Here is a 115,343-nt window from a genome sequence, read left to right on the forward strand (position 1 = left end):
CCGCTCTCGAACGAGGATGCGCGAGTGGATGCGCTGATCGAGCACATTAACCAGTCGGCGCCTGACTTGCCGGCGTGATCACATGACACTGTCTTCGCGCAGAACGGTTGCCACAGTGACTGTGCTGGTGGTCGTCGTCCTCATCATGGTCGGGTGGTGGACCCTGGGGCGCCGCAGCTCACCTGACGTGGTGCAAAGCGCTGATGACACACAGTCAGTGGGCAATCAGGTTGAAGTATTCGGTAACCACGGCGCCATACCGACTGTGTCCATTCACGGTACCTTGACGGTGACGGCACCTTTCGTGAGAACGATTATCGAGGGGCAAGGACGGGAAATTACCGAGGGGTCGCCCGTGATCGCCGCGATCACACCGTTTGACGGAGACACGGGGGAAGTCATCACGGCCGACGGGCAGCCCGCGATCTTTACGGAGCGTGCAACGAGTGACGAACTGGATGCCACGCTGGTTCAGGCCCTGATCGGGTCTCGCGAAGGGACGCGCCTCCTGTTCGTCAGACCACTGACACCGGCGTCGGATAAGGACGGGGAGACACTTGCCGGAACGACCCCTGCGCAGCCACGCATTGAAATTGACGTCGTCGATGTGATCTCCTCGACTGCTACTGGCACACCGATTGATCCCGAACCAACCCAGCCATTCAGCGTCGAATTCGCAGAAGATGGTTTCAAGGTCACTCACACGGGGGAGGCCCCCAGCCAGATCGTCATCGCCCCACATATCAAAGGTGACGGTCCTCAGGTCGGGCCCGATGACCGGGTCCTGGTGCAATACGTGATTGCGGGGTGGAACAATCCGGACAAGCGTCGATCAACGTGGAACGACGGAATGCCGGAACGGTTGGACATGGCGACCATCATGCCGGGCCTGCAGCAGGGGCTGGTCGATCAAAGAGTCGGCTCACGCCTGGCGATCACCATTCCTCCTGATCTGGCCGAAGGTGACGACACGCTGTGCGTCCTGGTCGATATCCTTGCCACCTACCCGCCGTCGTCATCCACTTCCTGAGCCGGTGCCAACCAAGTGCGTGCACATGGCTACGATGGAAGCATGTCAGTGACCTGCCGAATCATTCCATGCCTGGACGTCAACGCCGGACGCGTCGTTAAAGGTGTCAACTTCACAGATTTGAAAGATGCGGGCGATCCTGTTGAACGTGCCCGTCACTACAGCGACGAGGGCGCTGATGAAATCACTTTGCTCGACGTATCCGCCTCGACCGAGCAGCGCTCGACAATGCTCGATGTCGTCTCTGCCGCTGCGAGCCAGATTTTTGTGCCGCTCACTGTCGGTGGCGGTGTACGCAGTGTGGACGACGTGTCACGCCTTCTGGACTGCGGAGCCGACAAAGTATCAGTCAATACGGCGGCGATCGCTGACCCGAGCCTGATCGAACGGGTCGCCTCACGCTATGGCGACCAGATCATCGTGCTGTCCCTGGACGCACGGCGCACGCCCGAGGGTGTCTCAACGACCTCCGGATTCGAAGTCACGACACACGGTGGAACGCGCTCATCCGGCATCGACGCGGTCGAGTGGGCAAACCGGGTCGCTGAACTGGGAGCAGGCGAAATCCTGTTGAACTCGATGGACGCAGACGGGGTTCAGGGCGGATTCGACCTGGAAATGCTCGGCGCGATTCGATCCACAGTGTCCATTCCTCTGATCGCTTCGGGCGGGGCCGGCACAACTGACGATTTCGTTCAGGCAGCTCAGGCAGGTGCGGACGCAGTTCTGGCTGCCTCAGTGTTCCACTTCGGTACCTTGACGATCACGCAGGTCAAGGATGCGATGGCGCGTGCCGGAATCGCGGTGCGACTGTGAAACGGTCGGCTGAGAACCTCGACCCGCGCATCGCGCAGCGACTGAAGCGAAATGAGCAAGGTCTCGTGGCAGTCATCGTCCAGCAATACGACACTGACGAAGTTCTGATGCTGGCATGGATGGACGACGAAGCACTGCGACGCACACTGGAAAGCAGGCGTGCGACCTACTGGTCACGTTCCCGTCAGGAGTACTGGCGCAAAGGCGACACGTCAGGACACGTGCAGCACGTCAAGAGCATTCAGATTGACTGCGACGGGGATGCCCTGTTGATGAAAGTCGATCAGATCGGTGCTGCGTGCCATACGGGGACACATTCATGTTTTGAAGCGGGGGGAACAATTCAATGACACGTCACGCCACTGACCTGCCTCTGGGACAGATATGGCCATCGCGCGAAGAGTTCCATGAGCTGGCGGCCAACCGACGGCTCATTCCCGTGGCACGGAAAGTCCTGGCGCCCGATATTACACCGGTGGGCCTGTACCGCCACCTGTGCGGCTCGAAGCCGGGGACGTACCTGTTTGAATCAGCCGAACACGACGGCAGGTGGGGACGCTGGTCATTCATTGGAGTGGATTCCGCCTCGTCAGTGATCACCCGTGATGGCGTCACGTCCTGGCAGGAGGTGTGCCCGGGGGGCGCAATGGAGACCGGATCATTTCGCGAGGTGATGCACTCGGCTCTCGAGGTGCTGCGAGCTGATCCCATCGAAGGTCTGCCACCCTTGACGGGCGCTTTTGTCGGCTCGATTGGCTGGGCAATGGCCCGCGAATGGGAGCCGAGCATCACGATGTCGGCTCCGCGCGAGATGGACGTACCGGATGCATCGCTCATTTTGGCGCGCGACGTGGCTGCTATCGATCACAGTGACGGCTCACTGTGGCTGGTGTCGAATGCGTGGAACATGGACGGTACCGATGAACGAGTCGACTGGGCGTATGACGAAGCGTGCCGTCGAGTGGGCGACATGTGTCATCGCCTGGAATCCAGCATGAATCCAGCTGTATGGGTCAGTGTGTCGCCCTCGTCGGATGATCTGGCGATCCAGCACCGCACACCGCAGGACGATTTTGAACAATCCGTCAGGGATGCGAAAGAGGCGATCGGGCGAGGCGACGCTTTCCAGATTGTGCTGTCGCAACGCATGGATGTGTCCACCCAGGCGGATGCGCTGGACGTGTACTCGGTGCTGCGCACCCTCAATCCTTCGCCGTATCTGTACCTGCTGCGCCTGCCCGATGGCGTGGGCGGTGACTTCGACGTGGTGGGTTCCTCGCCTGAAACACTGGTGCGTACGCAGGGACAGCGCGTGTGGACCTATCCGATTGCCGGGTCACGCCCACGCGGAGCGAACGGGAGCGAGGACCACGACCTGGCCGTAGACCTGCTGAAGGATCCGAAGGAGCTGGCCGAACACGCCATGCTGGTGGACCTGGCGCGCAACGACCTGTCGAGAGTCTGCAGGCCTGAATCGGTGGAAGTGTCTACGCTGATGGAAATCAAGCGCTACTCCCATATTCAACACATTTCCTCCACCGTTACGGGCATCGTGAACGAGGGGGTGGACGCGCTGGATTGTCTGGTGGCAACGTTCCCTGCCGGAACACTGTCAGGTGCGCCCAAGACGCGCGCCATTCAACTGATCGACGAGCTCGAACCGTGTGCGCGCGGCGTGTACGGGGGAGTGGTCGGCTATTTTGACCTGGGCGGCGACACAGATTTTGCGATCGCGATCCGCACAGCATGCCTGAAAGACGGCCGCGCCAGCGTGCAGGCGGGAGCTGGAATTGTGGCTGATTCGGTTGAACACACGGAGTATGTGGAGACCCATAATAAAGCGGCCGCGGCACTGGCATCCGTACTGACCGCAGCGAAGCTGACGGGGGACCTGGACTGAGCCCATCATGTGAGCCAATTGGGGAAAACACCCTGACTTTGGTTAGCATCACAGTAGGCAACGGTGAGGAGGAGCGATGGCAACAGTCCTCGATGGGATCATCGCGGGAGTGCTGGAAGATCTGCGTGAGCGGGAAGCACGCGTGCCGATGGATGACATCAAGAAGCGTGCGCAACGCTGCGCCGACGCGAAAAACGCGGTGTCAGCACTGCGCAGCAGTGGTGCCGTCTCGCTGATTGCGGAGGTCAAGCGGTCCTCGCCCTCGAAGGGCGCGCTGGCGCATATCGACGATCCGGCAGCACTGGCCCACATCTACGAGGCGAACGGTGCGGCTGCAATCTCGGTGCTTACTGAACAGCGTCGCTTCTCGGGGTCACTGTCCGATCTTGACTCAGTGCGCGCAGCAGTCGATATCCCTGTGCTGCGCAAGGATTTTATTGTCACCCCGTATCAGGTCCATGAAGCGCGCGCTCACGGCGCTGACATTGTGCTGCTGATTGTTGCCGCACTTGAACAGCCGGCGTTGGTGTCGCTGCTGGAACGAACGGAATCACTGGGAATGACGGCGCTGGTCGAGGCGCATTCGCGCCTGGAAGTGCTGCGGGCGCTCGATGCCGGAGCGCGCGTCATTGGCGTGAACGCACGCGACCTGACCACCCTGGATGTCGATCCAACTGTTGTCGAGCAGGTGATCGATGTCATCCCGCCCGACGTGATCGCTGTAGCCGAATCCGGTGTGCGCGATCGCCACGACGTCATCCAGTACGCCAACTGGGGCGCTGATGCTGTGCTGGTCGGAGAAGCACTGGTAACGTCCGGTGATCCAGCGACCGCCGTCAGCGATATCGTCAGCGCCGGCCAACATCCGGCACTGCTCACCGATAGAAAAGCTCGCGTGCGCATGGCACGCAATGAATCATCTGACGAGTAAGGAGGAGTCGGCATGTCGAGTACCGCATCGCCGCGCTCGGACGACCTGAGAGGCCCGTATTTTGGAGCCTTCGGTGGTCGTTTCGTGGCCGAATCGCTGATGTCTGCACTGGAAGAACTTGATGAAACGTGGCAGCGTCTGTGGCATGATGACGGTTTCCAGAAACGACTCCATGACCTGTTCGTCAACTATGCCGGACGCCCCTCATTGTTGACAGAAGCATCGCGCTTTGCTGCCGATCTGGGGGGAATCCGAGTCTTCCTCAAGCGCGAGGACCTCAACCATACCGGATCCCACAAGATCAACAACGTGCTGGGACAGGCGTTGCTCACACAGGAACTGGGCAAGACCCGTATCATCGCTGAGACCGGAGCCGGACAGCACGGCGTTGCCACCGCAACGGCCGCGGCGCTGCTGGGCCTGGACTGCACGATCTATATGGGCGCGGAAGACACCGAACGTCAGGCACTCAACGTAGCCCGCATGCAGATGCTCGGCGCGGAAGTCATTGGTGTGACTCAGGGGTCTCAAACGCTCAAGGACGCCATTAACGAAGCGTTCCGTGACTGGGTGACGAATGTGGAGACCACGAACTACATTTTCGGCACTGCTGCAGGTCCGCACCCGTTCCCCAGCCTCGTCCGTGACCTCCAACGCGTCATCGGTGACGAAGCCCGCGAGCAGATCCTGGAGCGCGAGGGACGCCTGCCGGATGCCGTGACCGCGTGCGTGGGCGGTGGTTCAAATGCGATTGGATCCTTCACTGCTTTTATCGATGATGAGGACGTCGAGCTGATCGGATGTGAAGCCGGAGGCGACGGCATCGAGACCGGTCGCCACGCTGCATCGATTTCAGCGAACGAAGTCGGTGTTCTGCACGGTGCGCGCACATTCGTGCTGCAGGAACGCGACGGGCAGACCAAGGCCTCCCATTCGATTTCTGCGGGCCTGGACTACCCGGGTGTGGGACCCGAACATGCATGGCTGGCCCGTTCCGGACGAGCACGCTACATTGCGATTGACGACACGCACGCCATGGACGCATTCGTGCGCCTGTGTCGCACCGAAGGTATCATTCCCGCCATCGAATCGGCACACGCACTTGCAGGGGCAATTCAGTGGGCCCACGAGCGACTCGAAGCAGGACCGATCGAAAAAGGCAAGGAACCCATTATCGTGGTGTGCCTGTCTGGGCGCGGCGATAAGGACGTGACAACCGCTTCGAAGTGGTTCGGCCTGGGTGAACCCACATACCAGAACATTGATCCGAGCAGGGAGGCCGACAAATGATGCACAGCGCAGATGCGATTGATCGCGCCAATAATGCCGGGCACGCCGCCCTGATCGGATATTTGCCCGTCGGTTTCCCCACTGTGGAAGACTCGGTGCGTGCAGCGAAAGTGCTGGCAGATAACGGCGTTGATGTCCTTGAATTTGGTTTCCCGTATTCCGACCCTGGGATGGATGGCCCCACGATCCAGCGCGCAACCGTGGCCGCCCTCGAACATGGAACACACCTGGAGGACCTGCTGGAAGCGACCAGGGAAGTCGTGGACTATGGTCTGACCACCGTGTGCATGACGTACTGGAACCCGGTCGAATGGTACGGCGTGAACCATTTTGCCCGTGACTTTGCCCAAGCCGGCGGATCAGGCCTGATCACGCCGGACCTGCCACCCGACGAAGGCGAGCAATGGGAAAATGCAGCTCGCGAAAATGACCTGGAATGCATCTACCTGGTGGCACCGTCGTCAACTCGCACGCGTTTGGAACTAATCAGTTCCCACGCACGCGGATGGGTGTACGCCGCGTCAACGATGGGCGTGACAGGGGCGCGATCCTCGGTCGACACTCACGCGCGCGAACTGGTCGCACGCACGCGTGAAGCCGGTGCCGAACGCGTGTGTGTGGGTCTGGGCGTTTCCAGCGGCACGCAGGCACATGAAATAGGCTCCTACGCCGATGGCGTTATTGTGGGTTCTGCACTTGTGCGCACACTTTTTGACGAGGACAGGGAACAGGCTTTCGAAGCGCTCGGAACTCTGGCCCGTGAACTCAGTGATGGCGTTAAGAACTCACGAACTGTCTAACCGGAAGGCGCGGTGACGATGAACGATCTGACTGTGGCAAGCTCACTGATTGGCTCAGCGATACCGTCTCCGCCGCAGGGAGCGTGGAACATTGGTCCACTGACCATCCATATGTACGGCATCCTCATTATGGTGGGGATGGTCGCTGCAGTGTGGATCACCGGCCGGCGGTACGAGCGGCGCGGTGGCGTGGCCGACTTCATGTACGAAATTGCGTTGTGGGCGATCCCGCTGGGAATCATCGGAGCGCGAATCTACCACGTGGTGTCCTCACCTGATGCCTACTTCGGCCCCAACGGCAATCCCATTGACGCGTTCAAAATCTGGAATGGCGGTCTTGGAATCTGGGGCGGCGTAGCTCTGGGCGCTGTTGGTGCCTACATTGCGCTGCGACGCGCCGGCCAACGAATGGGACCTCTGGCTGACTCCATTGCACCGGCCCTCCTGGTGGCACAGGCAATAGGCCGGTGGGGGAATTGGTTTAACCAGGAACTGTTCGGCGCGCCGACGACACTACCGTGGGGGCTGCAGGTCGACGCGGCTCACATGCCTGCCCAGTATGCCGCCGGCACGCTCTTTCACCCGACATTTCTCTATGAATGCCTGTGGAATTTGGTTATTGCCGCACTGATCGTGTGGGTGGATCGGCGCGCACGGTTCGCTTCAGGTCAGGTCTTCGGGCTGTATCTGATGGGATACACGCTCGGGCGTGTGTGGATCGAGATGCTCCGCGTTGACGAAGCGCAGCACATTCTGGGGCTGCGTCTGAACGTGTGGACATCGATCGCGGTCTTCCTCGCGGGCCTGGCCGTTTTCTGCGTGGCAGGACGCCTCGGCAGGTCAACGACTGTCAGCGAAGACGAGCATGAGCACCTGCGGGCACACCTGGGCCTCGACAAGTCGGATGGCGCAGATAATGAAGCCGACGAATCTTTAGATGAAGAGGATGTATCGAAACTCGCGGACGAATCGGGCAGCGCGCAGGGCGCGAAAAACGTCTTTGAAAGCGTCGAAGCCGGTGAGGGTTCCCCTGAATCGAGATCGGCACTGTAGAGTAAGAGTATGCGTCGAGCAAAAATCGTGTGTACGTTAGGCCCAGCCACTGAATCTGCCGAACAAGTACAGGCACTCGTGGACGCGGGCATGGATGTGGCCCGTATCAACTGCTCACACGGAACTCACGAAGGACACGAACGTGTCATTGAGCGTGTGCGTCGTGCAGCGATGACGTCGGGCCGGGCCGTAGCTGTTCTTGCGGACCTCCAGGGCCCGAAGATTCGTCTGCAGACATTCAAGGACGGCCCGCAGTTCCTTGAGATGGGAGACACCTTCACGATCACGACTGAAGATGTCGAGGGCACCAAGGAACGCGTCGGCACGACGTTCAAAGGCCTGCCGGGGGATTGTCGTCCTGGTGACCGTCTCCTGATCGACGATGGAAACGTCGCCGTGCGTGTCATGGAAGTAACGGACACCGACGTAACCACCAAGGTAGAGGTCCCCGGATTTGTGTCCGATCACAAGGGCCTGAACCTTCCGGGTGTTGCGGTGTCAGTGCCGGCGCTGTCGGAAAAGGACCGCGATGACCTGCGGTGGGCACTGAGGATCGGTGCGGACTTTATTGCGTTGTCCTTTGTGCGCAACGCCCGCGACATTGACGAAGTGCACGCGATCATGGACGAGGAAGGCCGCAGGCGCCCTGTCATCGCGAAGATTGAAAAGCCGCAGGCCGTTGAGGTGCTCGAGGAGGTCGTCGACGCCTTCGATGGCATCATGGTGGCGCGCGGTGACCTGGGCGTGGAGATGCCGCTTGAAGCTGTGCCGCTGGTTCAAAAGCGCGCCATTGAGTTGGCACGCCGGGCAGCCAAGCCGGTTATCGTTGCGACCCAGGTACTGGAGTCGATGATCAAGAACCCGCGTCCGACCAGGGCTGAGGCATCGGACTGTGCGAACGCGATCCTTGACGGTGCTGATGCCGTCATGCTGTCGGGTGAAACGTCGATTGGTCAGTATCCGATCGAGGCTGTACGCACGATGGCACGCATTGTGGAGAACATCGAAGAAAACGGTGGTGAGCGCATCGCGCCGTTGGGTGGTTTCATCGCAGACCGCTCGGCCGTGATCTCCCAGGCCGCCGTGTCAGTGGGAGAGAAGCTCGATACGAAGTTCCTGGTGACCTTCACGCAGGCAGGAATGACGGCGCGCTATATGGCGCGTCTGCGTAGCCCTATCCCAATGCTGGCTTTCACGCCGCTCGAAGAGACACGCAGGCAGTTGGCACTGACGTGGGGAGTGCAGACCTACCGTGTGCCCTCGGTGATGCACACCGATGACATGGTCTGGCAGGTCGATCAAATCTCACAGACAGCCGGGCTGTGTAAGCAGGGTGACCAGCTGGTCATCGTGGCCGGTATGCCGCCGGGCGTGTCGGGCTCGTCGAACCTGATTCGTGTTCACTCAGTGGGTGACGATATTGATTACTCCATTGGTGGCCGAGTCGGGATGCTGGGCAGACAGTAGATGATCGCGTCGAGCCGTCAGCATCAATGGCGATGCTGCGGGGAGGACGTTTTCTCTAACCGCCGCCGAGGCTTATTCTCACGCGACCCGATGATGTGTTATCGTAAAAGTGGATGCAAACTGTCAACCTGGTGTTGAGAGTTGCGCTGATATGACTTCACACTTTCCACCTGATGAGGGGTGGGCGAGTGTGATTGAGAACTGAATGCCTGACGGGGCGGCCTGTGCGCAAAGAGTACATACCCCGTTATGGCGTGAGGAAGAAGAAGAGGATAGAAATATGACAATTGAAGATCGCAATGCAAAGACCGTGTCAGTTCATGACCGGAATTCAGATCGGCAGGCAAACAACGTTCTGCTTGATCAACTTTCCAATGCGGTACGCCCGTGGTTTGCTGATTTCACGAACGGCGACGTGCGTCGCGCCATCGAGGCCTTGCGCGTACCTGCCAGCCGCATCGCTGCAGCAGACTTTCTGGGTCTTGAACTCATTGAAGCTGCATAAAGGAAAGCTGCCACAGACGCAGTGTTGGGGGTCGGCCACATGTGGCCGACCCCCAACACTATCCCATCAACACAGTGCGAGTCCTTCGAAAACAGAGCCCCTTCCTTCAGATCCCCGAGCGTAACGGCCAGTCGCACCAGCACGTGTCGTGCTTCATGTTCTGTCCGGCTCGGATAGCTTGAGCATAAGAAACGATTCTTGGGAGATACTTCATTCCACCTGTCAGTTTGCTGGGAATGAGACCAGGCGCAGCGGTTGTGTTCCATTGGTCCACGGCGCTGCCCTGCTTCTCGGCCGTATCGAGTGAGATCTTTCTTGCTTCGGGGGTGAAAAGACATTCACATTGTCGTAGCCTGCTGCAGGACATTTTCCATCGCATGACGAGCGGATACTGCAGTGAAACACAGCTCAGAAGGGTGATTCCAACTGGTGTGATAAACGCACCCCAAACGCCCTCGTCGAGGGAGTTTTCAGCCGAATAATGCCGAATACTTCTGTACCCCGGGTGGGATTCGAACCCACAACAAGCCGGGTTTGAGCCGACCGCCTCTGCCAATTGGGCTACCAGGGCACACGCGAACGTGCTCATCAAGGATAAGATATTTATTGATCAGACACCAATTGAAGGAATTTCAGATGAGCACAGACGAAAACAAGCCGCGAAAAGTGTTAGTAGCTGAAGACGAATCCCTGATCCGCCTTGATATTGTCGAGACGCTGACCGCAGCAGGTTTCGACGTCGTCGCAGAGGCAAGTGACGGAGAAGAGGCTGTTCGGCTGGCACTGGAGCCCGACAACGAGGATGACACTCCTGATCTGTGTGTGATGGATGTCAAGATGCCCAAAATGGATGGCATCACAGCTGCAGAGAAGATTCTGCGAGAGCTCTCCTGCGCTGTTGTCATGCTGACTGCCTTTTCACAAAAAGAACTGGTCGAACGTGCGCGCGACGCAGGAGCTATGGCGTACGTCGTGAAGCCTTTCAGCCCTGCCGACCTGATTCCCGCAGTTGAAATCGCCCTGTCCCGTCACCGTGAAATCGAGTCACTGGAAGAAGAAATCTCCGACATGTCGGAGCGTTTCGAGACGCGCAAGCGCGTTGACCGCGCCAAGGGACTCCTGATGGAAAAGATGGACATGACTGAGCCTGAGGCGTTCCGATGGATCCAGAAGACGTCCATGGATCGTCGCCTGTCCATGCGTGAGGTCGCAGACGCAGTGATCGATCAGGTGGATGACTGAGACTGCTTGAGATATGTGTATGCGGGTCTTGCACGAAGTTGCAAGACCCGCATTGTTGAGTGAGAGTCGCGCTCAATCAGTCGGGACGCTCTTCGCCGTCGACGTTGCTTTCAATGCGCTCCTTCTTGAGGTCTTCAGACACGGTCTGCGTGTCCTGAACGGTTTGCGTCTCGAGTGACACGCGCTCAACAGGCACGCTCTCCTTGGAGACAACGACACGGTCCTCATGCAGGGTCACGGAAGCAGCACCCTCGGAGATGTCCTGGCCATCCAGGTTCTTTGCCTCTTCCTCACTGATGGGGGTGCGAACCACACGTACTTCCTCGCGCTCGACGGGAACCTCGACAGTCTCGGTTTCGGTGACGACCGTCTTGCGGAGCTGAGCTTCACCAGTCGCGACGCGTTCCTTGGCAACGTTGAGCTGTTCTTCGGAACGAATGATTTCGCCTTGGTCTGCTTCGTCGTGGATCGGCTCCTGGTCAGCCAGGTGACGCGCCTCAGCGGCGCGATCCTCCTCGTGAACTTCCTCGTCTGCCACAGGCGCAACGGGGGCGTCGGCAGGAACGTCTGATTCCGGTGCAGTGCGCGGAGCTTGGTCCTCGATCGGTGCTGCACCATCGGCCAGAGAACCGACACCGTAGTGGCGGTACAGTGTGTCCTGATCCTCAGGAGTCAGGTGACCTTCATCAGCGAGGTCAGGCGCATCCTTGATGCGATCCTTTTCAAACGCGAGGTGCAGGCCTTCCTCGTCGAGGCGGTATCCACGCAGTGGGACAAGGCTGGAGCCCATGCCAAAGAGGCCGTGAGCAACTTCGATGAAATCGGGCTCACCCGTCGCATCGTTGGTAAATACCTGCTTCACGTCGCCCAGCTTGTCGCCGTTGGAGTCGAAAGCTATTGCGTTGGCAAGTTCTTCGATTGAGTGTGTGGTCATGACAATGTCCTCTCAATTGGAGTTTAGGTAGGTGTGACGTAAGTCCCTATCCCAAAAATGAGATTAACAGTATCTGTGGCATTCGTCTCAGTGAACTCAAGAGGTGTAGACCGCGTATTTTCGTCGCCCTTGTCAGTCTCGCTAAAGACCGAGATCAGCGTCGCTTCAGCACACGATTGGAAATACGTGCGGTTCCAATGAGGCGTTCATCTCCATCGGTGATCGAGACCAGATGAACCGTTGATGAGCCACCCAGATAGGCCGCACGGGTCGTCGCCGTAATCGGCCCCTTGGTGCCTGCTCGAAGATGCGAGATGGACAGCTCCACGCCCACCACGTAGGCATCCGGGCCGCCCACACTGTAGGCGTGTGCTCCCGCCGCAAGCGATCCCGCTGTCTCAGCCAGAGCCGCCGATGCGCCGCCATGCAGGATTCCAATTCGCTGCGTATTGCCCTCAAGCGGCATTGTGATCGACGTGCAGTCAGGGCCATACTGTGTCACTTCCATGCCCATCGCGTCCATCAGCGTCCCTGGCCAATGCTGACCCACCATCGTCGGCCCATGGTCACTGTGAGATTCCTGGTGGTCATCAGATTGATGTGAATGTGTGTCATTGGCGTGATTCGTCTCGCTCATACCTCTAGGGTGTCATGTGTGGACGGAAAACTGCTGATTATTGATGGACATTCGATGGCCTACCGCGCGTTTTACGCGATGCGCTCGGGTAATTTCCAGACCTCGACCGGTCAGGACACCAGTGCTGTGTTCGGATTTATCCGCATGCTCACGAAGATCCTCAAGGATGAGAATCCGACACGTGTCGCTGTTGCCTTCGACGTCTCGCGTCATTCGTTCCGCACGGATAAGTACCCGGAGTACAAAGGCACGCGCGATGAGACCCCTCCTGAATTCCACGGACAGGTTGATCTGATCGACGCGTTCCTGGAAGCCATGGGTATCTGCCGTCTGCGCAAGGACAATATAGAGGCTGACGACATTCTGGCCACCCTTGCACATACTGCGTCTCAACAGGGGCTGGATGTTGTCGTGGCATCAGGTGACCGCGACGCCTTCCAGATGGCGAACGAACACGTCACGATTCTGTACCCCGGTCAGTCGATGTCGGACCTGCGTCGCATGACACCGGAAGCCATTGAGGATAAGTACGGCGTGCCGCCTCAGCATTACCCGGAGCTTGCCGCGCTGGTGGGGGAGACCGCCGACAATCTGCCAGGAGTGCCTGGCGTCGGCCCCAAGACCGCTGCCACGTGGATTAACAAATTCGACGGACTGGAAAATGTCCTGGCTCGCGCAGATGAGATCGGTGGCAAACGCGGAGCAGATCTGCGCGCCCATATCGATGACGTGCGCCGCAACCGCTCGCTGAACCGCCTGCTCACTGACGTTGATCTGGGAATCACCCTCGATGACCTTTACCGTCGTCCCACCGAGCATTCAGAGGCGATGAGTCTGTGCGACAGCCTTGAATTCGGACCCGGCACGCGCCGCGAGATCGTCTCGGTCGCATCAATCGCACTCAACCCCTCTGCTCCGGACGCCCTCGTCAATTCCGGGGGCAGCACGGCCGACGAGGGTGGCGCGGAAGAATCACTCATCCTTGATGACGTGGAAATTATCCGAGCCGATGCGAACACGAATGTCCAGCAGGTCCTTGCAACCTTTGAGGCAGAGACGTCAGTGGGAATCTGGTGCGAAGGCGTCGCGAACCCGCCCCTGCCTGACCTAGAACATCTTGCGATTGCGAGCGGAATGAAGGTACTCCTCATTGATGCTCGAGAGGTCACCACCGAGCAGACGGCTCAGTGCACGCAATGGCTGGCGCACCTGACACGACCCCTGATTGCCCATGACCTCAAAACACTGGTGCATATGATGCGCGCCTGGGACGTGGAGACCCTGCCGGTGACCTTTGACGTTGCATTGGGCGCCTACCTGCTGCGGCCCGAGCAGCGCTCCTACGCGATCGACGATCTGGCTGAGCAGTATCTGGGCGTGCACATCACGGCCCTAGAAGAGGAAGAATCCGGTCAGCAGATGCTGGATCTGGACGGTGAATCGGAGGAGAAACAGGCTGCGGCGCGTAGACAGATGGCGCAGCGCGCAGCCGTCCTGCCGCATGTGGCTGATGCTCTCAGGCGGGCGATGAATGATGATGAACGAACATTGCTTGACGATGTGGAACAGCCTGTCGCGCGCATGCTGGAGCGCATGGAACACGTGGGGATCGCGATTGACAGCGAGGAACTCGACCTGCAACGTCAGGAGCTGTCGAAAGCTGTTGAAGGTGCTGCGCAACGCGCCTATGACGCAATCGGCCACACGGTGAACCTGTCGAGCCCCAAGCAGCTCCAGCAGGTCCTGTTTGATGAACTCGATATGCCCAGGACCAAGAAGACGAAGACGGGGTACACGACGAATGCGGAAGCGCTGGAGACACTGTTCGCGAAGACGCGCCACCCGTTCCTGGAACATTTGCTCACGCACCGCGACCGCATCAAGCTGTCCCAGATGACGCAGTCCCTGCACAGCGCGATTGCTGATGACGGCAGGATTCACACGACGTTTTCTCAGATTGCGACTGCCACGGGGCGGCTCGCCTCGTCGGAACCGAACCTGCAGAATATCCCCGCGCGCACACCCGACGGCATGCGCATCCGGCACGCGTTCGTTGCAGGGGAGGGGTGGCAGTCCCTGATGAGCGTGGACTATTCGCAGATCGAGATGCGCATCATGGCGCACCTGTCCAACGATGAAGGACTGATTGACGCATTCAACTCGGGTGAGGATTTGCACCGCACGATGGCGTCGATGGTGTTCGACACGCCTGTCGATCAGGTGACATCCGAGCAGCGTTCGCGCATCAAGGCCACCTCCTACGGTCTGGCCTACGGGCTGTCATCGTACGGTCTGTCTGCGCAGCTCGGAATCGGTGTGCCGGAGGCGGCGGAGCTGCGCGAACGCTACTTTGAGCGTTTCGGCGGCGTGCGTGACTACCTGGACGGCATCGTGGAGCAGGCCCAGAAGGATGGCTTTACCCAGACAATGTTCGGTCGTCGCCGCTACCTGCCCGATCTCATCTCCGACAACCGTCAGCGCCGTGAAATAGCCAAGCGTGCCGCACTGAACGCGCCGATCCAGGGATCGGCAGCCGACATCATCAAGATCGCGATGGTTGGAGTCGACAGTGCCTTGCGCGACGAGAAACTACGCTCGCGCATACTGCTGCAGATTCACGATGAATTGATTCTTGAAATAGCCGAGGGAGAAGCTGTGCACGTGGAAGAGCTGGTACGTGAGAACATGGCCTATCCTCCATTGCCGCATGGCCTGCAGACTGCTCGCGCCCCGCAATCCGATGACGATGGCGATGTGGAACCCACCGGCCAGGAGGAAGCCACCGACCATACGCGCGCCGAACACCCGGTGCTGGCGCTGCGCGTGCCGCTGGATGTAGCGGTGGGGATCGGCCATTCATGGAAAGAAGCTGCTCACTAAGCGCACCAGTGCACCAGTTGTGAGATTGGTCAAATATGTCACTGCTCACACATCTTTTCAGGAACTGAGGGTAGATCTTTGATCCTGAACTGGTAAACTTTCTCGGGTGTGTGTCGATCGCTTCCTGAGCGACTGACGGACACACTCAATTTTGTCCATCTACTAGATCGTCCGTTTCGGAGTACATAACTACATGACCACAAGCACCGAGCAGCCGAGCATCTCTACGCCTCAGGTTGCAGTGAACGACATTGGGTCTGAAGAAGACCTGCTCGCCGCCATCGACAAGACCATCAAATACTTCAACGATGGGGACATTGTCGAGGGAACAGTCGTCAAGATTGACCACGATGAGGTCCTCCTCGACATCGGCTACAAGACCGAAGGAGTCATCCTTTCACGCGAATTATCCATCAAGCATGACGTCGATCCTGATGACGTCGTCGCGGTGGGTGATCAGATCGAAGCTTTGGTACTCCAGAAGGAAGACAAGGATGGCCGCCTGCTTCTGTCGAAGAAGCGTGCACAGTACGAACGCGCATGGGGCCAGATCGAAAAGGTCAAGGAAGAAGAAGGTGTTGTCACCGGCACTGTCATCGAGGTCGTCAAGGGCGGCCTGATCCTCGACATCGGCCTGCGCGGCTTCCTGCCCGCGTCCTTGGTTGAGATGCGTCGCGTGCGTGACCTGCAACCCTACATCGGCCGCGAGCTTGAAGCCAAGATCATCGAGCTCGACAAGAACCGCAACAACGTGGTCCTGTCGCGCCGCGCATGGCTCGAGCAGACGCAGTCCGAGGTTCGCACCAACTTCCTCAACACCCTGCAGAAGGGACAGGTCCGCAACGGCACCGTCTCCTCGATCGTCAACTTCGGCGCATTCGTCGACCTGGGTGGCGTGGACGGCCTGGTGCACGTCTCCGAACTGTCCTGGAAGCACATCGATCACCCGTCAGAGGTTGTCGAGGTCGGCCAGGAAGTCACCGTCGAGGTCCTCGACGTCGACATGGACCGCGAACGCGTCTCCCTGTCCCTGAAGGCCACCCAGGAAGATCCGTGGCAGGCATTCGCCCGTACCCACGCAATCGGCCAGGTTGTGCCCGGCAAGGTCACCAAGCTCGTTCCGTTCGGTGCGTTTGTGCGCGTCGAGGACGGAATCGAAGGCCTTGTCCATATCTCCGAGCTCGCCCAGCGCCACGTTGAGATGCCGGAGCAGGTCGTCAAGGTCGGTGAAGAGGTCTTCGTCAAGGTCATTGATATTGACCTGGAACGTCGCCGCATCTCGCTGTCGCTTAAGCAGGCCAACGAGGGCGTCGACCCGAAATCGGAAGACTTCGATCCGTCACTGTACGGAATGGCTGCCGAATACGACGAAAACGGCAACTACAAGTACCCTGAAGGCTTCGATCCGGAAACCCAGGAATGGATGGAAGGATACGACGAGCAGCGCGAGGCCTGGGAAGCCCAGTACGCGGAAGCGCACGCCCGTTGGGAAGCCCACCGTGCCCAGGTTGCCAAGGCACTGGAAGAAGACGCAGAGGCTGCTCCGTCAGTCGAGGAACAGGCGTCCTACTCCTCGCCGGTTGACAACTCCGGCACGTTGGCATCGGATGAGGCACTCGCCGCTCTGCGCGAGAAGCTGACGAACAACTGATGCTGATGCGGTAAGAAGCTGCACGAAAGATCCCGACTCGCTTAGCGAGCCGGGATCTTTCTATAGGACAGCGACGGTGATGCTACTTCATACGCACTGCGCACACCGCGAGGGAACCTGAACGTAGGCTGTCCGGAATCTGTACCGCGAGGCCGTTGCGCTCAGCCGGTGACGAATTACCGAGCCAGCGAACAGACGCATCGCTCGGGCACCCTGACGGAATCTCAACGTCGCTGCGCTGAGAAGGATCCACGAAGATGAAGAGTTCACCATCATTGCGCGTGTAGCGTTGCGAGGACTTCCTACTGTCAGCATCGGTAAAGACGCGCGTGCCGTAGATCGCCTCGCCGTTCGTCTTCAACCACTGTCCCAGGCCGCGCAGCGAGTTTTGCTGGAGCTCCGGGATCGTGCCATCGGCGCGTGGTCCGACATTGATGAGCAGATTGCCGTTCTTGGAGACAGTGTCGACGAGTAGATCAATCAGGGCTGGTGCTGACAGGGTGTTGTTCTCGTCTTCATTGGTGTTGTAGCCGAATGAATGCCCCAGACCACGTGTTGCTTCCCACGGCTCGGGGATCACTGAGTCGATGATGCTGTACTCGCGCGTCAGGTAGCCATGGTAGGGAATACCCCAACGATCGTTCACGACACCATCGGGAACAGTCGAGAAGTATTTGCGGAAAAGCGAGGCCAGAGCGTAATCCTCATTCGATTTTCCGCTGTCGGGCCATTCGATGTCGTTCCAGAGAATGTCGGGATGGAAGCGGTCAATCAGCTCGCGCAGCTGATCGGCCGCGTAGCGCGCAAATTCAGGGTCATTGCGACGGTAGACGAACAGATCTCTGTCCGATTCGATCGGCGGGAAATGCGCAACGTGCCAGTCATGGGCGCCCGAGAAGTAAACGCCGAACTTGAGTTTTGCCTCGCGCGCACTGTCATGAAACTCCTGAATGATGTCGCGCTGGGGGCCTCGCTGCGCGGCTGAGAAGTTCGTGGTGTCCGTGTTCCACAGGCAGAAACCGTCGTGGTGCTTGGTTGTGGGAACGAGGTAGCGCGCACCTGCCTCAACGAAAAGGTCCACCATCGCGCGCGGATCGAACTTCTCCGCGTGCCACATGTGCGCAAAATCCTCGTAGGAGGTCCCGATTCCGTACTTCTTGTTGTGGCGAATATGCGCCGGGCTGTGCGGAATCCGCACTGTATTGGCATACCACTCGGCGTAGGAATGCATCGCGTATTCGTCATCGGGCTGTACGCCTTCTTCAGGCAGCGATGCCCAGGCGGGAACAGAGTAGAGACCCCAGTGAACAAAAATGCCGAGTTTGGCATCCTGGAACCAGTCGGGCACATCGCGTTGCGGGTAGGTTGGCTCAGGAGAGAAAACCGGGCCGGTGCGATGTTCGAAATTAATCATGAGCACTATCCTTTGTCATTTGTTGATTTCTTCGGTGGTCTTAATGAATGAGAGCAGGAAGATGAAAGACGGTATCTCGAATCAGCTCAAAGCCGCCGTAGATACCGGCGTCAGCGCCCAGAGTTGCCTGCGATATCAGCAAGTTGCGAGTGACGAGGGGGTGGCATCCGCCGTACAGCTCACTGCGTATGGAGGCGATGAAGATCTCCAGCGTGGAAAGCCTGCCGCCGATAAACAGTGCATTAGGATTGGCAAAACCGACCACGCTGCACAGAACTTCACCGAGCGCGCGACCGGCATCGCGTATCAAAGTGGTCGCCGCTGAATCACCCTCGTGCGCACGCGCGACAAGTTCGGGTAGCGAGGTGATCGACATCCCGTTGGCGCGTGCACGCTCCACGAGGGCGACTCCAGAGGCGATCGTTTCGAGGCACCCGATATTTCCGCATCCACACGGCCGGTCAGTACTGCGATGGGAGCGCACGTGTGAAATGTCACCTGCCATGCCGGAGGCGCCGTGATAGATCTTTCCGTCCACCACGATGCCGCTGCCGATGGCGGCACCAGCTTTAACGGTAATGGAGCGCTCGATTTCCGGATGGTGACGGGCTTCGCCCAATGCCATGAGGTTCGCGTCGTTCTCGACCGCGACGGGCACATCGATGTGAGATTCCATCCATTCGCGAATAGGGAAGTGAGTCCACCCTGCCATGCGTGCCCCCACGTCGATGCGTTGGAGTTCCTGGTTCACAGGTGCCGGAACGCCAAGGCTGATGCCACGAAGCGTCGCGTCAAGGTCGACGTCCAGATCGGCTCCTGTAAGTGAGTCAAGGGCGCTGGACAGAACATCCCGGGGCGGTAAAGACAGGTCAAGAGACGCTTCCCACGAGGCCAGCAGGTTCCCTTGCGTGTCGAACACTCCGAAGCGAACATGGGCGCCGCCCATGTCAATGGCGGCGAACGTGCTGGGGGTGCCAGCCGTCTCAAGAACCTGAGGACGCCTGCCACCTTTGGACTTACCCGCTCCGGCCTCACGTAACACGTTGTTCTCGAGAAGTGCCTGCACTCGCACCGAAACGGTAGAAGGCGATAACTTAAGGAGAGTCGAGAGGTCTGAACGTGTCGTCGCAGAACCACTTGCAACCGCTTCGATAATCATCGCATCAGTTGTGCTTGTCTCCTGTGGAGTAAATGTCTGGTTCGTCAAGAGGACGCTTCTTTCGGTTTGAAGGATCGGACAGCGGGACTACGTCATCGATTTGTTACCTGTCTGGTTCGAATTTTACTAGAAAGTCATATATAGTTCTATTGGAAACGATGATAGTTTCTTCGATGCCGTTAAAAGAAGGCTGAAGTATCGTTGACGACGCGAAGACTTCTTGGAATCAGCATCTCGATACACAGGTCAAGTCCTATGTGGGACTCACCGAAGAAAGGTCTCTTAATGCAATCTCTACAGAAAAAAGCAGCAGCGGCGCTACTTGCTACAGGTATGACATGTTCCCTCGTTGCATGTTCTGGGGGCGGTGACAACGCATCGGCATCTGGGAATGGATCAGGCGGATCGATCACATGGGATATGTGGGGCGGCTCCGACGATGATCTGGACTGGATTAGCCAAACTGCCGACATCGTCCGCAAACAGAATCCGGATATTGAGCTGAAAACACAGACCGCCTCATGGGGCGACTACTTCACCAAGCTCACCTCGAACATGTCGTCAGGAAACCTGGCGTGCATCACCTCAATGAACGGGCAGAAGCTGTCGGGCTTCTATCAGGCACTGTCACCTCTGACCGATGAGGACCTCGAAAAAGCGGGGATCAAGAAAGAGGACTTCACCGACGGAGCCCTCGACATCATGACCTTCAACGACAACCTGTACGGCATTCCCTACGACGTGTCAGCGATGATGGTCTTCTACAACAAGGACATGTTCGCTGAAACCGGTGCGAAGGAACCGACCCTGGACTGGACCTTCGACGACTTCAATGAAGCTGCGAAGAAGACCACGACCGACCAGCACAAGGGCTTCGGTATCGGCATGGGTGAATTCCAATGGATGGCACTGCCGATCGCACTGTCCGGCACCCAGCCTGTGACCGCTGATGGCAACATCGACCTGACGAACCCTGACTTCGTCAAGGCCGCTGAATGGTATGCCGACCTTGTTCTGACGGAAAAGGTTGCCGATCCGGTCCCGTCAGCATCTGAAGCTGGCTGGGGCGAAGAACAGTACCAGAACGGCAACGTTGCAATGGCTGTGGACGGCACCTGGAACGCCTACGGCTACTTCAACAACGAAGCAGGCTTCAAGGCCGGCGCAACACGTCTTCCTCAGGGAGACAACGGATCTCTGGGCCTTATCCTTGGCTCCGGTTTCGGTATCTCGGCCAACTGTGACAACCGTGACGCCGCACTGAAGGTACTGGGCTCACTGGTGTCGAAGGAAGCACAGGACCTCCTGAGCTCCTCGGGCCGTTCTTACCCCTCACGTATCGAATCTCAGGCGCAGTACTTCGATTCCTTCGATGAAGCTGTCCGGGAAGAAGTGAAGGCCGCATTCGACGCTGCATTCAAGGATCAGCAGGGTCAGAACTCCACCCCTGTGTGGTCGCAGGTTAACAACTACATTCAGCCCAACCTCGTGTCGGTCTACACTGGCCAGACGCCAATGTCTCAGATGCTTGAGCAAGCTCAGGCACAATTTGGCAATAAGTGAGGTTGACCGCAATGACCGCACAACCTGCCGTCACGAATCGGCGGAGTTCACTGCGGAAGATTGAGTCCCGTCAAGCGCTGGGCTTTGTCAGCCCAGCGCTTGCGGGCCTCTGCCTCTTCACAGTCGTTCCCGTCGTCCTGTCGGTCGTGATGAGTCTGTTCAACTGGCCAGCCTTTGGCGAACGAACCTTCATTGGCCTTGAGAATTATCGCAACCTGCTGTCAGGTCAAAATCCTGACTTCTATCCTGCTCTGCGAAATTCCATCATCTTCACGGTCACCTACGTACCTGTCAACATCGTTGTCGCACTGACGCTGTCACTGCTGCTCGGCCCGAGAATCAAGGGACGCAACGCTTTCCGCGTTCTCTTCTTCATTCCAGTAGTGACGCCGATGGTTGCCAACGTCCTGGTCTGGAAGATGCTGCTCCAGCCTCAGGGTCTCTTCAACGGCATAGCGGTATCAGTATTCGGTTTCCAACTGCCGAACTTCCTTGCTGATCCCGTATGGGCAATGGTCATGATCGTTGTCATGTCGGTATGGCAGGGCGTGGGCTACAACATGCTGATCTTCTCAGCAGCACTCGAGCAGCTTCCCGAACCCGTTATCGAGGCAGCACGCCTCGACGGAGCCAAGGGAGCGCAGATGCTCTTCCGCGTCATCCTTCCCATGATGTCGCCGTCAATTTTCTTCGCTGCAGTCATGACGATCATCACCTCACTTCAGGTCTTCGTCCAGCCGCAAATGCTCACCGGTGGTGGGCCTGGAAATGCAACATTGCCGCTGGTCATGTTCATCTACAACCAGGGCTTCAAGTTCCAGCAGCTCGGTGTTGCAGCTGCCGGCGCATGGATCCTGTTCATCCTGGTCATCCTGGTCACAGCTTTCCAGTTCAAGGCTCAAAAGAGGTGGGTCCACTATGAGTACTGATGTCGCAACAACCACGGCACCCCAGAAGGGGACACAGAAAAAGCAGGTTGCCAACAGGCACAGTCAGCCCGGACTTCTGGGCGGTGAACCCTCGCGCGTCAAGGACATCGTGGCGAATGCGACCGTATGGCTCGCAGCCATCCTCTTTGCGTCCCCACTGATCTACGCATTCTTCTCATCACTGAAGTCGAAGGACGAGATTTTCTCGATGCCCCCGACTTTGGTTGGTGAGAAGCTGCGGTGGAGCAATTACCTCGAAGTTTTCACCTACGGCCCGTTCCTGACCTACATTAAGAACTCCTTCATCGTCTCAATCGCAGGAACGCTGCTGGTGCTGTTCGTATCCGCGACAGCCGGTTACGCATTCAGTCGACTGCGCTGGCGCGGGCGAGAACTCGTCTTCGTCCTGTTCCTTGGAACCATGATGGTTCCGCAGGAAGTTCTGGTCGTTCCGATGTTCACCGTGATGAAATGGTTTGGCTGGGTTGACACCTATCAGGCATTGATCTTCCCATTCGCATTCGGCGCATTTGGCACATTCCTGATGCGTCAGTTCATGCGCGGTATCCCATTCGAACTGGAAGAAGCGGCACGTGTTGATGGTGCCGGTCCGATCCGCACGTTCGTTCAGATCATTCTTCCTTTGACCAAGTCGGCAATCGCCGTGCTGGCGGTCTTCACATTTATGTCTTTCTGGAACTCATACCTGTGGCCGCTGATTGTGACCGTCGACTACTCGCGCTTGGGAACTTTGCCAATTGGTCTTGCCTCGTTCTCAAGCCAGACCGGGACGCGATGGGATCTGCAGATTGCTGCAGCGATTATTTCAATGATCCCGACAACAGTCCTGGTCATGATTCTTCAGAAACACCTGATTAAAGGTATCGCCATGTCCGGCATGGGTGGTCGCTAAACAGAACTGGTGAAATAGGAAAAAACATGACTCTTCCGCGAATAGCAATTTGTGGGCTCCACATCGAGTCCTCGACTTTTACCCCATACGTTTCAACTGAAAAGGATTTCCAGGTCAGCCGCGGTGACGAGCTGCTCGCACGTTACACGTGGATGGACGAGGACTGGGCGCGCCAGGTCGAATGGATCCCGATCCTTCACGCCCGCGCACTGCCGGGCGGCCAGGTGCTGCGTTCAGACTACGAAGCCTGGCGGCAGGAAATAGTCGACGGCTTAACCGCCGTTGCACCTGTCGACGCAGTCTTCTTCGACATCCACGGCGCCATGACCGCTCAGGGATACGACGATACCGAGGGTGACCTGATCACAGCCGTCCGTGCAGTTGTCGGAGATAAACCCCTGATCTCGACCTCCATGGATCTGCACGGAAACGTGTCCCGAGCCCTGTTCGCAGGATGCGATCTGCTCACCTGCTACAGGATGGCACCCCATGAGGATGCGTTCGAATCGCGCAAGCGAGCAGCGGTGAACCTAGTGGAACGACTGGTCAGTGGCAAAGGCAGGCCGGCTAAGGCACTGGTTCACGTGCCGGTGCTGCTGCCTGGTGAGAAGACATCGACACGTATTGAACCAGCCAAGTCGCTGTATGCCATGGTTCCGGAGGTTGAAAAGCGTCCCGGTATTCTTGACGCGGCAATCTGGGTCGGATTCGCATGGGCGGATCAGCCACGCTGCCAGGGGGCCGTTGTGGTCACAGGCGATGACGCTGAGGACGTGAAAGCTCAGGCTCTGCGTCTGGCTCAGCATTTCTGGGATGTACGCGATCAGTTCGAATTCGTTGCACCCGTGGGGACCATGAGCGAGTGCCTTGAGCACGCCCTCGACGCTCCGCGTCCGTTCTTCATTTCGGATTCCGGAGACAACCCCGGTGCTGGCGGTGCTGATGACTGCACTGCGGCGCTGTCGGAGCTCCTGGAGTGGGCACCGGTAAAGGATGAGGCGCTCAACGTTCTGTATGCATCGCTGGTTGATCCGAATGCCGTGAAGGTGGCGGATCAGGCCGGTGAAGGGGCACAGGTCGATGTTGAGCTGGGCGCGCACATCGATACGCGTGAACCCGGACCGCAAAAGGTCCACGCGACAGTGCTCCGAGTAATCGATGATCCTGAGGGTGGTCGCACCTGTGCGTTGAAGATCAATAGCCTGACTGTCATTGTGACCTCTCAGCGCATGCAATACCATTCCCGCGTGCAATATGAGCGACTGGGGCTGTCGATCGATGATCCCGATGTCGTGGTAGTCAAGATCGGCTACCTGGAACCGGATCTGTACAAGGCACAGGCCGACTGGATGATGGCACTGACTCCAGGCGGAGTTGATCAGGATCTGATTCGTCTGGGACATCGCCGCATTGACCGACCGATGTTCCCATTCGATGAGGATGTGACCGACGCCAGACTGGACGTAGAGGTGTTTATCTCTTGAACACCGTGGTTGCGGGGGTTGATGTTGGCGGTACGTCCATCAAGTCATTCCTGGTGGACTCAGCTGGACACGTCACCGATGCTGTACACCTGGACACGCGTCCGGGCAACGTGGTCGAACAAGCGTGCCACGTCGCCCGGACCATCGTGGACAAGTGGCCAGAGGTCGCCGGAATCGGTGTCATCACACCTGGTGTGGTGGACGAAGAGGCCGGCGTTATCAAGTATGCGTCTAACCTCGAACTGAAGAACGTGAACCTTGCCCAGCGCATGCAGGAAGCATGCTTACGGCCGGTGCGCCTCGGACATGACGGGCGGGCAGCAGGATTGGCTGAAGGTCTCCTGGGCGCTGGCCAGGGCGCACCCACCTTCATCATGGTTCCCATCGGCACCGGCATTTCGGCAGCCATTTGCCACGGTAACCGACCGTGGGCAGGTGATGCCTTCAGCGCCGGAGAAGTTGGCCACACGCCGGTCATTCCGAATGGTGAAACATGCACGTGCGGACAGCGAGGCTGCACGGAGGTGTACGCATCAGCAAAAGCCATCGCGCGACGCTTCACGCAGAAGACCGGCAAAGAGGCAACAGCTCGCACGGTAGAGGATCTGCTGGGAATCGACCCCATTGCAGATGAGGTATGGGATACCGCCACTTACGCGCTGGCCCTGTGTTTCGCGCACCTCACCTTCGCCCTCGACCCCACCCGCTTCGTTGTCGGCGGGGGCCTGTCCAACGCCGGTGAGACGTTGCTGGAACCGGTGCGCCGTCACCTGCGTGACCTGATGGCGTGGCGAACACCTCCCGAAATTGTGACCGCCCGCCTGGGCGCAGAGGCAGGGAAGTGGGGAGCCGCGATCCTGGGTGCCCAGGCTGCGAACCGGCAGATGTGGAACGACTGGAAGATCAATGACGGTTATCGAGCTATGTGTTGAAGACACTGAGGGAGTGCAGATTGCCTCACAGATGGGCATCGACAGAGTCGAGCTGTGCGATGACCTGAGCTGCGGAGGCCTGACTCCTTCTGATCGAGTGGTGGACAGCGCGCTCAGCGTCGCACCGTCAGGCGGGATGCAGGTGCTGATCCGCCCCCGTCCCGGCACATTCGTGATGCCCTCCGGTGAGGAACGCGACATTGCCGAGGCGATGCGACGCCTGCGTGAACGCACCGACCACACCGACATACCGGTGGGTTTCGTCGTCGGTGGACTGACCAGTGACCACGAGATCGATCAGGACGTGCTGTCACTGTGGCGCGACGCGGCCGGGGAGAGACCACTGACTTTCCACCGTGCCTTCGACACCGTGCAGAATATGGACCGAAGCCTCGACCAGCTTATTCGTGCGGGATTCGATCGAGTGCTCACCACCGGCGGTGATGCGTCTGTGGTCAACATGGAGAATATTCGCCACCTGACAGACCGCGCAGCTGGAGAGATGATCATCCTCGTGTCGGGCGGTTTGCGCTCGCACAATGTCGCCTCCGTGATCCACCGCACCGGAGCGACCGAAGTGCATATGCGTGCTCCGGCACAGCAGCCAGGACGCACCGATCCTGACGAGGCGCAGCGAATCGTCGCTGTGGTTCGCGGGCAGAATTTGTAAAATCACCTCATGTTGTGGTTTTTCGTCGTCCTTTTTGGCGCCCTTGGCCTCCTGATGGTCATCCGCCCGCAGATCATCTGGAAGCTTCTGGTACGCGGCACGCAAGCATCGGAACAGCCCGCCCCCTCGCGAGCACTGATCTCTCAGCGCATCGCCGGGGTCGGGCTGATTCTCGTGGCCGTTTACCTGGGCAGCACCCTGGTCGGGTGAGCACTTAAGCTGGGTGGATCACCCACCGGACTTCCCACGGGGCCAGAGCCGCGTACTCCCAGTCATCCCCGTTGTCGTGACGACGGTTCGACAAGATCACGTCGCCGTCGGGGACAGCGCAGGCAATGGAATGCGAGGACATATTCGCCACCGCATCGAGCACCTGGCCGCCCAACGTGCGCCGCACCCACCACATTGATGGATCATCTGGCTCGACCAGCTCGAAGTCACCCTCGACCAGAATCGGATACTCCTTGCGCAGCGCGATCATCGCGCGGTAGAACTCGAACGTGGAGCCTGCCTGGTCAACCTGTGCCTGCGCGTTGACCGTCTCATAATTCGGGTTCACCGGCAGCCACGGTTCACCGGTCGTGAATCCGGCGTTCTCGGTCGCATCCCACTGCATCGGGGTGCGGGCATTGTCGCGGCTCATCTTCACGATCGCCGGCCACACTGCCTGAGGATCCTGGCCGTCGAGGGTGACTGACTGGCGCCACTGACCAATCGTTTCCACATCCTTGAACTGGTCGATACCGGACCACGGGTAGTTCGACATGCCGATCTCTTCGCCTTCGAACACGAACGGTGTGCCCGGGTGAGCGTGCAGCATCGCGCCCCATGCGGTGGCTGAATGGTAGCGGTGATTCTCCTCATCGCCATAGCGCGACAGGGGACGCGGCTGATCGTGGTTCGACAGGTACAGGGAGTTCCAGCCCTTTCCAGCCAGTTCCTGCGACCAGCGCGCAAGGTTGCGCTTCATGTCAGGCAAATGCAGATCGCGAATGTGGTACTTGTCCCCGTCAGCACTGTCCAGCCCCATGTGCTCGAACTGGAAGATCATATCCAACTCGCGGCGCGCCGGATCAGAGGTCAAAATCGCATCATGGGGTGTGGCACCCGGTGTCTCACCGACGGTGAAGAACACGCGGTCGGGATAGCGGTCGAACACCTCGCGGTGCATTTGCTGGATGTACTCGTGGAAGTGCGGGCCGAATGCGGCCGATGTGATAGAGCCTTCGCCAGGCTGGTCGAATCCTTCAGGCTTGGAAATCAGGTTGATGACGTCCATGCGGAAGCCGTCAATGCTTCGGTCAAGCCACCAGCGCATCATCTCGAAGATCGCCTGGCGCAGCTGAGGGTTGTCCCAGTTCAAATCCGGCTGCTCAGGCGCAAACAGGTGCAGGTAGTATTGCTGGGAGGCTTCGTGCCACGTCCATGACGAGCCGTTAAACGCCGCAGTCCAGTCGTTAGGCTCATCACCGCGGCGCTGCCCTGCCGGCACCTCGTGGGGGGTTGCTCCCGGGCGCGGGTCGCGCCAGATGTACCAGTCGCGCTTGTCTGATGCGGGGTCGAGCGCCTCCTGGAACCAGGGGTGCCGGTTAGAGGTGTGATTAACTACAAGATCCATGATCAGGCGCATGTCGTGTGCGTGCAGCTGCGTGATCAGCTCATCAAGATCATCGAGGGTACCGAACATCGGATCAACATCCTGATAATCCGCAATATCGTATCCCATGTCGGCCATAGGGGAGCGGTACAGGGGAGACAGCCACACGATGTCAACACCGAGTTTCTTCAGATACGGCACTCGCGAGGTAATGCCGGGAATGTCACCGATGCCGTCACCGTTGGAGTCTTGAAAAGACCGAGGATAGATCTGGTAAACAGTCGAGGACTTCCACCATTGGGGCTGATCAGCAGTATGTGTCACGGTAATCCACCTTCATCGAAGACAACTCTGGTCTTATGGCGCATGCAGGCACTCATATAGATACGAGTCTAGGACACTTGCTCCATGGGCGGGAAGCGGTAGCAGTCTGCAGCGACTACGGTGGGACGTATGAGCGGGCAACGAATCTTATGCCAGGAACATCCTTTCGAAGTGATCGCGGAGTATTCCCCTTCAGGCGACCAGCCACACGCGATTCGTGAGCTTGCCGAACGCATCAACGGTGGGGAACAACATGTCGTGCTGCTGGGCGCGACCGGCACCGGCAAGACGGCAACAGCCGCCTGGCTCATCGAACAGATTCAGCGTCCCGCCCTGATCATGGAGCCGAACAAGACGCTGGCCGCTCAGCTCACCGCCGAGTTCCGCGAATTCCTGCCCAGGAACGCGGTCGAATACTTCGTGTCGTACTACGACTACTACCAGCCTGAAGCATACGTGCCCCAGACAGACACCTATATAGAAAAAGACTCCTCCATTAATGACGAGGTTGAACGCCTGCGACATTCGGCAACCAACTCATTGCTGACGCGTCGGGACACGGTTGTGGTCTCATCGGTGTCCTGCATTTACGGCCTGGGCACGCCTGAAGAATACGTGGCACGTATGGTGGATTTGCAGCGAGGAATGGTCATTGACCGCGACGATTTGCTGCGCGCCTTCGTGGATATGCAGTACGTGCGCAACGACATGTCATTCACCCGCGGCACGTTCCGTGTGCGCGGGGACACCATCGAGATCATCCCGGTGTACGAGGAACTCGCCATCCGCATCGAAATGTTCGGTGATGAAATCGACCAGCTCGCCGTATTGCACCCGCTGACAGGTGACGTAATACGTGACGTTGACCAGATCTACCTGTTTCCGGCCTCTCACTATGTCGCTGGCGAAGAGCGTATGAAGCGTGCGATCAAGTCGATTGAGGATGAACTGGCCGAACGCCTCGAATGGTTCGAATCTCAGGGCAAACTTCTCGAAGCGCAGCGACTACGCATGCGCACAACCTATGATCTGGAAATGCTCAAGGAAGTCGGCACCTGCTCGGGTGTGGAGAACTATTCACGCCATATTGACGGTCGCGGCCCCGGCACGCCGCCGCACACTCTCCTGGATTATTTCCCGGACGATTTCCTGCTCATTATCGATGAATCTCACGTCACGGTTCCGCAGATCGGTGCCATGTTCGAGGGTGACATGTCGCGTAAACGCACCCTCGTCGATCATGGTTTCCGTCTTCCCTCGGCAATGGACAACCGGCCACTGAAGTGGGATGAATTTGGTGAGCGCATCGGGCAGACCATGTATCTGTCGGCCACACCCGGCCCCTACGAGCTCGAGCGTTGCGACGGAGTTGTTGAACAGATCATTCGCCCAACTGGCCTGGTCGATCCGAAGGTGATTGTGAAGCCTACCTCGGGACAGATTGATGACCTGCTCGAAGAAGTCCGGGTGCGTGTGGAACGCAATGAACGCGTCCTCGTCACCACATTGACCAAAAAAATGGCAGAAGACCTCACCACGTATCTGGCCGAACGCTCCGTTCGCGTCGAATATCTGCACTCGGATGTCGACACGTTGCGCCGCGTGGAACTGTTGCGGGAACTGCGTCAGGGCAAGTTCGACGTCCTTGTCGGGATCAACCTGCTTCGAGAAGGCCTCGACCTGCCCGAAGTATCGCTCGTGTCCATTCTGGATGCGGACAAGGAAGGGTTCCTGCGCTCAACGCGTTCCCTCATTCAGACGATTGGCCGCGCAGCCCGTAACGTGTCGGGCGAGGTTCACATGTACGCCGACAACATCACCGATTCGATGCGTGCGGCGATTGAGGAAACCGAAAGGCGCAGAGCCAAGCAGATTGCCTATAACGAAAAACATCACATTGATCCGACACCTCTGCGCAAGAAGATCGCTGACGTGACAGACATGCTCGCACGCGAGGACATTGACACGGAATCACTGCTGGAAGGTGGGTACCGTCAGGAACGCTCCGGCAAGCCCATCGGACATGCCCGAGCCAGCGACGACGTGTTGCGCCACGCCAGGGATACCCGTGAACGACTGGGACTTCAGGCTGAAGCTGAACTGGCGCAGCTCATTGACGACCTGTCAGCGCAGATGCATGCGGCGGCAGGCGATCTTCAGTTCGAGCTGGCCGCCCGGCTGCGTGACGAGGTGGCGGATCTCAAACGTGAGCTTCGACAGATGAAGGAAGCAAACTGATTCCGGGGCGTCTGAACGCGGTAGTATGAGATCCACGAGGGGAGTAATCCTTTAACCCGGTATCGTCATCTCGGGACGCTACGTGCGCGCAGCGAACCCGGTACCGAGGCCTGTCGCAGACAGGCGGACCAGACCTCGGCTGTATCACCCCGAACACGGAAGGTTTTACGTGGACGTTCACGCGCTCGGCTGGGTCGGCCTAGGCCTCGTCGTCATTGTGCTTATTTCTATCGACATCATCGGTCATGTCCGTACACCGCACGCCCCCACCATGAAAGAGGCGGCATTGTGGACTGTGGGCTACGTTTCTCTCGCGATGCTATTCGGAATCGGGATCTGGGCGATTTATGGCGGCCAGTATGCCGGAGAGTTCTACGGCGGCTGGATCACCGAATGGTCCCTGTCGCTCGACAACTTGTTCGTCTTTGTCATCATTATGAATTCGTTTAGAGTGCCGCGAGAATATCAGCAAAAAGCGCTGCTCAGCGGCATCATCATTGCGCTCGTCATGCGCCTGATCTTCATCCTGATCGGTGCCGCACTGATTGAGCGCTTCTCCTGGGTCTTCTTTATCTTCGGTGCATGGCTGCTATGGACGGCATACTCTCAGGCACGCCAGGGGACCGGCGGAGACGAGGAAGAATCCGAACAGGGTGAAAACGGGTTCATCCGCCTCGTGCGCCGCATCGTTCCCGTCACCGACGGGTATTACTCGGACCGGTTCCTCTATCGCCATGGCGGAAGGACTGCTGTGACACCGCTGCTGCTGGTGGTCCTCGCTCTGGGGTCAGCCGACCTCATGTTTGCGTTTGACTCCATTCCGGCAATCTTCGGCCTCACGAAAGAGCCGTACCTGGTCTTCGCGTGCAACGCCTTCGCCCTGCTGGGCCTGCGTCAGCTCTACTTCCTGATCGACGGACTGCTTGATCGTCTCGTGTACCTTCACTACGGCCTGGCCGTCATTCTTGGCTTCATCGGCGTGAAGCTCATTTTGCACGCCCTGCATGAGAACACGTTGCCGTTCATTAACGGTGGACAGGGCTTCGAAAGCGTCCCCGAGGTGGGCACACCGCTCTCACTGGCCGTCATCGCCGGAACGCTGATCATCACGGTGATCGCCTCGATCCTCAAGTCACGCCACTCAAACGTCCTGCGGGCACCTCAGCCGATTAATCGCAGTGCCAAGGCCGAGCAGGATGCGGCACGCTCCTCGGTGCGTGAGGTCGCTGACTCCGACGAGCAGCATACTGAGCCGCGTCCGTCAGTGGACTGATGCCAGCACCCGGGCCATCCGGCCTCACGGCCGCGCAAGTGGAAGAACGCACCCGTCAGGGTGAGGTCAACCATCACCATACGAAGACGTCCCGCTCGCTCGGATCAATAGCGCGAGCGAATGTTTTCACCCTGTTCAACACGATCCTTACCACCGCAATTGTTGTGGTACTGATTGTGGGGGACTGGCGGGACGCAGTGTTCGGCGGCGTGATGGTACTCAACGCCATCATCGGTATCGCGGCGGAATACCGCGCGAAGAAAACGCTCGATTCCCTGGCGATTGTCGACGCGCCGCATTCGCTGGTGTGGCGGGATGGTGAAGAGCGCGAGGTCCTGTCGGAAGACGTGGTACGCGGCGACATCATCGAGCTGCGCCTGGGGGACCAGGTTCCCGTCGATGGAATCGTGCAGACTTCCCACAGCCTCGACATTGACGAATCTTTGTTGACGGGCGAATCCGTACCGATCAGAAAAAAGCAGGGTGACCGCGTCCTGGCCGGCACCGCTGTCGTCTCAGGTGACGGCCTTATCGAAGCCACTGTTGTCGGCAACGCCGTTTACGCCCACACACTCACTGAACAGGTCCGCCGCTTCACGCGCACCACTTCCGAGATTCAGCAGGGCATTAACCGTGTCCTGCGGGTCATTTCGTGGCTGATTGTGCCCGTCACCGCGCTGATCGTATGGTCGCAGATCCGCCTCGATCCACTCAGCGGTGGATGGCGGCACGCACTCGTCCTGGCGGTCGCGGCAGTTGTCGGCATGATCCCGCAGGGCCTGGTTCTGCTGACCTCCATGAACTTCGCCCTCGGCGCGGCAACACTGGCACGGCGCAAAGTCCTCGTCAATGAGCTTCCCGCGGTGGAAGTCCTCGCGCGTGTGGATGCCCTCTGCGTTGACAAAACGGGAACGCTGACTACCGGCGGAGTGAGCGTCGATTCCATGATTCCCCTAGGCGCGGGTGACAGCGGTGACCGAATTGACGAGGGTGCCGCCCGCGCACTGTTGACACTCAATGCTTCCACACACAACGCAACTGCGGAAGCGATCGTTGCTCATCTGAAGGCGCAGGCACTCGAGGTAGAGCCAGCTGGCCTGTCTGCTAACTGGAGCGTCCCATTCAATTCGACACGCAAATGGTCGGGATTCAGTGATGGAGAGCAGGCCTGGGTGCTGGGCGCTCCGGAAATGACGGTGACTGACGCGAACGTGCTGGATCACGTCACGCGCGTTGCCGACCAGGGACTTCGCGTTGTGGTGCTCAGCTGTGCGCCGGCAGCTCCCTCATCAATGGGGGAGGAACTGCCGCAGGGACTTCAGCCGAACACGCTGATCGTCCTGCGCGAACAGATCCGCCCTGACGCTGCTGACACAATGGAGTATTTCCGCCGGCAGGGCGTGCGGGTACGTGTGATATCAGGTGACAATCCCGCGACTGTGCAGGCTATTGCGAACGTGGCCTCATTGCGTGAGGACCAAGCGACGATTCGCGGGATGGATGCGCGCACCCTGCCTGAGGACATGGACAGCGACGCGTTCGTGCAGGCCGTGATGGATCATGATGTGTTCGGACGTGTCACTCCGGAGCAAAAACGCGCAATGGTGCGGGCATTACAGTCTCGCGGGCATACTGTCGCGATGACGGGTGACGGCGTCAATGACGCACTTGCCCTGAAAGATGCTGACCTGGGGATCGCGATGGGCAGCGGTGCCCGCGCTACGAAAGCGGTGGCGCAGATCGTGCTGGTCGATGGAGCGTTTGCAGCTCTGCCAGGGGTCGTCGCTGAAGGGCGGCGCATCATGGCGAATATGGAACGTGTCTCCGCGCTCTTCCTGGCCAAGACGGTCTACGCCAGCCTCATTGCCGTCATCTGTGCCCTTGCCGCCTGGCACTACCCGTTCCTGCCCCGTCACTTCACTTACATTGATGCGCTGACCATCGGAATCCCGGCATTCTTCATCGCGCTGGGACCGAACAGGCGACGATACGTCAGCGGATATTTGAAGCGCGTGCTCGGCCTGGCCGTTCCATCAGGGTGCGTGTTGGCTGCAGCTGCGTTGACTGCGTACTGGATGGTGGGCGTGGGAAAAGTGGAGGGCCAAACCGCTGCCGCGTTGTCGTTGATGTGTGGTGCACTGTGGCTCCTGTCCATTACCGCACGCCCGGTCAATTCGTGGCGCGCCGGACTGATTGCACTCATGCTGACCTGCGCTGTCGCGGGAGTATTCATCCCATTCGTCCGCAATTTCTTTGCGCTGGAGTGGCCGGCAGCGCACGACGGATGGGTGATCCTCGCGTGCGGCCTCACCGCCTGTATCCTCATCGAAGCGGCGCATCGCGCATACTCATTGCGCCACCAGCGAAAGGCTGAAACGGACGGTGCGCCACTAGACTGACAGTGCGGAGATACCACGTGAAGGAGTTGAAGATGACTGCATGGAAGCTGCCGCTGACGATCCTGGGAAACGAGGATGCTCCGGCGTTGGTGCTGGGACATTCACTGGGATCAAGCCACGACATGTGGGAGAGCGTCATCCCTTTGATTCGCGACGATTTTGATATTGTCCTCTACGACCTGCCCGGACACGGGGGAACACCGATTGCTCCGGTCGGCCGCGAACTGAAGATGACCGACGTTGTGGAAGCACTGCTTGGCGCCTTGGATGATCACGGCGTCGATACGTTTCATTGCGCCGGACTGTCACTGGGTGGCATGGTCGCCATGGCTACTGCAATCACACATCCTCAGCGGGTGCGCAGCCTCACCGTCATGAGTGCCGGGCCGATCAATGGTCAGCCTGATCAGTGGTACGACAAAGCTGGGGCTGTGCGTCGCGACGGCACAGCAAGCCTGGTGGACGCAACGTTCGAGCGCTGGTTCATGCCTGAATTTGCTTCGGGGGAGGGTGCTGACCGCGTTGAGGCGATTCGCAGGATCTTCGAAAACTGTGACGACGAGGGATACGCGCAGTGCTGCGAGGTCCTCGCGAGTACGGACATGCGCGGCGACGTTGCGAGCATCCACACTCCAACCCTCCTGATCAGCGCTGAAGAGGACGGTTCACTGAACTGGGCGGGCGCTGACGAACTGGCCCGCACCATCCGCAGTGGAGGGGCGACTGTGCAGGTGGCACGCATCCCTCAGGCGCGGCATATGAGCGCCGTTGAGAAGCCGGAGCTGGTGGCTCGGGCTCTCAAAGGGCTGGTCGACTAGAGGCAGCCGAAATCTACGAGTACGGGAACTTCGTGTCGAATTCTTCGGCTAGGCTGCCGATGGTCGGTTCCCACTGCATGATGCGCCGATCAATGATGAACCCCTGAACGTAGAACGGATCATCCTCGAGGATCTTCAGCGCCACATTGGCGGACTCTGCCTTCAAGATGATGAGGGCACCCTCATGCATCGCATCGCGGAGCCAACCTGAGGACAGCAGAACATCTTTCGCATACAGATCCCGCAGGAAACGGCGGTGCGCCGGGCGGAAATCCTGCGTCAGAGAATTCAACTTGGTGTCATACGTGTACTCAACGACATAGATACGCATAGGTCAATTATCCCAGCATTGCGATCGCGGCGCGCCTGAATGCATGAACAGATCCTGCGCACCCACCCACATGGAACAGATGTGCGAGAATCGCGCCGGAGCCGTAGGATCGAGGGGTGTCAGACCAGTTGATCGTGCGCGGAGCGCGCCAGCACAACCTCAAAAGCGTCAACCTCGAGTTACCTCGCGACGCGATGATCGTCTTTTCCGGCCTGTCCGGCTCCGGAAAGTCATCCCTCGCATTCGATACCATTTTTGCCGAGGGGCAGCGCCGCTACGTTGAATCCCTGTCGTCATATGCGCGCCAGTTCCTTGGTCAGATGGACAAACCTGACGTTGACTTCATCGAAGGCCTCTCTCCGGCAGTGTCCATCGATCAGAAATCCACCTCACGTAACCCGCGATCAACGGTGGGCACGATCACTGAAATCCACGACTACCTGCGTCTTTTGTTCGCACGGGCGGGCACTGCGCACTGTCCGACGTGTGGCGCTGAAATCACCGCCCAGACCCCGCAGCAGATCGTGGACAGTGTGCGCTCGATGGAGGAGGGCACCCGCTTCCAGGTCCTCGCACCCGTCGTGCGTGGCCGCAAGGGTGAGTACCGCGAATTACTTGACGATCTGCGCGCTGCCGGCTATTCACGCGCATTGATTGACGGTGAAGTGGTGCGTTTGGAGAACGCGCCGACCCTTGAGAAGAAGCTGAAACACACCATCGAAGTCGTCATCGACCGACTGGTGGTGCGCGACGGTATGAAGCAGCGTCTGACTGACTCGGTAGAAACAGCGCTGGGGCTGTCGGAAGGCCTGGTCGTCATTGACGTCGTGGATCTGGACGCGGACGATCCGAACAGGCGGCGCCGCTACTCTGAAAAGCGCGCCTGCCCGAACGACCATCCACTTGCACTTGAAGAGATCGAGCCTCGCACATTCTCATTCAACGCTCCTTACGGTGCATGTCCTGAATGTATGGGAATCGGCTCGCGGCTGGAAGTCGACCCTGACCTCGTCGTTCCCGACGAAGAACTGTCCCTTGAGGATGGGGCTGTCGCACCGTGGAGCCGGAACGTTAAGTACCATGTACGCTTGCTGAAATCCCTCGGTAAGGAGCTCGGCTTTTCGACCAGGACTGCGTGGAAGGAGCTGCCGAGTGAGGCGCGCCAGGCGATCCTGTACGGCAAAGACTACGAAGTGAAAGTCAAGTTCCGTAACAGGTGGGGGCGTGAGCGTTCCTACACGACTGGCTTCGAAGGCGCTGTCAACTACATCGAACGCAAGCGTGAGGAAACTGAGTCGGATCGAACGTTGGAACGCCTGGAAGCGTACATGCGTGAGGTGCCATGTCCCGTGTGTCAGGGTGCCCGCCTGAAGCCGGAAGTGCTGGCTGTGCGCATCGGTGGCCTGAACATTGCCGAGGTGTCGAACCTGTCGATTGCTGATCTCGAGCGTTTCATGAGTGAGCTCGAGCTCGACCAGCGACAGCAGTTCATTGCGCGCCCCATTTTGCAGGAAATCATCGCCCGCTTGAAGTTTCTCAACGATGTGGGGTTGACGTACCTGACATTGTCAAGGGCGGCCGGAACCCTTTCCGGTGGTGAAGCTCAGCGTATCCGGCTGGCCACCCAGATCGGGTCGGGACTGGTCGGGGTTCTCTACGTCTTGGATGAGCCATCTATCGGCCTGCATCAACGTGATAACCAGCGCCTGATCGCCACCCTGAAGCGCCTTCGCGACCTCGGCAACACGCTGATCGTTGTCGAACATGACGAAGAAACGATTGAATCGGCCGACTGGGTCGTGGACATTGGACCGGGTGCCGGAGAAAACGGCGGATGGGTCGTGTACTCCGGAAGCGTGGAGGAGTTGAAGAAGAATCGGAACTCGTTGACAGGGGAGTACCTGTCGGGGCGCCGGTCCATTGCCATTCCAACCGAACGCAGGCCGGTGGACCGCTCCCGCGTCATCACGGTGAAAGGCGCGCGTGAAAACAACCTCGATAACCTCACCGTGTCATTCCCTCTCGGAGTGTTCATCGCCGTGACGGGCGTGTCAGGATCGGGCAAATCCACTCTGGTTAACCAGATTCTGTATCGGTCCCTCGCATCCCGCCTCAATGGGGCGCGCATGGTTCCGGGACGCCACCGCGCGATCACCGGTCTGGATCACCTCGACAAAGTGATTCATGTGGACCAGTCACCCATTGGACGCACCCCGCGTTCGAACCCAGCTACCTACACCGGGGTGTGGGACCTGATTCGCCAGCTTTTCGCACAAACGCATGAAGCCAAGGTTCGCGGCTACATGCCGGGACGTTTCTCCTTCAATGTCAAGGGCGGCAGGTGCGAAGCCTGCAAGGGCGACGGCACGATTCGCATTGAAATGAACTTCCTGCCCGACGTGTATGTGCCGTGCGAGGTGTGTCACGGCAAGCGGTACAACAGGGAGACACTGGAAGTCCACTACAAGGGCAAGACAGTGGCAGATGTTCTGGATATGTCCATCTCGGAAGCGGCGGAGTTCTTCCAGTCGCTGCCGCGTATCGCTCGTCATCTCAACACGCTCGTCGAGGTTGGCCTGGGGTACGTGCGGCTGGGACAGGCCGCCACGACACTGTCCGGTGGCGAAGCTCAGCGTGTAAAACTGGCGTCCGAACTGCAGCGACGCTCCTCAGGACGATCAGTGTATGTTCTGGACGAGCCGACGACGGGTCTGCATAGCGAAGACATTCGCAAGCTCTTGATGGTGTTGCAGACACTGGTTGATAAAGGCAATACGGTCATCGTGATTGAGCACAACCTGGATGTCATCAAGTGCGCGGATTGGATCATTGACATGGGCCCTGAAGGGGGATCCGGCGGTGGCCAGGTCGTGGCTGAGGGCACACCTGAAGATGTTGCCGCCGTCGACGAATCATTCACTGGTCAGTATTTAAGAAAAATTCTCGACTTCAGCGTAGAGTAGATCTATGAGTGGTGACCGGCGCATAACAGTAGGTTTGGTCGGAGCTGGCGGCATTGCGCGATCCCACATGTCAGCGTGGCGGTCACTGGGCGTTGACATCCTCGTCTATTCGAAGGAAGACGCCAACGAGCTGTGCGCGGAGTTCTCCACCGGACGCGTCGTTGACACGCTCGAGAACCTGGTCGCACAATCCCAGGTGATCGATGTCCTGACACCAACATACGCACACGAGGAAGCTGTGCGCGCCGGACTGGACGCCGGGCGCCAGGTCATCTGTGAAAAACCGCTGGCACTGGACGCGCCGACAGCACAGCAGCTGCTTGAATTGTCACGCGCACGCGACAACGCACTGTACGTCGCGCATGTCGTGCGGTATTTCCCGGAATATGCCACCCTCCACGATGCCGTCTCCAGCGGATATATCGGCCGCCCGGCGGTAGCACGTCTGAACCGGACCGGCACGTTCCCGCAATGGGCCTCATGGTTCGCTGACGAGGAAGAATCCGGTGGAATTGTCGATGATCTCATGATCCATGACCTTGATATTGCCCGATGGGTGCTGGGAGAGGTACGCAGCGTGTATGCAACACTGCGCCATGCCACTGCTCCCGATGGGCGGCGCGTGAGCGTTGCTCAGGCGACATTGCGTCATGAGGACGAAGCGATCTCGAATGTGCGCGCGACGTGGGGGCCGGTGGGCACACCATTTCGCACTTCATTCTATGTTGCGGGAACCGACGGGTGTCTGGAGCACGATTCAACAGCTCACCCACCTCTGCAGGTCCGCAGCGACGCACCAACTGACGCATCAATGCTGCCGACCACATCAGGATCCCCGGCCGACCCCTACTACGCAGAACTGAGCGACTTCATGGAGTCCATGTCCACCGGCTCAACGCCGAGGGCGAGTGCAGAAGACGCGGTCGAAGCGCTGAAGCTGGCAGACGCGGTTCGCCTGTCAGCCCATCGCGATGCGGTAGTGGAGTTGTGAGATGAAAACCATACGTATCGGATTGTTGTCGTTCGCACACATGCATGCCGAGGGATACGCCACAGCCCTCATGGGCATGGACGGCGTCGAATTGATGTGCACCGACCCGGATTCACACAGGTCAGGACGCCCCAGCCCTGCATGGCGCGGCAGAAAAGGAGCCCGCGCGCTCGGTGTGCCCTACGTCGACACTTGTGAGGAGTTAGAGCAATGGGGGCCGGACGCAGTGATCGTCTGCTCCGAAAATACCGAACACAGGCGCATGGTCGAATGGGCGGCTGAGCGTGGATATCACGTCCTGTGTGAGAAACCGATCGCCACCAGTCATGACGATGCTGTCGCCATGTGGGATGCATGCCGTCAGGCAGGAGTCTTCCTGATGACCGCTTATCCGGTGCGTTTTTCAACAGCGTGCCGAGAACTCAAGACGCGAGTTGATCACGGCCAGTTGGGCGATCTGGTGGGCTTCGCTGGCTCGAATAACGGGAAAATCCCCAGTGGTGGCCGCACCTGGTTCACTGATCCGGATCAGGCCGGTGGCGGTGCCCTCGTCGACCATGTCGTCCACATCGCTGACATTCTGGACATGATGCTCGACGGTGAACAGGCATCATCCGTGTGGGCTGCCGATAACCGGATTCTGGGCGCAGATAATCCCGACGTTCATGTGGAGACCAGCGGACTCGTCACGGTGCGCTATCCGTCAGGTCTGGTCGGCACAATTGACTGTTCATGGAGCATGCCGGAAGCGGCGCCAACATGGGGTGGCCTTACCCTCGACATTATCGGCACAAGAGGTACCGCGCGTTTCGCCCCCTTTGATGCGCGGGTGTCTGGTGCCGTCTGTGGGCAAGCCGCATGGCTGGGATACGGTGAAGATATGGATGGCGTCATGCTGCGCACGTTCACTGACGCTGTGCGCACCGGTCACACACCTCAGCCGGACGCAGCATCGGCTATCCGGTCACTGGACATCATGCTGGCAGCACAGCAATCGGCACGCAGCGGCGCGGTAGTCCACCTCAACTAGCGCCGCAGCCAGGACCGCAGTTTCCTGCTCACCGTGGACGCAGGTCTCGCGTGCGGCTGACGTGCACGTACAGTCGCATTACGCTCGGCCAGGCCTTCCTCGTACAGAGCATCCACTTCCCGCGCGTAATCCTTCAGCACTTTCGAGCGACGAAGTTTCAACGAGGGGGTCAGGTACCCGTTCTCAACAGTAAAGACGGTGTCGACGAGGCGGAAACGACGAATCGACTCAGCTCGCGAAACAGCGCGGTTGGCGCGGTCGATGGCCCGCTGCAAAGAACGCTGGACTTCCGGCATGCGCATTGCAACCGAGGGATCAACAACTGGCAGATTATGCGCGACCAGCCAGTTGGCGAGCATATCTGAATCGAGGGTGATGAGTGCACCAATGTAGGGCCGATTATCGCCCACCACGATCACATGTCCGATCAGCGGATGTGTCTGAAGCTGTTCTTCGAGTACCTCGGGCGACACGTTCTTGCCACCGGCCGTTACCAGGAGTTCCTTGCGGCGCCCTGTAATCGACAGGTGACCATTGCGCGGGTCGATCGTTCCTAGATCGCCCGTATGGAACCAGCCGTCCTCGAACGAGTCAGCGGTCTCGTCAGGCAAGCTGTGATAGCCAGTTGAAACAGATACGCCGCGCACCAGAATTTCACCGTGCTCGGAGATTTTCATTTCATTTCCGGGAACAACACTGCCGACCGTGTTGAACGGCGTGTAATCGGCATGCTGCACGGCGATCGGGCCGGTTGTCTCGGTCAGCCCGTAGCCTTGAATCAACGTGAGATCGAGGCCGGAGAAGAACTCAGCAAGTTCCGGCGCCAGCGGCGCGCCACCGGAAATAATCAGCTCGATATTGGGACCGAGTGCCGCCTGGATCTTGCGTAACGCCAGAGCCGTCGCGATCCCATGATTGACTTTCAGCGTCAGGGGAGTGCTGGTTTCGGAGCGCTCTGCGCGTGCATACAGGCGGGACTGTCTGGCTGACCACTGGAAGATACGCAGCTTTGTGCCCTTCCCCGCCTTTGCTGACGCCGCGCTGTAAACTTTTTCAAGGACGCGAGGCACCGCCAGCAGAATCGATGGTTTAAAGGCCTGAATATCGGGAAGCAGGTTCTTAATGTCCGGTGAGAAAGCAAGTCGCCCTCGGCCGCTCACGAAGGCATGCATGACCAGGCGCGCCAGGACGTGCGCGACCGGGAGGAACAGCAAGAGGCGTGAGTTCTCGTTGTACAGGTACTGCGGCAGGACTTGCCCCAGACCCAGCGTCGTGCCCACAAAGTTGTGATGCGTCAGCTCGACACCTTTCGGGGTGCCGGTCGTGCCCGACGTGTAGACCAGAGTGGCCAGAGAATCGCCACGTACATCGCGGAAACGCTCCTCGACCTTCTCAGGCACAATACGGCCCGCCGCGCGCGCCAGGTTACGCATTGCTCCGCGATCGAGGGAATGGATCGACTCGACGCATTCGGGGCGAACAGTTTCCACCAGATCTGCCTGCTGCACGGTTGCCGTGATGACGTGTCGGATGTGCGCGTCGGTCAAAATATGATCGATCTGTGCGGTTGAATCCGATTCGTAGATGGGCACAACTACGCCGCCAACGGTCATTACTGCCAGGTCAAGGACCAGCCAGTCAAAACTGGTGGGCGACAAGATTGCCACCCGCTCACCGGCCTCCAGACCCCACGCAAGAAAACCTCGTGCGATCACCTCGACGCGATCCAGCAGGTCAGACGCGGTGATGGGAAGCGTTGCGCCCACCGAGGAGCGATCTTCAACCACGACATCAAAGGGGAACTCGTCGGCACGCTTGCGCAGCATTGACGGAATCGTCATCAATGGATCCACCGGCTGGGTGAGGTCAGCACGATATACGGTCTGATCTCGGTCAGACATTGTGATTCCCTTTCATGTGGACAGTCATGATGGACGACGGGGCGGCCATCATCTATGTTTCAGACAAGCTTACCGCAGGCGGGCGAGCACCTTACACGTTGAAGTACATGTCGAACTCTGCTGGGTGCGGGTAGGCACGCATCGGCGCGATCTCGTTGGCGATCTTGTACTCAATCCACGTGTCAATCAAATCCTGCGTAAAGACGTCGTTTTCTGTCAGGAAGTCTGAATCGGCACGCAGGTGATCCAACGCCGCTTCAAGAGAGTGAGGCAGCTTGGCGATATCGGTGTATTCCTGCGGAGGCAGGTCGTACAGATCCTTATCGATGGGGGCGGCAGGCTCCACGCGGTTGCGAATACCGTCCAGGCCGGCCATCAGGCACGCCGAGAAGGACAGGTACGGGTTCGCTGACGGGTCAGGTACGCGGTACTCGACACGCTTGGCCTTTGGTGAGGTTCCTGACACCGGAATGCGGATACACGCTGACCTGTTGCGCGCCGAATAAACGAGGTTGACCGGCGCTTCGAAGCCCGGCATGAGTCGACGGTAGGAGTTAATCGACGGGTTCGTAAAGGCGAGCAGGGCGGGCGCGTGCTCCAACAGGCCTCCGATGAACCAGCGCGCCAGGTCGGACAGGGAACCATATCCTCGTTCGTCATAGAACAGCGGGTCGCCGTCTTTCCACAGGGACAGGTGGGTGTGCATACCAGAGCCGTTGTCACCGAAGAGTGGCTTAGGCATGAACGTGGCGGTCTTGCCGCATTCCCACGCGGAGTTGCGCACAATGTACTTGAACTTCATCATGTCGTCGGCGGCCTGGCACAGAGGTGCAAAACGGTAGTTGATCTCATGCTGGCCGCCTGCACCGACCTCGTGGTGCGCGCGCTCAATGACGAGGCCCGCTTCAGCAAGATTGTGTGTCATGTGATCACGAACGTCAGCAAACATATCTATCGGGGAAACCGGCGCGTACCCGCCTTTCAGTGGCGTCTTGTAGCCCAGGTTCATGCCGTCCTCGTTGCGCGCGGTGTTCCAGTAGGCATCATCGCTGTCCAGTCGGAACATGCTGTGGTGAGGCTCGACTTTGTACTGCACGCTGTCAAACATGTAGAACTCGGCTTCAGCGCCGATGAAGCACGTATCGGCAATGCCGGTCGACTTCAGATAGGCCTCAGCTTTTTGCGCCACCTGCCGCGGATCACGGGAGAACGGTTCAGAGGTGAACGGATCAACGACCGAAAAGACGACGACCAGTGTCTTGGCAGCGCGGAAAGGGTCGACGTAGGCGGTGGTGATGTCGGGGACGAGCTTCATATCGGACTCGTGAATCGCGGAAAAGCCGCGCACAGATGAACCGTCGAACATCAGGCCGTCTGACAACGCGCCGTCGATGAACTCATTGGGAGGAACAATCATGTGCTGCTGAATGCCGAAAAGATCGCAGTAGCGTACATCGATGAATTCAATCTCTTCACGTGTGATGAAGTCGACTATTTCTTTCTCGCTGGTGAACATTCGTGTGTCCCTTCCGGGTCGATTCATGAGATCACGGCAGTCGCCATGTCTGAGTGTACTCATTTGAACGCCCGCACTCACATCGCGTCCGTCCTGCGTGGTGCCGTTCAATTGGCGCCGTCGCTGCCGGAAGCTAGGCTAAAGGAATGGCGAAGTTGGATCAGTGGCGCCCTCGGACGAGCGACATTCCCACGCAGCCGGGAGTGTACCGATTTCGTGACGACCAGGGCCGCGTCATCTATGTCGGTAAAGCGAAAAACCTTCGCAACCGGCTGACCAACTATTTTCAGGATCCTCAGGTTCTGCATCCGCGCACCCGCCACATGGTTGCAACAGCTGCCAGCGTGCAGTGGACAGTTGTGTCTAACGAGATCGAAGCGCTCTCCCTGGAATTCACGTGGATCAAGGAATTCGACCCGCGATTCAACGTGATGTATCGCGATGACAAGTCCTATCCGTACCTTGCGGTGACGATGTCAGAAAAGTTTCCGCGTGTCCACATCACGCGGCAGTCGCGCAGAAAAGGCACACGCTATTTTGGCCCCTACACGCAAGTGTGGGCGATCCGCGAAACCATCGACATGCTGCTGCGAGTTTTCCCTGTCAGAACATGTTCACCTGGTGTCTTCAAACGCTACCAGGCGCAGTGCAGGCCGTGTCTGCTGGGCGATATTGGCAAATGCTCTGCGCCGTGTGCCGGGCGCATCAGTGCCGACGCTCATCGTGAACTTGCGCAGAACCTGTGTGAGTTCATGCAGGGCAAGGCTGCGCCGGTTATTCGCTCCCTTGAGGAACAGATGAAGCAGGCTGCCGCCGAACTCGACTTTGAGAAAGCCGCCAGGCTGCGTGACGATCTGAAAGCCATGACGACGGTGCTGGAGCGTAACACGATGGTCCTGGAGGACGGAACTGACGCTGACGTATTCGCCCTGGCGTGTGATGAACTGGACGCTGCCGTGTATGTCTTCCACGTGCGGGGAGGTCGCGTACGAGGCACACGCGGCTGGGTAGTAGACCGCGTTGACGATGCGAGTGAGGCAGATCTGATGAGCGCTCTGCTCGAGCAAGTTTACGGAGACGTTCCTGCCGCCGAACAACCTTTACGAGGGCGGCCGCGCGGCCAGGCTGAAGCCCGGTCGGTCGACGATGTGGCACATACGCCCACATCAGCGCTTCCCCGGGAAGTTCTGGTGTCAGTGGAGCCTGCGGATCGCGACGCCCTGGAGAAGTGGCTCACCACGTTGCGCGGTGCGCGTGTGCGTGTGCGTGTGCCTCAGCGCGGAACCGCGGCTTCCTTGATGAAAACGGTGCAGGAAAACGCGCAGCAGTCGCTGGTTCTTCACCGCACGAAACGTGCCAGTGACCTCACCCAGCGGTCCCGGGCGCTCGAAGAACTGGCTGAGAACCTCGGCCTGGAAGCAGCACCGCTGCGTATCGAGTGCTACGACATTTCCCACACAGCCGGCCAGCAGCAGGTTGCTTCGATGGTGGTATTTGAAGATGGTGCCCCGCGTAAGTCGGACTACCGCACGTTCAATATCCGACCGCGCTCCGACGGCACACCGCCTGACGATACGGCGGCAATGACGCAGGTATTGCAGCGGCGCTTCACCCGCCTGCTGGCGGAAGAGGCCGGCATTGAAGGTGAAGACGATGATGGTGTGGAGTTCGCTACTGGACCGATCGATCCGCACACGGGACGCCCTCGTCGATTTTCCTACCGGCCGGATCTTGTGGTGGTTGACGGCGCACTGGCGCAGGTGAATGCGGCCGAAAAGGCTTTAACAGGGGTGGGGGTTGACCTGCCGGTTGTAGGACTGGCCAAACGTCTGGAGGAAGTGTGGGTGCCTGGTGATGAGTTTCCACTGATTTTGCCTCGCACCTCGGCTGCTCTGTATTTGCTGCAGTATTTGCGCGATGAATCTCACCGTTTTGCGATTACGCACCATCGGCGTCGACGCACGAAAGCACAGACGCGGTCTGTCCTGGACGGAATTGAGGGACTGGGGCCCGTACGTCAAAAAGCGTTGCTGGCTCATTTCGGCTCGGTGAAGCGCCTGCGGGCTGCCAGCGCTGAGCAGATTGAACACGTCCAGGGTATCGGACCAGCATTGGCCGCTACTATTGTGGAATCGCTTGGCACTGACCGTGAGGAGACTCGCAATGACTGAATCGACGTCGCCCCTTCCTACACCGCTTCCGGCGCGGGTATTGCTGCTGGGATCGGGGGAACTGGGGCGTGAACTGACGATTTCGCTCAAGCGCCTGGGCGCCCATGTGACTGCGGTCGATGCCTATGCGCATGCTCCCGCGATGCAGGTTGCGGATGACTATCGTGTGATCGACATGAGCGATCCGGACTCTTTGCGTGACGTGCTCAGCAGCGTGCACGTTGACCTGATTGTGCCCGAACTGGAAGCAATTGCCACGCACGTGCTGGCCGAATTTGAACAGGCTGGGAGCGCACGCGTCGTTCCGAACGCGTTCGCGGTGCAGGCAACGATGGATCGCGAACGCATACGTAGCGTGGCGAGTGCTGTTCCAGGGGTGCGCACATCGAAGTTTCGCTTCGCATCCAGTGTCGACGAGGTGCGCAGCGCGCTGGAATATACGGGCGTACCGGCCTTCATTAAACCCACGATGTCCTCGTCGGGACATGGACAGTCGCGAGTTGAATCCGTTGACGAGGCTGAATCGGCGTGGACATGTGCCCAGGACGATGCGCGGGCCACCACAGGGCGCGTCATCGTTGAGGAGGGCGTGACATTCGACTGTGAAATCACTCTGCTCACCGTGCGGTGGTGGGACGACGAGGCAGGCGAGGTTCGAACCAGCGTGTGTGAACCGATCGGTCACCGGCAGGTCAGCGGTGACTACGTTGAATCGTGGCAAAGCGCCGACATTTCACCGCCTGCACGTGAGCGAGCCGAGGAGATGGCTATTGCCGTCACCGACGCTCTGGCAGAGCACGGGGCGGAGCCATGTCTGGGACTGTTTGGAGTGGAGTTCTTCATTCAGGGCGACGACGTGTGGTTCTCCGAGTTGTCACCGCGCCCACATGACACCGGCATGGTGACCATGATGACGCAGGACCAATCTGAATTCGACATTCATGCTCGCGCGATCCTTGGCCTGCCCGTCGACACGACGATGCGCCGCACTGGAGCATCTGCAGTTGTGAAGGCGCCACGAGCGTTCTCCCTTGCCGGTTACGAGGGTGTCGCCCGCGCGCTACGTGACGGAGGAGATTTGAGAATCTTCTCGAAATCCGCCACGCGTGCCGGCCGCAGGCTGGCGGTGGCGCTGGCATGGGGCGACTCGGTGCCGGAAGCACGTGAACGTGCTCAGGCGATTGCGAGCGAAGTGACGGTAGTCGAACGTGATGACTCAGCACAAAATACCGATGAAGATGGCATCCTAGTTTCATGACGACAACGCACAACAGTGACGACGTGGATCCGCTGACAGTTCCTCAGGGCATTCCACTGCTAGATCGTGACACGCCTCCGCCGGAAGAAGCGGAGGAGGACACGAACGAAGTCCTCATTATCACCGGCCGTTCAGGTGCTGGCCGCTCTCAGGCTGCGCGTGCGTTAGAGGACCTCGACTGGTACGTGGTCGATAATCTGCCTCCCTCGATGCTGCCGGCACTGGTCGGCATGATGTCTCCACGCGGAGGTGCGGGCGTACACCGCCTGGCCGCCGTGGTAGATGTGCGCTCAGGCGCCTTTTTCGCTGACTTGACATCCACACTGGAAAAGATGCGCGACAGCGGAATCATGTACCGCCTCATTTTCCTGGAAGCCAACGAACCGACACTGGTGCGCCGATATGAGTCGAACAGGCGGCCGCACCCTCTTCAGGGGGACGGGACACTACTGGACGGCATCACACGTGAAATGGAGTTGTTGGCACCGCTGCGCGAACACGCGGATGAAGTGATCGATACGTCCGCTATGTCAGTGCATGACCTGTCGCGACACATCCGCGACGTCATTGCAGGGGAAGGAGAGCGTCCCCTGCAGCTCACAGTTGAATCTTTCGGATTCAAGTACGGACTGCCGCTGGATGCCGACCATGTCGTGGACGTCCGCTTCCTGAAGAACCCGTACTGGGTGGGGGAGCTGCGCCACTTGACGGGGCGCGACGAACCGGTCGCACAGTATGTGCTCGATCAGCCCGGAGCTCGCGAATTTGCCGAGAATTATGTTGACCTGCTGCTGCCCATCATGGAGGGCTATGTCAGTGAGCTGAAGCCTTTCGTGACGATTGCCGTCGGGTGCACAGGTGGTCGGCACCGGTCGGTCGCGATCGCAGAACTGATCGCTCAGCGTTTCCGTAGCCACCAATTGACGGTGCGAGTCCTTCACCGCGACATAGGCAGGGACTGATTATGGCGGGATATCTGGATGCAGAAGGATGGGCACAGCGCGGTGAATCCGGCTCACGTGTCGTTGCTTTGGGGGGTGGACACGGGCTGTCCGCAACCCTGCGGGCTCTGCGACACATCACGCATCAGCTCACAGCGATCGTCACAGTAGCCGACGATGGGGGATCCTCAGGACGTCTGCGTTCTGAAACAGATCTTCTACCTCCAGGAGATCTGCGAATGGCTCTGGCCAGTTTGTGCGAGGAAACCGAATGGGGACTGACCTGGCGCGATGTGATGCAGCTGCGTCTGCGTACCAACGGGCCATTGAATGGCCATGCCCTTGGGAACCTGCTGATCTCCGGCCTGTGGCAGCTTCTGGGCGACCCCGTTGAGGGTTTGGAATGGGTCGGCCGGCTCCTGGGCGCTCAGGGCCGGGTCCTGCCGATGGCATCAGTTCCACTGGACATTGAAGCCGATATGGAAAACGAAGGCGAGCTGTACACGGTACGGGGCCAGTCACGCGTCGCCGTCGCGCCCGGACGTGTGCGCCACGTGCGCCTTATCCCTGAGGATCCGCCCGTCCCAGAGGCTGCAATGCACGCCATCCAGGAAGCTGAATGGGTCGTGCTCGGTCCAGGGTCGTGGTACACCTCGTTAATTCCGCACCTGCTGGTTTCACAGTTGCACCGGGCACTGGTCACAACAGATGCCCACAGGGCACTGGTCCTGAATCTGGCCCGCCAGCGTGGTGAAACAGACACGATGAGCGCTGCCGATCACGTGCGCGTCCTACGCGACCATGCACCTGATCTCAAGCTGGACGTTGTCATTGCCGACCCGACTGCCACGGATGATATTGATACGCTCATTCAGGCAGCGCAGGACGTGGGCGCTCGAGTCATGTTGCGCCAGGTGCGAACGGGCGACGGGAAGCCCCATCATGATCCGTTGCGTCTGGCTGCGGCTCTGCGAGATGCATTCGATGGATTCATGGGAGAGGTGGGACGATCGGAACCGTGGTTAGCATGAGCAGTTGTCATCAAGGCGCTCTACACGACACGAGGAGGCGATCATGTCTTTAACGATGGACATGAAAGAGGAGCTTGCTCACCTGGTTCCTGCACGTCAATCGACAATGGCGGCCGAGGCTGCTGTGATGCTCCGATTTGCCGGAGGTCTGCACCTCGTGTCTGGTCGAATTATCATCGAGGCTGAACTGGATTCCCCACTTGTCGCTCGACGCCTGCGAGCCTTCCTCACCTCGCTGTACGGTACGGAATCATCTGTTGTTGTCGTGTCAGGTGGTGCGCTGCGTCGCGGTGACCGATACGTGGTGCGCGTCGTCAAGGAAGCAGACGCCCTGGCACGCGTGACAGGACTGGTCGATCAACTGGGACGCCCGGTCAGAGGCTTGGCGCCGCACCTGGTCAGCGCCGGAAAAGACGAAGCAGCAGCAGGATGGCGAGGAGCCTTTCTGGCACGAGGATCCCTGCTGGAACCGGGTCGATCAACGTCGATGGAAGTGACCTGTCCCGGCCCTGAAGCGGCAATGGCCCTTGTCGGGTGTGCACGACGACTGGGAGCGACGGGGAAGTCGCGCGAAATCCGCGGAGCTGATCGGGTTGTCATCCGGGAGGCGGACTCGATTTCCACGCTCATCAATGCGATGGGTGCCGTCAAGACGTTTGAGGTGTGGAAAGAACGCCGCGAACGTCGCGAAGCGCGAGGCAGCGCCAACCGCCTGGCCAACTTTGATGATGCGAACCTTCGGCGCTCGGCTCGTGCGGCAGTAGCCGCAGGTGCCAGGGTTCGACGTGCCTTTGAGATTCTGGGCGACTCCGTGCCGCCGCATCTGCGTGAGGCGGGCGAACTGCGCATCCAATACCGCCAGGCTTCATTGGAAGAACTGGGTAAGCACATTGATCCACCCTTGACTAAGGACGCCGTGGCGGGGCGCATCCGTAGACTGCTGGCAATGGCCGATAAGGCTGCACACGAGCAGGGGATACCCGACACTGAGTCTGCACTCACGCTCGAAATGTTCGATGATTAGAAGTGTCACGAACAGCCTGTTCGCTTGACGCAAACTTCTTGTAGGCCATTCGACCCTGACTAAATGGCCTATGGGGTGTACATTGAAGAGTGCTTGAACCGCAGAAGTCTGCGGGCTGGATTGTGGTACCGAGCCCTATCCGGTTGCACGAAATACGTGCCCCTTTATGGGGTACAAGCAGGAGGACTATAGTGACCATCCGCGTTGGAATCAACGGCTTCGGCCGCATCGGCCGCAACTTCTTCCGTGCCGCTCGTCAGCAGGGTGCGGATTTTGAAATCGTGGCAGTAAACGATCTGACCGATAACAAGACCCTCGCTCACTTGCTCAAGTTTGACTCCATCACGGGTCGTCTTGACGCAGAGGTGACCTACGACGAGGAGTCAATCTCCGTCGATGGAAAGAAGATTGTTGCTCTCGAAGAGCGCGATCCGGCCAACCTGCCGTGGAAGGACCTCGGCGTAGATGTCGTCGTCGAGTCCACCGGATTCTTTACAGACGGTGAGAAGGCAAAGGCCCACATCGAAGCCGGTGCCAAGAAGGTAATCATCTCCGCGCCTGGCAAGAACGTTGACGCCACATTCGTCATGGGCGTGAACAGCGACGACTACGACAACGAGAAGCACAACATCGTGTCGAACGCCTCGTGCACCACCAACTGCCTTGCTCCTCTGGCCAAGGTTCTCGATGAGGCTTTCGGAATCGATAGCGGCCTCATGGTGACCGTGCACGCCTACACCGGCGATCAGCGCATCCACGACGCACCGCACAAGGATCTGCGTCGCGCCCGCGCAGCAGCTCTGAACATCGTCCCGACCTCGACCGGTGCAGCCCGCGCCGTGTCCCTGGTTCTTCCTCAGCTGAAGGGCCGTCTGGACGGCTACGCAATGCGCGTCCCGGTTCCGACCGGCTCCGTCGTCGACCTCACCTTCATCCCGAAGAAGGAAGGCGTCACCGCCGAAGACGTGAACGCAGCATGCAAGGCAGCCTCGACCGGCGAATTTGCCGAAGCGTTCAAGTACTCCGAGGATGAACTGGTTTCGACCGACATCACCGGCGATCCCCACACCTCCATCTTCGACTCGAAGCTGACCAAGGTCATTGACAACCAGATCAAGGTTGTCTCCTGGTACGACAACGAATGGGGCTACTCCAACAGCCTCGTTCGCCTGACCTCGAAGGTCGCGGCCGCGCTCTGAGCACGACGTTAGAATGAGGAGAGGCGCCCGCATGCATATCTCTGCGTGCGGGCGCCTTTTCCATGGTGGCTCAACGAGCCGCCCCCATCGACGAATTTGACATACCCTGCACTGCACAATCAAGGGAGGTTCAATGAGGACCATAGAAACATTGGGTGACCTGCGCGGCAAGCGCGTCCTCGTCCGCTCGGACTTCAATGTCCCGATCAAGGACGGCGAAATCACCGACGACGGACGTATCCGGGCAGCTCTACCGACACTGAACAAGCTTGTTGACGAAGGAGCACGCATCCTCGTCATGGCACACATGGGTCGACCGAAAGGCGAAGTGAAGCCTGAATTCTCACTCAAGCCCGTTGCCGCACGTCTGGCAGAGCTGATCGATGCCCCCGTCAGCCTCGCAGAGGACACAACGGGCCCCTCGGCACACGAGGCGGCAGAAAAGATCAAGGACGGCGAGATCGTCCTGCTGGAGAATGTTCGATTCGACCCCCGCGAAACCTCGAAGGATGACGCGGAGCGTGAAGCCTTCGCCAAGGAAATGGCTGAACTGGCCGACGCATTCGTCTCCGACGGATTCGGCGTAGTCCACCGCAAGCAGGCATCCGTATACGACATCGCCAAGCTCCTGCCCTCCGCAGCCGGCCTCCTGGTCGTCAAGGAAATTGAATCCCTGTCACGCGTGACAGGCGATCCTGAGCGTCCCTACGCCGTTGTGCTGGGAGGCTCGAAAGTCTCCGACAAGCTCGGCGTCATCGAGAATCTGCTGACCAAGGCCGATATGCTGCTCATCGGCGGTGGCATGTCGTTCACCTTCCTGGCCGCGAAAGGCTACGAGGTGGGCAAGTCCCTGCTCGAGGAAGATCAGATCGATACAGTCAAGGAATACATCGACGAGGCCGACAAGCGCGGCGTCAAGCTGGTTCTCCCAGTCGACGTCGTTGCGGCGCCCGAATTCAAGGCTGACGCGCCGGCAACGGTTGTTGACGCCGACAAGATGCCCGCTGACCAGATGGGTCTGGACATCGGACCGAAGTCCGGCGAATTGTTCGCACAGACACTGGCCGAGGCCAAGACTGTGGCGTGGAACGGCCCGATGGGCGTATTCGAGTTCGAGGCATTCGCAGAGGGCACCCGCGCCGTGGCGCAGGCACTGTCATCAGGCTCAATGTTCTCGGTGGTCGGTGGCGGCGACTCGGCAGCAGCCATTCGTCAACTCGGATTCGACGAATCCACTTTCTCTCACATTTCCACAGGCGGTGGAGCGTCCCTCGAACTCCTCGAAGGCAAGACTCTGCCCGGTATCGCAGTTCTGGAGGACTGAAACATGGCACGTACACCTTTGATGGCCGGAAACTGGAAGATGAACCTCAACCACCTTGAGGCTGTTCATTTGGTCCAGGGCCTCGCAATGGCGTTGGATGACGCGAATTTCACCTATGACGACGTTGAAGTTGTGGTCATCCCACCGTTTACCGATATCCGCTCCGTTCAGACTGTCGTTGAGGGTGACAACCTCAAGATCAAGTACGGCGCGCAGGACATCTCAACGCACGAATCCGGCGCATACACCGGTGAAGTGTCAGCTGAAATGCTCGCCAAGCTGGGTGTCAGCTATGTTGTCGTCGGCCACTCCGAACGTCGCGAATACCACGGCGAAAGCGATGCATTGGTGGGCGAGAAGGCCCGCGTTGCACTGGCAGCCGGGATGACCCCGATCATCTGCTGCGGTGAGGGCCTCGAGGTCCGCAAGGAAGGCCGTCACGTCGAGCACGTCCTGGCTCAGATCGACGGTGCACTCGATGGGATGGACGCCGAGCAGGCTGCCAAGATCGTCATTGCCTACGAGCCCATCTGGGCGATCGGCACCGGCGAGGTTGCGACACCTGAAGATGCCCAGGAGGTGTGCGGTGCGATCCGCGCACGTCTGGCAGAGCTGTACACACCGGAACTGGCTGACAGCGTCCGCGTTCTGTACGGCGGCTCCGTGAAGTCGACGAACGTTGCTGACATTATGGCTCAGCCTGATGTTGACGGCGGACTGGTCGGCGGCGCCTCTCTGAAGGCGGAGGAGTTCTCGAAGATCGCTCTGTACAAGAACGCCTGATCGGCTCGCGCCGGTCTTCTGACAGTTCGCCTGGCGCGCCCTACTCAGGACGGCCAGGCGAACTGCGGCAGAGATGTGAGGTAACGCGCCGCGTGCCCAACTGGTGTTGGACGGCCTTATACCACTACACTGCCTACTGTTATCCCCAGCATGTGAATGGAAAACCAGTGACTGCTCTGAAAATAATCCTTGTCGTACTGACCGTTTTGGCCAGCATCCTGCTTGTATTGACAGTGCTGATGCACAAAGGGCGCGGCGGCGGCCTGTCAGATATGTTCGGCGGCGGCATTTCCACTACTGCGGGATCATCAGGCGTGGCAGAACGTAACCTGAATCGCATTACCTTGGCAATTCTGATCGTGTGGGTGGTGTGCATCGTAGCCTACGCGCTCCTGACCAAGATCACGGTCGCCAGCTAAGATACGGCCTTACGCTCAAGCTTTCGGTAATCGCACGTGAGACGTGAACGTCCCACGTGCGATTTCTCTATTGACTGTGCGCGCAGTGGGCTGAGACCACGACCCGGTGATTCAGCGAACTTCCAGGCCGCGCGCCGAATCCGTATCAAGCCAGAACGTGGTTCGATCGCGTGGAAGACCGGCAATCGGTCGATCCTGCTCATGCGCGCCCAACACCAGTGCCTCCGCCAGTGCGTCAGCCTTCGAATCACCGGGCGCGACAACCCAGATATCACGGGCACTGGCAATAGTCGACATCGGCAGCGACAGCCTCAACGGCGGCATTTTCGGTGAATCGCGCACTACCAGAACAGGCGCGCCATCAGCTTCGTGCGCGCGGCCCGGGAAGAGGGAGGCAATGTGCCCATCCGGTCCCATCCCGATCAGCGCAAAGTCAAGCACCCCGTCACCGATATCTGAGCGCCACAGATCTGCATAGTCCTCAGCCGCCTGATCGAGTCCCTGACCGCGGTCGGAGGGCATGGGGCGCAGCTGAATGCCGGGCAGTTGCGCGAACAGCGCGGATACGGCCTGCTGGTCATTACGCTCGGAGTGGGTGGCCTGAACGAAGCGTTCATCGACCCACCACACTCGAATATGCGACCAGTCGGCATCGAGGTCGTCCTCGTCAGCGATGATCGAAGCGAGATCGGCGAGAACGTCGTGCACGACGCCGCCTGCGATAGCCCACTGGAAGGGACGGTCAGCGCTGTGTTCACGCGCGTCCTGCACGAGGATTGGCAACAATTCGCGCGCAACAGCGCTGGCCAGATTCTTACGGTCAGAAGCGGTGACGATACGGGGCAGGGGAGAAGAAGTCATGACTGGTCCTTGCAATCGCGACGAACGTCGTGCAGGAAATTGCCGATCACGTGCTGATACATGAGGTCAGGATCTAAGCGTCTGAGTTCTTCCATCACGCAGTCCTGAATACTGCGCCGCGGAAGATTAACCGCGACAGGATCAAGACCCGAACGCTTGACATGCGCGACAGACGAGCCGGCAGGGCGCGTTAACGAGGCTTCCTCGGCATCATCAAACGTGAAGTGCACACCCGTAATGGTTTGAGCTGTCGGATCAGTGTCGACGCGTGCAGGAATACCCGTCACATCGGCAAGCCACGCTGCCACTAGATACGACGACGGATGAGTGTGGTGGCCGCGAACGGTCACAGCGGTGGGTACCGACTTGAACCCCTCGACCATTGTGGCGATCAGTGCGCGCCACAACGTGACGCCGGACCACGCCAAGTCAGTGTCCCCAGGGGTGTACACCTCGGACAGGCGCAACAGTGTATCGATGGGCGTATCGGTCTCCCGTGAATCCGAAATGCGACGCACGGCCAGTCGCCCCAGCGGATGCTCGGCAGGATTTTCAGGCGGTATGCTGGGCCAGAATGTCACCACCGGCGTATCGGCCAGTAACAGCGGCATAACCAGGGTATCCAGATCCTGACCAGCGTCGCCGCGAGGCTCCAGGACGATGACTTCAGACGGCCCCTCGTCCTTGCCCATGCGAATCTGTGCATTGACCCGCGGGGAGCTGGAGCGTTCTGCCTGCACCGGCTCCACCACCACGATGACGCGGCAGGGATGCTCGTGAGAAGCAGCCTGCGAAATTTCAATCGCATGGTCAACGTCGATCCGGTCGTCAACCACGACGATCAGCGTCAACACGCGGCCCAGCGCCGAAGCCCCCTGTTCCTGACGAATCTGCAGAAGCTGCGAGGCGATATCGAGGGCTGATGTGTCGTTGAGGGTGATAATCACGGCAACCTCCAAGCGCGGCTGGAGCGGGCCAGCATCTGGTGAGCTGATTCAGGTCCCCATGTTCCGGGACGATACTGGTCGGGAGGGCCCTGCTGTGCCCAGAAATCCAGCACCGGATCGAGGATTTTCCACGAGGCCTCAACCTCATCCTGATCGGGGAACAGTGGCGCGGAGCCGACCAGCGCATCAAGGATGAGGCGCTCGTAGGCTTCCGGGGAATCCTCAGTGAACGCATGGCCGTAGCCAAAATCCATCGTCACGTCGCGCACTTGCATCTCTGTTGCGGGAACCTTCGCACCGAAACGAATCGTCATTCCCTCATCGGGCTGGATACGGATGACGAGGACGTTGTGCCCGGTTTCTCCCATCTCAAAGTGCTGGAACGGGACGTGCGAGGCACGTTTGAAGACAACTGCAATCTCCGTGACACGTTTGCCCAGGCGTTTGCCGGTTCGCAGATAGAACGGAACACCGGCCCACCGGCGCGTATCCACGTGCAATGTCAATGCGGCATATGTTTCGGTGTGCGAATCGGCGGGAATATTGTCCTCGTCGAGATACCCCTTGACAAATTGACCGGCTTGCCAACCTGACTGGTATTGACCGCGTGCTGTTGAGGTCGCCAGATCCTCGGGAAGACGAATAGCGGACAGGACCTTCAGCTTTTCAGCCCTGAGCGCCTCAGGTGACAAATTGATGGGCTCCTCCATCGCGGTGAGCGCCACGAGCTGGAGCAGATGGTTCTGGATGACGTCCCGCGCCGCGCCGATACCGTCGTAATAGCCGGCGCGAGTACCGATGCCGATATCCTCCGCCATCGTGATCTGCACGTGATCCACATAATGCGCATTCCACAGTGGTTCGAACATCGTGTTGGCGAAACGCATCGCCAAAATGTTCTGAACGGTTTCCTTGCCCAAATAGTGGTCGATACGGAACACGTCCTGCTCATCGAAGACGCGCGAGACGGAGTCCGACAGTTCGCGGGCAGATTCAAGGTCGTGACCGAACGGCTTCTCGATGATCACCCGGCGCCACTCACTATCCTGACGCTCGTTCAGACCGGTATTCGCCAGGTGCTGACAGACAACCGGGAACCACTTTGGGGGAATGGACAAGTAGAAAGCGTGATTGCCGCCGGTGCCGCGCGATTCATCGAGTTCACGCACCGTCTGCGCCAACTCCTCGTATGCGTCAGTGTCGTCGAATGAGCCGGACACGAAGCGCAAGCCGGATGCAAAATGCTTCCACGTTCCCTCGTCGAACCCTGTCCGAGAGTGCTGCTCAATAGAGGTGCGCACGAAATCTTCAAAATCCTCACGATCCCACTCACGTCTGCCGAATCCGGTCAGCGCGAACGCAGGGTTGAGGAGGCCGCGGTGTGCCAGGTCGTAGATAGCGGGCAGCAACTTCGTGCGCGCCAGATCGCCGGTAATGCCGAAAACGACCAGGCCGCAAGGAGGCGCAATTCGGGGCAGCCTCCGATCCATGGAGCTTCGTATCTGCATCGTCGCGTCATCCGATGAAGGGTCCATGCACACTCCTCAATCGATCATGTGTCAGGTCACCATCGTATCGAGATCGCCGTGATTCAGCTTGTCATGCCCACGACGTGATCGACGCGGGGCGTCGGCCATGTGCCGTCACCCCGCGCCGATACCTCATGTCAGCACAAATCAGTATTACTTGGCTGCAGCATCCAGTGATTCGTGAGCAGCGCTCACCACTGCCTCAGCAGTGAAGCCGAACTCCTCGAACAGACGGGCGCCATCAGCTGACTCACCGAAGTGCTCGATGCACACGGCTCGGCCTGCGTCGCCGATCCAGCGGTGCCACGGCATCGCAATGCCAGCCTCGACGGAGACGCGGGCACGCACACTGTTGGGCAGGACCGATTCCTTGTAATCCTCGTCCTGCTCGTCGAACCATTCCATGCAGGGAACCGACACGACGCGCACGCTACGACCTTCTTCGCGCAACGTGGCAGCAGCGTCAAGGGCGATCGACACCTCAGAACCCGATGCCAGGAGGATGACATCCGGATCGCCGTCACAGCTCAGCACATAGGCGCCGCGATCCAGGCCCTCCGCAGCGGCCAGGCCGGCCTCGTCGCCGCGGGCAGGGTTTGGCAGACCCTGACGCGACAAGATCAGCGCGGCGGGGTGCTGACGTTCCAGGATCGATTTCCATGCCTGAGCCGTTTCTGCAGCATCCGCCGGGCGCACAACCGCGAGGTTCGGGATCGCGCGGCAGGCTGCCAGATGCTCGATGGGCTGGTGCGTCGGGCCGTCTTCGCCCACACCGATCGAATCGTGGGTCCACACGTAGGTCACGGGCAGATCCATGATGGACGCCAGGCGCACCGCACCGCGCATGAAATCCGAAAAGACGAAGAATGTCGCACCGTACACCCGGGTGAGGTGATCGGCGGCAATACCGTTCATCACGGCACCCATGCCGAACTCGCGTACACCGAAGTGCAGGTTACGGCCAAACGGGTTGCCCGGGAACTTCTCAGAGGAGCGATCCTCGGGAAGGAATGACGGGTAGCCGTCCATGTAGGTGTTGTTCGATCCAGCCAGATCAGCGGAACCGCCCCACAGTTCAGGCAAAACGTCCTTGATGGCATTGAGTACCTGACCGGAGGCTGCGCGGGTGGCCAGTGCTTTGCCTTCTTCGAACACGGGCAGGGCTGATTCCCACCCATCCGGAAGACCGCCCGCCAGGACACGGTCCAGCATCGCTGCGCGTTCAGGCTGGGCCTCACGCCACGCGTTGAAACGCTCATCCCACTGCTCACGTGCCTCACGTGCGCGCTTCGCGGTGGCTTCCCGCACTGCGTTGACAGCTTCTTCATCGGCGGCAAACATCGCCTCTGGATCAAAGCCGAGCGCCTCCTTCAGGCCGCGCAGCGCTTCATCCCCCAGCTTGGATCCGTGGATCCCGCCGGTGTTCTGCTTCTTCGGAGTCGGCCAGCCGATGATGGTCCGCAGCGCAATGATGGAGGGACGGTCGGTGACCTTCTCAGCTTCATTCAGTGCATGATCCAGGGCCTGGATGTCCTCGACGTAGGAGCCGTCATCCTTGAGCCAGTCAACGCGCTGGACATGCCAGCCGTAGGATTCGTAGCGCGCCAGAACGTCCTCGTTAAACGCGATATTCGTGTCGTCTTCAATCGAGATGTGGTTGTCATCGTAAATAACCGTCAGGTTGCCCAGACGCTGCGTTCCGGCCAATGAGGCGGCCTCAGACTGGACGCCTTCCTGCATGCAACCGTCACCGGCAATGACGTACACGTTGTGATCGAAGACGGATTCACCCATCGGTGTTTCCGGATCATACAGGCCGTGGCTGCGGCGAGCCGACATGGCGAAACCGACGGCCGCACCGATGCCGGTACCCAGCGGTCCAGTGGTCACTTCCACGCCCCTGGTGTGCTTGAATTCGGGGTGACCGGGCGTCTTTGACTTAAACGTGCGCAGTGACTTCAGATCCTCCAGTTCCAAGTCCATACCAGCCAGATACAGCTGCACATACTGTGTCAGCGATGAATGGCCTGCTGACAGGACGAAACGGTCGCGGCCCAGCCAATGCTCATCAGTTGGGTCAAACTTCATATGGCGCTGGTAGAGCAGATATGCGGCAGGTGTCAGCGAAATAGCGGTGCCTGGGTGGCCATTGCCCACTTTCTCCACGGCATCGGCTGCTAGCACGCGGGCAGTCGCAACTGCTCGATCATCGATTGAGTCCCACTTCAATGTCACAACATCCTCCAGAATTTCTGCGCCCCAACGTTGAGCGACGCAGGTCAGAACAACACTGATATTGGCTGCAGGATTAGTCTACGTGAATACTGCGACCCCTGACGAGGACTTTCAGCCGCGCACCTGGGCCTGATCGTCTAGCATTCACACGTGGACGCTTTGGACAGTATTGCCGAGGAGTGGCTGAGCTACCTGCAGGTGGAAAAAGGCGCATCGGTGCACACGGTGACGAATTATCGCCGGGACATCGAGGGCTATATTCAGGCCTTGCATCAACGTGGGGTCACGGATCTGAAGGCGGTCACCCCCGACAACGTCGCAGATTATCTGTCCACCCTGTCCCATCCTCACGGTAAAACGGCACCGAAGGCTCCCTCGTCAATTGCGCGCGCACTGGCAGCGATTCGAGGGTTTCATCGTTTCGCGATCCGTGAAAAATACGGTGCGGTCGACCCGACGCAGGATGTGCACTCACCGAGAATGGGGGAGCGCCTGCCCAAAGCCCTCAGTATTGACGAGGTGACACGCCTGCTGGATATGGCGGCGCGCGACGACTCGGCGCGCGGCATTCGAGACCATGCGCTGCTCGAAGTCCTCTACGCCACCGGGGCACGCGTGTCAGAGGCTTTGGCAATGGCTGTCGATGACATCGACCTGGATGAGGAACTACCGGTCGTGCGTCTGTTCGGCAAGGGACGTAAGGAACGTCTGGTGCCGGTGGGACACGCTGCACGTCAGGCAGTGGGCAATTATCTGGTGCGTGCTCGCCCGGAGCTTGCCTCCCGAGGACGAGGCGATTCGCATTTGTTCCTGAATTTACGAGGGCGACCCATGTCGCGCCAATCGGCGTGGGAATCGATTCAACGGGTAGCCTGTGAGGCCGGCCTGGAATCGAAAGTATCGCCCCACACTCTGCGTCATTCCTTTGCCACGCATCTGCTGGAGGGTGGAGCGAGCGTGCGTGACGTGCAGGAACTGCTCGGACATGCCAGCGTTCAGACCACGCAGATCTATACCCGGTTGACGGCGACGACGCTGCGTGAAGTGTACCGATCCGCTCATCCACGTGCCCAGCTGCGCAACTGACGCGGCACAATGAACTAGGCTAAGAGCGTGACTCATGATGATCAACCTGCATTGGTAACGGATTTGGGTGGCACCACCAACGAGGAAGAAGATTTCCCTGTTCCTGAGCCGCTCAAAGGGCACGGCCCTGCACGCATTATTGCCATGTGCAACCAGAAGGGCGGCGTCGGCAAGACCACGACGACCATCAACCTGGGTGCCGCGCTTGCTGAATACGGCAGGCGTGTGCTGATCGTCGACTTTGATCCGCAAGGTGCCGCATCGGTGGGTCTGGGCATCAATGCCCTGGAACTGGACCAGACGATTTACACGCTGCTGATGGCGTCCAAACCGGATGCACATACGGCGATCGTGCCCACGGCGGTGGACAATCTTGACGTCCTGCCGGCGAATATCGACCTGTCTGCTGCGGAAGTCCAACTGGTCAACGAAGTGGCGCGCGAATCCGCTCTTGCACGTGTGCTGCGTTCGGTGGCTGATGAATACGACGTCATCCTCATTGACTGCCAGCCGTCACTGGGCCTGCTGACCGTGAACGCGTTGAGCGCTTCCCACGGCGTGATCGTGCCGGTAGAGGCTGAGTTTTTTGCCCTGCGAGGTGTGGCGCTACTGGTCGAGACCATTGAGACGGTGCGTGACCGGATCAACCCGCGGCTGAACATTGACGGAATCGTGGCCACGATGGTCGATACTCGCACGCTGCACACGCGTGAGGTTCTGGAGCGGCTCAGTGAAGCATTCGGTGACCTGGTGTTTTCGACCAGGATCCGTCGCACGGTGAAATTCCCTGACGCGTCGGTGGCGACTGAACCGATCACCACGTATGCACCAACGCATCCTGGAGCGCAAGCGTACCGCCGCCTGGCTCGAGAAGTGGTTGCTCGTGGTGGCGTCGCCTGAGATCATTGACGAAGGGACCATCGATCAATTTCGAGTCACACTGGACGTATTCGAAGGTCCCTTTGATCTGCTGCTGCAGCTGATTTCACGCAAGCGCCTCGACATTACCGAGGTCGCCTTGGCAGAAGTGACCGACGAGTTCATCGCTCACATGAGCGCATTCCCGGACCTGTCACGCACCACGGAATTCCTCGTCGTGGCGGCCACGCTGCTTAACATGAAGGCGGCACACCTTCTCCCGCGTGACGTCGATGAAACAGATGTCGACCTGGAAGATCTGGAAGCACGCGACCTGCTGTTTTCGCGCCTGCTGCAATACCGGGCATTCAAAATGGCCGCCGGTAGCATCGCTTCACGACTGGGAGATTTCGACGGGTCATACGCCCGGGACGTCGCACTGGAACCGCATTTCGCTGCACTGCTGCCTGAACTGGTGTGGACCATTAGTGCCGAAGATCTTGCGCGCCTAGCGGCCGATGCGCTCAGCAACCGCCCACCTGCTGTGCAGATCGCCCACCTGCACGACCCGGTGATCCCGGTCGCCACGCAGGTTCCGATCCTCATGAATAAACTGCGCGCCCAGCCGGTGATGACGTTCCACGCGCTCATCGCAGATGCTGAGAGCACAGCTGTCGTGGTGTCGCGGTTTCTGGCGGTCCTGGAACTTTTCCGCCGCACTATTATTGAGTTTGATCAGGCCGAAGCACTGGGCGAACTGACGGTGAAATGGAACGGAACCACATTGGACGAGGTGCCGATCGATGACTACGAGGGGGAGACGCCCTCGTCAATGGAGGAACAATGAGTGAGCCGTCCGACGCGCTGTACTGCGCACTGGAAGCGATCTTGATGGTCGCCGACGCACCCGTCAGTGCCGCTCAACTCGCTGATGCGTTAGACACTGATGAAGATGATGTGACCACCGCGCTGGAACACCTCGCCCACGAGTATGCGGGCCGAATCCCCGGCACGAGGGCGCGTGGATTCGAACTGCGCCACGCCGCTGGAGGGTGGCGCATCTATTCCTCATCTCAGTGGGCATCCATGGTGGGCCGCTTCATCGTCGGCTCCGAATCATCCAAACTCAGTCAGGCCGCATTGGAAACACTGGCGGTGGTGGCATACCGCCAGCCGGTGACGCGGGCGCGAATCTCACACATTCGAGGCGTGAATGTTGACTCGGTTGTGCGTACGCTGGTGGCACGCGGGTTGATTGAAGAAGTGGGGCTGGCGCCGTCAGGTGCCCGAATGTACGGGACAACTGACATGTTCCTGGAGCGCATGGGGATGAACTCTCTGGACGAGCTGGTGCCCTTGGCACCCTACCTGCCCGAAAGCGACGAGCTTGACGAATTGGCTCATGACATGGAGGAGACACTGTGAGAAACGATCCACACGTACAAGGTGGAATTCGGCTGCAAAAGGTCTTGTCTCAAGCAGGAATCGCCTCGCGGCGCGCTGCCGAAGAGCTGATCCGCGAGGGACGCGTGAGCGTGGACGGCCATGTAGTAACTGCGATGGGCACGCGTGTCGACCCCGGCCATCAGGTTATCCACGTAGACGGCGATCTGGTGATCACAGACGAGTCGAAACACATCGTCATGGCGCTGAACAAGCCGGTCGGCATGGTCTCAACGATGGATGACCCTGAGGGGCGTCCCTGTCTGACCGACATCATTGGAGACTACCCGGAGCGCCTCTATCACGTCGGACGCCTGGACATTGATACGTCAGGACTGTTGCTGTTGACCAATGACGGTGAGTTGGCCAACCGTTTGACACATCCGAGCTATGAGGTGCCCAAGACATACGTGGCGCGCGTCCACGGTGAGGTCAAGCCTCAGGTGTGCAAGCAGCTGCTCAAGGGAATTGAACTCGAAGACGGTCCGATTGCCGTTGACGGTTTCAGGGTTGTTGAAACCTTCGGCGACATCACGGCTGTTGAGATCCGCGTGCACGAGGGGCGCAACCGTCTGGTGCGTCGACTCATGGATGCGGTCGGCTTCCCAGTGCGCGAACTGGTACGCACCGAGTTCGGCCCTATTCGCCTCGAGCGCCTGCAACCAGGCACGACGCGCCGCGTGAAGGGGAACATGCTCGTCGGCCTGTACTCCTGCGTAGGCCTGTAATGGCAGGCGCAGTCGGGACGCATGGCCCAGTTCTGATTATTGGATCTGGTCTGTTGGGCGCCTCCCTCGGCCTCGCGTTGAGCAGGGGAGGGATCGACGTATTTCTCAGCGATGCATCTCCCACCTCTGAGCAGCTTGCCGTTGACATGGGAGCGGGCCGAGCCCTGCAGACGGTGAGGACCGTCGAGCCGCTCCTTGTCGTCGTGGCGACCCCACCTGACGTGGCAGGGGAGTGCGTGGTGCGCGCTTTGCAGGACTACCCTGAAGCCGTTGTCACGGACGTGGCGTCCGTTAAGAGCGCTGTGCAGCAGGAGGTCCTGGAGCTGGCCACATCCACAGGTGATGCCACGTTGGCAGCGCGATACGTTGGTTCGCACCCGATGGCAGGTCGTGAACGCTCCGGCGCGGGGGCGGCAGATCCCGACCTGTTTATCGGCAGGCCCTGGGTGGTGGTCGCGCACGAGGCCTCATCGAACAAGGCGATCGTCGCGGTCCGCACGTTGGCGACGGATGTTGGGGCGGTTGTTGTGCAGCTGGATGCTTCCACCCATGATCATGCAGTTGCTCTGGTGTCTCATGTGCCGCAATTGGTGTCCTCGCTGCTTGCCGCGCGCTTGGCGGACGCGCCCAGTGAAGCATTGTCCCTAGCTGGCCAGGGATTGCGTGATACGACCAGGATTGCAGCGTCGGACCCTCGGTTGTGGACCGTCATCCTGGCTGGCAACGCTGGTCCAATCACGCAGGTTTTGGATGCACTCAGTGACGATTTAAACGCCCTTCGCGAGCATCTGCATCGCGCCGCCCAAGGCGGTCCGCTGACGGGTGGATCGGTCGGTGCGGTAAACCGCGTCATGGAAGCAGGCAACCGTGGAGTCGAACGTATTCCGGGCAAGCACGGTGGCGTTCCTGTCCATTTCGCCGAGGTTGAGGTTCTGGTGCCAGATGAGCCTGGCGAGCTTGGGCACCTGTTTACGGAACTGGGGTCGATCGGCGTGAACATTGAAGACTTCACGGTTGACCATGCTGCCCGCCAGCGGGTTGGTGTGGCTCGCATCATGGTGGATCCGACGCGTGCGCGTGAGGCGGAGGTCGAGTTGGTTAAACGCGGATGGCGCATTATTGCGCATGCGAGTACAGAGTAGGAGCAGTGTGATGGGCGACCAGGACGCACCAGTTGTTACAGATTTCGATGCAGCGTTGCGTGAGGGAATTGAACGTGTCGGCGTCACGGTTGCCATCGACGGCAGCGCAGGGTCTGGAAAATCAACTGTCTCCAGACGCGTGGCGTCGCGCGTGGGCATCGGATACCTCGACACGGGTGCGATGTATCGTGCGCTCACGTGGTTCGCCCTGGAATCTGGGGTGGACCTGGCTGACCATCACGCAGTCACGGCTGCAGCAGACCAAATGCCGCTTCGTATGGACTCTGATCCACAGGATCCCCACTTCTTCATGGGGGAACGGGAGATTACCCTCGATATCCGCACGCCCCGGATCTCTGGCGTGGTGTCCCAGGTGGCAACCAATATGGAAGTGCGTCACTGGATGGCGCGTGAGCAGCGCCGCCGCATGATGGAAGCACGCGCAAACGGTCACGGTATGGTCGCTGAAGGCCGTGACATCACAACGGTGGTGTGCCCGGATGCCGATGTCAGGGTGCTGCTGAGTGCCGACCCCGAAGCACGGCTGCGCAGGCGGACACTGGAACTGTATGGTCGTGTGGATGCCGAGGCTTTGGAAGCAACGCGTGCACAGGTCCAGGGGCGCGACGCCGCGGATTCAACAGTGTCGGAGTTCATGACACCGGCGGCCGGTGTGACGCCGATCGACACCTCTGATCTGACAATTGATCAAGTGGTCGATCAGTTGGTGGAGTTGATCGACCGGGATGTGCGATCGCGCCTGAAGTGACGGGAACGCGGCGACTTTCTGCGGCGACGTTTGATCCATGGACGAGCTGGGAAGGCACGCCAGCGTTCACGGTGCACAATTGCCAACAGGCCGTCCACACCCAACAGGCCAACAGCGGTGTAGATTCCGATATACAAGATGATTTCGCCAGGACTGATGCGCTCTCCAGCTGCCATAGCGAGCAGGGAGACCAGGACGGGTTCGACGTAGGTCATCAACCCGAACACACTGTACGGCAGCATCCGCGCAGACAATGCGTACACGATCATGGCGACCACTGAGACAGCGCCGATCAGCAGAATGATCCAGATCAGTCGGGGATTTTCTCGTGGGACATTGACGCCACCGCGTGCCAGTGCGAACCATAGTGCCAGTGGAGAGGCGAGGATCATTTCCCACGTGAGCGCGGAGACACCCTCGGTATGGAAATACTTATGAACCATGAAGTACAGGGGGTATCCCAGAGCGACGATGAGAGCGACCCACCCGAGCTGCCCTGTCGAGGCGACCTGATAGATGACGGCGCATCCGGCCAGTACAGCCGCAAGAGCCGAGAGGGGACTCATGCGTTCCTTGTACACGAAACGCCCCGCCAACACCATAACGACCGGCATGAGGAAGTATCCCAGTGCCAGTTCAAGCGTCCTGCCCATTTGTGGTGCCCACCCAAAAAGCAGCATTTGCACTGCCAGCATGGGCGCGCAAAAGGCGTAGCTGAGCAGTCGGGATGGATTTTCCCGTACGGTCTGTATTTCACGAACGAGGGAGCGTCCGCGACCGGTCACGATGAAAGTGAGGATGATTCCGGGTACTGTCAGCATGATGCGCCAGCCCCACAACTGTGTGCCGCTCAATGGCGGCGTAAATTTGGCAATATACGTGAAAGCGGCGAACGTGACGGATGCCAATAAGGACACACCGATGCCAACCTTGTTCATGCCAGTGGACTCCTCAAGCCAAGACGCGCGACCATTCCCGCTATGGAGTCTAGGGACAACAGCGGCGAATTGGCAGGGCGCGCGTCGACATGTGATGTACAGATCGTTTGCGCTGGAAATATGGGGTCTATTCCAGGCGGGTATCCTCCGGATCGAGGTCTTTCACTACGCGTGCAGGTGTCCCCACTGCGACGACATTCGCCGGCAGATCTCGCGTCACAACCGAACCGGCACCAACAACTGTGTTATCGCCAATTGTCACTCCTGGACACACGATGACACCGCCTCCGAGCCAGACATTGTCGCCCAGTCGGATGGAGCGCGCGGCCTCTAGTTTGTCGCGCCGAGGAATGGGTGCCAGTGGGTGAATGGGCGTCAGGAGTTGAACGTTCGGGCCAATTTGACAGTCATCACCGATGTAGATGGCGGCAACGTCAAGGGCAACCAGATTCATATTGATGAATGTGCGGTCACCGACATGCAGGTTCTCACCATAGTCGACGCTCAGAGGCGGCCTAATGTAGGAACCTGCGCCAAACGAGCCGAGTAATTCGCACAAAATCTCACGTGCCTGCGCGTTGCCCGCAATGATCGCGAGGCGATACTGCTCAGATAGCTCAATGGCTTTCTGGGCGATTCGAGCGTTCTCCGGATCGTCGCCGATATAGAAGTCTTCATCAAGCATACGCTGGCGGTTCGTACGCGAATCGTTGGCAAAGTAATCTGGCGATGACATGAGTGGAGCCTATCGAACGGTGCGGGGCTGAACAAGACACCGCGCGATGTGATCGGCATCAAGTCGGTCAACTTGGAAAGGACTGCTTTCGTGAGCTAAAGTAGTCAGGTCGCCGTGACGGCGAACTTCGGGCTGTGGCGCAGCTTGGTAGCGCACTTGACTGGGGGTCAAGGGGTCGTGGGTTCAAATCCCGCCAGCCCGACGGTTTTTCCCGGAAATTGCAGGTTTCCGGGTTTTTTCTTGTCGTGGATTGTGCTCATACATGCGTCAATGGGCTCCGAGCCACTAACGTGGAATAAGAGCCGCGAGCTTGACGTACGAGGAAGTGGCAGCGTGAAGGACTGTCGCAGAGCATTACTGGAACGCCTATGGGAAGAAGGACGTCAGTTTGACGCCCAACAAGAAAACCGGCTCGACCGACGCCGTAACCTTGAGCCTGCCAGTGCCGAACTGCTCAACATCATCGTTCAAACTGTGGCACCGGCATCCGTAGTCGAGATCGGAACCTCCAACGGATTCTCAGCGATGTGGATAGCGGAAGCACTCGAATCCAGTGGCGGCACCCTGCTCACTGTGGACAATGACGCCGGCCGTGCGGTAGAGGTAGCCGCAAACCTTGACGAAGCCGGCCCTGTCGCACCTAGTCGACCAACGCGTTGCAAATGCAGCAGATGTTCTTGCACAACTGCGCGATGAATCGTGCGGGCTGATCTTTCTGGATGCTGAACGCTCTGCAGACGTCGATTACTGGCCCTATCTGGACAGGGTCCTGATGCCGTGAGGACTGCTCGTAGTGGACAACTGTCTGTCTCACACCGATGAGGTCGCGGAGTTTCGAGACCTGGTCGGCACATGCCTGCACTACCGACAGGTACTGGTACCTATTGGTGCGCGAATGCTTTTGATCAGTAAGGATCGGTGAACTGACCGACTGGCCTAGATCGACGAATGAGTCAGTAGCGGTTGTGGACGTCCTCGGCAAAACACACGATATCGCGCAGTTCGAGGTCTGTGCCGTCGTCGAGTACGACGTGTCCGCTCATGCGTCCGAAAACCTGGTGCTGCTCGGTGGCGACAGGGCCAACCGACATGCTCGCGCTGCGATCGATGATCGGCTCAAAGACTGTTTCGAAGCGGTGGTCGCTAGACGTGAATTGCCACGGATCGGTGTAGGAATGAGGTATCTGGAATAACACGTCATCAAGTTTGTGCGCGACGCCATCATAAAATATGACGTTTTCGCTGGCGGCCGAGGTATCGCCGAAACCATAACCGATGTTGAATCCGAAGGGAACGCCGTCGATGCGTGCATTCCCTGAACCCCAGTACCAGCGATTGTCGTAGGTCCACACCCCGCGCCCCCAGTCAAGGGTGCAAAAATCCGTCGCCGCATCGAAGTCGACGCGGCGCGAACCCCATGTTGCGCTTCCACGAACCGGCATACAGTTGACCTTCTGGTTGTAGTAGAAGGCACGGGGATCTTCAGCCCAGGGCGTGGCAATCACCAGTGAATCCATGCCCAGTTGCTCCATGGTCAGCACGCACTTGAAGTCCTCACTCTCGCTGAAGTTCTTCATGTGGCAGCGAATCTTTCGACCTGTAGAAGTCGTCTCGAAGCGTATCCGGACGCGAGAATTGACAAACTGGCTTACCCCTGCAGTGGAGGAGCGGGGAAGTTTGAGCCGTCCCATGGGCAGAGGTATCAGAACGGTTTCAGTGTGTTCACTTGGAGCAGTCAGATCCACCCACGACACCGACACCATACCGAAGTAGCCGCCGTCGCACACAGTGAAGGCAAGGGCGGTGGTATCTGTGAGCGCAATGTAGTAGTCCCATTCCTTGATGCGCCACCGGGGAGCAGTGATTGCCTGCCGGTCGTAGTCCAGCAGAGGGGAGCGTGCCCAGCCAGGTTCCCTCAACGTTCCGCCAGGCACAAGCAGCGGTCCTGGAGCGGTGATTTCATGATTGCGTGTATCGACAGGGGGAGTCATTCGTTCAGTCTATGCAGTGCGCGTCGCGCGTGCGGATAAACGAGCCTGCAAGGAGAGGCTGCCCACATCCGGAACGCTCACAATGCGTGAAGCGCGCGGCACTCATAACATGAACCTAGATTCACGTTCACCGAAATGATCACGACATGGGAGAGAAATGACACCATGCACACGGCAGCGTTAACTATTGACGAGGGCGGCCCGACCCGTTCGGATGCGCGCCTGAATCTGCAGCGCATCTTGTCAACGGCCGGTGAACAGATCAAGAAACACGGTCCAGGTGTTTCCATGAAACAGATCGCGAGGGAAGCCGGAGTGGCAGTTGGAACGCTTTACCGGCATTTCCCGACAAAAGAGGCGCTTGTCCGCGCCGTTGCAGTGCAGGCTCTGACCCATCTATGTGATCTCTTCACTGAGACTGCCAAGCGTGTCGCAGATGGTCAGGTCCGTGGGGGAGACGCCCTGTCCCATCTGCTCTCTGTGATTGTGACTGAGGCGGCCGGCAACGGCGCCAACCGGCAGGCAGTTGCCGAATATCTCCAATCTTTTTCAGATCTACGCGATCGGGAAATCGCCCACACACGTGAAAGAATTGTTCACAACCTCACTGAAATCATTGACGCCGGGCGCCGCGACCACTCGCTGCGTACCGACTTCATGGTCAAGGATTTCGGCATCCTGCTGTGCAGCGCCCCCATCGCTTTCGACCACTCCATCCGCTCGCGCTGGCTCGAATTGGTCAGCACCGGCCTGATGCCCCAGGAGGCAGACAATGCTTCAGCTCAATAACGTCACCAAGTCCTACACGACAGGCGACTTGACGCAACAGGCGCTCGACGATGTCTCAATTGAGTTCCGCGACAACGAATTTGTCGCGATCCTGGGTCCGTCGGGTTCAGGCAAGACGACGCTACTCAACATTGTCGGCGGCCTGGATCATTACGACAGTGGCTCCATCATCGTCGACGACGTTGACACTTCCACCTATTCCGACCACGACTGGGACACGTACCGCAATAACCGGATCGGCTTCGTTTTTCAAAGCTACAACCTCATCACACACCAGAGCGTGCTCGCTAACGTGGAGTTGGCGTTGACCCTGTCCGGTGTCTCCCGTTCCGATCGGCGTCAACGCGCTTTGGCAGCGCTTCGCGATGTCGGCCTCGAGGAGCACGCCCACAAACGCCCCAACCAGCTGTCAGGCGGCCAGATGCAGCGCGTGGCCATCGCCCGTGCATTGGTCAACGACCCGGAGATTGTTCTGGCTGACGAGCCGACAGGCGCCCTGGACTCGGTGACGAGCGAACAGATCATGCATCTGCTCACCGGCATTGCACAAGACCGCCTGGTGATTATGGTGACGCACAATCCCGACCTTGCTGACCGATACGCAACCCGCATCGTGACACTCAAGGACGGCACAGTATCGGACGACTCCAACCCGATTGAGGAGCATACTCGCAGTCAGATCACTCAAAGTAGCGAGAATGCGAAGACCTCGATGGGGTTCCTCACCGCTCTGGGACTGTCCTTCAACAACTTGATGACCAAGAAGGGCCGTACCCTGATGACATCCTTCGCCGGCAGTATCGGCATCATTGGGATTGCATTGATTTTGGCTCTTGCCAACGGCGTGAACAGTTATATCAAGAACGTCGAGGAAGACACGCTCTCCGTCTATCCTCTCCAGATCTTCAACCAGGGACTGAACATGTCGTCCATGCTCGAGGCGTCCGCGGAAATGTCAGAAAAATCAGACAGCGCGGACAGTGTGCAGAGTGGACACGTGGGCGAAATGCCGATGGTGACCAACATGTTCAAAACGGTTGACTCAAATGATCTGACCACGCTCAAGAGATACCTGGATTCCGATCCAGACAACCTCGATCAGTACGCCCGCTCCATCGAGTATCGCTACAACGTCAGGCCTCAGATTTTTGCGGACGATATGGAATCGGGGCCACGCCAGGTCAACCCGGACACAACTTTCGCTTCCCTCGGCATCGGCGCAGGCACCACCTCGAATGCCTTCATGAACCAGGCGATGAACACTGACGTATTCAACGAACTGGGCGACGACCTCTCCCTCATCGAGCAACAGTACGACATGGTTGCCGGTCACTGGCCAACGGAATCGAACGAGGCGCTGGCCGTCCTCACTCCCTCAGGAAAGATGAGCGACTTCGCGCTGTACGCGCTCGGACTGCGCGATCCGGAAGAACTCAAGACAATGGTGGCACAATTCGTCAACCAGGAAGACATTGATGCCCCTGATGACTCAATCGACGTCAGCTACGACGACATCATGGGTGTCGCGTTCAAGGTTGTGAATGCTGCCGACTACTACGTCTATGACGAGACGCACAAGGTGTGGACCGATAAGCGCAAGGATCAGGATTTTGTGTCCGGTCTGGTCGACAAGGGGAAGGATCTGCGAGTTGTCGGCATCGTGCAGCCCGCTGAATCAGTCACGGCCACAGCCCTGCAACCCGGCATCTACTACACGTCGAGCCTGGTCAGGGACCTGATGGACGAGGCGGCCGGCTCCGACGTGGTCGCCGCACAACTGGACCAGCAGTCAGTCAATATTCTCACGGGGCGTACCTTTGCCGATGAACAGAACAATCCGCGCAACAGCGGGGTGGATTTCAAGTCATTGATCAGCGTGGACCAGGACGCCCTGGCCGAGGCGTTCACATTTGACGAATCGCAGCTGGCAATCGATCCGTCGGCACTGAACCTGAACCTGAATATGCCGGGACTGACTATTGACCCGTCGATGCTGCCGACTCTCAGTATCGAGGACATGCTCGGATCAGTGGACATGAGCTCACTGATGGACGGTATTGACATTGAGCGCGCGATGGCCAGCGTGGACTGGCAGAACCTGGGCATGGATGCGGCTAGTGCGATCGAGCCTGAACGCTTGAACTCACTGGTCGAGCAGGTGATGACAGGCTACTTCCAGTACTGCATGGTGCATGGGCTCGACGCCAGCGACGTGGCAACGAACTTCGCCGTCTTCCTCGACTCGGAGGAGGGAAAGGCATTGCTCGCCCAGAACGAGGACAACCTGAACGGAACACAGGCCGATCTGAGCGGCGTGGCGGACTTGGCCATTGGGCAGATCAGCGAGTCGATCGGGCAACAGATGGACGAACAGATGGCAGCTCAAGGCCCGGCTCTCGCTGAGCAGATGAATGCCGCCATGAGTGCCTACATGAACGACGCCATGACGGCTGTGTCGGACCAGATTTCAGCGCAGGTGGGCTCCATCCTCGAAAATTCAATTGGCACTGCCATCTCCAACCAGATGAGCCAGCTCAGTCAGAACATGTCGGCAGCGATGGGAATTGACGAGGACGCTCTAGCTCGCGCCTTTAACTTCACCATGGATGAGAAGGAACTGAGCGAGCTGATCGCTCAAATGATGATGACCGAGCCAACCTCATACGACGCGAATCTGTCGAAGATGGGGTATGCCGATCCGGCCAGTCCCTCACGTATCGACATTTTCCCGGCGGATTTTGAATCCAAGGGTGAAATCATCACCATTCTGGATAGCTACAACGAGCAGCAACGAGCCGACGGGCATGAGGAAAAGGTCATCCACTACAGTGACCTGGTTGGCACGCTTATGTCATCGGTGACCACCATCATCAACGTGGTGAGTTACGTGCTGATCGCATTTGTGGCGATTTCACTGATTGTCTCGTCCATCATGATCGGCGTGATCACCTATATTTCGGTGCTCGAACGCAAGAAAGAGATCGGCATTCTGCGCGCCATCGGCGCATCCAAGCGGGATATTCGTCGCGTATTCAATGCGGAAACCCTGATCGTGGGTCTGGTTGCGGGCCTGCTGGGTATCGGCATCTCCGCGCTGCTGACCATACCGGCCAACCTCATTGTGGGAGCGAACTTCGGGATCTATAATGTGGCGATCCTGCCGGTGGGTGCGGCAGCGATACTGGTGGCGATCTCCATGTTCCTGACCTTCATTGCAGGCTTGATCCCGTCCTCAGCAGCCTCACGTAAGGACCCGGTCGAAGCACTCAGGAGTGAATAGCGGTCAGGACTTCGATGCACTGATCGCACTGGTCAGGCGTCATCACCAGCGGTAGGCACAGCAGGTCGCTCGGCCACTCCAGCCGGCTGCTGGCGGGGCGATCCCAATGAATTGGTCCGACAATGCCGCGCGAATACAGTGCGTCGGCCGCCTTGTCGGCGTGATTGGTGCGCACAACGAGGGGAGCGCACACGCCCTCGTTGACTACTGTGCACCCCGGTGGCAGACCCACTTCCACTCGTGTGCGCGTGCGGCGCACATCTGCACGGAGCCCGGCCATATCGACCGCTTCCAGCGCCGTCATAGCGTCCTGAGACGGCGACACCGGCGTCCACAGCTCATCTGCCAGATCCTCAACGGCTTCAAACGTTGCAACCGACGGAGTGGAAAGAAACTGTTGGCGAGCTCGCGTCAGCGCATTGTCAGCCTCGCTTCGTCGAGAGGGCTGGTCGACCTTGCCATCGACCCACGCGATCTCCGGAATCGACAGGAGCTTGCGGGCAGAAACAACCTCCATGTCAGCGGCGCACACCGAATCGCACAGCACACTGTGGGTTCTGTCTGCAACAACTCGGACACCGCGCCCGCGTGTTTCACCGAGTACATCGCTGAGCGCGCGCGAGGGCTGACAGCCGAAAGTCTCGCAGTAGAACACCACTGTTTCGTCAGCTGAGCACCTGGCAAGGGCTCGTTCAAGGTCTGCGGGATCCATCATCACCGGATCGCACGCCACCTGTTCGATGCGCATGCCTTCCAATTGCCACGGCACGATCATCGTCAGGCAGGCATAGGTCGGAACAATGACAGTACGGCGCCCCTCGCGCACCATCTGGCGTGCTATCAAAGCGATGGCCTGACGGCCCAGAGCCGTGAAAGTCCGGGGCCTACGTGGTGGAGCGGCGTGCATGGGTCGAGGTGCTAGTAAAACTCGATGGTGTTGACAACGTTGCGGAGCGGACGACCATCCAGGAAGCGCACCGCATTGTCCATGAAGAGTTCAACGATACGCTCTCCTTCATGCGCTGAGAGCGCAGCCGTGTGAGGACTGATCAGGACACGGGGATGATCCCACAGGGCAGAGTCATCCTGAAGAGGTTCGGTCTCCGTTACGTCAAGTGCAGCAAAAGCTACGCGCTGCCCATCCAGGGCATCGACGAGGGCGCCCTCGTCAATCACCGTTCCTCGACCCACATTGACCAGGATCATCCCCGGTTTCATTGACGCGAACGCGGCGGCATCAATCATATGGCGGGTGGCTGATGTGCCAGGCAGAGTGATCACCAGGCCATCGCACTGACCCAGAGCATCGTGCAGGTCATCCATCGCGATGAGCCGATCCACACCCTCGACCGGTGTGCCCGAACGCGAGGTTGCCCATACGGTTGCACCGAAAGCGTGAAGGCGGTTCGCGACGACGCGCCCGATGCCACCAGTGCCCATGATCAGAACGGTCATTTCAGATAAGTGGCGCATCGGGTAGCGGTCAGGCCAGTGGTGCGCGCGTTGATCAGAGTGCAGTCGGGGCAGATCTTTCGCGCCGGCGAGCAGGCCAAACAGTGCGAACTCAGCGAGCGTCGTGCCGTGCACACCTGCGCTGGTGGTGAAGGTGACGCGCTGGAGGTCATCTTCAGACAGGCCGGCAGCCTTGACTTGTGCGCCGCCTCCGGCTGCCATTGTGTGCACCCATCGAAGTTTCGGGTTGTGCTCGACAACCTCGCGCAGCAGGCGAGCGGAGGAATCAGGAATACCCAGAAGAATGTCAGCGTGGGTGAGCATCTGGACGTACTCGGCGTGCTCCTGGTCGGTGCGGGTGACGCTCGAGTCACCACCCCAGTCACCGACCCAGCGCTGAGGCAGCAGCAAATGGGGGCGGTAATCCACCAGCAAGCGCGGATCGCACTGCATGAGTGGTTCAACCAGGTCAGAGGGCAGCGGCGTGGCGACCGCAATGGTCAGGGCAGAGATGCTCATATTGGACTCCATTTCTTAAGCAGGTGCGACCGTGGCCGTGTCGCCATCCATGAACTCCCATCGGCCCGAGCCATGCACACCGCCACTTGGCACACGCATCATGCCCTGCTGATTGGCATCGGCAACGAGCCTGCCATCGGAGGAGAAAATCTGCATATGGGTCAGGACTCTGCCGCTGTTGACATTGGTGCACGTGCCGTCAAAAAGCAGCCAGTCGTTGATGTCAACATCGTGATGGAACCACATGGCGTGGTCCAGGGAAGCTGCCGACAGACCTGGAGTCATCCAGCACAATGAGGTGGCGCGCATGGCTGGTTCTAACATGACTTGGTCGACGACGTATGCCAGAAGCGCGCGGTGAATGAGCTGACTGACCTGGGAGGGGATCGGAGAGCGCGGACGCATCCAAAGCTGCTGGCGATTCGTGGGGTGAGGGTCGGGTTTGACATACAAACTGTCCTGGACATGACGAACATCGAATGCAGCAGTCTTGCCGAGGAATCGGCCCACCGGGTGATTCATCATGCGGAAGAGCTCCAATGCTGAGTCGCAGGAGTCGGGGCCGGGCACATCAGGCGCTTCAATGTCGTATGTCAGACCGGATTCAGGGCCCTGGAAGGATGCGGCGAGTGTGAGAATTTCGCGTTCAGACTGCCTGCATGTCACGGAACGCGACGAAAAGGAACGGCCATTGCGCAGACGGTTGACGTGCAGTGTAAACGGAGCTTCCGGGTCACCGCCGCGCAGAAAGTAGGCATGGAAGGAATGGGGAAGCCGATCGTCCTGGTCAATGGTGGCCATTGACGCCAGCAACGACTGTGCGATGACTTGTCCTCCGTATACGCGCCTCACCTGCGGCAGGGAGTGAGCAGTGAAGGTGTCCTCGTGCTCGGCATCTTCAGTCAATCGCAGAATACGCAGGACAGATGCCACGGGCTCATCGGTGGTCAACGGTACGTCGATCGGTGTCGTCATAATTCTATTGTCCGTTCATGCGGCGTTTTGTGCACAGCAGGTGCGCATCGTGGGCAATCTTCTACGATGGACACATGGTGCACAAAAATCGTCAGGCAGGCGTGGATCGCGAATGGACAGCTGAGACATCCTTGCCGCAACGATGCCGGGAAATACTTCAGGGGCTGGGCGGATGCGACAACGTTGTCGATCTTGAACCGTGCGCATTGAGAATCCGCGTGCAGGTCCGCGACCAAGATAGCATCGATGAACACCTACTGAGACAACCGCCGGTTATCGCGGTGGTGCGCTCAGGCGATGTCGTGCAGCTGGTCACTGGAATAGATGCGGAACGTGTGATGGGCGAACTGCGTCAACTGTGTTCATGACGTGTACGATCGGTAGCAGTACCGCTGTGGATGAGATGAGTCGGAGACCTTCATGGATCTAGCTGCACCAGCACACACCGAGATTGACCTGTTGCGCTCGGTGGCCGAAGCCAATGGAGTGGCGACGCACTTTTGGGATTGGTATGGCAACCTTGTTGACGTCGAAGCCGCATCTTTGCTGAAGGTTCTCCACGCACTGGGATTGCCTCTCGATGAGGATTCCACTGTCCATGACCTTCAACGCGCCATTGAATTCACCGAGGATCAACAATGGTCCACGACCCTGCCTGACTGCACCGTTGTGCGCGAGCATTGCGCCCGCGACGTACCCGTCCACGTGCCGCACGGCCGCAGGGTGACAGTCAGCTACGAACTCGAAAGTGGCGAGGGGGGACAGTGCCCCCAGCTCGACCGATGGGTGCCGCCACGTCAGATTGGCGATCAGCTAGTGGGACGTGCAACGTTCGAAATCCCAGCCTCACTGCCATTGGGATGGCACCGCCTTGTCGCAACCGTTGAGGGCGGAACAGTGTTTTCCGCGCCGCTGATCGTCGTTCCCGACCGAATCGATCCACCTGCGCTGACGCAGTCCGATCAGCAGTGGGGCACCTCCGCGCAGTTTTATTCGGTACGTTCTGCCTCCTCGTGGGGTATCGGCGACACCGCGGATCTGCAGGACATCGTGTCGGTCAGTGCTGCGCGCGGTGCGCAGTTTGTGCTGATTAACCCCGTTCACGCGTGTGCGCCCATCTCGCCATTGGAGAACTCGCCCTACCTGCCGGTGACACGCAGGTGGGTGAACCCGCTGTACATTCATCCTGAATCGCTGCCGGAATATGCGCAGTTGTCTGAACGGGACCGCAGCCGAGTTGATGCTCTGCGCGAGGAGTCTTGGGGCGCATCACGCACGGATCTGATTGACCGTGACACTTCCTGGCGGGCGAAGGTTCAGGCACTCGCAATCCTCCATGCGCAACCCATGCGCCCATCGCGCCGCGCACAGTTCCTCCGTTTCACGAACGAAGGAGGCGATGCGCTGGCGGACTTTTCCTTGTGGTGCGCGCTCATCGAAGCGTCCGGGTCGTCTGTGGCAGGCAATCTGGAACGCGACGATCAGCCCTTGATTCCTGAAATGCTCACTGATACTGATCAGATTGAACGCGCACGAGTTGAACTGGCCGATCGCATCGACTTTTATTCATGGTGTCAGTGGGTCGCCCTCGAACAGTTGCGAGATACGCAGGCACTGGCCACAGAACTGGGCATGAGCATCGGCATTATGGCTGACCTGGCCGTTGGCGTTCACCCGAAAGGCTCCGACGTGTGGGCCACGCCCACGTTGTTTGCACCGGGAATGACGGTGGGAGCACCCCCGGATATGTATTCTCAGCAAGGCCAGAACTGGTCGCAGCCTCCGTGGTCACCACGTGAACTGGCGCGGTGCGGGTACCGGCCTCTGCGCGACATGATTCGAACCGTGCTGTCCCACGCCGGAGCAGTGCGCATTGACCACATCATGGGATTGTTCAGACTGTGGTGGATTCCCGAGGGAGAACCAGCGTCGCATGGAACATACGTGTCCTGCGACCATGAAGCGATGGTTGGTGTGCTGTTGCTTGAAGCCCAGCGCGCCGGAGCAGTGCTGATCGGTGAGGACCTTGGCACGGTTGAACCGTGGGTGCGCGGCTACCTCAATGATCGAGGAATCCTGGGAACATCGGTGCTGTGGTTCGAAAAGGAGGACTCTGGCTGGCCGCTGCATGCGGATCAATACCGGCGCGACGTTCTTGCGACAGTGAACACTCATGATCTGCCACCCACTTCGGGATACCTTGACGGCGTGCAGACCACGCTGCGTGACCAGTTGGGCTTACTGGTCGATCCTGTTGATGTGGTGCGCGCGGGGGAGGAAATCGAGCGCGAACGCATGCTGGTGCGTCTGCGCGAATACGGATTGCTGGACTCGCCAGAGCCCAGCAAGGAAGAAATCGTGACAGCTTTGCATCGCTTCATTACGATGACACCTTCGCGTCTGGTGGGTGTGGCATTGGTGGACGCTGTGGGAGATATCCGCCCTCAGAATCTACCGGGCACCAATACGGAATACCCGAACTGGTGTGTCCCGCTGTGCGATGGTTCGGGCAGGGAAGTCAGTACTGAGCGCCTGGCATCCGACCATCACATGACTGAACTGTTCGATGTGGTCAACGAGGCGTTGCCCAAGTAGGAGCGTTCGCGTTCGTACCGTCTTTGTCTGGCAGCGAACGTGGCAGCGGAAGTCTTTCAAATGAGGGTGCGCCCTTGTATGTTAGAAGAATCACTGAGTAGAAAGGACTCCAAAATGGCAGAACAACTCGTGATCGATGCGCTCCAGCGCGCACTGGTGGACCTGACCGACCTGTCATTGCAGGCAAAGCAGTACCACTGGAATATTCAAGGCGATCGTTTCCGCGCTCTTCACCTGGCGCTCGATGAGATCGTCGATCAGGTACGTGAAGACCTCGACGAGGTTGCCGAACGTATTTCGACCCTGGGTGGTACTCCCGATGGCCGCGCCGCCACGGTTGCCAGGGACTCCGGAATCGGTGACGTGGCTGAAGGCACCATTTCGGTTGCCGACGCCTACAAGCAGATGGAAAGCAAGCTGATGGCTGCATCCGAGCGCATCAAGTCGGATCTTGAAAAGGTCGATGATGCCGATTCACTCAGTGGCGACATCCTGGTCGGTGCTGCACGCGGACTCGAAAAGCAGGCGTGGTTCCTGCGCGCCGCGATCGAGAAGTAACGTAACAGGCGCTCATCACCGCACGTTCAGGCGGGGAGAATTTCAAACAGGAAATCTCCCGCTTGGACGTGCGTTCCATATTCAGCGTGTGACCCGATCATCGCGTCCGAACTGTCCATGACAATGACGGGGGTGGTCAGGTCGAAACCACCGTCGACAAGATGCGCGGGCCTCCATGAAACAACTGGCTGAGCGGTCTCTACAGTGCTGTGGTCACCCTCGACGACCATGAATGACGAGGTGTCGGCCTTGACGGTATCGAGCCCCACGTGAACCAGAACAGCGGGGCCGTCGGCTGACCGGACGACAAATGCGTGGGGGAGAGCCTTAATGATTGTTCCCGCGATCGGACTGACCACGTCTGAGTGCCCATGCGCGGTCAAGGTATCGGGAATAATTGCCAGACCTGAGCCGACGATTTTCTCTGCGAAGACGGGGTCATTCACGTCAGATAAGGGAATCACTTGCCCAGCAAGTGGAGCAAGTACACGGGTCACTTGAGTTTCTCAATCTCCTCAACGATGCTGTCAGCCTGCGGCCCCATGACAACCTGGATGGACGTTCCCACCGACACGACACCAAAGGCGCCCGCATTCTTCAGGGCATCCTCATCCACGAGTTCTTCGTCACCAACCGAAACACGGATGCGGGTAATGCAGGCTTCGAGATCCTTGATATTGTCCCAACCGCCTAATGCTCCCAGTATTTGTTCTGCCTGGCCCATGGGGAACTCCTCTGAACGTCCTGTGTACTGATGCCCTTACTCGAAGATTAACACGCACCAGCTGTTTACGGCCGGGCAACTGGCCGCTATGCAGACAAAATGTCGGTAGGGCTCATGATGGAGCCCTACCGACACTCGGTCGTTCAATCCGGAAGAGGAAGGGTTAAATGTCCGCTTTCTGTGCCGCCATCATGCGCTCAACAACCGCGACGCGTTCACGAATAATACGCGTGAGTGCGGCAGAGACATCAGGATGATCGTTCATCCACTGGCGACCGCGTTCAGCCAAGTCGAGCCCATCAACGTAGCCTGCCAAGGCGGTCGGGAACATCAATGTGACGATGTCTTCGGCCATGTGGAAGGTGAACTCTGACCAGACCTTTTCGATCGAGGCGAAATAATCGTCGACAAAGGCGGTGTAAGTATCCGGTGCAGTGTGTGCCTGAGCCCAGAAACCGGAGACCATTGCCCAGCGCGTATCGTTCGCGATTGACACGTTGTGCATGACTTCGTCCCATACGCGAGCCTTCACTTGCGGATCTGCAACCGCCGCGCGAGCCTGAGCTGCGCGCTGCCGGCCTGTCATCGTGTCATCCGCCTGCTCACGTTCGGCAATATCTGCCTCTGATGCGTGGCCAGCTCGGACCTGAGCGATAAGCAAATCCCACATCACATCGACATCGAGATCAAGGCCAGACAAGGTCTGCTCGCCTGTGTACAGAGCCTTGACAGCACCCACCTGATCGTCGGTCACTGCGTGGCGGGCCGCCGCCTGGATCAGGATCTGCTGCTGGTCACTGCCGGACGCTGCCGAACGGGCCTGCAGGAGCAGGCGGCTGCCGACCATCGCCTGCGCGTCGGCACGATCAGCAGGAGCAACATAGCTCGACACTGCGGTGGCAATGTGTGCCAACGTCAGACGGAGCATCGACATATTGTCCTCAACGGGCAGTGCAGCAAGCGCCAGGTCGATGAAAGCGCGCGCAGGCATCTTGGCATCGCGCGTCATATCCCATGCAGAAGCCAGGATCACATTGCGCAGCAGAGAATCAGCGCAGCGCGTGATATTTTCGGTGGCGAACGCAAGGGAACGATCATCGAGGCGGATCTTCGCATAAGCCAGATCGCCATCATTAATAACAATGAGGTCGGGGCGAGGCTGGCCGACGACACTGCTGACCTCGGTCAGCTCACCGTCGACATCGAGCTCCTCGTGGAAAACCTGCTCAACAGGTGTCGTTCGGTTCGAGCCGGAATCATCCTGTGCGGCAGAACGCGAATAGCCTGCCACTGCCAGGCGGTGAGGACGCAGCGAGGAACCCGGCGTGAACGGCTCTTGGCGGATTGCCAGTCGGGTCATGCGGTCCTCGTCATCTGTTTCGACGACCGTGCTCAACGTGGTGATGCCCGCTTCTTCGAGCCATACGCGGGACCAATGGTCAAGGTCGCGTCCGGATGCTGCTTCGAGTTCGCCCAAAAGGTCATCCAGCGTTGCATTGTCGTAGGAGTGCTTGGTCAAATACTCGTGCAGCCCGGCGAAGAACTCGTCACGGCCGACGTAGGAGACTAGCTGACGAAGAACGGATGCACCCTTGGCGTAAGTGATGCCATCGAAGTTCACTTCCACGTCAGCAAGGTCACGAATCTCAGCCTTGATCGGGTGGGTCGTGGGCATCTGGTCTTGACGCATACCCCAGTCTTTACGGGACATAAAGCCGGTCCAGGCGTCGGTGTATTCGGTTCCTTCTGCCAGGCAGTAGTGAGACATGAACTCAGCGAAAGACTCGTTGAGCCACAGGTCATTCCACCACTTCATGGTGACCAGATCACCGAACCACATATGAGCCAGTTCGTGCAGGATCGTATTGGCACGCTTCTCCAGGTCATCGTGGGTGGGGCGTGCACGGAAGATGTACTGATCGCGGAAGGTAATGCATCCGGCATTTTCCATCGCGCCTGCATTGTATTCGGGAACGAAAATCTGGTCGTACTTGGTGAAGGGGTAGGGGATACCGTAGTTGGCTTCATAGAATGCAAAGCCCTTGCGGGTGACGTCGATGACGCGGTCGGCGTCCAGGAATTCGCGCAACGAGGCGCGGCACCACACACCGAGCGGAATCTCGCGCCCATCACTGCTGGTCAGTGAATCAGTGACACCCTCGTACGGTCCGGCAATGATCGCCGTGATGTAGGTGGAAATACGCTGAGTTTCCTCAAAGTGATAGGTCCATTTTCCATCGCGTTCTTCCGGTGAGGGTGTGACGGAGTTGGAGAACACCTTCCACCCTTGCGGAACTGTCACGGTGAAGGTAAATGTTGCCTTGAGATCGGGCTGCTCGAAGGTTGCGAAAACTCGTCGGGCATCGGGAACTTCAAACTGCGAGTAGCAGTACGCCTTGTTATCAGCGGGGTCAACAAAGCGGTGCAGTCCCTCGCCGGTGTGCATGTACTGGCAGTCCGCGTCGACGATGAGCGTATTGGACTGAGCCAGTTCCTGCAGGTCGATGCGGTTGTCCTGATGTGCTCCGACTGACACGTCGCGTCCATTCAGCGTGATGGAATGGACATTGTTGGAGACCAGATCAACGAACGTTGAGGCGCCTTCAGTGGCATCAAAGGTCAAGGTGGTGCGGGAGCGGAAGTCAGTGTCACCGCACGTCAAATCCAGTTCAACGTCATAGTGGTGAACTGAGATTATGCGTGCCCGCTCAGCCGCTTCATCACGCGTGAGGTTAAGACCCGGCATTGAGTAGCCTTTCTCATGTAACTCAGGGATAGCGCAACAAGCGCATATGACACTTCTTAGTCTTTCACTAATTGGACCCAAACGCCTAAGTGAGAGGCCACAAATGGCGTCGAATGCGTAAGAGGTTACATTTCAGGGGGCTGCTACGACCAGATTTCCACCCTCTGACTCGGATCTAACCACATGCCGTCCGACTCCGTGACATCGAATGTTGTCGCAAATTCCGGAAAATTGCGAAGCACCTGGTTGCATCGAAATTCTGCCGGCGAATGAGGGTCAATAACGAGCATCTGCTGGGCGAACTCGTCGCGCGACTTGGATCGCCAGATTCGAGCCCATGAGTAGAAGAATCGCTGCGGCCCGGTCAAGCCGTCGATTACGGGCGCATCGTGAGGGCGATCGATGCCCTGGTCGCGAAGCGAAGCACACCACGCCCTCCACGCGATTGCCAGACCACCCAGATCTCCGATATTTTCACCGATGGTTAAGGCGCCGTTGACGTGTACCTCGGCGGGAGCTGCTTCTAGCTGACGGGGGACAAGAGCCTCGTATTGTTCGATGAGGTGGTGCGTGCGCGATTCAAATTCGTTGCGATCTTCATCAGTCCACCAGTTACGCAGTGCGCCGTCTGCGTCGTAGCGCGATCCCTGGTCATCGAAACCATGTCCGATTTCGTGGCCAATGACGGCACCGATTGCACCGAAGTTCACTGCGGCATCAGCATCTGGATCAAAGAAGGGAGGCTGCAGGATAGCGGCGGGGAATACGATCTCGTTGAGTGACGGGTTGTAGTAGGCGTTCACCGTTTGAGGCGTCATAAACCATTCGTCGCGGTCCACCGGCCGTGACAGCTTGGCCCATTCATAGTCCAGTTCATATGCGTTTGCCTTGCGCACGTTGTCCACCAGTGACGCATTCTCATCAAGATCGAGACCTGAATAGTCACGCCATGTGTCGGGGTAGGCAATCTTGGGATTGAAGGTATCGAGCTTTGCCAGCGCCTTGGTGCGCGTCTCCTCGCTCATCCAGCTCAGTGTGGAAATAGACGTACGATAGGCCTCCAACAGGCGTTGGACGAGTGCTTCCATCTGTTCCTTATAGTCAGCGGGGAAGTGTCGCTGAATATACAGGCGTCCCAGGGCGTCACCCAGTGTGCCCTCCACCAGGCCCAAACCGCGCTTCCATCGCTGTCGGAGTTCTTCGGTGCCGGCAAGCGTGCGTGAGTAGAAATCGAAATTGGCTTCAACGAACTCGTGTGACAGCAGTGAAGCGTGGGCGCTGATGATCTTGCGGCTCTGCCACAGTTTGAGCGTGCGAAGGTCCTCCGATGCCCACATCGACGCCGCGGTTGCCAGATAATCGGGCTGATTGACGTTCACATTCGCAATTGATTCGAGTTGAAGGCCAACCTGTTGTGCCCAGCTTCGCCAATCGAAACCGGGATTGTCGTCAATGAGCTCCGAGGTGGTGCGATGGTTGGTTGTCTTGTGAGGATCTCGGTTTGTGACGGAATCCCAGTGGTGTGCGGCTAAGCGTGTCTCCCAGTCCATGACGCGCTGAGCGCATGAAGCAGCGTCGCCCTCGTCGTCGCCAATGTGGGCGAGGGTAAACAGGCGCTCAATGTGAGAGCAGTAGGCCTGGCGGATTGGCTCGTACTGGTCTTCGCGATAGAAGGATTCGTCCGGAAGACCCAAACCGGCCTGCTGGAAGTACAGCATGTAGCGTGAGGTGTCATCGGTGTCGGTGTTGACGTAAGGCACAAAAAACGTGGAGATGCCTCCGCGCATGAGCTGGCCGGAGAGTGTGGCGAGCTCGTCGTGGGATGTCGTGGCGGCTACCGCCTCGAGCAGTGGAATGATGGGGGAGGCGCCCTGTTCCTCAATGCTGTCCTCATCCATGAATTGGCGGTACATGATGGCGATCTTGTGAGCTTCCGGATCGTCGATCTGTCCGGCCAGCGCATCCTCAACAATTGCGCGTCCACGTTTTTCCGACAGATCGCGCAGCGTGTAGAAGGCGCCATCGATGGGGCGGTCAGCTGGAATGTTGTGGTCCGCGAGCCAGGCTCCATTCACATGGCCGTAGAAGTCATCCTGCGGGCGAACGCTGGGATCGGTCAGGGACTGGTCGAGGACGTGTGCAAGAAGTTCAGTCATGTCTGACACTGTACGTGCCGACAGTGTGATGATCCAGTGGCAGAAGCGGCGGCGCCCATTAAATAAGTATATGCAATACATAACTTGTGTTCATAATGGTATTAGCTCTATACTGATTGATGTCATCACACAAGTGAGGGAGAGCATAGTGGCTCGAGCAGATTCGACGTGGATGGAACACATCATTGCCACCGTGAAGGAGCGCGTTGATGCGCGCGTTGGCGAGGTTTTTGAGGACTGTTTCGTCAACACCATCAGTTCGACAATTGAGCGTTACGACGACGGCAGCGCATTCGTTCTGACCGGTGACATTCCGGCGATGTGGTTGCGCGATTCCACATGGCAGATGATTCCGTACGTGCATTTCTCCGGTGATTACCCCGAGATTGCCGAGCTGATCGGTGGGGTGCTCCAACGTCAGTTGATGTATATCGATATGGATCCGTACGCAAACGCCTTCAATGCCGAGCCCAACGGCGCCGGCCACCATGACGATCTCACCGAGATGAGCCCGTGGATCTGGGAACGCAAGTACGAGGTTGACTCTTTGAGCGCTCCCTTGTTCCTGGCTGGTCATCTGTGGGACCGAACCCATGAGGACGCGCATCTGGGTGGCCTGGAGAAGGCTCTGGAAACAGTCGTCGATGTCTTTGCACGCGAACAACGTCACGAAACATCTGACTACCGTTTTGAACGCCCCGGCGCTCAGGTAGCGACCGAAACTCTGTCTCACGGTGGAAAAGGCGCTCCGGTGGGATACACCGGAATGACGTGGAGCGGATTCCGTCCCAGTGACGATGCGAACAGCTACGGATATAACGTTCCGGGCAATGCATTTGCTGTGGTTGTTCTGCGAACGGCGGCCAGGGTTCTTGAACAGATGAATGCTGCAACTGGCGCCACTTCAAGCCCGGTTATTTCTCGGGCTCGTGACCTTGCAGACCAGATCAGCGCCGGTATCTACGAGCACGGCGTCATTGATCATCCGCAGTGGGGGAAGGTATTTGCCTATGAAGTAGATGGTCTGGGACAGACTTTGACCATGGATGACGCCAACATGCCCAGCTTGTTGTCGCTTCCGTATATTGGCTTCCTCGAAGCGGATGATCCAATTTACCTCAACACTCGAGCCATGGTGCTCTCCGATACCAACCCGTTCTACTTCAACGGGTCGCGTGCGCAGGGAATTGGCAGCCCTCACACGCCGCACGAGTACATCTGGCCAATCGCATTGGCGGTGCAGGCACTGACAAGTACGTCAGCTCACGAAGTTGACCAGATAATCGACACTCTGATTCACACGACGGGCGGAACTGGCCTGATGCATGAATCTTTCCATAAGGATGACGATGCCCTGTTTACCCGTGAGTGGTTCTCGTGGGCAAACGCCATGTTCTGCGAGTTGGTTCTGGCCTACTGCTCGCTTACCCAGTCGAACGATATTTCGAGAAAGGAGGCAAGCAATGGATGAGGCTCAGACAACGCAGGCAACCGTTTCTGCCAAAGAAGACGCGCCGACGCGCAAGAAGAAGGACAGAGGAGCCAATCGCGATCTCAAAGCTGCTTTGGCGTTCATGGCTCCCGCAATCTGCGGTTTCAGCATTTTTGTTGTCTACCCGCTCATCAGCGCAGCCTATTTATCACTGACACGGTACAACGGAATCACCCCGCCGAAATTTGTGGGTCTGAAGAACTTTATCCGAATGTTCACCGCTGATCCGTCGTTCCTGAAGACGCTGTCGGCAACTGGATATCTGGTTCTTCTCTACGTACCCGCATCGATGGCACTCGGACTTGCGCTGGCTGTCTTTGTCAACGTCAGGCTCCCAGCCGTATCGGTGATCCGAACCATCTTGTACTTGCCGGCAGTTCTTCCCATCGTCGCCACGGTCACGCTGTGGAAATTCATCTTTGACCCGCAGGTCGGTCTGGCTAACCAGGTGCTGGGATTCTTTGGAATTCCACCAATTGCATGGCTGAGTAATGAGCACACAGCGATGCCGTCGATTGTGATCGTCATGCTGTGGGGGGTAGGGTCAACAATGATCATCCTGCTCGCAGCATTGCAGGCAGTGCCCAACGAAATCTACGAGGCAGCCAAAGTTGATGGTGCGGGACCATTCCGCATCTTCTTTTCGATCACTCTGCCGTCGATTGTCCCGATCCTGATTCTCCAGTTCGTCATGCAGATGAACGGTGCTATGCAGACCTTCGTTCAGCCGCAGATCCTCACCGGCGGTGGCCCCAGCTGGGCGACGAATACGCTCATGCTGTCGATCTACAACCACGGTTTCCCGCCGCTGGGACGAGTTCCGGAACTGGGATACGCGACCGCTCAGGTGTGGATTCTGTTCTTCCTGATCATTATCTGCCTGGCTTTCGCAGCTCGATTCACCAAAGCCTGGAGGTACGACGATGTCCAAGTCTGAGCTGGTTGAAGCACCTGAACTCGTGACAAGTGTGGCGAAGAAGCCTCGGCGCACACATTTGAAGAAGCGTCCAGGGCGTGCGGTGATGTGGTATGCATGCGCAATTGTCGCGTGCTCCACGATGCTGCTTCCGCTGTTGTGGATGATCACGATCTCGTTGAAGTCGAATTCCACCGTCTTCGAAGTTCCGCCCTCATTCCTCCCGGATGAATGGGTCTGGTCCAACTTCATCGAAGGCCCACGAATCATCAAGTTCCCACGCCTGTTCGTCAATACGCTGATCATTTCCCTGCTCAGCACCTTCGGCGGCGTTCTGACCTCGATGATGGCTGGCTACGCGCTGGCACGCCTGCGCTTCAAGGGCCGCAGAGTGTTCTTCTACATCTTTGTTGGTTCCATGCTGCTGCCCGGAATTGTTGGCATCATCCCCCTGTTCCAGCTGTTCAGGGATATCGGATGGTATGACACGTGGTTCCCGCTGATCGTACCTGCATTCCTGGGCGGTAACCCACTCTTCATCTTCCTGGCTCGTCAGTACTTCCTAGCGATTCCCATGCAGATTGATGAATCTGCAAAGGTCGATGGAGCAGGACACATTCGAATCTTCTTTTCGATCATGTTGCCCATGACGAAGCCGGCGTGGATCGCAATGGTCATCATGGCCTTCCAGGGAGCATGGAACGATTATCTCAATCCACTCATTTACCTGAACTCCACTGACAAGTGGACACTGGCGCTGGGCATGTCATCATTCGTGTCGGGTTTCGCAAGTGAAGCTCCGGACTGGTCGAAGTACATGGCAACCAACCTGTTGTACATGCTTCCACCTCTTCTGATCTTCCTCTTCGCTCAGCGTTACTTCATTGAAGGCTTGAGCGCCCTCGGAAACACATCTCAAAAGTAGAAGTCCAATCACAGGAAATATGAAAGGAGTCGACGATGACAATCCGACGCACAGGACGGAGGATGGCCGCTGTCGGCACAGCCATCGCTCTTCCACTCACCATGGTTGCCTGCAGCTCAGGAGGCAGTGAATCCGGCGAAAGCGGTGAACCGCCTGCATCAGCTGAAGGCACCGTCAACTACATGACGTGGGAATCCATCGAAACCAACAACTTGTTCGACAAGATTGTGGCAGAAAAGTGGGACAACCCGGACATCACTATCAACCGTGTTGACGCGCCTTCCGGCGACTACTCGCAGAAACTCGGTTCACTGGCTCAGGCCCAGAAACTGCCCGATATCTTCTGGTGCGGTAACGATACTGAGCAGCAGTACACCAAGATGGGAATCCTGACAGACTGGACCGACAAGATTGCGTCCGACTTTAAGGAAGGCGAGCTGGGCTTCCTCGATACGTGGAAGACTCCCGAGAACGGTATTGGCGGCCTGCCCTCACTGATTAACGTCACAGGTATCTGGTACAACCAGACGCTGTTTGAAGAAAACAACGTTCCTCTGCCCACGCAGGACTGGACGTGGGATGACCTCTACTCAGCTGCCGCCGCTTTGAAGGGTGCCGGCGGGTCAACCTACCCGCTGCTCCTTGATGGCCTGACCAGCACGAGTGGCCCGGTCGCGATGGGACAGTACGCGATGTCAGCAGGTGGCCAACCGTTTGTTGACGATGTCAACAATCCGACGAAAGCCGTGGCCGATGACAAATTCATGGAGGGCCTCGACAAGCTGGTGAAGGCCATTGGAGACGGCCTGGTGAATCCTCCAGACTTCAACCTGGACAACTCCACCTCACTGTTTGCTGCAGGCTCGCAGCCGATGATGTCGAGCGGCCAGTGGTTGGCTCAGTCATTCGGTAACGATGCGAAGGGCTTTGAGTGGGGATGGGCGCCGCTACCCAGCCAGTCCACTCCTGCCACGTTCTACGATGCAATCGGCATGTGCACACCTCAGAGCACGGCCAACGCTGATGATACCTGGGAAGTTGCCAAGTTCCTCGAAACTGAAGTGATTCCGGAAGTTATGGCACAAACACCCGTTGCACCTCCGGCATACGAGCCCGGACGTCAGGGCTATCTGGATTCGATCAAGGATCTTGCCGGCTCGACGATCTCAGACACCCTGGAATACTCACTGGGCGTTGAGAACACCACAGGCGTTCGCCTGACAACCACGTGGGCATCGCAGGCTGGTGACCTGGCAGTACAGGTGTGGACACCGATCCTCAAGGGTGAAAAGCCAATCGAGGAAGTGTCCGAATACGTTGACGGCGTCAACCAGTTCATCGAAACTGGCGGTCAGTAAACGTCACAAGATAAGAGCCTCCGGAGTTCGCTCCGGAGGCTCTTTCTTTTTCTTTGTTTTGTGCGTGGCGCCGGTTCAATTAGATCGGACGAACAGAGTTGCCCGGTACGAGAGTGGTAGGGAGCACAATCTTGTCAGCAGTTGCCCCGCTATCGATTTGCTGCAACGTCACGTCCAGGGCGCGCGCCCCGATCTCTTCTTGCTGCTGAGCAATGTGTGTCAGCTGTAGCGTGGAGCCCAGAGTTTCGAAAGGCTGCTCGTCAAAGCACACGAGCGACAGGTCGCGGGGAATGGACTTGCCGAGGTTGGCTAACGCTTCTTCAAGGAGCACCGCGATAGCGAATTCACATGCAACCGCAGATGTGACTTCAGGGTGGTTGCGAAGGAACGACCCGATACGCTTGATATCGTCCTTCCGTGTTCCTGCGTTGCCTGGCGTCGTGGACGTGATCTGATCGCATGCAAGCGATTCATCCAAAGCGACATCGTTGATGGCATGGGCAGCCACCCACCCGTGGTGACGGTCGGCATTCGAGGTCAGTGACCTGCTGGCACCAAAGAGAGCTATGTGGCGGTGCCCGGCTTCAATCAGACATGTGGTGGCCTGGATGCCGGCATTCATGTGATCTGATGTGACTGCGGCTACAGGGATCGAGTCGTAGCGTCGGTCGATGATGGTCAGCGGATATTCGGCGCTGACAAGTTTGAGTACCGATGAATCAATCATCTGCGAGCTGGATGGCAGCAGGATCAGGCCACGGGCTCCTATGCCCAGCGCGCGTTTAATCGCCTCGCGCTCTTTCTTGGTGTCGCCGCCGGTCCGCATCAACATGATGTGCGCACGGTCCTGAGCGCGGTCGAGGACACCCTCGACAATGCGGGTGCCGAATGCATCGTTGAAGCTGGTCATAATGAGAGCCACGACGGGATCTTTGGAGGCGGGGGAGACCTGCTGAGGTGATTGTGCGATGACCGTCGTGCCGACGCGCGGGCGTCGACGAACAAAGCCATCATCTCGAAGCATGCTGAGAGCGCGCCGAATCGTAATGGAGGAAACTTCGTACTTGTCGCGCAGCGCCGATTCTCGTGGAAGCGTGGAACCTATGGGAGTCTCTCCGCTTTCAATTGCGGCCCGTAGATCGTCATAGACGCGTTGATACAGCACTGCTGCGCGCTCCCTTCACGAATGGTGACAGGCCGGTGACGCGCGAAGAACGCCGTCACCAGCCTGCCGTAATTTTGCGTTGACTAGCTCTTCTCGATCGTGATCGAGTCGATGTTGGCATAGTTCGTTGCAACGAGCCGATCAAACTTCAGCTCGACAGTATTTGTCCCGGGTACCAGCAGTACGGGGATCGAGACGGTCTGCCAGTCCTGCCATCCGTCGGTGGCAGGCATGTGTGCACTGACCGCGGGGAAACCGTTGACCAGAACAGCTCGTGCAGCATCGCCATTTCCTGCTGCATAGCGAATATTCAGGCGGTGCAGTCCGCCCCACTTCGACTGGAAGGCAACTGTGGCTGATGTGTCGACCGAGTTCCATCCGGCCAGGTAGGCGCGGCCTGTGTATTCACCATTGGCCTCAGTGTCGATGCCATCGTGGGCGCCGTTTTCAATTTCAACTGTGCCGACTTCAGGAAACGGAACGTGAGTGAAACCAGGTTGCGCTTGATGGACGATGGACACTGCAGATGCGGCGCTCACTGACGCGCGTGCTTCCGTGGTAAGCAGGGGAGCCTTGAAGGCCCAGTCTGTCCATCCGATCGAGTTCAGGCCAGTGTTTTGAGCCGCGGCCCTGGCGTTGACACTGAGGAAGTCCTCATAGGAGTCATCGCCGGTGACGTTGATGTAGTCCCGCAGGTGGCGGGTGAAAATCGCCTTGAACGCCTGGCCGTCGCCGCCCCGCTCGCCGGTGAAGATGCCGCCAATGGTCAGATTCTCGATTGCCCAGTCAAATGCTGCGCGAGCCTCGTTGAGGTATTTTTCATCATTGGTGATCTGGTACAGGCGGGTAGCCGCTCCAGCAAAAGCGCCGTTGTTGTAGGTGAAGTCCCAGGAGTTGACGACGCCGTCCTCTTTGATGTTGTCTTTCAGGTGTCCGCCGTTAAAGAAGATTTCTTCAAGGAAAGCGATCAGACGCTGTGCAGTGTCCTTGTACGCGCTGTCACCAGTGGCCATGTACAGTTCAGCTGCAATCCAGGCAGCAGTTCCATTGGTTGCAACGTTCTTCTCATTGCGGTAGGGGTTGCCGACATTGGTGTTCTTCCACCAGATGCCGCCTCCGAAATGGTCATCTTCGAACTGCGAGATGAAGTCGAAGATCGATACGGCTTCTGTCAGATATTTGTCATCACCGGTGAGTTTCCATGCGCGGAGGGCACCCTGTGCCCACCAGCCCATGTCGTCGTTGTAATCGTTGCGTGAAAAGTCAGGGTAGAAGGCTCGCCAGCCGTCAAAGACCTGATCAATCATCTGTCGCGACTGGTCATCGCCCACCCGCTCGTAACGATCCATCACGGTGTTCCACAGCTGAGCTTCCCACCAGTAATCGGTGTACAGACCGTTCCTGGGGCCGGCATGGTGTCCGGCGTGAACGTGGCGGTCTGAATAGGTATAGAAGTATTGGGCTTCTGGATCCCAGTATTTGTCGACAAAGGCGTTCCACATTTTCGTGGCCTTGTCGGGGATTGACGGCGCAGCCTGCGTAGGCGCACTCACGCAGAAAACGGCGAGAAGCGCTGCGATAATCGGTGCGGTCAGGAAGCGGGCGATCTTGCGTATTCTCATTGTTCATCCTCGAATCAATGCGTATTTGGAGATCATGATGATTGATCGAAATATGTACAATATACAGTGACACTGATCCTGCGGCATGTCAAGGGCGTCGGCAAAATTGCCGCGTTGAGAATTAGTCGTTCAAGTGAGCGACTGTCTCGCCTTCCACCAGCGTCAACGGTAAAGATATCTTCTCTGTGGATGCACCTTCGCGAATCTGCTGGATCGTCGTTTCAACAGCCAGTCGGCCCAGTTCCTCCTGCTCCTGCTTCATATGCGTGAAGTGTGACAGCGTGTGGTCGAAACCCGCTGGACGGTGATCAAAGCAGATAATGGACTTATCCTCGGGAATACGCAGACCCATGTCGTCGAGGGTGTCACGCAGGATAAGCGCAATATTGTATTCGCACGCGACGAACGCAGTGACTTCCGGGTGCTGCTCAATAAAGGCGCGCAGCTGGACCTGATCGTCTTCCACCGACACGTTCGTGCCCGGTGTGGTCGAACGAATCTCGTGATAGGACAGTGACTGATCCAAGCTGATATGGCGCAGTGCGTGTGCCTTAACCCAGCCGGAGTGGCGATCGGCATTGGATGTAACTGTTCGCGGCGCACCGATAATGGCAACATGGCGGTGACCTGCATCAAAGAGATACTCCGTTGCAGTAATAGCGCCTGCCTCGTGGTCCGAACTCACCGCAGCTACCGGAATCGTCTGGTAATGGCGGTCAAGGATCGTTAACGGGAAATGCTCTCCGATAAGCTTGAGGACAACCGGATTGATCATCTCGGAAATGAGCGGCATCAGGATAATGCCCTGCACGCCGGCCCGGATCACTGATTGAATCGCTTCGGTTTCGCGGCCAGCTTCGCCTCGCGTCAATTTGACGATCAGATTCGCGGTCCCAAAAGACGCCTCAAATGCTCCGGTCAGAATATGCGCACCGAACGCTTCGTCGAAATTCGTGACAATCAGGCCGATCAGCGGTTCTTTCTGCCCTTCGCGAGGACGGGTTGGAGTATTCGACACGACCGTGGTCCCGATGCGAGGCTGACGCGTGATGAAGCCGTCCTCGCGCAGCATGTCCAGTGCGCGGCGAATGGTGATGGAACTGACGGAATAGTGTTCGCGCAGCTGAGCCTCGCGGGGAAGGCGTGAGCCGATCTTCAGATCACCACGGACGATGCGGTTCCGAATGTCATCGTAGACCCGTTGATATAAAGCACTCACGGAGCGTCCTATCCCGTTGATTCTAAAAAGTATTCTTATTCAGTATAGCGAGCTACAGGAAGACCCTTTGAAGGTTGGCTCTATTCTAGCTCACTGCCGCTATGAACAGGCCAACTACGAGGCGCAACCAGCGGGACGCACAGGGCAAAGACCAGTGGCACGACCGCGCTGATCAATAGGGCAGCACGCAGTCCTGACCCGCCATCGTCAGGTAAAATCCGCGCGACCGGCTCGAAGAAACCGGACGAGGCTAATGTCCCTTTGGGCACACCGACACCTTGCTCGGCAAAGAAAGAAGACCACTGCACCATCGTCAGCTCAGCAGGTCCGCCTATCATCATCAACACCAATGCAATGAGGAAAACGGGCATCCCGAGTAGTGATTTCACGGGTGTGCGATCGTCGTCGGCCACAGTGGGCGGCAAGGGGACACGCAGAAAGAGCAGAAGATTCACGGCAGGAATGACCGCCCACAGCAGTGGCAGCAGTGACTACTACTGCGTGCCGATAAGCGAGATGAGAGCTGTCGTACGGATCGGACGCAACCTGGGGGAGTACCGCCAGTAGCACAAGGCCGACCGTAGCTGCCGCGTGGGCGCATACCTTAGGCGGCCTGTAGCCGACCTTGTCCACGATGAACATCGCGATGAAATCAATGAGCAATTGGATGCAGAAGTTAAACGATGACAGGATTCCCAGTTGTGCGACGGAAATATCGGGCTGCTCGTTGAAGATGACAAAGAGCAGGGGAGCCAGGTTGTTGATGACCTCCTAAACAACGTACCCCGTGTAACAGGCGCGCACAGTGGTCCGCTCACTGAATTGACGCGATGCCATCGGACCTCCTTCCGTGTCCGAAGAGACCATAATGGAGTTATGACAACTTCACCATCTGCAGGCCAGCCCACGCGACGCGCGATCGTGACGGGCGCATCCAGTGGCATCGGACAGGAAACAGTTCGCCAGCTTCGTGACCGTAACTGGGAGATCATTGCTGTTGCCAGACGCGGTGATCGTCTGAAAGATCTTGCACACGAATGCGGATGTATTCCCTTCGCTGCAGACCTGGTGGATGAAGGCCAGGTTGACGCTCTGGCCAGGTTCGCTGACGAGAAAGGTGCGGTGGATGCCCTCGTCAACTGTGCTGGAGGGGCCAGAGGGATTGAAACGATCGCTGACGCCGTTGTGGACAAGTGGCAGCACATGTTCGACATCAATGTGAAGACCACGCTGCAACTGACCCGGGCACTGCTGCCACAGATGCGTGAGCGCGGCGGTGACATCGTCTTCCTGACATCGACAGCCGCCCATGACACCTATCCCGGCGGGGGAGGATATGTGGCCGCCAAACACGCCGAACGTATCATTGCCAATACTCTGCGCATTGAATTAGTAGGCGAGCCGGTACGGATCATTGAGATCGCACCTGGCATGGTCAAAACGGAGGAATTCTCCCTGCGTCGCCTGGAGTCACAGGAAGCCGCCGATTCGGTGTACGAGGGGGTTGCGGAGCCACTGACAGCTGCTGACATTGCAGATGCGATTGTATGGACCCTGACCAGGCCCTCCCATGTCAACATCGATTCGATGATTATTCGTCCGCGCGCCCAAGCCAGCAACACGCTTGTCGCCCGTGAAACAGATGAGTCGAACTAGGGCAAACGCCACATGGACGCGCATGAGCCGTGGGTCTCAAGTCGGCTACTATTGACAGTGACGATGATCCGACCCGGAAGTTCCGGGATATCAGCGGGGAGTCTTCTGGAAGAACGAGGCTTCGGCCTTCAGTAGAACCGGACGGGTGGGCCCGACACAGCCCCAAACGAGTGGTCGCTCGGGGATCCTGATAACGGAGCGCGAGCGTCAAACGGGGTGGTACCGCGGAAGCTGGCGACGCCAGGATCCGTCCCTGTATTGCTACGCAGGAGACGAAACGAGGACCATCATGGCGCAGGGACATTACCCTCTGAACGGGAACACCCATCCAACCGGTAACCCCTCTTTCCCAGATATGGAAGAGGCGACTCTCAAGTACTGGGATGAGCACGATATTTTCGCCAAGTCCGTCAATGAGCGTGCTGCGGGCAATCGCGGCGACAATGAATTCGTCTTCTATGATGGTCCGCCCTTTGCCAACGGCCTGCCACACTACGGCCACCTGTTGACCGGCTATATCAAGGACATCGTCGGCCGCTACCAGACGATGCTGGGGCATCGAGTGGAGCGACGCTTCGGATGGGATACACACGGCCTGCCCGCCGAACTGGAAGCACAGCGCCTGCTCGGTATCGACGACGTCTCCGAAATCACCAAACCAGGCGGACTGGGCATCGAAAAGTTCAACGCTGAATGCCGATCCTCCGTCCTGCGCTACACGGATGAATGGCAGGACTACGTGACGCGCCAGGCACGCTGGGTCGACTTCGACGACGACTACAAGACTCTTGACATCACCTACATGGAATCGGTGCTGTGGGCGTTCAAGACGCTGTATGACAAGGGTTTGGCATATGAGGGATACCGCGTGCTGCCGTACTGCTGGCACGATCGCACCCCGCTGTCGAACCACGAACTGAAGATGGATGACGACGTCTATCAGGACCGCACCGACCAGTCAGTCACCGTCGGCTTACGCATGGAAAGCGGCGAGCTGGCCCTGATCTGGACAACAACCCCGTGGACACTGCCTTCCAATCTCGCCATCACTGTTGGGCCGGACATCGAATACGTTACGGTTGTTCCTCAGGAAGGCGAACTGGCGGGTGAACGCGTCATCATCGCGCATGACTTGCTGGCGTCCTACAGCAAGGAACTGGGCGAAGGTCCGACGATCGAAGCCACCTATCCTGGCTCTGAGCTGGTCGGACGGCGCTATGCACCGATTTTTGACTACTTCGATACCGATGAACGCCGCGCTGAAGGCCAGACGCCCGGACCGAACGCATGGACCATCATCGCTGGCGACTTCGTCACCACTGAGGACGGCACTGGCCTGGTGCACACAGCACCGGCATTTGGTGAAGACGACATGATCGCCTGTCAGGAAGTCGGCATCAGGCCTGTCGTCCCTGTCGATGAGGCAGGATGCTTCACCTTTGAGGTGCCCGACTACGAAGGCGTGCAGGTGTTCGACGCGAACAAACTCGTGCTGGCTCACCTGCGCGAACAATCAGGGCCCATCGCACGTCGCCCTGAAGAGGTGCGTGCGAAGATGGTGCGTCAATCCTCATTCACCCATTCCTACCCACACTGCTGGCGCTGCCGTAAACCGTTGATCTACAAGGCGGTCAGTTCATGGTTCGTCAAGGTCAGTGCTTTCCGTGACCGAATGGTGGAGCTCAACCAGCAGATCACATGGGTACCTGAGCACACCAAGGACGGGATCTTCGGAAACTGGCTGGCCGGCGCCCGCGACTGGTCCATTTCGCGTAACCGCTTCTGGGGTGCGCCGATCCCCGTGTGGGTCTCAGATAATCCGGAATACCCCCGCGTTGACGTCTACGGCTCGATTGCGGACCTCGAAGCTGATTTTGGGGTCGAGGTCACCGATCTGCACCGCCCATTCATCGACACGCTGACGCGACCAAACCCCGACGACCCGACCGGCACATCCACAATGCACCGCATCAGCGATGTGTTCGACTGCTGGTTCGAGTCGGGCTCCATGCCGTACGCCCAGGTGCACTACCCGTTTGAAAACCGCGACTGGTTCGAAAGCCACTACCCGGGCGACTTTATTGTCGAGTACATCGGGCAGACCCGCGGCTGGTTCTACACACTTCATGTTCTGGCCACCGCACTGTTTGACCGGCCCGCATTCACGCACTGCGTCTCCCACGGAATCGTGCTGGGCGACGATGGCCGTAAGATGAGCAAGTCCTTGCGCAACTTCCCGGACGTCAACCGCGTCTTCGATGAGTACGGGTCCGACGCGATGCGGTGGTTCCTCATGAGCTCACCGGTTGTGCGCGGCGGTAACCTCATTGTTCACGAGGGTGGCATCCGCGACACGGTGCGCCAAATCCTGCTTCCCCTGTGGAATGCCTACCACTTCCTCGCCCTGTACGCAGGTGCGTCCGATCATGGCAATGGATATGTGGCTGAGCCGCTGGCCTTGGACGATCCGAAAGTGCTTGACGGCCTCGACGTCATGGATCGCTACCTGCTAGCACGCACCCAGTCACTGGCTGACGCTGTTCGCACCGCTTTGGATGCGTACGATATCGGCACGGCGTGTTCACTGGTTCAGGATCATATGGATGTTCTGACGAACTGGTATGTGCGCACTCAGCGTCAGCGCTTCTGGGATGAAGATGCGCGCGCATGTGACACATTGTCATCAGCCCTGGTGACCCTGTGCGAGGTTACCGCCCCGTTGTTGCCCCTGCTGACCGAAGAAATCTGGCGGGCACTCACAGGTGGAGAATCGGTCCACTTGCAGGACTGGCCGACAATGCCCGAGGCAGTGCGCAACGACGAACTGGTCGCCGTGATGGATGCAGTGCGTCAGGCCGTATCAGGTGCTCACGCATTGCGCAAGACGCATAATCTGCGCGTGCGCCAGCCTCTGCGTCAGCTTTCCGTCGTCTCGGAGGCGGCGCCCTCCCTTGAACCCTTCGCTTCCCTCATTGCCAGTGAAGTGAACGTCAAGAACGTCACTTTAGTGGATCCGGATCACTCCGGTCTGAAAGTGACGACGCAACTGGCATTGAATCCTCGCGAATTCGCCCCCGAGGTCCGTAAGGTCACCTCTCAGCTTTTCGCAGCCCACAAGCAGGGGCAGTGGGAGCTGGACGAATCAGGTCAGACTGTGACGTTCCCCAACGTCGAGGTGGGCGGGCAGCCCGTTCAACTGGGCGAGGGACAGTTCTCTGTGTCGACTACGGTCGAAGCATCAGAAGGTGAGGTTGCATCCGTTCTGGCTGACGGCACAGTGGTCGTCCTCGACACGGACATCACCGCCGAACTTGCTGCCGAGGGATACGCGCGCGACGTCATCCGCATCGTACAGGACGAGCGCAAGCGAGAGGATCTGAATATTTCAGACCGCATCGACCTGGAGCTGACCGTGCCAGAGGAACACGTGGCGGATGCGGAAACGCATCGAGACATGATCGCGCACGAAACACTGTCGCTGTCCGTTTCCATCGTTCCAGGCGATACGCTGGCAGCGCACGTCAGCGTGCACGCAGATAACTGAAGGAGAACCCTGTTCCATGAGTGACCATCCCGCCTTCTTTGGCTCCGACGAGGAACCCAGCGGCATTCCTGCGGATTTGCTGCCCTACCTTGAGGCTGCAGATGAGCCATCTGAGGCAGACCGTCAGGCCGAACAGGCTCGTCAGGAAGCCGAAGAAGCGGCGGATCGGGCAGACCGGGAGCGAGCCGAGGCATTGCGTGCACTGGTAGAGAATTCGCTCCTGCTCGGACCCGATCCGTCGATCCTGGCTGAAATCGAATCAGATGAGGACGAGGACGGGACACCCTCGGACGAAGAAGATCACGAACGCATGCTCGACGACGCGCAGCAGGCTGCCCAGGAACGCGCGGAAGTGGCACGCATCTACGAATCAATTGTGGCGCGCGCCCCGGAACACAAAGTCCAACCCAGCCTGGAGCGCGTGCGGAGCGTGATGGATATTCTGGGCGATCCCCACACGTCTTACCCGAGCGTGCATATCACGGGCACGAACGGCAAAACGACAACTGCACGCATGATGGATGCCCTGCTGGGAGCGCTGGGCCTGCGCACGGGCCGTTTCACGTCGCCGCACCTGCTGGACGTTCGCGAACGCATCTGCCTGGACGGTGAGCCCATCTCGCACCGGGCCTTCATTGATGCCTACCACGATGTGCAGCCCTATATCGACATGGTTGACCACAGCTCGATCGAGCAGGGTGGCCCGACACTGTCGTTCTTCGAAGTTTTCACTGTCATGGCGTTGGCTGCATTCGCAGACTATCCGGTCGACGCGGCTGTGGTGGAAGTCGGTATGGGAGGCACGTGGGATTCCACCAACGTGGTGGACGGTCAGGTCGGTGTCATTATGCCGATCGACGTTGATCACCAAAAGTGGCTGGGCAACACGGTCACGGACATTGCCCATGAAAAGGCCGGCATCATCAAACCCGGCCAGATCACTGTTGTTGCCCACCAGCGTGACGAGGTGCTCGAGATTCTGCGCGAGCGCGCCGACCAGGTGGGTGCGCGCCTCCTGGCGGAGGGCACAGACTTTGAGGTCGTGGCCCGTGAAAGGGCAGTAGGCGGGCAGCTCATGTCACTGCGCACTCCGCATGCGATGTACACCGATATATTCCTTCCCCTTCATGGCGAACACCAGGCCCACAATGCTGCGGCCGCTTTGACAGGTGTGGAAGCGTTCATCGGTGAGCGCGCATTGGACGCGCAGGTGGTCGAGCAGGCATTCGGTGCAGTGACATCACCGGGCAGGCTGCAGGTCGTGCGACGCTCACCCATGATCATCGTGGATGGAGCCCACAACCCGGCAGGTGCGCGTACCGTTCGCGCCGCCATCGAGGATCTTGGTCTGGCTCACGTGGTTGGTGTCTTCGCCGCGATGTCGGATAAGGACGTGGACACAATGCTGGGCGAAGTTGAACCCGTGATGGACGAACTGATCGTCACTCAGATGGATTCTGTGCGGGCAATGGAACTGGACGACGTGCAGGCCATTGCTGAGGATGTCTTTGATGACACGAGGGTGAGCCGGATCCCTGACATCGCCGAAGCAGTAGCGGAAGCTGCCACCCGTGTGGAAACACGCGCCGAGCCGGGTGAAAATGTGGCCGTCATCGTGTTCGGTTCGATTGTACTGGCAGGGCAGGCCACACAGATCATCTCCCAGGCTAACGGCCGCTGACTTCCACGAATGTCGCCATTTCCGTGGTCAGAATCCTTGAAGGATGGCACCATGGATGTGAGACCGATTGGTTCAAGGAGGCACTGGTGAAAAAACTGGTCAACGACGTTCATCAAGTAGTTGAGCAGGCTCTGCAAGGCTTCGGTGGCGTGTACTCCGACCTTGTCACCGTCCATACGAATCCAGCCTATATCATTCGCGCACACGCAAAAGATCAGGGGAAGGTTGCCATCGTCTCCGGTGGTGGGTCGGGCCACGAACCATTGCATGCGGGATACGTTGGGAAAGGCATGCTGGATGCCGCTGTGCCCGGTGCCGTGTTCTCGTCACCGACACCTGACCCGATCGCGCAGGCAGCACTGGCTGTCGAACGCGGGGCGGGCGTGCTGTTCATCGTCAAGAACTACACGGGCGATGTGCTCAACTTTGAAACCGCTGCCGAACTGGTGCAGATGGACGACATCGACGTTGCCACTGTTACCGTCAATGATGATGTCGCAGTGGAGGACTCGCTCTATACAGCCGGACGACGGGGCGTGGCAGGCACGGTTTTAGTGGAGAAAATCGCTGGCGCAGCAGCCGAACGCGGAGACGATCTGCATACTGTCACCCGCATCGCTCAGCACGTGATCGACAACGTCCGATCGATGGGATTGGCACTGGGGCCCTGCACCGTGCCACATGCAGGACGCCCGTCCTTTGAACTGGGTGACAACGAGATTGAACTGGGGATCGGAATCCACGGCGAACCCGGATATCGGCGCGGCCAGATGGAAACTGCGGACACGCTGACTGAAGAGCTCTACGAAAAGGTTCGCTTTGAATTGGCCCTCGAAGCAGACGAATCCGTGATCGCGCTGGTCAACGGCATGGGTGGAACCCCACTCAGTGAGCTGTACATTGTGTACCGTCACGTGGCCGAATTGCTGCAGCGTGACGGAATCAAGCTGGCACGCAGCCTGGTGGGTGACTACGTGACGTCACTGGAAATGCCGGGTGTTTCAGTTACCCTATTACGGGCGGACAACGACATCGTGGAGCTTTTCGATGCTCCCGTATGCACGCCGGCCTGGAAATGACATCAGGAGCATAGATGAGTGAGACGCTAAACGAGCAGTGGATCCGCGAATGGATGATGACTGCTGTGCACACGATCGCAGACAACAGAGAATATCTGATTGACCTGGATCGACACATCGGGGATGGCGACCACGGTGAGAATATGGATCGCGGTTTCAGTGCCGTTCGCGACGCGATGGAGTCCGATGACCATGCGCACGAAGCTGCAGCGGCCCTGCTCAAAACAGTTGCGAAGACCCTGATGTCCACGGTTGGCGGAGCTGCCGGCCCACTGTATGGCACAGCGTTCCTGCGCGCATCACAGGCACTGACAGGACAGGAAATCTCCACCCGGGACGTGGTGGCCATGTTCGACGCAGCATTGGAAGGCATCCAGGCCCGAGGCAAGGCAGAAGAAGGCGAAAAGACGATGGTCGATGCGTGGGCACCGGCCGCTCGCGCCGCTCATGAAGCTGCCAAAGCGGAGCGCCCGATCTGCGAGATTCTCGAGGCCGCCGCGCGCGCTGCCGAAGAAGGCGTTGAAGCCACGATCGACATGCAGGCCACGAAGGGGCGCGCATCATATCTGGGGCCGCGCTCAGCAGGCCACCGCGATCCTGGAGCCGCCTCCTCAGCGATGATTATCCGAGCTGCGGCTAAGGGCGCAAAGTCGGTGGATAACCGATGAGCTCAAAAGTCGCCCTCGTAATCGTGTCCCACAGTGACCTCCTGGCGAGGGGCGTGCGGGAAGTAGCAGAGCAGATGGCACCCGACGTGCACATCGAATGCGCGGGGGGAATGCAGGACGGCTCGCTGGGCACCTCCTACGACAAGGTTGCCTCTGCGATTACCCGCGCACTCGGAGCAATCGAGACCGGCCATGACGGTGCAGGCGTCGTGTGTCTGACCGACATGGGCTCAGCAGATCTGACCGTGGAATCCGTCCAGGAAATGGAAGACTTCGAGGCGTTGGAACACGCGCATGCTCCACTCGTTGAAGGCACCATTGCTGCTGCGATCAGTGCGCAATCAGGCAGTAGTCGCAGTGAGGTGCGCGCCGCAGCTGAACGGGCTGGCGCTCCTGACACGCCGCGTTCTGCCGCCTCCCCGGTGGGACGCGTCGTGATTCACGAAAACGAAGACACCGCTGACCACGTTGTGACGGCAACTGCGCGAGTGGCCGACCCGGTAGGGCTCCATGCGCGTCCGGCTGCATTGTTGGCTCGCTTAGCTGGCTCATTCGATGCAGAAGTATTCGTGAACGGAGCCGATGCAGGGTCAGCGTTGGAAGTGATGGCGCTGGGAGTGCGTCAGGGTGACATTGTGCAGCTGCGTGCCACAGGACCGCAGGCACAGGAAGCAATAGATGCACTGGTCGACAAGCTCGAAGAGTGACTGCATAATAATGTAGGTCTTTTGACCTAGTGGCCGAAAGGCTGCATGAAGTGCACGATCATCTACGAGGGGGAATGCTATGTCGGCACACGAACGTACAGACGGCTCCCATGAACGCACACTGGTGCTGGTCAAGCCTGATGGATACAGGCGAGGGTTGACAGGCGAAGTGCTGCGACGGATTGAATCAAAGGGATACAAGCTGGTTGGTCTGAAAGTTCAGCAAGCCTCTGAAGAATTGCTTCAGGAACATTACCATGAACACCGCCATCGCCATTTCTACCCTGCATTGATCGAATTCATGTCGTCTGGACCGCTCGTGGCTGCCGTTGTCGAAGGGACACGCGTTGTCGACGGAGTGCGCCGACTAATCGGCTCAACCGACCCGACTGACGCCGAGCCAGGAACAATTCGTGGCGACTTGGGCCGCGCGTGGGGACGCGCAACCGCGGAAAATATCGTGCACGGATCAGATTCGCCGCACTCTGCCCAACGCGAGATTGCCCTGTGGTTCCCGGAGCTTGCCGAAGATGCAATGCACGCTTAACTGCCTTTTTACGTATTCTTAAAGACGTGCACCTGAAAAATTTAACGTTACGAGGCTTTAAATCCTTTGCTTCGGCGACAACGCTGCGTCTAGAACCCGGCATCACGTGTGTAGTCGGCCCGAACGGGTCGGGCAAATCGAACGTCGTCGATGCTCTTGCCTGGGTCATGGGCGAACAAGGTGCCAAAACGTTGCGCGGTGGACAGATGGCGGACATCATCTTCGCCGGAACATCCTCGCGAGCACCGTTGGGGCGTGCTCAAGTTGATCTGACCATCGACAACACCGATCGGGCTCTGCCCATCGACTACTCAGAAGTGACGATCTCGCGCACATTGTTCCGCGGTGGGGGATCAGAATATGCCATCAACGGCACCCCAGCGCGCCTGCTCGATGTTCAGGAACTCCTGTCCGACACGGGTATGGGCAGACAGATGCATGTCATCGTGGGTCAGGGACAACTCGATCAGATCCTCTCGTCAACACCTGAGGAGCGTCGAGGTTTCATCGAAGAGGCCGCCGGTGTTCTCAAGCATCGCCGACGTAAGGAACGCGCCCTGCGCAAGCTTGAGCAAATGGATCAGAATCTGGTGAGGGTCCTCGACCTCACGCAGGAAATCCACCGCCAGCTTGGCCCACTGGCACGCCAGGCTGCAACGGCCCGCCGTGCACAATCGATACAGGCTCGTGTTCGTGACGCAAAGGCACGCCTGATTGCAGATGAGATCGTTGACCTGCGCGACCGCCTGAATGCGCACGACGAATCCGACCAGATGCGTACCCAGAAAACTCAGGAATTGCGTGTTCAAGCGCGCGAGCTGACAGAAAGTATTCAACTTTGTGAACAGCGCGAACGCGAAGCCGATCCGCGTTTGACTGAGGCGAATACCGCTTGGCGTGACCTTACTGCGATCGGGGAGTCCTTGCGCGCAACAGTTCTGATGACCCGCGACAAGATTGCCTCCCTCGAACGTCCACTTGATGCGCCCTCCGGTGACGATCCTGACGAACTGGACAGGCGTGCCGATGAGGCCAGTGCCGAGGACGCTGAGCTTCTGCGCACAGTAGAAGAGTGCCGACGGCGCCTGCAGGAGGCTATCAGTGCTCGTGAGGAGGCGGAGCAGCGTGATGAAGAAGCCCACGGGAGGCTGTCCGGCATCACGCGCCAGATAGCGGATCGACGTGAGAAGATCGCACGTCTGACAGGCGACGTCGAATCTGCGCGCTCACGCCTCGTAGCTGCCGAAGCTGAGGAAAATCGAGCAGAAGAACTGGTGCGCGCCGCGCGCAAACGTCAGGAGGAAGCCGAGAAAGCCCTCCAAAAGACGCCTGCTCCCGATGGCGAGGGTAGCGAAGACACTGCTGCGCGCAACCACTCGCAGGCTTCCGTCAAACGCGATGAAGCCCGAAGTCAGGTTGACGCTTTGGTGGCGCGTGAGCGGGAAGCACGCGCCGAGCGAGCCAGGTGGGAGTCGCGCCGTGACACGTTGGCTGAGCAGCTCGCACCCGACGACGCAACTTCGACATTGGCAGGCCGCTCCGGTGTCCTCGGAACGGTCCCTGAAGCCTTGACCATTGAGCCGGGCTGGGAAGATGCCATTGCCGCAGCACTGTTCCCGCTGGCTGATGCCGCGATCGTCGACGGAACGGCGAACGGAATAGATTGCCTGCGTCACGCCCGCGAACACCAACAAGGACAGATGCGCATGATGCGCGCCGGTGACGGCGACGGCAATAACGAGGTGGAACAGCAGCCACGTGGCCCCCTTCCGTCTGGAGCGCGCTGGGCGCTGGACGTCATCACCCACGCGCACTCGGTTTCGCGCAGCGTCACGAAGCTGCTCGAAAGCGTCGTCGTGTGCCGGGATCTCGACGAAGTGCAGGACCTGCTGGAGCATCCCGGCGTTCGAACAGTGGTTACGTCCAACGGTGATGTTGTCACGGGGGAGTCACTGATCGGATCTGGCCACTCAACTTCCTCGGTGTTGAGTGTGCGCGCTCAGTACGAACAGGCCGTTGAGGGAGCGCGCCACGCCCTCGATGACGAACAGAAGGCCTCTGAACAGCTGGTTCACGCAAATGAGGTACTCGATCAGGCGATCCGCGCTGCCAACGAAGCGCTCAAAGCCTTGCGTGCCCAGGACTCGCAGCGCGCAAAGCTCGCTGAAGCATACGCGCGCGCCCAGTCGGCAGCCAAGGCTGCTCAGGCAGAGACACAAAGGTGCGAGGCGACCGCACGTAAAGTCGCCGAGCATGTTCAATGGGCACGCAGCCAGGTGGATACCGCCGACGAGCGGTTGAGCACCTCCAAAGACATGGAACCGGCTCCCGACGCTGAGCCGGCTCAACAGAGAGCAGGCGAAGCCGCGCGCATAGCCCGCGAAGCTCGCGAACATGAGACGGCCACGCGTCTGGAACTTCGCACCAATGAAGAACGGTCGAGACAAAGCGGAGGAAGGGCTCGAGCTCTCAGGCAGGCAGCAGCGCGCAGCCGTGAGGAGCGCAGCCGATACGCCCAACGTGAGGACCAGCGCCGGCGCAAGCTGCTCATTGCCCAACGCGTTGCCGAACAGGCTCAGTACGGCGTGGACGTTGCCGCTCGAATCGTTGAGCACTGGGAACAGCTGCGCGCCGAAGCTGAATCACTGCGTCAGCAGTCAAGCCATGAGCGCATCGAATTGCGCGCCGCGCTCGATGCCGTGAATGCTGAAATTGCCGAGATCACCGGCCTGGCGCACCAGGACGAAATCGCACGTGCACAGACCATGATGCGCCTGGAACAGGCGACCGCCCGGTCGATGGAGGAACTCAGCCTGGAAGCTGACCAGCTCATCGAAGAATTCGGCCCCCATAACCTCGTGCCGGATTTTTCAGGCGAGGGCGACCCGACTGCCTTTTCGCGCCCCGAACAGGAAAAGGCACTGGCGGCTGCTGAACGTGACCTGGCAAAACTTGGCCGCGTGAACCCGCTGGCTCTGGAGGAACACGAAGCACTGTCCAAGCGCCACGAATTCCTGGTTTCCCAGGTCAATGATCTGAAATCGTCGAAAGCCGATTTGCTGCATATCATTGACGACGTCGATCGCCTGGTCGAAGAAGCATTCACCACCGCGTTTAACGACACGCGCGAACAGTTTGCCCACACCTTCGAGGTCCTTTTCCCCAACGGCGAGGGCAACCTGACGCTGACGGATCCAGATTCGATGCTGACAACGGGCATCGAGATCGAAGCCAGGCCGGCGGGCAAGAAGGTCAAGCGCCTGTCACTGCTGTCCGGCGGAGAACGCTCCCTGGCAGCTCTGGCATTCCTCATCGCCATCTTCAAGGCGCGTCCCTCACCGTTCTATGTCATGGACGAGGTTGAGGCCGCCCTCGACGATGTGAACCTGACGCGATTGCTCAAAATCTTCCGGGAGCTGCAGGAAGAAAGCCAGCTGATTGTTATCACCCACCAGAAACGCACGATGGAAATCGCTGATGCGCTCTACGGCGTGACGATGCGTGACGGGGTCACAACCGTCGTCTCGCAGCGCCTGGCAGATGCTTAGGAGATCACAGATAACAAATTGAGCATGTGCGGCGTTTACTGTGGCTCTCGCTGGCGTCACACATGACAATGAAGACATGTTTGGTTCTGTTGTGGTCATCATGCTGACAACGTTGGTTGTTGTGGCTCTGGCAGGAGGCGTCCTGGCAAGCTTGGCCTTGTCACGCCGAGGCGCCCAATCATGGCAGTCTCTTTGGAAAGACCAGTCGAAACGCTGGGCTGACCCGGCGCGAACAGATGAGGACGCGGATATCGATCCTCAGCTTGTCAGCCTGGACACGATGCTCCGGAGCAATGGGCGAGACGGCTCGGCGTATGTCGATGCGACCGACCTGCCTGGATATGAACGCCTCGAGGATGCAGCAGTACGTGTCGAAGAGGCGGCCACACGCATGGAGGCTGCATCGCGGCGCGGACGCGTGCGTAAAATGCAACTCACGCATTAAATAGGCCATGATAGGACTATGAACACTTTCACCGATTTTGTGACAAGCCCGATCGGTCTGGTATGCCTGTTGGTTCTCGTTGCCCTTGTGGGCGTGGGAATCTGGTGGGGCGTACGAGGACGACAGTCCAGCCCCGAACTTGAAGAACGCCGCACACCCACTATTGAGAGCGGTCAGACCACTGCGGCTCCTGACGTTGAGACGCAACCGCGTACCGAAACTCCTGAATCCGTTCCCTCCCGCATGCAGCGTCTGCGCGGACGCCTCGCGCAGTCTGGCGCTATCGGACATGCGCTCCTTTCAGTTCTCTCGCGCGCGCAGCTCAACGCGGCAGACTGGGAAGAGATCGAAGATTCACTTCTGATGGCCGACCTGGGATTGCCGGCCACCGAAGAGCTCATGGAGCGGCTGCGCACCCGCGTCAAGGTTGAAGGACATTCAGATGCCGAGTCAGCCCGCACGATTGTACGCGACGAGCTTCTGGCACTGGTCGACCCGACTATGGATCGTTCCCTGCATTGCGAGCCGCACATTGATGAAAACGGCACCAAGGTCAGTGCGTCGGTGCTGGTGATCGGCGTCAATGGAACAGGTAAGACGACGACGATTGGCAAACTGGCCCGGTTGCTTGTTGCACAGGACAAGACTGTCCTGCTCGGTGCTGCTGATACATTCCGCGCCGCAGCGGCTGACCAGCTGGAGACGTGGGGCAACCGCGTGGGGGTTGACGTGGTCCGATCCGACCGTGAAGGCGCCGATCCCGCATCCGTCGCTTTTGATGCCGTACACCGCGGTGTCGACGACGGCGTTGACGTCGTGATTGTGGACACGGCGGGCCGACTGCAGAACAAGTCAGGTCTGATGGATGAGCTCGGGAAAGTCAAGCGCGTCATGGAACGTGTCAGTCCCGTTGACGAGGTCCTCCTGGTCCTCGATGCGACGACCGGCCAAAACGGTATGCGCCAGGCGGAAATTTTCGCAGAAGTGGCTGGAGTGACAGGAATCGTCCTGACGAAGCTGGATGGCACCGCAAAGGGCGGAATCGTGGTGTCGGTCCAAAGGGAACTCGGAGTTCCTGTCAAGCTGGTGGGGCTGGGAGAGGGCGTCGACGATCTGGCGCCATTCGATGCCGAGTCATTCATTCAGGCAATTGTGGGACAGCCTGCCACGTAAGCACACGGCGCCGTGGGTGCGCTAGTGTAAGACCATTGCGTCCACATCGGAGAAGGAAGGGATCCAGTGTTCTCCAACCTGTCAGATCGTCTCACTGAGTCGTTCAAACAACTTCGCGGGCACGGTATTCTCAGCGAATCTGACGTTGATGAAACAGTCAGTCAGATCCGACGCGCCCTGATTGACGCTGACGTTGCCCTTCCTGTCGTCCGCGAATTTACCGCCGCAGTGCGTGAACGCGCTTACGGAGCGACCCGCTCACAGGGTCTGAACCCCAGTCAGCAGGTTGTGCGTATCGTGCGCGACCAGCTGGTCGAAACCCTCGGCGGCGAAACGCGTGAACTCCACTTCGCTGACCGGGGGCCGACCGTGTTCATGCTGGCCGGCCTTCAGGGTGCCGGTAAGACAACCCTTGCCGGCAAACTCGGCAAGTGGCTGACGGAAGAAGGCAAGAAGGTCATGCTGATTGCATCGGACCTTCAGCGCCCAAATGCCGTCCAGCAGCTGCAAGTTCTGGGCGAGCGTGCCGGAGTCAAGGTGTGGGCACCGGAGCCGGGGAACGGAGTCGGTGATCCTGTCTACGTGGCGCGAACCGGCGTCAACTACGCCATCAACAATGGTTTCGACGTGGCAATCGTCGATACCGCTGGGCGCCTCGGTGTTGACCGGGAAATGATGGATCAGGCAATCGCGATTCGTGACGCCGTCAATCCGCACGAAATCATGTTCGTCCTAGACGCAATGGTTGGCCAGGATGCCGTGCAGACATCGACCGCGTTCAGGGATGGCGTCGGCTTTACCGGTGTCGTCTTGTCGAAACTTGACGGCGATGCCCGAGGCGGCGCTGCGCTGTCCGTACGCGGCGTGACCGGTGCGCCGATCCTCTTTGCCTCAACGGGCGAAGGCCTTGACGATTTTGAACGATTCCACGCAGACCGCATGGCCGGCCGAATTCTTGATATGGGTGACGTTCTGACCCTGATCGAGCAGGCCGAAAAGAAGATGGATCAGGAGGAAGCCGAGAAGGTCGCTGAGAAGGCCATGAGTGGCCAGCTCACCCTCGAAGACTTTCTCAACCAGCTCCAGCAGGTCCGCAAACTCGGATCCATGCGCAAGGTTCTCGGAATGATTCCGGGAATGGCGCAGATGAAGGACCAGCTCGCCAACTTCGATGAGTCAGAAGTCAACCGTGTCGAAGCAATCGTCCGTTCCATGACGCCCGCCGAACGCAACGACGTCAAGATTCTCAACGGATCGCGCCGTGCCCGTATTGCCCGCGGTTCAGGTACCACGGTGACGGAAGTCAACGCACTGGTCAAGCGCTTCGAAGCAGCCCGCGAGATGATGGGTCAAATGGGCGCTGCCGGCGGCTTCCCCGGAATGGGGAATATGCCGGGACATGGTGGCCGCGCCAAACAGCGTGAAGATGCACGCCGTGCCAAGGCTCAGCGTGCGCGCGTGAAGAAGAAGGCGCGTTCAGGAAACCCAGCCAAGCGTCGCCAGCAGGAACTCGAAGCAATGCTTCCAGCCAGTGAACGCAGGAACAATGCGTCCTCGTCGGGTAGCGCATTCGGCATTGGTCAGGGCCAGGGCGCTGCCCAACGCCCCTCTATGGACCAACTGCCCGAGGATATTCAGCGCATGCTCAACGGATTCTGACGGATATCATGCGCCTGACAGGAACAGCTCTGTGGCGTCCCTCCTCAGACGGGTCGCAGCCCGCCGCATGGACGCAAGGCTCCTGGTCGATTTGTGACGGCAGAATCTCCACGGCCGCACAGCCTCGGGCCGCGGATGAAGAGGAACTGACCGGGTGGATCATTCCCGGCCTCGTTGACGTGCATTGTCACATTGGCCTGGGTCCTCACGGTCCTGTCGATCAGGAAACACAGATTCGGCAGGCTCAAGCAGACCGTGACAGCGGAGTTCTGCTCATGCGTGACTGCGGCAGTCCTGTCGATACGTCGCATATTCAACACGATCCCACATTGCCGCACTTGATCCGCTGCGGCACACACCTGTCACGCCCTAAACGCTACATTCGTGGCATTTCGCGCGAACTGGCCACGCCCTCGCAACTGCCTGAAGCGGTCGCACAGGAAGCGGCCCGCTCGGATGGATGGGTCAAAATCGTGGGGGACTGGATCGACCGCAGTGAAGGATCAGAATCGGATCTGCGCCCCCTGTGGCCAGGTGAGGTCCTGCGTGACGCAGTTGCCGCCGCGCACGAATCTGGCGCGCGCCTGACCGTTCACACGTTTTCTCACGCAGCAATCGACGATCTGCTGGCAGCCGGCGTCGACGGAATCGAACACGGTTCCGGTATGGACGATGATCAGCTCAGTGAGGCCAGACGGCAAGGTGTTGTCATCACACCCACGCTCTGCCAAATCGAACTCTTCGAATCCTTCGCGCAGGCTGCCGACGGCAAGTTCGCGCGCTACGCGCAGACCATGCGCACGCTTTACGAGGGACGACACGACCATTATGAGCGCCTCTTCGATTCAGGAGTCCACCTGCTTCCCGGAACAGATGCCGGCGGCTACCAGGATCACGGATCCCTTCCAGCAGAACTTGCCCGATGGCACGCGGCAGGCTTGCCGCCAGCCAAGATTCTCGACATCGCGACCTGGCAGGCTCGCGACGCCCTCGGCTATCCCAGTCTGTATGATGGCGCGCCAGCTGACTGCGTGGTCTACGAGGCCGATCCTCGTGCAGACATTACCGAACTGTCACGACCGGTCGCCGTCATCTTGGGCGGGACGCGCGTCGCCTGAGCGCCGGCTGTCAGCCTGGTGAAGAAGCTCCTGGAGGACGGGGGCCTCCATCGAGCCGACCCACGCTGCCACGCCTGGACGCACTCCGTCGGGAAGATCAGTGCCCATCGGGGCATTCACGACGTTCCCGCCTGCCACCTTGACCATGTGGATACCGGCTGCCACATCCCACGGCTTCATCGTCCCGGCCAGCATTGCACCAGCCCTTCCAGACGCGACCATCGCCAGGTCGAGGGCTGCGGCACCTGGCCGACGAACAGCCTGATATGTTGACGCCAGGCGAGTGTATTCTTCAGCTGAACCGGCAGGATCGTTAATGAATGAATGCAGTGACGGGTGATATGACAGCACGACCGCGTCTCGCTCGCTCGTGGGACCCTGGGCGTGAATGTCGATGTCTTCCCCGTCAGTGCGCAGCCACGCATGAGTGAGATCAGCGAGGAACAGGTGATCCATGATCGGAGCATTAATTGCTCCAGCAACGACTGCGCCGTCCAGCTCAGCAGCGATTGACGTGTTGAAATAAGGCATTCCGGCTGCGAAATTCGCCGTCCCGTCGATGGGGTCGACGATCCACCTGACGCGCTCAGCCAGCGACATACAGCGGCGCCTGGCACCCTGAACCAGGGGGGATGTGGGAAATTCGAAGTCCTCGGTGAACTCCTCGGTCGGCCCGTCGAATTTTCGGGGCAGGGTGCGTTCACCAGTTTCCTCACCCAGTACGCGTGAGCCCGGAACAAAATAGCCCAGGAGAACATGCAGCGCAGATTCCACGCGTTTGTCATGTACGGTGACCGGATCGTGGTGGTCAGCTTTGAAGTCAACGGATTCAACGTGGCTGACAGCGCGCCGCAGATAGCTGGCCACGGCGCGCGCTGCAGCCCCCGCCAGGATCGCCAGGTCGTGAGCAATGCGCTCATCATCATTCGTGACGTCACCATGTGTGCTCATAAGGCTATTGTGGTGTTTCGCCCACTGAATTTCCACTTCTCGTGAGCCCTCGTCGTGATCGATCACACGCCAGGAAACAGAGGATGAGAGGAACAAGATCTGGGAATTGAGACCGATGCGTGGCACAATGGAGTGCTGTACCCGGTCGAGGGTTGGTCCCTCTCACCACTCGAGACTGTGTCCAGGATCTATCGTGACATCGTGTTTCCCACCGATACCATGTGCGATCCAACCCGAGTTAGAAACAGGAGTGACCACACAAGTGGCAGTTCGTATTCGTTTGAAGCGCATTGGTAGGATCCATGCGCCCTTCTACCGCGTCGTTGTCGTTGACCAGCGTAAGAAGCGCGATGGTCAGGTCATTGAAGAGGTCGGCATCTATGATCCGACCCGCGACCCCTCTATCATTAAGATCGACTCCGAGCGCGCGCAGTACTGGCTTTCAGTGGGTGCGCAGCCCTCGAACACGGTGCGTAACCTGCTCGTGCTGACCGGTGACATTGCCAAGTTCAACGGCAAGAAGGACGCCGTCTCGCGCGTCAAGGTCGCTGAAACCGATCAGTCAGCAGAAGCCGAAAAGGCCATTAAGGCCGCTGAGGAAGATGCTGAAAAGCGTAAGGCCAAGGTTGCAGCTGAAAAGGAAAAGGCCGAGGCTGAAGCCAAGGCTCAGGCTGAGGCTGAAGCAGCCGAGGCAGCCGAAGCTGAAACCGACGCCCCAGCCGAAGAATCCGCAGAAGAACCGGCTGCCGAGGCAGCCGAGGCTCCAGCTGAGGAAAAGGACGCTGAGTAATGCTGGCCGATGCCTTGGAACACCTTGTCAGCGGAATTGTTGACAATCCTGACGATGTGCGTGTCACGCGGCGGTCGATCCGGCGCGGGCAGCTGCTGGAAGTTCGGGTTAACCCGGATGATCTGGGTCGCGTGATCGGCCGGTCGGGTCGCACCGCACGCGCACTGCGCGCCGTGATGAACGGCCTGTCGACTCGCGGCTCCGTCAGGGTTGACGTGATTGATACTGACCAGGAGTAACAGCGTTAAGGCTGTATATGGCATAGGTGTGGGGTCCGCTCATCATGAGCCGGACCCCACAACACCGTGAGGAGCAAAGATGCAGCTCAGAGCGGCAGTGGTGGGGACGGCCCACGGCCTGAAGGGCGAAGTGTACGTGACAGTCACGACGGACCGGCCCCAGGCGCTGGCTCCCGGCACCACTGTGCACACCTCTCACAGCGAATACAGCACTTTGACGATGCGATCTTTGCGTGCACACAAAGACCGCGTCCTGGCGGGCTTCGAAGAAATTTCCACCCGCGAACAGGCTGAGGACCTGCGCGGCACGGAATTAATGGTGGATGCCCTCGATGAGGATGACGCGTGGTATCCCCACCAGCTCACCGGACTGGAAGCCGTCACTTTGCTGGGCGAACACCTGGGAACAGTCACCGGTATGCAGCCCGGAGCTGCGCAGGATCTTATCATTGTCGATGCCGATGGCCGGGAAGTACTGGTGCCATTTGTCAGCGCCCTGGTACCGGAAGTCAACGTGGACGAGGGAACCATGACGATTGATCCGATCCCGGGTCTGTTCGACGATAACTACGACATGGACGGAGAATAGCGGCGTGCGAATTGATCTGCTCACCATCTTCCCGCACTACTTTGACGTCCTGGACCTGTCCCTTCTGGGCAAGGCCCAGGACGCGGATCTACTCGACATTCACACCCATGATCTGCGTCAATGGACAACGGATCGTCATCGCACTGTCGATGACGCGCCGTACGGCGGGGGAGCAGGAATGGTGATGCGGCCCGACGTGTGGGGCCGCGGCATCGACCAGGTTCTGAGCGTCGACCTGGATGATTCCCACTCTGACTCCGCCCGAAGAGTCCTCGCGATTCCGACCCCGTCCGGCACGCCGCTGGATCAGCGCCGTGTGGAAAAACTAGCCGAAGTCGACCAGATCATCCTTGCCTGCGGACGATATGAAGGTATCGATCAACGCGTTGCCGACTTCTACCGCGAGCAGGAAGTGGAAGTCCTCGAATACTCCATCGGCGACTACATCCTCAATGGCGGCGAGGCCGCAGCACTCGTCCTTGTCGAATCCGTGTCACGACTGCTCGAGGGTGTCCTCGGCAATCCTGAATCTCTTGACGAAGAATCCTATGGGCCCGATGGCCTGATCGAATATCCCGTGTATACCAGGCCCAGATCGTGGCGCGGCATTGACGTGCCCGACGTGCTCACCAGCGGCAACCACGCCGACATTGACCGGTGGCGCCGTGATCGATCACTGGTCAGAACTGCTCACCGTCGGCCCGACCTCATTGATCGGCTCGATGCACAATGCCTGTCAACCCGCGACAAGGAAGTGCTGGCCGGTGCCGGCACGATCATCACCCCCAAGCGACGCGATGTCATGATACGGCTGGCGCGTGAAGGGGAAGCAGAGGCGCTTTCTGAGCTTGCAGCCAACACGTTCCCACTGGCATGTCCGGATTACGTCAGTCAGGACGATATTGCAGCCTTCATTGAGGAAAGCCTGTCTCCCAGCGAATTTGAACGCATGCTCGCGTCCCCGTCCGTCTACCGGATCCTGGTCGCGCAGTTGCGCGGTGCTTCATCGGAGCTGATCGGCTACACCCTGACTATTCTGTCCGGGCCCGACGGAATGCCTACCCAGATGGTGCGGCCTGGGAAGCTTGAGCTAGGGGCGGCATATCTGTCCAAATGCTACGTGAGAGAATTCTGGCAGGGGTCAGGTGTGGCCGGAGCGATGATCGAGCGTGCGGTCGCAGATGTGGAAGCTCAGGGGCGCAACTCACAGATTGCCCTGGGAACCTCGATCGCCAATAAACGCGCGCAGACGTTCTACAAGCGTCATGGTTTCTCAGTGGCCGGCAGGCGCACGTTCATGGTGGGGGAGAAAGCCAATATCGATGACGTATTCGTGCGTAACATCACGCCGCGATCACGCCACGAATAGCTCACAGGACTTGGGAAGCACCCGATTCTTGTGGCACACTAGAACGTCAGATCAGCTGGGCGTAGCCTGCCGCGGGGGGAGCGCCAGAAAGCACG

Annotated in this window: 97 protein-coding genes and 2 tRNA genes (1 of these 99 running past the window's edge); 71 read left to right on the forward strand and 28 right to left on the reverse strand. The window is 58.8% G+C overall.

Translation table 11 applies throughout. From position 1 onward, the window contains the following. From pafA to BLT69_RS05160, 11 genes are all read left to right on the forward strand, one after another. Positions 1 to 78: the end of a Pup--protein ligase gene (gene pafA / locus BLT69_RS05110; protein ID WP_092648549.1), read on the forward strand. 1,311 nt of this gene lie to the left of the window's left edge; 78 of the gene's 1,389 nt are visible here — the last part of the coding sequence; its start codon lies beyond the left edge, outside the window; its stop codon occupies positions 76 to 78. 4 nt (positions 79 to 82) lie between these two features. Continuing rightward, entirely contained in the window at positions 83 to 1,030 is a 948-nt protein-coding gene (locus BLT69_RS05115) for an FKBP-type peptidyl-prolyl cis-trans isomerase (protein WP_083314460.1), read from the forward strand. Between the two features lie 42 nt (positions 1,031 to 1,072). Further along, positions 1,073 to 1,846 (forward strand): imidazole glycerol phosphate synthase subunit HisF, encoded by a 774-nt coding sequence (gene hisF, locus BLT69_RS05120; RefSeq protein WP_092648550.1) that lies wholly within the window; start codon positions 1,073 to 1,075, stop codon positions 1,844 to 1,846. Beyond that, positions 1,843 to 2,196, forward strand: a complete 354-nt coding sequence (hisI, locus tag BLT69_RS05125) for a phosphoribosyl-AMP cyclohydrolase (RefSeq protein ID WP_092648551.1) — start codon at positions 1,843 to 1,845, stop codon at positions 2,194 to 2,196. Before hisF ends, hisI begins: the two co-directional genes overlap by 4 nt. Further along, positions 2,193 to 3,746 (forward strand): chorismate-binding protein, encoded by a 1,554-nt coding sequence (locus BLT69_RS05130; protein ID WP_092648552.1) that lies wholly within the window; start codon positions 2,193 to 2,195, stop codon positions 3,744 to 3,746. The genes hisI and BLT69_RS05130 overlap by 4 nt, the downstream gene beginning before the upstream one ends. 76 nt (positions 3,747 to 3,822) lie before the next feature. Continuing rightward, a complete protein-coding gene (gene trpC / locus BLT69_RS05135) occupies positions 3,823 to 4,677 on the forward strand; it encodes an indole-3-glycerol phosphate synthase TrpC (RefSeq protein WP_058236637.1) in 855 nt (284 codons plus the stop codon). A 12-nt stretch (positions 4,678 to 4,689) separates the two neighbouring features. Next, positions 4,690 to 5,967, forward strand: a complete 1,278-nt coding sequence (gene trpB, locus BLT69_RS05140; RefSeq protein ID WP_092648553.1) for a tryptophan synthase subunit beta — start codon at positions 4,690 to 4,692, stop codon at positions 5,965 to 5,967. Next, positions 5,964 to 6,767, forward strand: coding sequence for a tryptophan synthase subunit alpha (trpA, locus tag BLT69_RS05145; protein WP_058236639.1), 804 nt, complete (start codon positions 5,964 to 5,966; stop codon positions 6,765 to 6,767). Before trpB ends, trpA begins: the two co-directional genes overlap by 4 nt. An 18-nt stretch (positions 6,768 to 6,785) precedes the next feature. Beyond that, positions 6,786 to 7,820: a prolipoprotein diacylglyceryl transferase gene (gene lgt, locus BLT69_RS05150; RefSeq protein WP_092648554.1), complete on the forward strand. Its 1,035-nt coding sequence runs from the start codon at positions 6,786 to 6,788 to the stop codon at positions 7,818 to 7,820. Between the two features lie 9 nt (positions 7,821 to 7,829). Beyond that, positions 7,830 to 9,287 (forward strand): pyruvate kinase, encoded by a 1,458-nt coding sequence (pyk, locus tag BLT69_RS05155; RefSeq protein WP_092648555.1) that lies wholly within the window; start codon positions 7,830 to 7,832, stop codon positions 9,285 to 9,287. A gap of 280 nt (positions 9,288 to 9,567) precedes the next feature. Further along, on the forward strand, positions 9,568 to 9,792 hold the full coding sequence (locus BLT69_RS05160; RefSeq protein ID WP_058236642.1) for a hypothetical protein: 225 nt from the start codon (positions 9,568 to 9,570) through the stop codon (positions 9,790 to 9,792). A 497-nt stretch (positions 9,793 to 10,289) separates the two neighbouring features. Here the strand turns inward: BLT69_RS05160 and BLT69_RS05165 are convergent. Then, positions 10,290 to 10,363 (reverse strand) — tRNA-Leu (locus BLT69_RS05165). 65 nt (positions 10,364 to 10,428) lie between these two features. Between BLT69_RS05165 and BLT69_RS05170 the strand changes: the two genes are divergently transcribed. After that, positions 10,429 to 11,034 (forward strand): ANTAR domain-containing response regulator, encoded by a 606-nt coding sequence (locus BLT69_RS05170; protein ID WP_058236643.1) that lies wholly within the window; start codon positions 10,429 to 10,431, stop codon positions 11,032 to 11,034. A 76-nt stretch (positions 11,035 to 11,110) separates the two neighbouring features. On the opposite strand, the gene BLT69_RS05175 is transcribed toward BLT69_RS05170, so the two are convergent. Together BLT69_RS05175 and BLT69_RS05180 are read right to left on the reverse strand one after the other, a co-directional pair. Continuing rightward, positions 11,111 to 11,968, reverse strand: a complete 858-nt coding sequence (locus BLT69_RS05175; RefSeq protein WP_092648556.1) for a YsnF/AvaK domain-containing protein — start codon at positions 11,966 to 11,968, stop codon at positions 11,111 to 11,113. A gap of 154 nt (positions 11,969 to 12,122) precedes the next feature. Then, on the reverse strand, positions 12,123 to 12,605 hold the full coding sequence (locus BLT69_RS05180; protein ID WP_257590417.1) for a PaaI family thioesterase: 483 nt from the start codon (positions 12,603 to 12,605) through the stop codon (positions 12,123 to 12,125). 18 nt (positions 12,606 to 12,623) lie between these two features. Here BLT69_RS05180 and polA point away from each other — a divergent pair, with 18 nt between their 5' ends. Next, the gene (polA, locus tag BLT69_RS05185) at positions 12,624 to 15,485 is read left to right on the forward strand and encodes a DNA polymerase I (RefSeq protein WP_257590418.1); all 2,862 of its coding nucleotides are present in this window, start codon (positions 12,624 to 12,626) and stop codon (positions 15,483 to 15,485) included. Between the two features lie 193 nt (positions 15,486 to 15,678). Continuing rightward, a complete protein-coding gene (gene rpsA, locus BLT69_RS05190) occupies positions 15,679 to 17,136 on the forward strand; it encodes a 30S ribosomal protein S1 (RefSeq protein ID WP_058236645.1) in 1,458 nt (485 codons plus the stop codon). A gap of 82 nt (positions 17,137 to 17,218) precedes the next feature. Here the strand turns inward: rpsA and BLT69_RS05195 are convergent, their stop codons facing one another. Together BLT69_RS05195 and BLT69_RS05200 are read right to left on the reverse strand one after the other, a co-directional pair. After that, positions 17,219 to 18,550 carry an alpha-L-fucosidase gene (locus BLT69_RS05195; RefSeq protein WP_092648558.1) on the reverse strand — a complete coding sequence of 444 codons (1,332 nt, stop codon included), beginning with the start codon at positions 18,548 to 18,550 and terminating at the stop codon, positions 17,219 to 17,221. A 40-nt stretch (positions 18,551 to 18,590) separates the two neighbouring features. Then, complete coding sequence (locus BLT69_RS05200) at positions 18,591 to 19,709, reverse strand: ROK family transcriptional regulator (protein ID WP_092648559.1); 1,119 nt, start codon at positions 19,707 to 19,709, stop codon at positions 18,591 to 18,593. A gap of 285 nt (positions 19,710 to 19,994) precedes the next feature. Here BLT69_RS05200 and BLT69_RS05205 point away from each other — a divergent pair, with 285 nt between their 5' ends. Genes BLT69_RS05205 through BLT69_RS05235 form a run of 7 tightly spaced genes read left to right on the forward strand, consistent with a single transcriptional unit; the run spans position 19,995 to position 26,410 of the window. Then, entirely contained in the window at positions 19,995 to 21,272 is a 1,278-nt protein-coding gene (locus BLT69_RS05205) for an ABC transporter substrate-binding protein (protein WP_070727121.1), read from the forward strand. An 11-nt stretch (positions 21,273 to 21,283) separates the two neighbouring features. Then, entirely contained in the window at positions 21,284 to 22,201 is a 918-nt protein-coding gene (locus BLT69_RS05210) for a carbohydrate ABC transporter permease (protein ID WP_058236649.1), read from the forward strand. After that, on the forward strand, positions 22,191 to 23,114 hold the full coding sequence (locus BLT69_RS05215) for a carbohydrate ABC transporter permease (RefSeq protein WP_058236650.1): 924 nt from the start codon (positions 22,191 to 22,193) through the stop codon (positions 23,112 to 23,114). The genes BLT69_RS05210 and BLT69_RS05215 overlap by 11 nt, the downstream gene beginning before the upstream one ends. A gap of 26 nt (positions 23,115 to 23,140) precedes the next feature. Then, positions 23,141 to 24,598, forward strand: a complete 1,458-nt coding sequence (locus BLT69_RS05220; protein ID WP_092648561.1) for a M81 family metallopeptidase — start codon at positions 23,141 to 23,143, stop codon at positions 24,596 to 24,598. Between the two features lie 5 nt (positions 24,599 to 24,603). After that, positions 24,604 to 25,530: an ROK family protein gene (locus BLT69_RS05225; protein WP_257590430.1), complete on the forward strand. Its 927-nt coding sequence runs from the start codon at positions 24,604 to 24,606 to the stop codon at positions 25,528 to 25,530. Next, positions 25,505 to 26,200 (forward strand): copper homeostasis protein CutC, encoded by a 696-nt coding sequence (locus tag BLT69_RS05230; RefSeq protein WP_092648563.1) that lies wholly within the window; start codon positions 25,505 to 25,507, stop codon positions 26,198 to 26,200. The genes BLT69_RS05225 and BLT69_RS05230 overlap by 26 nt, the downstream gene beginning before the upstream one ends. A 9-nt stretch (positions 26,201 to 26,209) precedes the next feature. Next, entirely contained in the window at positions 26,210 to 26,410 is a 201-nt protein-coding gene (locus tag BLT69_RS05235; RefSeq protein ID WP_058236654.1) for a DUF6199 family natural product biosynthesis protein, read from the forward strand. A gap of 4 nt (positions 26,411 to 26,414) precedes the next feature. On the opposite strand, the gene BLT69_RS05240 is transcribed toward BLT69_RS05235, so the two are convergent. Beyond that, positions 26,415 to 28,121, reverse strand: a complete 1,707-nt coding sequence (locus BLT69_RS05240; protein WP_157886352.1) for an alpha-glucosidase — start codon at positions 28,119 to 28,121, stop codon at positions 26,415 to 26,417. A 129-nt stretch (positions 28,122 to 28,250) separates the two neighbouring features. Here BLT69_RS05240 and uvrB point away from each other — a divergent pair, with 129 nt between their 5' ends. The 4 genes from uvrB to BLT69_RS05260 all read left to right on the forward strand — a co-directional run bounded on the left by uvrB (position 28,251) and on the right by BLT69_RS05260 (position 34,849). After that, complete coding sequence (gene uvrB, locus BLT69_RS05245; protein ID WP_092648565.1) at positions 28,251 to 30,359, forward strand: excinuclease ABC subunit UvrB; 2,109 nt, start codon at positions 28,251 to 28,253, stop codon at positions 30,357 to 30,359. 169 nt (positions 30,360 to 30,528) lie between these two features. After that, positions 30,529 to 31,632, forward strand: a complete 1,104-nt coding sequence (locus BLT69_RS05250) for a TerC family protein (RefSeq protein WP_092648566.1) — start codon at positions 30,529 to 30,531, stop codon at positions 31,630 to 31,632. After that, on the forward strand, positions 31,632 to 34,031 hold the full coding sequence (locus BLT69_RS05255; RefSeq protein ID WP_092648567.1) for an HAD-IC family P-type ATPase: 2,400 nt from the start codon (positions 31,632 to 31,634) through the stop codon (positions 34,029 to 34,031). Before BLT69_RS05250 ends, BLT69_RS05255 begins: the two co-directional genes overlap by 1 nt. Positions 34,032 to 34,063: 32 nt before the next feature. Continuing rightward, entirely contained in the window at positions 34,064 to 34,849 is a 786-nt protein-coding gene (locus tag BLT69_RS05260) for an alpha/beta fold hydrolase (protein WP_092648568.1), read from the forward strand. Between the two features lie 13 nt (positions 34,850 to 34,862). On the opposite strand, the gene BLT69_RS05265 is transcribed toward BLT69_RS05260, so the two are convergent. Then, positions 34,863 to 35,180: a YciI family protein gene (locus BLT69_RS05265; RefSeq protein WP_058236659.1), complete on the reverse strand. Its 318-nt coding sequence runs from the start codon at positions 35,178 to 35,180 to the stop codon at positions 34,863 to 34,865. Positions 35,181 to 35,296: 116 nt separating this feature from the next. Between BLT69_RS05265 and uvrA the strand changes: the two genes are divergently transcribed. From uvrA to BLT69_RS05280, 3 genes are read left to right on the forward strand one after another with little or no spacing between them, the layout of a single operon-like run. Beyond that, positions 35,297 to 38,143, forward strand: coding sequence for an excinuclease ABC subunit UvrA (uvrA, locus tag BLT69_RS05270; protein ID WP_058236660.1), 2,847 nt, complete (start codon positions 35,297 to 35,299; stop codon positions 38,141 to 38,143). 4 nt (positions 38,144 to 38,147) lie between these two features. Continuing rightward, positions 38,148 to 39,134, forward strand: coding sequence for a Gfo/Idh/MocA family protein (locus BLT69_RS05275; RefSeq protein WP_092648569.1), 987 nt, complete (start codon positions 38,148 to 38,150; stop codon positions 39,132 to 39,134). 1 nt (position 39,135) lies between these two features. Beyond that, the gene (locus BLT69_RS05280) at positions 39,136 to 40,164 is read left to right on the forward strand and encodes a Gfo/Idh/MocA family protein (protein WP_092648570.1); all 1,029 of its coding nucleotides are present in this window, start codon (positions 39,136 to 39,138) and stop codon (positions 40,162 to 40,164) included. Here the strand turns inward: BLT69_RS05280 and BLT69_RS05285 are convergent. Then, positions 40,161 to 42,005, reverse strand: coding sequence for an AMP-dependent synthetase/ligase (locus BLT69_RS05285; RefSeq protein WP_257590431.1), 1,845 nt, complete (start codon positions 42,003 to 42,005; stop codon positions 40,161 to 40,163). The two genes, BLT69_RS05280 and BLT69_RS05285, sit on opposite strands and share 4 nt — an antisense overlap. Positions 42,006 to 42,156: 151 nt before the next feature. Further along, positions 42,157 to 43,581, reverse strand: coding sequence for a type I glutamate--ammonia ligase (gene glnA, locus BLT69_RS05290; RefSeq protein ID WP_070727148.1), 1,425 nt, complete (start codon positions 43,579 to 43,581; stop codon positions 42,157 to 42,159). Between the two features lie 146 nt (positions 43,582 to 43,727). On the opposite strand from glnA, the gene uvrC reads away from it, so the two are divergent. From uvrC to secG, 9 genes are all read left to right on the forward strand, one after another. Beyond that, positions 43,728 to 45,752, forward strand: a complete 2,025-nt coding sequence (uvrC, locus tag BLT69_RS05295) for an excinuclease ABC subunit UvrC (RefSeq protein ID WP_092648572.1) — start codon at positions 43,728 to 43,730, stop codon at positions 45,750 to 45,752. Further along, entirely contained in the window at positions 45,745 to 47,010 is a 1,266-nt protein-coding gene (gene purT / locus BLT69_RS05300; protein WP_092648573.1) for a formate-dependent phosphoribosylglycinamide formyltransferase, read from the forward strand. The genes uvrC and purT overlap by 8 nt, the downstream gene beginning before the upstream one ends. Then, positions 47,007 to 47,972 (forward strand): RNase adapter RapZ, encoded by a 966-nt coding sequence (gene rapZ, locus BLT69_RS05305; protein WP_058236666.1) that lies wholly within the window; start codon positions 47,007 to 47,009, stop codon positions 47,970 to 47,972. Before purT ends, rapZ begins: the two co-directional genes overlap by 4 nt. A 2-nt stretch (positions 47,973 to 47,974) precedes the next feature. Further along, positions 47,975 to 48,982, forward strand: coding sequence for a gluconeogenesis factor YvcK family protein (locus tag BLT69_RS05310; protein WP_070727155.1), 1,008 nt, complete (start codon positions 47,975 to 47,977; stop codon positions 48,980 to 48,982). A gap of 43 nt (positions 48,983 to 49,025) precedes the next feature. Then, positions 49,026 to 50,006: a DNA-binding protein WhiA gene (whiA, locus tag BLT69_RS05315; RefSeq protein ID WP_058236668.1), complete on the forward strand. Its 981-nt coding sequence runs from the start codon at positions 49,026 to 49,028 to the stop codon at positions 50,004 to 50,006. Positions 50,007 to 50,197: 191 nt separating this feature from the next. After that, the gene (gene gap, locus BLT69_RS05320; protein WP_058236669.1) at positions 50,198 to 51,205 is read left to right on the forward strand and encodes a type I glyceraldehyde-3-phosphate dehydrogenase; all 1,008 of its coding nucleotides are present in this window, start codon (positions 50,198 to 50,200) and stop codon (positions 51,203 to 51,205) included. Between the two features lie 133 nt (positions 51,206 to 51,338). Continuing rightward, positions 51,339 to 52,529, forward strand: a complete 1,191-nt coding sequence (locus tag BLT69_RS05325) for a phosphoglycerate kinase (protein WP_058236670.1) — start codon at positions 51,339 to 51,341, stop codon at positions 52,527 to 52,529. Positions 52,530 to 52,532: 3 nt separating this feature from the next. Then, positions 52,533 to 53,312: a triose-phosphate isomerase gene (gene tpiA, locus BLT69_RS05330; RefSeq protein WP_058236671.1), complete on the forward strand. Its 780-nt coding sequence runs from the start codon at positions 52,533 to 52,535 to the stop codon at positions 53,310 to 53,312. Positions 53,313 to 53,479: 167 nt separating this feature from the next. Beyond that, complete coding sequence (secG, locus tag BLT69_RS05335) at positions 53,480 to 53,731, forward strand: preprotein translocase subunit SecG (RefSeq protein WP_058236672.1); 252 nt, start codon at positions 53,480 to 53,482, stop codon at positions 53,729 to 53,731. Between the two features lie 111 nt (positions 53,732 to 53,842). Here the strand turns inward: secG and pgl are convergent, their stop codons facing one another. From pgl to tkt, 4 genes are all read right to left on the reverse strand, one after another. After that, positions 53,843 to 54,592 (reverse strand): 6-phosphogluconolactonase, encoded by a 750-nt coding sequence (pgl, locus tag BLT69_RS05340; protein ID WP_070727158.1) that lies wholly within the window; start codon positions 54,590 to 54,592, stop codon positions 53,843 to 53,845. Further along, positions 54,589 to 55,539, reverse strand: a complete 951-nt coding sequence (locus BLT69_RS05345; RefSeq protein WP_092648574.1) for a glucose-6-phosphate dehydrogenase assembly protein OpcA — start codon at positions 55,537 to 55,539, stop codon at positions 54,589 to 54,591. The genes pgl and BLT69_RS05345 overlap by 4 nt, the downstream gene beginning before the upstream one ends. Further along, entirely contained in the window at positions 55,536 to 57,074 is a 1,539-nt protein-coding gene (gene zwf, locus BLT69_RS05350) for a glucose-6-phosphate dehydrogenase (protein WP_257590420.1), read from the reverse strand. The genes BLT69_RS05345 and zwf overlap by 4 nt, the downstream gene beginning before the upstream one ends. 147 nt (positions 57,075 to 57,221) lie before the next feature. Further along, positions 57,222 to 59,303, reverse strand: coding sequence for a transketolase (tkt, locus tag BLT69_RS05355; RefSeq protein ID WP_092648575.1), 2,082 nt, complete (start codon positions 59,301 to 59,303; stop codon positions 57,222 to 57,224). A 150-nt stretch (positions 59,304 to 59,453) separates the two neighbouring features. Here tkt and xerD point away from each other — a divergent pair, with 150 nt between their 5' ends. From xerD to cmk, 7 genes are read left to right on the forward strand one after another with little or no spacing between them, the layout of a single operon-like run. Then, the gene (xerD, locus tag BLT69_RS05360; RefSeq protein WP_257590421.1) at positions 59,454 to 60,389 is read left to right on the forward strand and encodes a site-specific tyrosine recombinase XerD; all 936 of its coding nucleotides are present in this window, start codon (positions 59,454 to 59,456) and stop codon (positions 60,387 to 60,389) included. A gap of 27 nt (positions 60,390 to 60,416) precedes the next feature. After that, on the forward strand, positions 60,417 to 61,289 hold the full coding sequence (locus BLT69_RS05365) for a ParA family protein (protein WP_193600039.1): 873 nt from the start codon (positions 60,417 to 60,419) through the stop codon (positions 61,287 to 61,289). Further along, a complete protein-coding gene (locus tag BLT69_RS05370) occupies positions 61,273 to 62,094 on the forward strand; it encodes a segregation and condensation protein A (protein WP_371935805.1) in 822 nt (273 codons plus the stop codon). Before BLT69_RS05365 ends, BLT69_RS05370 begins: the two co-directional genes overlap by 17 nt. Continuing rightward, complete coding sequence (gene scpB, locus BLT69_RS05375; RefSeq protein ID WP_058236676.1) at positions 62,091 to 62,672, forward strand: SMC-Scp complex subunit ScpB; 582 nt, start codon at positions 62,091 to 62,093, stop codon at positions 62,670 to 62,672. Before BLT69_RS05370 ends, scpB begins: the two co-directional genes overlap by 4 nt. Continuing rightward, positions 62,669 to 63,418 carry a pseudouridine synthase gene (locus tag BLT69_RS05380; RefSeq protein WP_092648578.1) on the forward strand — a complete coding sequence of 250 codons (750 nt, stop codon included), beginning with the start codon at positions 62,669 to 62,671 and terminating at the stop codon, positions 63,416 to 63,418. Before scpB ends, BLT69_RS05380 begins: the two co-directional genes overlap by 4 nt. Continuing rightward, the gene (locus BLT69_RS05385) at positions 63,418 to 64,560 is read left to right on the forward strand and encodes a prephenate dehydrogenase (RefSeq protein ID WP_092648579.1); all 1,143 of its coding nucleotides are present in this window, start codon (positions 63,418 to 63,420) and stop codon (positions 64,558 to 64,560) included. Before BLT69_RS05380 ends, BLT69_RS05385 begins: the two co-directional genes overlap by 1 nt. Positions 64,561 to 64,570: 10 nt before the next feature. Continuing rightward, positions 64,571 to 65,329, forward strand: a complete 759-nt coding sequence (cmk, locus tag BLT69_RS05390; protein WP_092648580.1) for a (d)CMP kinase — start codon at positions 64,571 to 64,573, stop codon at positions 65,327 to 65,329. Here the strand turns inward: cmk and rarD are convergent. Together rarD and BLT69_RS05400 are read right to left on the reverse strand one after the other, a co-directional pair. After that, on the reverse strand, positions 65,281 to 66,267 hold the full coding sequence (rarD, locus tag BLT69_RS05395; RefSeq protein ID WP_092648581.1) for an EamA family transporter RarD: 987 nt from the start codon (positions 66,265 to 66,267) through the stop codon (positions 65,281 to 65,283). The genes cmk and rarD overlap by 49 nt on opposite strands. Before the next feature lie 127 nt (positions 66,268 to 66,394). Then, a complete protein-coding gene (locus BLT69_RS05400) occupies positions 66,395 to 67,003 on the reverse strand; it encodes a sugar O-acetyltransferase (RefSeq protein ID WP_092648582.1) in 609 nt (202 codons plus the stop codon). 128 nt (positions 67,004 to 67,131) lie between these two features. Between BLT69_RS05400 and BLT69_RS05405 the strand changes: the two genes are divergently transcribed. Next, a tRNA-Pro gene (locus BLT69_RS05405) sits at positions 67,132 to 67,205 on the forward strand. A gap of 131 nt (positions 67,206 to 67,336) precedes the next feature. After that, entirely contained in the window at positions 67,337 to 67,699 is a 363-nt protein-coding gene (locus BLT69_RS11055; protein WP_227469355.1) for an O-methyltransferase, read from the forward strand. A 257-nt stretch (positions 67,700 to 67,956) separates the two neighbouring features. Here BLT69_RS11055 and BLT69_RS05415 read toward each other — a convergent pair whose 3' ends face one another. Further along, positions 67,957 to 68,994: a DUF2804 domain-containing protein gene (locus tag BLT69_RS05415; RefSeq protein ID WP_070727163.1), complete on the reverse strand. Its 1,038-nt coding sequence runs from the start codon at positions 68,992 to 68,994 to the stop codon at positions 67,957 to 67,959. 135 nt (positions 68,995 to 69,129) lie between these two features. On the opposite strand from BLT69_RS05415, the gene BLT69_RS05420 reads away from it, so the two are divergent. Together BLT69_RS05420 and BLT69_RS05425 are read left to right on the forward strand one after the other, a co-directional pair. Further along, the gene (locus BLT69_RS05420) at positions 69,130 to 69,783 is read left to right on the forward strand and encodes a TetR/AcrR family transcriptional regulator (protein ID WP_070727167.1); all 654 of its coding nucleotides are present in this window, start codon (positions 69,130 to 69,132) and stop codon (positions 69,781 to 69,783) included. Beyond that, positions 69,767 to 73,063 (forward strand): ABC transporter ATP-binding protein/permease, encoded by a 3,297-nt coding sequence (locus BLT69_RS05425; protein ID WP_070727168.1) that lies wholly within the window; start codon positions 69,767 to 69,769, stop codon positions 73,061 to 73,063. Before BLT69_RS05420 ends, BLT69_RS05425 begins: the two co-directional genes overlap by 17 nt. Here BLT69_RS05425 and BLT69_RS05430 read toward each other — a convergent pair. The 3 genes from BLT69_RS05430 to BLT69_RS05440 form a co-directional block, all read right to left on the reverse strand. Beyond that, complete coding sequence (locus BLT69_RS05430; protein ID WP_162272393.1) at positions 73,050 to 73,907, reverse strand: hypothetical protein; 858 nt, start codon at positions 73,905 to 73,907, stop codon at positions 73,050 to 73,052. The genes BLT69_RS05425 and BLT69_RS05430 overlap by 14 nt on opposite strands. A gap of 74 nt (positions 73,908 to 73,981) precedes the next feature. Then, complete coding sequence (locus BLT69_RS05435; protein ID WP_070727381.1) at positions 73,982 to 75,034, reverse strand: D-2-hydroxyacid dehydrogenase; 1,053 nt, start codon at positions 75,032 to 75,034, stop codon at positions 73,982 to 73,984. Positions 75,035 to 75,049: 15 nt separating this feature from the next. Next, positions 75,050 to 76,009, reverse strand: coding sequence for an acyl-CoA thioesterase (locus BLT69_RS05440; RefSeq protein WP_070727172.1), 960 nt, complete (start codon positions 76,007 to 76,009; stop codon positions 75,050 to 75,052). 74 nt (positions 76,010 to 76,083) lie between these two features. Here BLT69_RS05440 and BLT69_RS05445 point away from each other — a divergent pair, with 74 nt between their 5' ends. The 3 genes from BLT69_RS05445 (at position 76,084) to BLT69_RS05455 (ending at position 79,162) form a co-directional block, all read left to right on the forward strand. Continuing rightward, the gene (locus BLT69_RS05445) at positions 76,084 to 76,377 is read left to right on the forward strand and encodes a PTS sugar transporter subunit IIB (protein WP_083314502.1); all 294 of its coding nucleotides are present in this window, start codon (positions 76,084 to 76,086) and stop codon (positions 76,375 to 76,377) included. A 52-nt stretch (positions 76,378 to 76,429) separates the two neighbouring features. Beyond that, positions 76,430 to 78,604, forward strand: coding sequence for a 4-alpha-glucanotransferase (gene malQ, locus BLT69_RS05450; protein WP_070727174.1), 2,175 nt, complete (start codon positions 76,430 to 76,432; stop codon positions 78,602 to 78,604). Positions 78,605 to 78,718: 114 nt separating this feature from the next. Further along, complete coding sequence (locus BLT69_RS05455; protein WP_058236689.1) at positions 78,719 to 79,162, forward strand: Dps family protein; 444 nt, start codon at positions 78,719 to 78,721, stop codon at positions 79,160 to 79,162. Between the two features lie 26 nt (positions 79,163 to 79,188). On the opposite strand, the gene BLT69_RS05460 is transcribed toward BLT69_RS05455, so the two are convergent. The 4 genes from BLT69_RS05460 to BLT69_RS05475 form a co-directional block, all read right to left on the reverse strand. Beyond that, positions 79,189 to 79,659, reverse strand: a complete 471-nt coding sequence (locus tag BLT69_RS05460; RefSeq protein ID WP_058236690.1) for a PTS sugar transporter subunit IIA — start codon at positions 79,657 to 79,659, stop codon at positions 79,189 to 79,191. Further along, the gene (locus BLT69_RS05465; RefSeq protein ID WP_058236691.1) at positions 79,656 to 79,886 is read right to left on the reverse strand and encodes a PTS sugar transporter subunit IIB; all 231 of its coding nucleotides are present in this window, start codon (positions 79,884 to 79,886) and stop codon (positions 79,656 to 79,658) included. Before BLT69_RS05465 ends, BLT69_RS05460 begins: the two co-directional genes overlap by 4 nt. 163 nt (positions 79,887 to 80,049) lie before the next feature. Further along, the gene (pepN, locus tag BLT69_RS05470; protein ID WP_070727176.1) at positions 80,050 to 82,632 is read right to left on the reverse strand and encodes an aminopeptidase N; all 2,583 of its coding nucleotides are present in this window, start codon (positions 82,630 to 82,632) and stop codon (positions 80,050 to 80,052) included. A gap of 143 nt (positions 82,633 to 82,775) precedes the next feature. Next, the gene (locus BLT69_RS05475) at positions 82,776 to 84,788 is read right to left on the reverse strand and encodes a M13 family metallopeptidase (protein WP_070727177.1); all 2,013 of its coding nucleotides are present in this window, start codon (positions 84,786 to 84,788) and stop codon (positions 82,776 to 82,778) included. 148 nt (positions 84,789 to 84,936) lie between these two features. Here BLT69_RS05475 and BLT69_RS05480 point away from each other — a divergent pair, with 148 nt between their 5' ends. From BLT69_RS05480 to BLT69_RS05495, 4 genes are read left to right on the forward strand one after another with little or no spacing between them, the layout of a single operon-like run. Beyond that, positions 84,937 to 86,259, forward strand: coding sequence for a glycoside hydrolase family 125 protein (locus BLT69_RS05480; RefSeq protein ID WP_227469357.1), 1,323 nt, complete (start codon positions 84,937 to 84,939; stop codon positions 86,257 to 86,259). Then, the gene (locus BLT69_RS05485; protein ID WP_082628517.1) at positions 86,252 to 87,217 is read left to right on the forward strand and encodes a carbohydrate ABC transporter permease; all 966 of its coding nucleotides are present in this window, start codon (positions 86,252 to 86,254) and stop codon (positions 87,215 to 87,217) included. The genes BLT69_RS05480 and BLT69_RS05485 overlap by 8 nt, the downstream gene beginning before the upstream one ends. After that, complete coding sequence (locus BLT69_RS05490) at positions 87,204 to 88,121, forward strand: carbohydrate ABC transporter permease (protein ID WP_083314503.1); 918 nt, start codon at positions 87,204 to 87,206, stop codon at positions 88,119 to 88,121. The genes BLT69_RS05485 and BLT69_RS05490 overlap by 14 nt, the downstream gene beginning before the upstream one ends. A gap of 35 nt (positions 88,122 to 88,156) precedes the next feature. After that, positions 88,157 to 89,479: an ABC transporter substrate-binding protein gene (locus tag BLT69_RS05495; protein ID WP_092648583.1), complete on the forward strand. Its 1,323-nt coding sequence runs from the start codon at positions 88,157 to 88,159 to the stop codon at positions 89,477 to 89,479. Positions 89,480 to 89,558: 79 nt separating this feature from the next. On the opposite strand, the gene BLT69_RS05500 is transcribed toward BLT69_RS05495, so the two are convergent. From BLT69_RS05500 to BLT69_RS05515, 4 genes are all read right to left on the reverse strand, one after another. After that, entirely contained in the window at positions 89,559 to 90,644 is a 1,086-nt protein-coding gene (locus tag BLT69_RS05500) for a substrate-binding domain-containing protein (protein ID WP_092648584.1), read from the reverse strand. An 83-nt stretch (positions 90,645 to 90,727) separates the two neighbouring features. Next, entirely contained in the window at positions 90,728 to 92,266 is a 1,539-nt protein-coding gene (locus BLT69_RS05505; protein ID WP_070727185.1) for a glycoside hydrolase family 76 protein, read from the reverse strand. Between the two features lie 121 nt (positions 92,267 to 92,387). Continuing rightward, positions 92,388 to 93,485: a GntR family transcriptional regulator gene (locus tag BLT69_RS05510; RefSeq protein ID WP_070727187.1), complete on the reverse strand. Its 1,098-nt coding sequence runs from the start codon at positions 93,483 to 93,485 to the stop codon at positions 92,388 to 92,390. An 80-nt stretch (positions 93,486 to 93,565) separates the two neighbouring features. Then, positions 93,566 to 93,874 (reverse strand): hypothetical protein, encoded by a 309-nt coding sequence (locus BLT69_RS05515; protein WP_141757399.1) that lies wholly within the window; start codon positions 93,872 to 93,874, stop codon positions 93,566 to 93,568. Between the two features lie 487 nt (positions 93,875 to 94,361). On the opposite strand from BLT69_RS05515, the gene BLT69_RS05520 reads away from it, so the two are divergent. From BLT69_RS05520 to BLT69_RS05575, 12 genes are all read left to right on the forward strand, one after another. Beyond that, positions 94,362 to 95,141, forward strand: a complete 780-nt coding sequence (locus BLT69_RS05520; RefSeq protein ID WP_070727192.1) for an SDR family oxidoreductase — start codon at positions 94,362 to 94,364, stop codon at positions 95,139 to 95,141. 289 nt (positions 95,142 to 95,430) lie between these two features. Then, positions 95,431 to 98,685, forward strand: coding sequence for an isoleucine--tRNA ligase (gene ileS / locus BLT69_RS05525; RefSeq protein ID WP_092648585.1), 3,255 nt, complete (start codon positions 95,431 to 95,433; stop codon positions 98,683 to 98,685). A gap of 16 nt (positions 98,686 to 98,701) precedes the next feature. Next, on the forward strand, positions 98,702 to 100,366 hold the full coding sequence (locus BLT69_RS05530) for a glutamate ligase domain-containing protein (protein ID WP_092648586.1): 1,665 nt from the start codon (positions 98,702 to 98,704) through the stop codon (positions 100,364 to 100,366). A gap of 86 nt (positions 100,367 to 100,452) precedes the next feature. Next, positions 100,453 to 101,445, forward strand: a complete 993-nt coding sequence (gene dhaK, locus BLT69_RS05535) for a dihydroxyacetone kinase subunit DhaK (RefSeq protein WP_092649101.1) — start codon at positions 100,453 to 100,455, stop codon at positions 101,443 to 101,445. Between the two features lie 14 nt (positions 101,446 to 101,459). Then, entirely contained in the window at positions 101,460 to 102,113 is a 654-nt protein-coding gene (gene dhaL, locus BLT69_RS05540; protein ID WP_070727197.1) for a dihydroxyacetone kinase subunit DhaL, read from the forward strand. Next, the gene (gene dhaM, locus BLT69_RS05545) at positions 102,110 to 102,820 is read left to right on the forward strand and encodes a dihydroxyacetone kinase phosphoryl donor subunit DhaM (RefSeq protein ID WP_070727199.1); all 711 of its coding nucleotides are present in this window, start codon (positions 102,110 to 102,112) and stop codon (positions 102,818 to 102,820) included. Before dhaL ends, dhaM begins: the two co-directional genes overlap by 4 nt. Positions 102,821 to 102,899: 79 nt before the next feature. After that, positions 102,900 to 103,367, forward strand: coding sequence for a nucleoside-diphosphate kinase (ndk, locus tag BLT69_RS05550; RefSeq protein WP_070727201.1), 468 nt, complete (start codon positions 102,900 to 102,902; stop codon positions 103,365 to 103,367). A gap of 26 nt (positions 103,368 to 103,393) precedes the next feature. Further along, positions 103,394 to 106,915, forward strand: coding sequence for a chromosome segregation protein SMC (gene smc, locus BLT69_RS05555; protein ID WP_092648587.1), 3,522 nt, complete (start codon positions 103,394 to 103,396; stop codon positions 106,913 to 106,915). A 76-nt stretch (positions 106,916 to 106,991) separates the two neighbouring features. Then, positions 106,992 to 107,360 carry a hypothetical protein gene (locus BLT69_RS05560; RefSeq protein ID WP_157886353.1) on the forward strand — a complete coding sequence of 123 codons (369 nt, stop codon included), beginning with the start codon at positions 106,992 to 106,994 and terminating at the stop codon, positions 107,358 to 107,360. An 18-nt stretch (positions 107,361 to 107,378) separates the two neighbouring features. Then, the gene (gene ftsY, locus BLT69_RS05565) at positions 107,379 to 108,533 is read left to right on the forward strand and encodes a signal recognition particle-docking protein FtsY (protein ID WP_092648589.1); all 1,155 of its coding nucleotides are present in this window, start codon (positions 107,379 to 107,381) and stop codon (positions 108,531 to 108,533) included. Between the two features lie 66 nt (positions 108,534 to 108,599). Beyond that, positions 108,600 to 110,192, forward strand: coding sequence for a signal recognition particle protein (gene ffh, locus BLT69_RS05570; RefSeq protein ID WP_058236708.1), 1,593 nt, complete (start codon positions 108,600 to 108,602; stop codon positions 110,190 to 110,192). An 8-nt stretch (positions 110,193 to 110,200) separates the two neighbouring features. After that, positions 110,201 to 111,310 (forward strand): amidohydrolase family protein, encoded by a 1,110-nt coding sequence (locus tag BLT69_RS05575; RefSeq protein ID WP_092648590.1) that lies wholly within the window; start codon positions 110,201 to 110,203, stop codon positions 111,308 to 111,310. Here the strand turns inward: BLT69_RS05575 and BLT69_RS05580 are convergent. After that, positions 111,266 to 112,261 (reverse strand): inositol monophosphatase family protein, encoded by a 996-nt coding sequence (locus BLT69_RS05580; protein ID WP_092649102.1) that lies wholly within the window; start codon positions 112,259 to 112,261, stop codon positions 111,266 to 111,268. The genes BLT69_RS05575 and BLT69_RS05580 overlap by 45 nt on opposite strands. A gap of 262 nt (positions 112,262 to 112,523) precedes the next feature. Between BLT69_RS05580 and rpsP the strand changes: the two genes are divergently transcribed. From rpsP to trmD, 4 genes are all read left to right on the forward strand, one after another. Then, on the forward strand, positions 112,524 to 113,051 hold the full coding sequence (rpsP, locus tag BLT69_RS05585) for a 30S ribosomal protein S16 (RefSeq protein WP_070727214.1): 528 nt from the start codon (positions 112,524 to 112,526) through the stop codon (positions 113,049 to 113,051). Next, complete coding sequence (locus BLT69_RS05590; protein WP_058236712.1) at positions 113,051 to 113,290, forward strand: RNA-binding protein; 240 nt, start codon at positions 113,051 to 113,053, stop codon at positions 113,288 to 113,290. The genes rpsP and BLT69_RS05590 overlap by 1 nt, the downstream gene beginning before the upstream one ends. A 79-nt stretch (positions 113,291 to 113,369) precedes the next feature. Continuing rightward, positions 113,370 to 113,879, forward strand: coding sequence for a ribosome maturation factor RimM (rimM, locus tag BLT69_RS05595; RefSeq protein ID WP_058236713.1), 510 nt, complete (start codon positions 113,370 to 113,372; stop codon positions 113,877 to 113,879). Positions 113,880 to 113,883: 4 nt separating this feature from the next. Further along, on the forward strand, positions 113,884 to 115,248 hold the full coding sequence (trmD, locus tag BLT69_RS05600; RefSeq protein WP_092648591.1) for a tRNA (guanosine(37)-N1)-methyltransferase TrmD: 1,365 nt from the start codon (positions 113,884 to 113,886) through the stop codon (positions 115,246 to 115,248). Positions 115,249 to 115,343 lie beyond the last annotated feature (95 nt).

The organism is Schaalia radingae, from assembly GCF_900106055.1.
GTDB classification, from domain to species: domain Bacteria; phylum Actinomycetota; class Actinomycetes; order Actinomycetales; family Actinomycetaceae; genus Pauljensenia; species Pauljensenia radingae_A.

What these genes read in the sequence shown, in the direction of transcription:
- BLT69_RS05115 (WP_083314460.1), top strand. Translation starts at nt 83, where the DNA reads ATGACACTGTCTTCGCGCAGAACGGTTGCCACAGTGACTGTGCTGGTG.
- hisF (WP_092648550.1), top strand. Translation starts at nt 1,073, where the DNA reads ATGTCAGTGACCTGCCGAATCATTCCATGCCTGGACGTCAACGCCGGA.
- BLT69_RS05130 (WP_092648552.1), top strand. Translation starts at nt 2,193, where the DNA reads ATGACACGTCACGCCACTGACCTGCCTCTGGGACAGATATGGCCATCG.
- trpC (WP_058236637.1), top strand. Translation starts at nt 3,823, where the DNA reads ATGGCAACAGTCCTCGATGGGATCATCGCGGGAGTGCTGGAAGATCTG.
- trpB (WP_092648553.1), top strand. Translation starts at nt 4,690, where the DNA reads ATGTCGAGTACCGCATCGCCGCGCTCGGACGACCTGAGAGGCCCGTAT.
- trpA (WP_058236639.1), top strand. Translation starts at nt 5,964, where the DNA reads ATGATGCACAGCGCAGATGCGATTGATCGCGCCAATAATGCCGGGCAC.
- lgt (WP_092648554.1), top strand. Translation starts at nt 6,786, where the DNA reads ATGAACGATCTGACTGTGGCAAGCTCACTGATTGGCTCAGCGATACCG.
- pyk (WP_092648555.1), top strand. Translation starts at nt 7,830, where the DNA reads ATGCGTCGAGCAAAAATCGTGTGTACGTTAGGCCCAGCCACTGAATCT.
- BLT69_RS05160 (WP_058236642.1), top strand. Translation starts at nt 9,568, where the DNA reads ATGACAATTGAAGATCGCAATGCAAAGACCGTGTCAGTTCATGACCGG.
- BLT69_RS05170 (WP_058236643.1), top strand. Translation starts at nt 10,429, where the DNA reads ATGAGCACAGACGAAAACAAGCCGCGAAAAGTGTTAGTAGCTGAAGAC.
- BLT69_RS05175 (WP_092648556.1), bottom strand. Translation starts at nt 11,968, where the DNA reads ATGACCACACACTCAATCGAAGAACTTGCCAACGCAATAGCTTTCGAC.
- BLT69_RS05180 (WP_257590417.1), bottom strand. Translation starts at nt 12,605, where the DNA reads ATGAGCGAGACGAATCACGCCAATGACACACATTCACATCAATCTGAT.
- rpsA (WP_058236645.1), top strand. Translation starts at nt 15,679, where the DNA reads ATGACCACAAGCACCGAGCAGCCGAGCATCTCTACGCCTCAGGTTGCA.
- BLT69_RS05195 (WP_092648558.1), bottom strand. Translation starts at nt 18,550, where the DNA reads ATGATTAATTTCGAACATCGCACCGGCCCGGTTTTCTCTCCTGAGCCA.
- BLT69_RS05200 (WP_092648559.1), bottom strand. Translation starts at nt 19,709, where the DNA reads ATGATTATCGAAGCGGTTGCAAGTGGTTCTGCGACGACACGTTCAGAC.
- BLT69_RS05205 (WP_070727121.1), top strand. Translation starts at nt 19,995, where the DNA reads ATGCAATCTCTACAGAAAAAAGCAGCAGCGGCGCTACTTGCTACAGGT.
- BLT69_RS05210 (WP_058236649.1), top strand. Translation starts at nt 21,284, where the DNA reads ATGACCGCACAACCTGCCGTCACGAATCGGCGGAGTTCACTGCGGAAG.
- BLT69_RS05215 (WP_058236650.1), top strand. Translation starts at nt 22,191, where the DNA reads ATGAGTACTGATGTCGCAACAACCACGGCACCCCAGAAGGGGACACAG.
- BLT69_RS05220 (WP_092648561.1), top strand. Translation starts at nt 23,141, where the DNA reads ATGACTCTTCCGCGAATAGCAATTTGTGGGCTCCACATCGAGTCCTCG.
- BLT69_RS05230 (WP_092648563.1), top strand. Translation starts at nt 25,505, where the DNA reads ATGACGGTTATCGAGCTATGTGTTGAAGACACTGAGGGAGTGCAGATT.
- BLT69_RS05235 (WP_058236654.1), top strand. Translation starts at nt 26,210, where the DNA reads ATGTTGTGGTTTTTCGTCGTCCTTTTTGGCGCCCTTGGCCTCCTGATG.
- uvrB (WP_092648565.1), top strand. Translation starts at nt 28,251, where the DNA reads ATGAGCGGGCAACGAATCTTATGCCAGGAACATCCTTTCGAAGTGATC.
- BLT69_RS05255 (WP_092648567.1), top strand. Translation starts at nt 31,632, where the DNA reads ATGCCAGCACCCGGGCCATCCGGCCTCACGGCCGCGCAAGTGGAAGAA.
- BLT69_RS05260 (WP_092648568.1), top strand. Translation starts at nt 34,064, where the DNA reads ATGACTGCATGGAAGCTGCCGCTGACGATCCTGGGAAACGAGGATGCT.
- BLT69_RS05265 (WP_058236659.1), bottom strand. Translation starts at nt 35,180, where the DNA reads ATGCGTATCTATGTCGTTGAGTACACGTATGACACCAAGTTGAATTCT.
- BLT69_RS05275 (WP_092648569.1), top strand. Translation starts at nt 38,148, where the DNA reads ATGAGTGGTGACCGGCGCATAACAGTAGGTTTGGTCGGAGCTGGCGGC.
- BLT69_RS05280 (WP_092648570.1), top strand. Translation starts at nt 39,136, where the DNA reads ATGAAAACCATACGTATCGGATTGTTGTCGTTCGCACACATGCATGCC.
- BLT69_RS05285 (WP_257590431.1), bottom strand. Translation starts at nt 42,005, where the DNA reads ATGACGATTCCGTCAATGCTGCGCAAGCGTGCCGACGAGTTCCCCTTT.
- glnA (WP_070727148.1), bottom strand. Translation starts at nt 43,581, where the DNA reads ATGTTCACCAGCGAGAAAGAAATAGTCGACTTCATCACACGTGAAGAG.
- uvrC (WP_092648572.1), top strand. Translation starts at nt 43,728, where the DNA reads ATGGCGAAGTTGGATCAGTGGCGCCCTCGGACGAGCGACATTCCCACG.
- purT (WP_092648573.1), top strand. Translation starts at nt 45,745, where the DNA reads ATGACTGAATCGACGTCGCCCCTTCCTACACCGCTTCCGGCGCGGGTA.
- rapZ (WP_058236666.1), top strand. Translation starts at nt 47,007, where the DNA reads ATGACGACAACGCACAACAGTGACGACGTGGATCCGCTGACAGTTCCT.
- BLT69_RS05310 (WP_070727155.1), top strand. Translation starts at nt 47,975, where the DNA reads ATGGCGGGATATCTGGATGCAGAAGGATGGGCACAGCGCGGTGAATCC.
- whiA (WP_058236668.1), top strand. Translation starts at nt 49,026, where the DNA reads ATGTCTTTAACGATGGACATGAAAGAGGAGCTTGCTCACCTGGTTCCT.
- BLT69_RS05325 (WP_058236670.1), top strand. Translation starts at nt 51,339, where the DNA reads ATGAGGACCATAGAAACATTGGGTGACCTGCGCGGCAAGCGCGTCCTC.
- tpiA (WP_058236671.1), top strand. Translation starts at nt 52,533, where the DNA reads ATGGCACGTACACCTTTGATGGCCGGAAACTGGAAGATGAACCTCAAC.
- pgl (WP_070727158.1), bottom strand. Translation starts at nt 54,592, where the DNA reads ATGACTTCTTCTCCCCTGCCCCGTATCGTCACCGCTTCTGACCGTAAG.
- zwf (WP_257590420.1), bottom strand. Translation starts at nt 57,074, where the DNA reads ATGGACCCTTCATCGGATGACGCGACGATGCAGATACGAAGCTCCATG.
- scpB (WP_058236676.1), top strand. Translation starts at nt 62,091, where the DNA reads ATGAGTGAGCCGTCCGACGCGCTGTACTGCGCACTGGAAGCGATCTTG.
- BLT69_RS05385 (WP_092648579.1), top strand. Translation starts at nt 63,418, where the DNA reads ATGGCAGGCGCAGTCGGGACGCATGGCCCAGTTCTGATTATTGGATCT.
- cmk (WP_092648580.1), top strand. Translation starts at nt 64,571, where the DNA reads ATGGGCGACCAGGACGCACCAGTTGTTACAGATTTCGATGCAGCGTTG.
- rarD (WP_092648581.1), bottom strand. Translation starts at nt 66,267, where the DNA reads ATGAACAAGGTTGGCATCGGTGTGTCCTTATTGGCATCCGTCACGTTC.
- BLT69_RS05400 (WP_092648582.1), bottom strand. Translation starts at nt 67,003, where the DNA reads ATGTCATCGCCAGATTACTTTGCCAACGATTCGCGTACGAACCGCCAG.
- BLT69_RS05415 (WP_070727163.1), bottom strand. Translation starts at nt 68,994, where the DNA reads ATGACTCCCCCTGTCGATACACGCAATCATGAAATCACCGCTCCAGGA.
- BLT69_RS05420 (WP_070727167.1), top strand. Translation starts at nt 69,130, where the DNA reads ATGATCACGACATGGGAGAGAAATGACACCATGCACACGGCAGCGTTA.
- BLT69_RS05425 (WP_070727168.1), top strand. Translation starts at nt 69,767, where the DNA reads ATGCTTCAGCTCAATAACGTCACCAAGTCCTACACGACAGGCGACTTG.
- BLT69_RS05435 (WP_070727381.1), bottom strand. Translation starts at nt 75,034, where the DNA reads ATGAGCATCTCTGCCCTGACCATTGCGGTCGCCACGCCGCTGCCCTCT.
- BLT69_RS05440 (WP_070727172.1), bottom strand. Translation starts at nt 76,009, where the DNA reads ATGACGACACCGATCGACGTACCGTTGACCACCGATGAGCCCGTGGCA.
- BLT69_RS05445 (WP_083314502.1), top strand. Translation starts at nt 76,084, where the DNA reads ATGGTGCACAAAAATCGTCAGGCAGGCGTGGATCGCGAATGGACAGCT.
- malQ (WP_070727174.1), top strand. Translation starts at nt 76,430, where the DNA reads ATGGATCTAGCTGCACCAGCACACACCGAGATTGACCTGTTGCGCTCG.
- BLT69_RS05455 (WP_058236689.1), top strand. Translation starts at nt 78,719, where the DNA reads ATGGCAGAACAACTCGTGATCGATGCGCTCCAGCGCGCACTGGTGGAC.
- BLT69_RS05465 (WP_058236691.1), bottom strand. Translation starts at nt 79,886, where the DNA reads ATGGGCCAGGCAGAACAAATACTGGGAGCATTAGGCGGTTGGGACAAT.
- pepN (WP_070727176.1), bottom strand. Translation starts at nt 82,632, where the DNA reads ATGCCGGGTCTTAACCTCACGCGTGATGAAGCGGCTGAGCGGGCACGC.
- BLT69_RS05475 (WP_070727177.1), bottom strand. Translation starts at nt 84,788, where the DNA reads ATGACTGAACTTCTTGCACACGTCCTCGACCAGTCCCTGACCGATCCC.
- BLT69_RS05485 (WP_082628517.1), top strand. Translation starts at nt 86,252, where the DNA reads ATGGATGAGGCTCAGACAACGCAGGCAACCGTTTCTGCCAAAGAAGAC.
- BLT69_RS05490 (WP_083314503.1), top strand. Translation starts at nt 87,204, where the DNA reads ATGTCCAAGTCTGAGCTGGTTGAAGCACCTGAACTCGTGACAAGTGTG.
- BLT69_RS05495 (WP_092648583.1), top strand. Translation starts at nt 88,157, where the DNA reads ATGACAATCCGACGCACAGGACGGAGGATGGCCGCTGTCGGCACAGCC.
- BLT69_RS05505 (WP_070727185.1), bottom strand. Translation starts at nt 92,266, where the DNA reads ATGAGAATACGCAAGATCGCCCGCTTCCTGACCGCACCGATTATCGCA.
- BLT69_RS05520 (WP_070727192.1), top strand. Translation starts at nt 94,362, where the DNA reads ATGACAACTTCACCATCTGCAGGCCAGCCCACGCGACGCGCGATCGTG.
- ileS (WP_092648585.1), top strand. Translation starts at nt 95,431, where the DNA reads ATGGCGCAGGGACATTACCCTCTGAACGGGAACACCCATCCAACCGGT.
- BLT69_RS05530 (WP_092648586.1), top strand. Translation starts at nt 98,702, where the DNA reads ATGAGTGACCATCCCGCCTTCTTTGGCTCCGACGAGGAACCCAGCGGC.
- dhaL (WP_070727197.1), top strand. Translation starts at nt 101,460, where the DNA reads ATGAGTGAGACGCTAAACGAGCAGTGGATCCGCGAATGGATGATGACT.
- dhaM (WP_070727199.1), top strand. Translation starts at nt 102,110, where the DNA reads ATGAGCTCAAAAGTCGCCCTCGTAATCGTGTCCCACAGTGACCTCCTG.
- ndk (WP_070727201.1), top strand. Translation starts at nt 102,900, where the DNA reads ATGTCGGCACACGAACGTACAGACGGCTCCCATGAACGCACACTGGTG.
- BLT69_RS05560 (WP_157886353.1), top strand. Translation starts at nt 106,992, where the DNA reads ATGTTTGGTTCTGTTGTGGTCATCATGCTGACAACGTTGGTTGTTGTG.
- ftsY (WP_092648589.1), top strand. Translation starts at nt 107,379, where the DNA reads ATGAACACTTTCACCGATTTTGTGACAAGCCCGATCGGTCTGGTATGC.
- BLT69_RS05575 (WP_092648590.1), top strand. Translation starts at nt 110,201, where the DNA reads ATGCGCCTGACAGGAACAGCTCTGTGGCGTCCCTCCTCAGACGGGTCG.
- BLT69_RS05580 (WP_092649102.1), bottom strand. Translation starts at nt 112,261, where the DNA reads ATGAGCACACATGGTGACGTCACGAATGATGATGAGCGCATTGCTCAC.
- BLT69_RS05590 (WP_058236712.1), top strand. Translation starts at nt 113,051, where the DNA reads ATGCTGGCCGATGCCTTGGAACACCTTGTCAGCGGAATTGTTGACAAT.
- rimM (WP_058236713.1), top strand. Translation starts at nt 113,370, where the DNA reads ATGCAGCTCAGAGCGGCAGTGGTGGGGACGGCCCACGGCCTGAAGGGC.